This window comes from Paenibacillus sp. 7516, assembly GCF_002272715.1.
Classification (GTDB): domain Bacteria; phylum Bacillota; class Bacilli; order Paenibacillales; family Paenibacillaceae; genus Paenibacillus; species Paenibacillus illinoisensis_A.
In genome coordinates this window covers 1-115,343 of the sequence record NZ_NPBI01000004.1, presented here as the reverse complement: position 1 = coordinate 115,343, position 115,343 = coordinate 1, and the positions used below count along the sequence as shown (strand labels likewise).

Genomic DNA, 115,343 nt, shown 5'->3' with positions numbered 1-115,343 from the left:
AATTTTGTAATTTTGATGTGATAAGATGATTAAAAAAAGAAGGAGTCAAACACAAAATGGATCTAAAACGTCAATGTAAACTCATTGCAGAACTTTTTGATATGTCCATATTCTTCGTAAGTTCCTCCGGAGAGGTTCAATTCGAACTGTTGGGTAATCGAATACTTAATCCGCTGTATAAAAATGATAAACAATTCTTTTTTTCAGTGTTGGGGTTTGATCCATCGGTGTGTAAAGAAGATCCATCTGTTGTAAGAACGATGTTTTTTGAGAACTACATTCTAATTCCTATTGGTAACAATCAGAACGATGAAGGAACCATCATTTTAGGACCTTCCCTTCCATTTAGCTTGATTGAACATAAACTAAATGGGCTTATCAATGACACACATCTCTTTGCCAACCGGGAACAAGTATTTCATTATTATCAGTCTGTTCCTGTGATAACTCATGAGAGGCTAATCAACATCACGATCTTGGTTAATCAAATGTTTAATCATGAATTGATCGAAGCTGAGGATGTAGTACAGGACTCTTTGCGCAGTATGTATATCAAGGAAAAAGAAATACAAGGTTCCATAAATTCTTCAAAAGGCTATGATGAGACGCTCCATCACAACCCACTCAATGAAAAGAAATTGTTAACGATCGTCAAGGAAGGTCAATTGGATATGCTTAAACACTTTACTCAACTTGGTCATGAAAATACAGGAGTCCTGTCCAAATCAAGTCATATCCGTTCTAAAAAGAATCTTGGCATCATCGGTATAGCTCTTGCAGCCAGAGCAGCAATTGACGGTGGTCTCTATTCGGAGATTGCTTTTTCGGTAAGTGATATTTACATACAGCGCCTCGAGGATCTACGGACCGATAAAGAAATCGATCAATGCTGCTTGGAAGCATTTTTTTCGTTAACCGAGAAAGTCTCTCAGGTTAAAGAATCGCAGCATTCTAAAATCGTAACACTTTGCAAAAATTATATATATAACCACCGTTATTCCAAAATTACTCACGAAGAAATTGCTGAACATGCCGGTATTAGCCCAAACTATCTGTCTGTACTATTTAAAAAAGAAGTGGGAGTTCCCGTGAATGAATATATTCAACAGATCAAAATTGAGGAAGCTAAACATATGATTCAATTTACGAACACTCCTCTCTCTGAAATCGGGTCTCTTTTGAATTTTACGGATCAGAGTTATTTCACCAAAATTTTCAAAAAACATTCAGGCAGAACCCCTAAGCAGTATCAACAAACGCATCATATGATAGAGGAATAAGCCCGGGCTGCGCCGGGCTTATTCTAACGATGCATTCATTTAACGGTTAACAGCGGATAAGATGCTGACCGTTGCTCATAAGTGCTGCATTGTGCAATGTGGTACCCATAATTAGTTCCTGCATTCCCTCACCCAGTCCTGCTTCATTCCCGTCATATTGCCCCATCGCACCCATAATTTCAGCACCAACGGGATGCTGCAGTAATTCACCGAATGTGGAATGCCTGGTAATGGGTTTGGTAACAATAACGCTCGATTCTACCTCGATCGTTTCAACGAGTTCAATCTCTCTTGAAGATTTTCCGACCATAATCTCGAATTTACCCGTCTCTACATGCCAGTCTTTCAGCTTAACATCGTAGTAAGCAAAGGCTCTTTTGTCCAGTTCAAAATGTACGGTGGTCTCTTCACCAGGATGAAGTGAAACTTTGGTGTACCCCTTTAATTCCTGAATTGGACGTGGGACCGTCGATTCCACATCACGTACATATAGCTGAATGGCCTCTTTGCCCGCTGTTTCACCCGTGTTTTTAACTTTTGCTGTAACCGTTATACTGCCAGTATCTTTGATCTGTTTATGACTGACCTGCAGATCACTATATTCAAATTGGGTGTAGCTCAAACCAAAGCCAAATGGAAATAAAGGCTCCACATCTCTTGTATCGTAATGACGGTAACCCGTAAAAATACCTTCCCGATATTCGGCAGTCTCACCGTCTCCGGGGAAATTCAAATACGACGGATTATGGATCAGCTTTTTAGGAAATGTTTCAGCCAGTTTTCCGCTTGGATTTACGTTTCCAAAGAGAATATCAACGATTGCACCGCCCAAAGCCTGTCCTCCAAGGTATGCCTCCAATACAGCCTTAACTTTATCCAGCCAAGGCATTTCAATGGGGCCTCCGTTGCTCAATACAACAATAATATTCTCTTGAACCTCTGCTACTGCTTCAATTAAAGTTCTGTGACTTTCCGGTAATTGAAGGTGTTTCCGGTCGAATCCTTCGGACTCGTAACGTTCAGGCAGCCCGGCAAATATCACGGCAACCTGTGCATTCTTTGCGGTAGCTACTGCTTCTTGAATCAGTTCTTCGTTTACAACATCTTCGTCTAATGTATAACCGGCTGCATACGAGATGCTTGCACTGTCAGTGGCTGTTTTAAGGATTTCTGCATAGATGTTATCCAGCTTCGTCGGCATAATATGTGAACTACCGCCGCCCTGGTAGCGCGGTTGCTGCACAAAGGCTCCGATAACCGCAATGGTATCTTCCGTGTTTAGAGGGAGAATGCTCTCCTCATTCTTAAGCAGGACCATGCATTCACTTGCAATCTTTCTGGCCAACTGGTGCTGAGCCTCTACATCAACCGATACTGACTTCCGCTGGCGATCTACAGCTTGGAATACAAGTGACAACAATCTCTCAACAGATTGATCCAGCATCTCTTCACTCAGCTTTCCCGATTGAACAGCTTCAATAATTTTCTTGCATCCCGCACCGTTGCTGGAAGGCATCTCCAGATCCAGACCGGCAGCTAGTCCCTGATCCCGTTCATTGACCGCTCCCCAATCCGACACCACTACGCCTGCAAATCCCCATTCTTCCCGGAGAATCTCAGTTAGTAACCGGCTGTTTTCAGAACAAAAATCACCATTTACTCTGTTATAAGCGGCCATGACGGTCCATGGCTCTCCCTCTTTCACTGCATATTCAAAGCTAGCCAGATAAATTTCCCGTAAAGTCCGTTCATCCACCACCGCATCGACAGACATTCGCTTATATTCCTGGTTGTTTACAGCAAAATGTTTGATGGAAGTACCCACGCCTTGGCTTTGTACGCCTTGAATATAGCTGGCTGCCAAAGTTCCCGATAAGTAAGGGTCTTCAGAATAATATTCAAAATTTCGGCCGCATAGCGGGGAACGCTTAATATTCACACCAGGTCCCAACACAATCGAAATATCCGCTGCCGCTGCTTCTTGTCCGATTGCTATCCCCATCGTATGGGCAAGTTCACGATTCCATGATGAGGCAACTCCACTCCCGGATGGGAAGCAGGTAGCTGGTACACTTTTGTTTATTCCTAAGTGGTCCGAACTCCCCTCTTGTTTTCGAAGTCCGTGAGGACCATCAGTCATCATAATAGAGGGAACCCCAAGGCGGTCGATGGATATGGTGTTCCAGAAATCTTTACCTGAGCAGAGTTCTGCTTTTTCTTCCAATGTCAATTGACTGATCATTTCTTTCAAATTAGGATTCATTCGCTCTCCTCCGTTGGTAAACATAAATAATGAAATCGGTTACTTCATAAGAGTAGATTAAATGATAATAAATATATGGTAAAATGGTTTCCTTTTTGGAAAAATGATATGTTATTTATGATGTGTGAACTCCGTAAGTGCTAACCTTATATCTGCTTCATAGACCAATTCATGATTACTCCAAAGATTAACGGAATAGAGTGAGTCCATATTACATTTTCACAAAAAAACTGCACCTCCGATCTGTTAGATGTTGTCTAACAATTGGGGTGCAGTCACACATTGGCCAGCAGCTTTCTTATTTGTATTCAGTTAACGTTCTCGTCGTCTAACTTATGCAATAGGAGTACCGTTAGGGATTTCAGTATCCGGCTTTAATAGAATAACATCTCCTTTTTCCGGGACTCCGCCCAAAACTAATACCTCCGATTTGAATCCAGCAATGCGCCGAGGAGGAAAATTGACGATTCCTACAATTTGTCTTCCTATAATGTCCTCAGCCTTGTAACGCTTAGTTATTTGTGCACTTGAGGATTTCATCCCGATCTCCGGTCCAAAATCAATCTTAAGCTTAATCGCAGGGATCTTTGCTTCTTCAAAAAACTCCGCTTCCTTAATCGTTCCGACACGAATATCTAGTGCTGCAAAATCATCGATCGTTGCCAATATTTGACCTCCCCAGTGTCGTAGTTTAATGCGCTGGACGAAACGGCTTCAGGAGTCGTATCCCTTCCTCAATGGATCCCTCCATCAGTTCTAAGAGCTGAGGCACCAGTTCCTGCATCCGCGGGGCGCTCAGGTGCCGATCGAGGGCTTCCCGGTTTTCCCAGCGCTCATAGATGATGAATGTACCAGGCTGGTCTTCTACTTCGTGAGCCTCATAGTCAATGTTACCCTGGTCGTTGCGTGACGGGGTGACAGCTGCAGTCATAAACGCCTTCATCTCGGCTTCTCTCCCTGCCTTGGCTCTAGCCTCCCAGAGTACTGTAACGTAACGGTTATTTGTATCGTTCATGCTAATTCCTCCTAATTTATAAGTAATGCTTAGCATCATGCTCTTATAAGCGCCCAAATGAACGATTAAAGCTCTGGCCCGTAAGAACATCTTGACGAACCAAATCTAAACGACGTGTTTGGTATTCACTCAAAGCATTTATTATCGAATTCGGATACTTTTTAATGGCGTCCATGATGGCAACCGTATCATCGAGTGCATCATTAAAGCCAGCGCCCGACATTGGCGACATGGTATGAGCGGCGTCGCCGATCATGGCTATTCTTCCTTTTGACAATAGATTAGGGATGTATTCATTAACAGGTGTCCCGATTAAACTGCGATCCTTAATCGCGATTTGTAAAATGGCATCATCTTCTGTGCTCCAATGGGCTTGGCTGGTTTGTGATAGTTCTTCCAGCAGCGAATCCGGAATAGCTTCACCGTATAAGGAATGCTGGGTAATCCCATCCTTTAACACGCCTAATTCAGACAGCAATTGATTATGCGAATGATCAAACCAGCAAAAACCTATCCATCGCTGGCCAGGATTGATTCCCCCCTCTATCCCTGGCATCACCGCAGTTGTCAATGTACCTGCAGCGCTATCGTTGAAATAAGCGTTCGAAAGCTGACGTTTTTTCCAGTCTTTCTTCGGCAGCAATTTTTCCTCCATTTTCCCTACCCAAACCAAATAGCCAGCATAATCTGCAAATGGTTTGTCAGGGCTTAAATAACGGCGGACAATACTGCGATATCCATCTGCTCCAATCAAGAAGTCACCTTTAAACGTCTGCTCCTTCTCACTGGTAGCCCAAGCAGAAGATTCATTTTGCCCAATACGAACAATTCGCGTATTGTGCTGAAAGGTAATACCAGGTTCTTTAGCGACCGCATTGAACAAACGTTCTTGAATAGCAGACCAGGCTTCAACGTTGTTGTTACCATTGGATGCCAAATGTCTTAGTTCACGTTCGATTTCACTATTAGAATAAGTCTTCGTGTGTAGGCGAATAAAAGCACCATTCCTTAATGATGAATCTGCACGTTCAAGAATAGTCACTGCATAACCAGAACGGGACAACGCTAGCCCCATCATTAGACCACCTAAAGATCCACCTACAACAATGGCATGTTCAAACTGTTGTTGTGACATCAGTCATATTCCCGTTACTGCAGCTTCATCTGGCTGCGGAGCATCCGGTCGAGGAGTTTATCCGGGAGAATACGAACCAGTCGGGTCAGCAGTGCAGAATCTCGGCCAGCCGTATAGCGGGTGCGCGGATTACTTGCGTGGATGGCTCGTGAAACCACTTCTGCCACTTTCTTAGGAGGAATACCGCTCGTTGCCCACGATTCAGCCTGCGCCTTTACGGCGTCAAAAAGACGATCATGGCGTCTGTGCTGATCGGGCGTCATTAACTTGGAAAGCCGATCGGCTGTCGAAACCCCTTTCTCCGACAGGCTGGTGCTGACACCGCCTGGGGTAATCATGATAACTTTGAGTCCGAACGAGGACATCTCTCTGCGAAGACTGTCATTGATCGCTTCCATCGCGTACTTTGCAGCTGAATAAATTCCGAAACCGGGCATTGAGATTTTGCCGCCAACGGATCCGATATTAACTACGCGTCCGCCGCTCTTCAGCAAGGCCGGAGTAAGCGCCTGAATAACCGCAACTTGCCCGATCACGCTGACTTCGATCTGACGGCGAAATTCATCCAGCGGAACCATCTCAAGAGGTGCATTAACGGCAATACCGGCATTGTTGACCACGGCGCGGAGCGGGCGACCAAGCGGATCTTGCTCCACTCGTTCGGCCAGCGCCCTTAGTGTGTCGATAGCAGTAATATCAAGAATCACCGGTTCGATATTTTTTTGCTTGATTTCTTCGGCATCTTCCTGACGGCGAACCCCGGCTAAAACGTAAAATCCTTCAGCGGCGAGCTGCACCGCGGTAGCTCTGCCGATTCCACTTGAAGTACCTGTGACGACAACCATTTCTTGAGTTTTATATGGCATTGTAAACCTCCCGAGTTTGATAAGTTATGAATCACTATATAGCACTGTTATACGGTTATTATAGCAGTGCTATATAGAACTGTCTATAGCGGTGCTATATATTTTTTCATATTGTAATCTTTCTTCGACCTCAACATCATTAATGACGGGCGGAGCGTGAGACACTTCGACGCTCACACCTACCGTAGCGTGAGGAATGAGCTCATCGAAACCCTCTAAAAATGAAAAAGATCACCATCCTGCACGGATAGGCGATCTCTCTTATGTGCTACCATTTGTGGTTCTTCATCTTTACCATGCAACAAAACAAAGCCCACATAGGGGCTTTGTCTGGAGTCTCCAGGCTCTGTCATCGATCCTTCATTTTAAAACCGGAGTCCGGCATTGGGATCAAGATGATCTGCATCACGCTTTCTCGAATGAGATCAATGACGCCTGGCTGGGGTGGGGGCACCTTGCGAATTTGGGACGTCACGTACAGCCAAGAGGCCGTATTGGCCGAAGCCCAGACCAGATCTGCCGCAGCTTCGGCTGAAACAGCGAGTTTTCCTGCGGCGGCGACTCTTTGAACATTTTTCACCAGTGCTTGGTACGACTGATCTGCCGCCTCGATATGGGCGCCCTCAAGCAGCCGCCCCATCATTGCCGCATAAATCCGAGGACGGGCTGCCGCGAAGCGGACATAGTCATCCCAACCCTGACGAAGCGCCATCTCTGGAATAGGGGACTCCACTGCGGCAATTTTGCTTTCGAATAATTGTTTGAACGCTTCCACTATAGCTGCACTCAGGAGTCCATCGGCATTACCGAAATGGTGGTAGAGTGTAGGTGCCGTAACCTGCGCGATCGAAGTTACAGCTCGCGTCGAAAATTGGGCTCCGCCCTCTTCTTCGAGAACCTTAAGAGCAGCTGCTAATATTTTGTCATATGTGTTCATAACCCTATTATAGCAGTGCTATATACGTATGTCCATGACAAGGCTGTACCGTATGACCATGATTATCCCGTTCGAGATCACAACATGGTGAAACAAGCCTATTTTCGTTTTAATCGGTTCTCATTTATCAAAAGGTAGGTGCAGGTAATTCATCAATTTTCAAACGTAGTAAATTATATGGTTTTTTTCGCAGGTCTTTTCCATAATGAAATCATGTATCATCTTTGGACTCAGAATCATTCAATTAGCCCTATCCGCTGTAACTGACTTCACTCTCTTGTAAATAATTCAATCAGAGATGTGTAATTTAAAGCAACTTAATTAACTCTTCTAACTCATCAACCAATACTTTAGCAAGTTCAAAATTAGTATCTTTTAAAGCCATTTCTATTTTCATTTCAACTGATTTTTTCTTTTGTTCAGTTTCTAAATAATCTTTATTAAAATGACTAGCATAAATCATTTGTCTAAATTCTTGCATACTCATTTTACTAATCGTTTTATCGTCAATGATTAAAACATAATCCATACCATTCACAACAGAATAAAAATCATGTGAAATCATGAGAATTGCACCTTTATAGTCCTCGATGGCTTTCTCCAGTGCAATTTGTGAATACGTATCTAAATGGCTTGTCGGTTCATCAAGAAGCAAAACGTTTGCTTTACTGGCAGAAACTTTAGCCAATTGAAGCATGTTTTTTTCTCCACCAGATAAAGACGCTATCTTTTGATTAAGGATTTCCCCTTCAAAGCCATATTTTGAAAGATACGATCTAATCTCATCATACGTTTTAAACCCGGCATCTATAAATTCATTTAGTATGGTATTCGAATCATTTAGCATTTCACCTTGAAGCTGAGATAAATAAGCCACATTAACATCATCATTTATTTCAATGGAATCCTGATTGTTTTTATAGATTTCACGGAGTAAAGTCGTTTTCCCGGTACCATTTGGACCAATCAGGGCTACTTTATCTGTTGATTTGATCTCAAAATTCACATTTTCCAAAAGCAACTCATCAAAGGAAACGCTATAATTATTGACTTTAACGACAACGGTGTCTTCGATTTCCTTATCGATACCAAAACGGATATTCGGCTGCTTAATATCGACAAATGGCTCTTTTATTCGACGCGCTTCCAATCTCTCTTGAAACTTGACTCTGGCTTTTAACGCTCTGCCTCTGGAGGCTTCGGAATTATATGTGGCGATCTCTCTAAGATTGTCGATGATGTGATCGTATCTCTCTATTTCTTCCGCCTCGGCAACCGCGATTTCTTGCAGCTCGATCTTAGTCTGAAGCAGTGAGAAATTGTAGTCAATATACCGTCCATCAAACTCTTGGATCTCCGTGTTTTCAAGGTGTATAATTTTGTTGAAACAATGATTCAATAGATAACGGTTGTGCGTAACAACTAGCAGCATTCCCTTGTGGGAATTAATCAATTTTTTAAGCGAATTTAGGTTTTCAAAGTCCAAAAATACATCGGGTTCATCCATAATCAATAAGTCTGGACGATTAAGCATTTCCTTCATCACTTGAATAAGTTTGAATTCCCCACCACTCACGTCGGATATATTAAGATCTTTGAGCTTCATGAGATTGGCCAGGTTTAGCTGCTTATTAATGGTGTTTTCGAAATTATCCCCATTCATCGATTCGAATGCATCCAAAGCCGATTGAACCTTCTCCATCAGCGACTCCATGTCAGACGAGGTGGCCATCTCTGCATACAGCGCTGTGATTTCATCTTGTATCTTGATGAATTCTTCTCCGATATATTCAAATACGGTTATTTCTTTCGTTTTGTCAACTTGCGAGAACTGACTGACATACCCGATTCTGCAATCCGGGTCTATCTCTAACTTGCCCTCAAACAAATACCTTTCTGGATCTAACAGTATATCGACCAGTGTACTTTTCCCACTGCCACTTGTTCCTATAAAAGCGCAATGCTCTGCCTCTTCTAACGTAAATGAAATGTTGTTATATAGTTCTTTTTGCGGAAATGAGAAGGATAAGTTATCAACTTTTATCATAGTGTTACCTTTCTTTATAACCAAAATGGTGACTATTATTAAATATATTGTCGAACATAGACTCTCAGAGTAACACTGTTTACCCACTAGTTCAATCCATTTGACGATGTTCAGGAGTTATTGCTCCTGGACCATATGTTTTTATCATTTTTAGCTTCAGCAATAACAGGACCAAAATAGATAATGTATGGTCTCCGTCCATTCTAATTTTTGCATAATGTAACGCAATACACTTAGACGTATAAGCTCTGATTTGATTTTACATTAGACCTAAGCCTAGGATAAACCAAAAGACTCCGCTCTCTAAAAGGAAGTCTTCAAAAATTTTACCCATTAACTTATAAAATGGGAGGCAGAACACGAGAGACATTATTTCCTTAATTCATTATTTCTATATGGTGTTCATAAAAAAGCTTTGGCCTTGCCTCTCGACAGCTGCCTATTTTAATTTGATCTGTTTTTCCCAGTCTCCATTTTAAAATGTAATGACAATTTTGCCTACAGCGTGGTGTGTTTCACTCAATGCATGTGCATCATAAATCCCCTGTCTACTAAACGGGAATGTTGCCCCCACAATCGACTTAATCTTTTTTTCTTCCATCAGATCTGCGATTTTCTGTAATTGATCACCATCTGGCTGCAGCCAAATCCCCTTTGCTGATACATTGTGCATCTTAGCTGTATCATGATCGGGTTCACCAACAATGGTAATCAGTCTTCCGGTATTTGGCTTAAGCACCTTATAGCTATTCTCAGCTACTTCTCCACCCATCGTGTCAAATACTAAATCGATATCTTTTAGAATTTCCTCAAATTTTTCCTTCTTGTAATCAATGACTTGGTCAGCACCCAATGAATAGAGAAGTTCATGGTTTTTTTCACTCGCTGTTGTAACAACCTGAGCGCCGGCATACTTTGCTAATTGAATGGCATACATCCCTACACCACCAGCACCAGCGTGAATAAGTACAGTTTCACCTTCTTTTAAATGGCCATGAGTAAACAATGCCTGCCACGCCGTTAAACCTGCTAAAGGTACAGCCGCAGCCTCCTCATATGAGACGGAATCAGGTAGCTTAGCCAGTAGGTGCTCATCAATTGCTGTATATTCAGCATATGTACCGAAACGAGTGGTTTCAGGACGACTGAATACTCGATCCCCCACTTTCCACTTCGAAACGTTTGAACCAATTTCAGAAATGACTCCAGCTGCATCCCAACCTAAGATAATAGGGAATTCCCAATCAAACATTTGTTTTAAGTAACCCTCTCTTAATTTCCAATCAATTGGATTAATCGATGTAGCCTCTAGTTTTACAACCACTTGATTAGCTTCTGCCCTTGGTTTATTCACTACCTGCTCAACTAACACATCTTTACTTCCATATTGATTAATCACAACTGCTTTCAATTTTGATAACACTCCTTTAAGCTAATAGTATTTCAAGTACAATCCCCGATTATTTATTTATATCCAGTCACTGCATGTTCATAAATTTTGTCGTGACTTATTTTTTACAACCAGTATAAAATTATGCAAATTTGAAGTTTATCAAAGGATCGGGCCTCGATACCCTAATGAACGCCCTCCTCTCAAGCGGCAAAGCGTAAATTCTAATTCCCCGGCCTTTGATACGGTCAGTGAGCAACTCTTTAAGCTGGAAAGGCTACATTTTTTGCATATCTATAAGGAATAAAAAAAGAAGCACATCTAAAAGACGTGCTTCCTCTTTGACTTTCTTGACTATTTGCCTCGGTGCTTCTTCTTAGCCTTTTGAACTCTAAGTTGGTATTTTCTCTCATTTTCTTCAAGAATTTGTTGACGATTATGCACTTTTCGTTGGAGTTTCCTAGACTCATGGACCAGCTTTATTGCCTCCTGAGCGTGACTAGTTAAACCTCTCCGGGCAATCTCCTTAGATGCCTGGCGAGCTAGTCTTTTCGGATTTACTCGAGTGTTTTTGCTTCGTTTAGCATTCGTCTCAACCGTAATAAGGCTCATCAATTTCATCATTTTCTCACTTACAAACTCTAAAACCTCTGAATCCTTCGGTTCGTTACCAAAAATATGACGATAGGCTCTTAGACGTCCCTGCTCTTCCTGCTCTATCACACCGATCCAGTACTTACAACTTTCATCAAACAATACGGTAAGCTTCACAACTTACTCCCCCTCTGTTTTACTGGAGTGATGGACATCCCGAGGGGGGAAGGTCACTGACACAAGGAATAGCCCTGCGCGACCGGACTACCAACCGATCTGTGTTTTTACACTCCTATTAGGTTATATCACACTTTTTACAATTGTTAAACTGCTCTACTAACCTGCCTAACTCCCCGACTGGTATTAAAGGTGAATCGTATGAATGGCTACCAATGTCGATCACTAAATATTAGTCCAGAAGGCTGTAGATCTGAATGCTCTCCACCTTGGCATTCTTGATATGAAACGACATCACATCCACATAGTTGGAAGGCTCGTAACGGAAGTCATCCTCCTCATCAGGGGCTCCATTACCAAGCAGTTTCCCCTCAGGATAGGCGTTTTTGAGTGTATCCAGGCTATCTCCTGCTTTTATGTTTCGTACTGTTGCGTACTTAGGATCTGTAATTTCGATATGAAAGATGGAGTCTTGTTTCCCCTCCGGTATACTGATTGTTTTAATTTCCAGACCAGGATACGTATAAACCTTTTCTGTAAAACCGATTAACGTATCCATGTTGGTTCCATCGTCGGCACTGTACGTATGGGATTTCAGGTTATCCGGTGTGCCGAGCATCTGTTCCATCTGATCTTCATTCGCTGTATCCGAAATCGCAATGGTGTGCTCATTATAGACAAAAGCAAGCTCCTTCAGCACCACATTGCCTTCCTTCTCCATTGAACCTTCCTTAATCGCTTCACCACTCTGTTCTTCCGAATTGTCTGAAGCAGGCGCAGTGGAATTGGTTTCTCCTTCGCCTTTGCTTTGTTCATTCGCTGTGTTCTGTCCGGTCGCTGGAGATGTAGCATCACTGGACTGACAGCCCGTTAATGCCACCGTTAGTAAAGCACCTAGTACGATAAAACCTGCAGCTTTCTTTGTTAACTTCATCATGATCCCTCCATAATGTTGATTTGTTCTTATGAAGTGATTATAAATAAATCATTTGTTAGTCTCATAACAGAAATGTACCAATCTTGTAACGTTACCTATTTGGGCTTGGGTTTAGAAGCAGGTCTACGCACGAGGCAAGACAATCGTAACGGTCGTTCCTTCCCCAATCTGACTCTCCATGTCGATATATCCATTAAACCGCTCTACAATCTCCTTACAAATCGAGAGTCCAAGACCCGAACCGTTCGCCGTGCTTGCATTTTTCGCCCGGTAAAAGCGTTCCTGCACTCTCTCCAGCTCATCGCTCGCGATCCCGATACCGTGATCACGTATCCGAATAACTATCTCGCTTGGCGTATGTTCCATCTCTACATTAATCTGTGAGTGATTGCCTGAGTATTTGATAGCGTTGTCCACAAGATTGGCGATTGCATGGGACATTAACATTGGATTTATGTTGGCGTAAACTTTTGTGGTACCCTCATCATCCGGTTCTCCCTCTGCTTTACTAACCATGATCTTGATCTCTTTATCCTTAGCCTTCGCTTCCATACTCGTTGCGACTTGCTGCAACAATTTGTTCATTTCCGTCTTCTCGACTTCCAGTTCGTTGGAACCAGCCTTGTCGAATCGGGAAAGTAATAACAGTTCATTAATCAAGCGCGTCAGTCGATCCGATTCCTGCAGCAGATGACCATAGATTTTTTGCAGCTCCTTGTTCTCGTTCTCCCCTTCAACCAAGTATTGAGAGAAACCACGAATGGCTGCCAAGGGTGTTTTTAACTCATGAGATACGTTGGAGACAAATTGTTTCTGGTACTGAATGTAATCATGAAGCTGACGCCCCATGGAATCCAGCCCATCCGCCAGCATGCCCAGCTCATCCTTCCGGTTAAGATGAACTCTTCGAAACTCCTGTCTAGAGAAACTTTGCACTGCTCCAAGCAGCAGCTTAATCGGCTTGGTTGTGTTGCGGGCAATCCACAGACTGGCTAACGTAATCAGTACAATGAAACCGCCCGCACCCACAAACAGGATATAACGGATTTGATCCATAATCGCATAAAAGTACGAAATGTCGTCAACGAACTCATACACATAAGCGTTTTCGTAAAATTGATTCTGAATGGGAGTCGCAAAATAAAGCAGATGATCTTCCGTTACGGTGTAGGCATAACTGCCGCTCAGGGCTTTCTCAATATTCTTGTCAAAAATAAGAGGTTTGCCATCATTAATGATGATGCCATCCACAGCCAAGCCCAGCAGCTGCTTGGAGCTATCATAGATACGCACCTCCTTGCCTGAAGCTTTCAGCTTCTCCAGAGCAAGTCTGACAATTTCCTGGGTCTGTGGTTCTCCTGACGATGACCTATGCTGTGCCAACACCTCACGGAAGGACAACTCGGAGAGATCGGCCTTCTCCATCATCTGCTTTTCAATGGTAATGAAGCTGTAGTAATCGATGGCTTTATTCACTGCAACAATGATGATGCCAAAGGACAGCACGGAGAAAAATAAATAATTCAGCAGTAACCGGGTTGCATACTTCAGGCCTCGCCACCTCCAAGTTGATAGCCAAATCCATAGATCGTCCTGACATACTTCGGTTCGTCCGCGTTATCCTCCAGCTTCTTCCGTAATCGCATGATGGTCATATCCACACTGCGACTGTCTCCCATAAAGTCATATCCCCATCCGATCTGCAGCAGCTCATCCCGGGTAAAGATTTTGTCCGGCCTTTTGAGTAACGTTTCCAGAATTTTAAACTCTTTGGCCGTTAAAGACACGGGGACACCGTTCTTCAGCACCCTTCGGCTTTCCAGATCAAATGTCAGCTCTTCATGAATGATGCGTGTTGATTTCACCTCTGTTCCTTCACTGGATTCCTCCTTGCTCTCGTTTCTTCTCAGAATCACCTTGATCCGAGCGAGCAATTCACGATTGTCAAAGGGCTTGGTCATGTAATCTTCTGCCCCCAGCTCAAGTCCGAGCACCTTGTCGATAACCTCATTTTTGGCAGAGAGCATGATCACAGGAACGGCACGTTTGCCGGTGATTTCCTTGCACAGGTCATATCCGGAGCAGTCAGGCAGCATCAAGTCAAGCACTACCAGGTCCGGCCCAAAAGCATCCAGCATCTGCAGGGCTATTTTACCGTTTTCTGCCGTTTGAACAACGTAATTTTCTCTTCTCAGTACGAGCTCAATTAAATCTCTGATGGCAGCTTCATCGTCAATAACAAGTATTTTCTTCAATGTGCACCCCTTCTAGCCTTGTTCCCAGCTTGAATCATCATTTACCCTCATCTTAGCACAGACACTTTAGAATCCTCCACCAACTGGAAGATGAGGTATATTCCACTGAGCCCAACATAACTTGTAATAAACCCGAAGAAAGGAGAACAACTCAATGGATCTGCTCTGGGTACTCATTGTTGGTGGACTTATAGGCTGGTTAAGCGGCAACTTGATTGGGCGTGACGTACCGGGCGGTGTACTTGGGAATATCATTGCGGGTTTTATCGGTTCCTGGTTAGGAACGGAATTGCTGGGACCAAGGGGTCCGGTGATTGGCGGATTTCATATTATTCCAGCTATCGTTGGCTCGATTATTGCCCTGCTCATCTTCTTCGCTCTGGCACGCGGCGGAGCCTTCCGAAGACGTTAACGAAGAGAGGCGGAAACCGATACCGTCGTTTATTAGAATTTTATTATGATGCTGCCACGGCATAAAGGTACAGAATAAACACAAAAGGACCGAAAGCATTCATCGATGAAAGATGAACACTTACGGTCCTTTTTTATACTGAATTATCCCTTCTTCAGTCCGGCGATCTGGCGTGCTAGCCTTTCGGCTAATGTTGCATCAGCCTCAAAAAAGTAGCCTAACACAATCGTCTGTATCTCATGAGAAGCTGCGGATAAGTCATCGGCGAGGTTCTGAATAAGATGATCCTGTTGAACTCCTGTTAGCGACCGGTAAAATTGTCCCGCTTGGGTGAAATTATCAGCCTTCGGAATATCGGATCGAACGAGCCGGCCAGCTACATAGCGCCCTTCCCCGCTCGTTACCTGATCTGCCGGTGACCAGTTTGATTGATGGTTAATCGGAATTTTGCGAAACTCCGATCCTAGGCGATGGCGCTGTGAATCCCAATAAATATTGGTGCGGCCTTGCAGCATTTTATCATCGGACAGTTCAGCACCATCCAGAAGGTTGGACGGGGAGAATGCCAGCTTCTCGATCTGCTCCTGATAATTCGTAGGGTTCTTATCCAAGACGAGTCGACCAACGGGCAGAAGCGGGAATTGACGTACATCCCACACTTTCGTGTCATCCAACGGATCGAACGGCAGCATTGCCTCATCCTGTGGGTTCATCAACTGCACATACAGCCCATACTGGACAGGTGTACCTTGTGCAATCGTGTCAAATAAATCTTTACCCGAATAATCGGGGTTCTCGCTGGCCAAGCGAGCCGCTTCTTCCGCATCGATATATTGCTCTCCAGCTAACGGAATCCAGCGATATTTGACGTAGAAGCGTTCGTTTTGTGCATTTTTCCAAACATAGGTGTTAACACTGTGTCCTGGCGTATGGCGGAGACTCTTGATCGTCCCTTCGTCCGAGTACAATCGTACAACGAAATGAGTTGCCTCTGGTGCTCTAGCAATGAAACTCCAAAATCGATTCGGATCTATGAGATTGTTAACGGGTGATGGCAGGAAAGCATGAATTGACTCAGGGAACCGAATCGGGTCTCGTACGAGAAACACGGGGATATGATTACAAAGCAGGTCGAAAACGCCTTGCTCGGTATAAAATTTCGTCGAGAATCCACGCACGTTGCGGGAGGTATCGGGTGTCCCTTTGTTACTGACCGCAAGTGAGAAACGAACGGTAACGGGAACCTGTTGTCCTGGTTTTTGCAAGAAGCACAGATTCGTATAAGCGGTCATCGAGTGTAGGGTTTCAAAATAACCCAATGCTCCAAATCCCTTTACGTGGACCGGGCGCTCTAAGATCTTTTCGTGGACAAAGGTTTCAAGTGTTTCATGCAGCATGCTGTCCTGCTCCAGAATCGGCCCCCGTTCCCCTACTGTCTGTGAATGGTGTTCCGGCGACTGCTTGGCATGCCACTCGGATTGTACATTACCTCCCTGCCAGCTTCGACCGTTTCCCTGATTGTTAGCTTTGTTACCGTCCATTGTTCCGCCCCCTATACTACATTCTCGGGGAAATATATGCACGGCTATGTACTCAATATGACAGCATGTCATATTCGATGCCCGTGTCTAGAACTTACAACGAATAAATACTGGGACATCCCTTGGTTTGAAACGACGATGCGTCTTTTTCAGAACAGCCCCGAGTTAGGAGGATTCTCACTGAACGTCCAGACTACTGAAAAATCGTTCAACAAAAACATCACCATATATTTTCTTCATATGTACTGTGTTAAAAATATATTGATCCATATGCTCAAGCTTGCGCAGACTGCGTACTAATATTTTCCGTTCATCGTCAGATAGATTAGGGTCATTGTCAATCTTCGTCATCGCATTTTTCACACGAGAGGATACCTGTTCAACATACAGATGATTTTGGGATTTTGGCGGAATACATTGCGTCAGGTCACAGTTCACAAAACGTACACCTTCAAGGATGCAGTTTTCAAAATTGGCGATTAGCTTTTGTTTGCCATTTCCCTCAAATGTAATATCCACTAGCTTCCCGGTAAAGGAACAATTGACGATATTCGCCGCTTGTAAAATCCGGTCATTGAATCTGCATTTAACAAAAGTACAGTCAATAAACGTTGCATTCTCTAATGTCATGCCTCTCATATCGCAAGAGGAAAACTCGCAATTGGTGAAAACAGCTTCGCCCTTGGCAATGCCAACTGAGCGCAAGTCGGAACGAATAAATGTACATTGATCAATCGTACTATCGGCAAAAAATCTCGCATTCGTAAGATCGCACGTATCAAATATAAGATGCTGTAAGTTACAGTTCCAAAATATAGGTGAACCAACATTGGAGTCTTTTATGGTCGTTCCACTTATCTTTACGTACTCATACCTGACAATATCAGAAAATAATTCGTTGTCTATTGATTTACCAGACTCGAGTCTATTCATCCTTCTCACCCTATCATTTGTTTCTTCAGAATCTCTTACCATTAAGAATACCTTATACTTACAAATGTTGCTCTTAAAAGTGATGATTCCCTCTTAGATTTTACACGTTATATCTATATAACTAAAACCCGAAATTCTCAATCCACCATCACCGTTTAACAGGCGATTATAGATAATATATTATTCTGGCAGGATCAAAACAAACCGAAGGGTGTTTCAATACAAGGCGATTTGTTTTATTTTATCAACAGCTGGCATTCCGAAATATTACATGCTGGACTAGTACATACTAAGGAAAAGTTAGATGAAGCTTACATAACGGAGGTCTCTTCATGGTATTTACAATCACAATTATCATCGTTGCACTATTTGCAATATGGGGAGCCGTCGCTCCTGATCAGCTTGCGGATGTGGCTAACGTTGCCTACAACTTCTCTATTCAGAATTTTGGCTGGTTTTATTTGCTGGCCACACTGTTCTTCCTGATCTTCGCTTTTTATCTGGCATTCAGCCGATTTGGTAGTATCAGGCTGGGGGATGACGATGATGAACCGGAATATTCTACGATTTCCTGGCTCTCCATGCTATTTAGTGCTGGTATGGGCATTGGACTGGTTTTCTGGGGAGTGGCTGAACCGCTGTCCCACTATTTATCTGCTCCGGAAGGGGCGGTACCCGCAACGACGCAAGCCGCAAGACTTTCCATGCGTTATTCCTTTTTCCACTGGGGGCTGCATCCTTGGGCTATCTATACCGTCATCGGTTTATCGCTTGCTTACTTCCAGTTCCGGAAAGGCTACAAAGGGCTAATCAGTTCCACCTTTATTCCTCTGATAGGTGAGCGTCTTGCGGCTGGCTGGCTTGGCAAGATCATTGATATTCTGGCGGTCATTGCCACTATCTTCGGTGTAGCAACCTCGCTTGGATTGGGTGCGCTTCAGATCGGTGGGGGTCTGAATTACTTATTTGGTATTCCTAACTCGACGCTGTCCCAGATTGTTATTATTTCAATTGTAACCGTACTGTTTTTGATCTCGGCAACCACAGGTCTGGATAAAGGTATTAAGATCCTGAGCAACACCAACCTCGTTATAGCTGTGCTATTGATGGTGTTTGTATTGGTGACTGGACCGACTTCTTTTATATTTGACACATTTACGACCACCTTGGGCAGTTACATGCAGAATATTATTAACATGAGTTTGAGACTGACGCCGTTCTCCAGAGAAACCTGGATTGGAGCATGGACGTTATTTTACTGGGCGTGGTGGATCGCGTGGGCTCCATTTGTCGGCACATTTATTGCAAGGGTATCCAAAGGAAGAACCATAAAAGAATTTGTAATTTACGTCATGATTATACCAAGTCTCTTCGGATTTATCTGGTTCTCCGTCTTCGGCGGAACAGGACTTCACCTTGAATTGTTCAATGCCGCCCATCTGGCAGAGGCCGTCAAGGAAGATACGACAACCGCTCTATTCCTTATGCTGGAACAGCTGCCTTTGGGCACGATCATAGCATTCATCGCTACGCTCCTGATCATGACTTTCTTTATTACATCGGCTGATTCGGCTACCTTTGTGCTGGGCATGCTGTCTTCCGATGGCAAGCTGGATCCGACTACAAGAGTGAAATTAACGTGGGGAATCATGCAGTCCGCCATCGCGATAGTATTGTTGATTAGCGGGGGGTTAAACGGCCTCCAGACAGCCTCCATTGTGGCCGCACTGCCGTTTGCTGTTGTCCTTATTGGTATGTGTGTCTCCCTACTTAAAGCTCTGCAGGCTGAGGACAGAGAGCGCCGCCAGAAAGAAAAACGGCAGCGCCAAAAGTTGAAACGATTACTGGAGGAACAGGAACTCGCAAAATGAAGTTCCCCCATGTAATGTATACTTGATCTCTATAGAGAAGGCACCTGCCCATAGGCGGGTGCCTTTTGATTTGCCTGCCTACATTCACATCATCAACCTACCATTGGTTACCAACGAATGTATAGAATACATAACAATTCATGAGCTCGATTTGGGTAAAGTTTGTATCAAAGTAAGCCGATTGCTACATTCTTCACGAATATTTCAATACGACTTGACTTGTGAATTGATTATCGATATGGTGTGAATGAGTTCACACTTCATATTAAGGAGTAGTCTATGCCCAAAAAAACGTTCTTTCGTTTAGATGAAGCAAGGCGCGAGGAAATATCTAATAGCGCTATGCATCTTTTTGTTGATAATCTGTACGAGGATATAACGATGAAGATGGTTTTGGATCGTTTGTCCATGCACCCCGGAACATTTTATCGGTATTTTGAAGACAAAGATGATCTTTATTGTCTCTTAATACGTAATGTGACCCAGAAAAGAGCTTCGTATTTTAATAACACGAATGAAGATTCCCTTTACCGGTTTTTCCTTACTGGCTTACTTGATAATGTTAATGGCATGATGACCGAGCCATTGAATGAGTTGGAAATCAAACTCACTAAAACAGTACTGTACATTCCTGAGGACATTTTGCTTAAAGTCTATCTGGATGTGCTAAAGGGGGAGTCATTCCCCATCATCAAGAACATTTTACGCCGAATGAGGGTTGATGGATCTCTCCGACCTGATATTGATGACGACCTGATTTCTTTTATGTTTGAGTCCATGCAGTTTAATCTTGTCATGTTTTTTAGGGAATTCGATATTAAGGACTCTAAGCTGCAACTTCAGATTAGCAAATACTTTGCTGACTTTATGGGTCACGGGCTGCTTGAAGATCATAAATATTCTGAAATGGTTAGCGATCTCAAGAAAGCCAAGGAGTAGAACTGATTCAATCGAAGATAGAATGTAATCATTTCACCGTTTTGAAAAGCACTTATAGCGCAATATATGTATTTCACATTCGCCACTTTATTCATTAAGGGGGAACAAGAAAATGAAAACGTATGACGCTTTTCCAGAACCAATTGGCGGCTACACGGTCGGTCGAACCCAGATGGATTTTGAGTACACGGCATCAGATCACTCAAAAAGAGAACTGACGGCGTTTGTCTACTATCCGTCCGACAGTAACGAAGGTAAGACGACATCAACGTACATGTTTCCTGAAGTATACGAGATGTTGAATGAGCAGCCACTTCTCACAGCGTTGAAGGATGCATACTCTATCGATATCAAGACCCAGTGTTACGACGACCTTGCTCTCTCCGGGAAGGAAAAGCGCTATCCGGTATTATTCTATGTTTGCGGCGGGGGAGGTTCTCCAGAATGGGGTACCGTGATCTGTACAGACTTGGCAAGCATAGGATATGTAGTGGTAAGCATCGGCCATCAGGATAGCACGATGTATAAGCGTAAAGATGGGCGCCTGTTTAATGTATCAAAGGATTTTTCCGATGTCATTATGGCGTTCTCTGAAGATCCGGAGATGGTGGAGTTGGCTGGTAAGATGGAGATGCGGCCTGACGATGAAACGGCCATTGAGATGTGCGAAAACGTGCTTCAACTGCCGATACTTGCCAAGTTAACAGAGTATAGCGAGTTACAGGCAGAAGATATAAGGTATGCAGCCGATTATCTTTACAAACTGGACGCTGGAGAACTGAATTCCATCTTTAAGGGCAGATTATGGCTTAACATCGGCATGGGCATAGTCGGGCATTCTTATGGAGGGCCTACGACGGCGATTGTTTGCCGGGACGACGAACGGTTCGCCTGCGGGATTGGCTTGGATAGCGGTGCGTTCGGTCTTCTCGGCAGCGACCTTAAGAAACCCTTCTTGCTACTATTTTGTGAACCTAACTATAATATGAATGCGATAATTGGCGCTAACAATAGCATGGAAACCTATTATTTCTCTGTTGATCGTGCTGCTCATTTAGATTACTGTGACATCGTGTTTACAAGTGTAAAAGAGGAACTCAGAGGCGAACGGGACGCTATGGAAATGCGAAATCTTGTAACAGACTATACGAAGAACTTTTTTGATCACTACATACTGCAGAAGGCAGCAAGTGTGGAAAGTCTGGCATACGATGGTGTGTACTTGATCAAGAAGACCTGCGACAAGTGACATAACCGAGAGATTGCTAACAAACGCATGTCAAAGAACTAGCCATACACACAGAGCCAATAACCCAATTACACGGTTATCGGCTCTCTCATATTTCGGGCATTGTTTTCTATTAGAAGTCTATCTCTATCAGGAAACCTCAGGCTTTTTCAACTGAATGGGTCCAATAAGTCCACTTGGTTCCTGTTGGGCAAAAGAAGACAAGAAATCTCGCTGATCTTTTACCAACGTATTTATAACCTCAATAATTAGTTTTTCTCTCCCTTTCTTTAGCTCCCCATGGCTTTCGAATCGATAAGACGGGCAGATCTGCACGCCTATATGCTCACCGTACCTTTTGATAGCGAAATGGGAAGCCCTCAAGTGGATGTAAAACATTTACCAGTAAAATACAATTAGACGAGATAAAGCATGGTCATGTATGGTGATTACACAACAAAAAATACTGAGGAGTAATTTTACACTATGATTAATCGATTCGTTAGCCTATTTTCCATTCCTTCGTATGCTTTACTCTTTATGTGTATGGCATTACAGGGAATGGGCATTTCGCTCAGCACCCCTTTTTTATCAATTTATTTTACGGAAAAGCTTGGCGTATCGATTGGCATGTTTGGTCTTTATCTAGCCGTTACACTAATTGCAGGAATATGGATCAGTACGCTAATCGGGAGACGTTCTGACCTCGGCTTGAATCGAAAGGGCGTTTATCTTTTCTCTACTCTCGCTAATGCCCTGGCCTTTAGTGGATATTTGTTCATTCATGATTTTCCGATTTTGTTCATTTACATGACTGTGTTTACTGCCCTTGGTGCACCAGGGATGCCCCAGTTGTTCGCTATTTCCAGAGAAGCAGTGTTAAAGAGTCATTTTACGGAGCGTGCGTTTGCTAATTCTACCTTGCGTTCTGCTTTCTCTCTCGGCTTTATTACAGGTCCTTTAATCGGCACTTTATTGCTCGATGCTATTGGATTTAAGGGGATCTTTTTGGGTACGATCGGAGCTTTCCTTCTTGTCGCTCTGCTTGTTTTACTGTTTCTCAAATCAAACACAGAAATGAAAAGCAATAATGCTGAAGTGAAAATAAAAAGTTTCCGGCTGGCTCAAAACCGGGATATTTTACTTCCTTTTCTAATTCTGATACTCATGTATACCGCTCATTGGATGAGCAGCATAAACACGGCTCTCTTTATTACGAACAATCTTGGGGGAACGACGAGCGATGTCGGTTTAGTCAGCAGTATATGTGCTGCGCTGGAAATTCCTTTTATGATTGTACTCGGTCTACTTAGTGCAAAATATAGTAACCGAATCTTGGTGTTTTGCGGGGCTATTTTCGGAGGAGCTTATTATTTCGTTATTCTTATTGCAAACGCGATGTGGCAAATGCTTGCAGCACAAGTTTTGCTCGCTGTTTTTGTCGCCGTCATTTCTGCGATTGGAATTAGCTACATACAGGACCTGCTGCCCAGAATGCCAGGATATGCTTCCACGCTATATTCCAATTCTTCCACAATCGGCAGACTGCTTGGCAGTCTTGTTGGTGGTGGAGTAGCCAGCATTGTCGGTTACCGATACTCATTTATCTTCTGCTTTATACTTATCATTGTTGCTGTAATTATGCTTGTGGTAAGTGGACGACAGCCTGTAGATGAACCGCAAATTTCAACCTAACTACGCCGATTCAATCGGATAATTTAGATTATTGAGCTTTTCCACCTATGGGGTATGGCAACTTATTCTAAACTAACCTGCACAATAGTCGAACAAAAGCAGCCGATCATGGATTAGCTGCTCTTGTTCGACTTTTTAATTATAATTCCCTGTCTGTTTAGTATATGATTTCCGATTTGATATCATTTTGATTTAAAAATTTCATTAAGTCGTTACTCAGCAGAACAATCTCATTGTTAGCATGATTTGCATAATCCGGCAACATCATATCCCTAACCATATTCGTTCGTAGCCATGTCATAAAGAAAAGATCCAAAATTAAGTTTGGAAAATTAAGTACCATTTTAAGCATTGGTGGATCAATTGAAACGCCGGCTTTTTGTATTGCCCTCAGATACGCTTTTAAAGTGACTGTTATTTTGCGTGCCGTCCTTCTGGTTCTGGCTGTTTTTTTGTCCATTATGTTATTCTCGGATTGTAAAACGCTCAACATGGCAATATCTGATACGGAATGTGTGATTAGATACGACTGCATATCCTTTTTAATAACATAAGGAAGCTTAGCTGTTTTAAATATTTTTGCGAGATTTTCAATGCGTTCTGTCACTACACCATTAATTTCTCCAAATGCTGTTGCCGCTATAAATTTTGGTAGAAATCGAGCATGCAATACTCCATCCTTAATCTGTCCGCCGAAGCCAGGAAAAGCAGGTAAAAGTCTATCCCCCACGATATCCAGCCACGAAGAAAATCCCATTGAATTACTAGTCATCGTAACTACGTTTTTGCTTTGATTATCTTTTAGCGCTAACAATGCTGATTCGGACCGATCATAACGAACGGTAACGAAAATGAAATCGTATATATCATCATTTTCGAGCGTATCGATGACATTCACTTGTATCGATCTAACTGTACCTTTTTCCTTATATCGCAGGCCATTTTCTCTTAATGATTTATATTTATTAGAACGTGCAAACAGGGTAACATCAAAACCTGCTTCAATAAGCTTAATTGCGTACATGCTCCCAATGACTCCTGCACCAAAAATTAAAATTCGATCTTGTTTTGTTGACATTAAAAACACTCCTACTTATTAACATTTCTTATAATCATCCGACAACATGTTGTATGATGTGATTATAAATTTTCATTATTTGTTGATCAACCATCAGTTTTTTATGATTTGTCGGATGATATTCTTATTCGCTAGTAGGAGGAAAACATGAAAAAGCAACCCAAAATAACGGAGAAAACAAGACAAACTTTTGTTGAAGTTTTTTGTGAGTTATACAGCCAAAAACCAATTGAGAAAATTTCAGTTCAGGAAATTGCGAATAAGTCAGGATATAACCGAAGCACCTTTTATCAATACTTTACTGACATTTATGAATTGCTAGATTTTGTTGAAAATGAGTTGTTAAATGACATTAAAAAAGAATTGGCGAATAAAGAGCTATCGATGCATACGGTTCAAGATACGCTCCATTGTCTGGACAATAGAGACCATCTCCTGGTTCTCAATGCCCTTTTGGGTGATTATGGAAGTGCACGTTTTTTAAAACGTTTAAAAAAAGAAATCACTTTAGACCAATTGGAATTGAACGTTCCACAAAACCATGCCTTAACGCCATACTTAATTGAGTTTTACCTGACAACTTCCCTATCTTTATTTCGTCTATGGCTCCAGCGTCAAAAGGATTTATCGTCAGAAGAATTTTTTAAGTTAGTGGAGAACCTATATTCAAGAGGAATTACGCCCTATTTTAAAGAATAAGTCTGTCATTCAAACCAAATCCATAGGGTTGTTTAACATTGAAAAGCGCGCATAAGCTTGTTTACACAACCCACTCCCTAAAGACTAACCCACTCTTACGGATCCGCATTTTGGTAAATACTCACTTCTCCAAGTTTTTTCAGGAAAATTGCCTCTGTTTGTGGTAGGGTTCTCCGCGTTGTCTGTAACGACACATTTCATGGCCATTCTTCGCCCATGGCTTCTAACTTCACAAGCCGGTATTTCCCAATCTGTATTGGGAAGCCCTCTACTCTAATTACTTTTCCGTCCACCGTTTTTGGCCGCCCCATGCATTACAGCAAGATTTGAAAAGTGTATTTTTAGCCCTCATGTTATCTTGAGTTCATTCATAATAATTGCAACAGAACGGAGGGCTTGGCTAATATGCTGAATCAATCGGCAGTTTTTTGATAGGTGCATATATGTGGAAGGCAGATTGAAAATTGTGAATATCATCAAAAGTTTGAATGAGCTCGATATGTGAATCCTCCGTTTCCTGCCTAGAAATTTTTAGAAATCTGGCGTAATCAGTTTTAAGGACATCTCCTATTTCAAGGAGATCACCGAAATACTTGAATTTGGCACAGAAGAGCTGTGGCACGTCAATAGTAAAATAAAAAGGTTCATTGATCTGAATGTCATATGGAATTCCAAACAGGACTTTAAAGCGGGTTGAATTAGGTTGACAATTGGAATAGATGACATAACATGGACCACTTATTGTTTTATCAATCGTCTGCAACAGTTTGTCAGAGTGAGAGCGAATCTTTGCCTTGTAATCATCATCAGCCAGATCAACTTCAAAAGCTATGCCGGTTACCCGTATGGATTCAAAGTCTGTTAGGGTGAAGTCAGTGACAATATCACCATTGATGTTTTTAACGGGTCTTCTGACCACTGATGGCATGGGTATTTGAGGAATGTTCATGTTTTGTACTCTTAGAGCGCTCGGGGCTATTCCATATTGGCGTTTAAATGCACGAGTAAATGATGATTGGGCTCCAAAGTTCAGCAGGTAAGAAATTTCTGTAAGTGATAGTTGATTGGATTCAATGAATTGTAGTGAAGCGTTCAATCTTCTGGATAGGATGTAATTGTTTAAGGAAGAACCTGTTATCGCAGAGAACAGTCTGTGAAAGTAATATTTCGACATGTTGACAGTATCAGCTACAGACTCTAATGATAAGGGCTGCTCTAAATTGTTCTCAATATGGAGTAGAGCATTCTCTATGACTGCGTAATGGTCCATAATAACCTCCAATCCATTTTTCGGAGTAACTCTGCAATTTTATACTTAAACATTAATTAACTTAAGGAGGTAGGGTAATGACGCAAGACAGAAGGAATGGAATTATAATCGGCATTTTTTATATTGTAGCTGCAGTCACTTCAGTCATCGCTGTGATCTCATATGAGCCGGTTTTATCTGAACAATGGTATTTGTCCGTGGCAAATGGTTTTAAAACACAGGTCTTGCTTGGGGTATTTAACGATCTCATGCTCGTTCTAACTGCAGTTGGTACATCGGTCATGCTGTTCCCTTATCTTCGTCGTTGGAATGAACCGCTCGCGCTAGGATATCTATGCTTTCGTTTCATGGAAGCTGTGCTTATTGCCGTAGGTGTGGTAAGTATTTTAGGCTTATTACAGCTTAGTATACATTATGAAGCAAACAGCTTAACAAGTGTAGAAAATCTTAACGAGATCGGATACATGCTGCAAGCTTTTCATCGCTGGACATCGATGTTAGGTCCCAATTTTATGCTGGGTATTAATACGGCACTATATAGCTATTTGCTTTTTAGAACAGGTTTAGTTCCAAGAACGTTAGCGCTGTTTGGTATAATTACTGCTGTACTTGTATTTATAGCAGGGCTATTAGAAATGTTCGGTATGATAGAACCTCTTTCTGCAGTAAAAGGAATGATTGCTCTTCCAGTTGGCGTATATGAATTGAGTTTGTCTGTATGGTTGATTGTAAAGGGATTTGACAAGCGAAACCTCGAGAAAATAGGAATGAATAAGGAGTATTCTTAATCTTACAACTCAGATAGATCAATAAATACGAAGAATATCCAAAGAAGCTGCTTTATTGTCAGTGGCCTTGTCAGAAAGCTAAAAGTAGTGCTATAGCGAAAGATTTCCAGCATTCCTTGGTGGATGCCTCCATATTTACTTTCTACATTCATTCAAATAACATTTTTCATAAACTCAACTCTATATTACTATAACTTGGAATCGAGGTTATGATAAATATGTTTCAACGTTAACCTGCCTACTTATCTAACCTGTAATTCAAACATGTTCTTTCTCTCGACATGATTAACAGACAAATGGGAGATATTTTACCTACCACTGCAAACTTAACTGGCTTAATGTAAATAGTAAAAAGGCTTGGGCAGTTTTCACCCAAGCCTTTCTCATTTCTTCTTTTATAAGGATTCTAGCAGCTCTTTAATCTCTGAATGCAAATTTAGCGTGTTGAGGATGATCTGAAGAGCTTCAGTCCGAGTAGCCTTACCTTTAGGATCAAACACCCCCATTTCCTTACCTTCAATGATACCAATCTCAGCAGCCTTTTTAATTTCCTTAGCTGCATAGGATACCTCAATATCATTAAATTCTACAGAAGATGAGTTGCTCTTAACCAAACTCATGTTGACGACACGAGACAAAATGACTACCATCTCTTGACGTGAGATTGTATGGTTTGGTCTAAACGTATCATCCCCATATCCCTTCAATACACCTGCAGAAGTTAATTTACGAATATTGTCTGATCCCCAATATCCATTTAGATCGTTCAAGTGTTCAGCATTTGTTCCTGCTGTTACTACAAAGATTCGATCGATTAGTGCAGCAAACTCGCCGCGTGTAATACTATTGTTTGGTTTTGATGTACCATCTTCGTAACCTTTCAATACACCTAATTTAGAGAAGATCGTAAGTGTTTTTTCACCCCAATGGCCTTGAATATCCATCAAACTGGATATCTCTTCTGGATGTGTAGTATACATTTGGACCATTGAACTGATGTTGGACACCACATTACTGTCTGCCTCTACTACTTCAGGTCTAAATATATCATTATTATTTGACGCTGGACTCGTGGAGCCTGGATCTTCTGTTACTGGTATTGTAGGAACAGGAGTACTTGGGTTCGTATTCCCGCTATTCGTACTACCACCACTGCTGTTTCCACCTGTGTTCCCAGGATTGGTTGGAGTTGTTGCTACCTGCCGAGTTATCGTTAATGTATAAGTCTTCGTTAAACCACCTTGGGTCGTGACTACAACAGTTACGGTGTTTTTACCTATACTAAGTTCCACTGGTTTTGTAATACCAGAGTTCACTATCTGCCCATCAATCGTCAAGGTTGCATGTGTATCTTCAAGCGTAGCAGTGATAGGTAAAGTCGACACATCATTGTTGACAGTTATACTGTAGTTTTCTTCTGCTGATGAGAAAGATGGAGTGAGATTTTTTGTACCTGCCTTAAGCTCAGTTAGATAATTGGATACAACATATATGGTACGTGTTTTTTCTTGAGCAGCGCGGTTCTCAGAATCAGAAACGTTATACTTGATTTGGTATGTTCCATATTCTGACTCTGCCTCGGTACGCGTTACGGTCACATTCTCAGTGAGATCTTGACCTTCCACATTTGCTGCACTATATCCAGGTTCAATGAACTGCTGACCTTTGAGCAGATATATTGTTGTGTCTCCAGATAGACTAATGGACGGAGCAAGATCCTTAATCTCAAAAGCCACTTGAGCTGTTGCACTATAAAACCCATCTGTAACGGTATACTTGAACCTAGCTAAACCTGTAAACTCAGGTTCAGGAATGAATTCAATATAACCTTCTTTAATGGAAGCTGTTCCACCCACTAGTTCACTTACATTAGTAATGGTAAGGGTTTGTGTATCCAGTTCGTTTGGACTTCCAACGGAATCATTACCTGTTAGATCTGTAAATAGTATGGTGACCTTATCTTTCCCTTTCGGTATAGAAGGCAGGACATCATCTGTAGCGATAGGCAAATGATTGTCTTCTGGAGCAGGTGGAGCAGAGATCGTGACCTTGATAGGACGACTGGTTGCTGTTGAAGTCTTATTACCTGTTTGACTATCGTCTGTATTCGTTACAGTGACGTAATAATATGATGTACTAGGTTGTTCGGTCGAAACAGTGTAGTTATCTTGAGTTGCCCCGAAAATCGGAGTTCCCTCAACGGTACTATTTGAATCATTTTCATACCACTGATAGCTGAGCACTCCAGTCCCGTCAACATGCACCATTAGGTTGACTGGATCATTAACATTGACGTTTTGATCATTAGACTCCAGAAGAATAAGTGGAGCTGGTGCGTTGCTAAGTTCATTAACGACTACTTTTGCAACACGGGTAGTCACGCTAGATGCATTCATTCCCGTTTTTGAAGAGTCAATGTTGGTGACTACTACGTAGTAGTATGTCGTTCCAAGTTCAAATGTGGGGACTGCGAGCGAGCTACCCGTTTCACCGGTTAGAGCCATCCCACCTGTAACGGAAGAATCTTCGCTTTGGTACCACTGATAACTTACTGAACCGCTTCCTATCGCATCTACTTTCAATACTACAGGCTCATTGATGCTTACCGTTTGATCCGTCGGCTCTGTAATAAGCGTTGGTGCCTCTGCATCTGTCAAATCATCAACCGTTACCTTGGCGATTGAGCTCGTCTGTGTTGCCACATTCAGCCCTGTTTTGGTGCTATCCGTATTGGTTACCACGGCGAAGTAATACGTAGTTCCAGCCATCATTGTCGGTACTGTAAGCGTGTTACTTGTCTCACCTACCAGCATTGTTGCACCATCTGTAGTGTTTGTATCATTGCTGTACCACTGGTAACTCACCGTACCACTTGCATTCGCTGAGATGTTTAATTCTGCCGAATCACCTACATTTACTGTCCGGTCTATTGGTTGTGCGGTTATTGACGGTGCCTCAGCATTGGTGATTGCTTCGTTGATGGTCACTTTACCATCAATAACCGTTTTCTTCATTTCTTCCACTTGCACATTGGTAAAAGTAAGATGTCCAGGATCCTCTTGATTGCTTACTGTAATAGGCACATCGCCTGCGGCAGCATTCTCTTTAATCTTAAAAGAGATTTTGAACAAAGTGTCCCCTTCTTTTAAAGCATGATCACCACCCTCTGCATCAACCCAGCAAACCTTTAACCAGCCTTCCAGGTCGTTCTGTAAAGTGGAGAACGTATCTCCAGACATTCCTGTGACTTTCTCGATCGCAAGAGCATTGGAATCATAATCAAGCTGCATCCCATAAGCTGCGGCTGATCCATTAGCTTTGAGAATGGAAACTGGCACTTCAACGGTCTCACCCGGTGCTCCAGTTACCGTGCCAACTTTAACATGAATAACTTCTTGAACGATTACACTCCCCGAAGATAGCGATGCAAAATCGGTCCGAGTTTCACCCTCATTGGAGTATTTAGCAGATTCAATCTGTATATTAGCTTCTCCCGATCCCGCATTTTCTTTTATCTTAAATTGAATATCAAATACTTCTTGCTTACTTGAGATGAAGTAATTATCACCGAAGTAGGCTGAAGAAACAATAATCCGTCCCAATGAACTATCATCTGTAGTAAATTGTAGAGCTCCCGCTTTATCTGTTACGTTAACAAGTTCAAGACGGTTTGCATCGTAATTCAAATTAGTATCATATGCGATCAAATCTTCATCACCAGGATCTACCGTTACACTGACTGTAACCATATCGCCAGGAGCATAAGAAGTTTCGTCCACCTCAACTGCTAACGAAGGGGTAGTTAAAGCAGCAGCTTCAACAACAGATTGGAAAGGAACGAGAAGTAGGCATAAGATCGTAAATAACGAAACTACTTTATTTAACGCGCTACCGTGAAGGCGTTGTATCATTTTCCTGTTCCTCCTAGGTAAATCGCCATGATCATTTGTACATCCACATTATTCAAAATCCCGTTATTGTCCATGTCTAACGCTTTGAATTGATCAGCTGTCAAGTTAATCTTTCCTTTCATATGTTGCGTAACCATCAAGGCATCGGCGGGAGTGATTATGCCATCACCGTTTGCGTCTCCTTTTAGTATCTGTTTAGCATTCACCGTTTGCTTAACCGTGAAGGTAGTATCGGCCATGTGATCTGCACTAACGGTAACTGTTCCACTGTACGTTCCAGATGGCAAATTATCTTTCGCCCTTACTGTAAACGAAGTCGCTGGCGTTCCGTCATCCAGCGCTGTTACGGATGGCCCAGTGATTACGAAATGACTAGCTTGATCTCCACTTATTAACACAGTTACATTCGTTAAATCTCCTGTACCTGTACGGGTAATGGGAATCGTCTTCGTTTCTTGAGTACCAGGTAAGTATCCTTCTAATAAGTTCGAAAGTGTTTCATCTTCGATTGAGCTGATCTTATAGGTCAATGCAGCCCACTGTGCATAAAGTTTCACTTCAGCCGTGCCCATGATGAAGGTATCTGCACCTTTGTATACACCGCCATTACCTAGTGCATCGGTACTCCAACCCATAAATCGATAACCTTCACGCTCCATATTCCCTGTATTATCTAATACAGTGACAACATGACCTTCCGGGTAACGATTACTGTCGACAGGAACAGTGCCCATCGTTCCTCCATTACTAACATATAAGACGGAGTAGGACTTCACATATGGACGAAGTCGCGGATAATCGTCACCTTCATTAATCGTCCATATCGAATTAAAGTCCCAATCAACAAAGGTAGCTTTGCTTTTCATCTCTGCTGTAGACTTCGGTTCGCCCTTTCCAGTGTCGGATTGATTAGCTACTTCTGTGTCGTAGTAACTGTTCGTGATGATCCCGTAGCCTTCGGTACCCAACAGTCCGCCATTATTACTTCCGGTTGTTGGCACTTGAACAGCTGCATAACTATTCACTATATCGCCTTGATAAAAACTACCTACCAAACCACCAAATAGCGTGCTATTCGCGTTTCCTGATATTTGTCCAGTGGCGTAACTATTTAAAATTTTCCCAAAGTCAGATCGACCGACTAATCCACCAATTTGAGGAAAACTTCCTCCTTCAGAAGTGATATTTCCCGTGGCATAACTCTGCTGGATATTTCCGCCTCCAGAGCCAATAAGACCACCGAGGTTTGTCCCTTCTATTGAAAACACATTGCCTGTTGCATAACTGTACTCTATAAGGTTCGAATTACTTCCACCAATCAAACCGCCAAGAGAAGAGCTATTCAGATTGGTTCCTCGTATATCACCGCTAGCATGGCTGTTCGTGACACCGCCGCCCCAGTCGATATAACCAATTAAACCTCCAAGATTGCCGCCAGTACCTGTAACGTTACCGCTGGCAGAGTTATCTGACATGGCTGTCCAGCTGCTGTATTTACCGATTAAACCGCCCAAGCTCTGGTATCCGTCAACCGTTACGTTAGCCGAACTCCCATTAACCACAGCTGAGGAGTAAGCCACTTCCCCTACCAGCCCTCCGGCTTGACGATATCCTTTTACTGTGCCGCTTGCACTGCTATTTTCTATTTTCCCAAAATTGATTCTACCTACTAAACTACCAACATAATCATATCCAACTATATTTACTCCAGTTAGATGGACATTGCGAATTTGAGCAGATTCAACATATCCAAATAAGCCGACATCGGATAGATAAGAACGATTAATGGTTAATCCACTGATCGTATGACCATCTCCATCTAATCCACCGCTAAAAACAGCACTTTTTGTTCCAATTGGTGTCCAATCGGAATAGCTTGATAGATCAATATCTTTACCCAGTTTATAGTAAGATCTCATCGATTTACGTATATCATTGAGTTGTGTAGCCGTTGTGATGATATAAGGGTCTGATGCTGTACCGGAACCTGAAGATGCAGCCTCCACTTCACTAGACAACCACACGAAGGAAGAAAGCATTACACCCACTACAAGTACAACAGTAAGAAAAATGGATATTTTTCTCGTGATTTTTCTAATCATTTATATTGCTCTCCTCTTTGCTCTTCATTTACCACACAAAATTGGTATCCTTTTGTAAGATACCCGAGCCACCTCCGCTCAAATTGCTGACTACATGCTAGAACGAAAACCTGATTTTTACCATCTGTTAACATTCCATCCCATGTTTATCGGTAGTAAAGTCAGTTAATATGAGCACATATTATATATTTCAATAATAAAGTTTATACAGTTTTTTATGGTCTTAATATGTAGTTAGCTTCTATCACGCAGATGCTTTTTGAAAGTCAGGGATAGAAGAGATTCTTGAATGTGAATTACCACCTTTCGCATTTGATAGTGAACAGTGGTGGGAAAATAATACGATGCACCAATCCACAAGCTAATTCTTGGTTAATCACTGGAAAGTTGAAAGAGTAAGTTTGTAAAACAGGTTACCTTCGTCCGCTAAGGCATCATGCTTGAAGCATTCCCTAAAAAAGAAACCGACCTTGGTCCTGCATAAAACAGGATCAAGGTCGGTTTCTTTAATTATAATTGCAAGAAAATCTTATACAGAACCTGAGCAGCTTCTGCTCTGGTTGTCGTTCCTCCAGGACTCAAGGTGACATTGCTTCGCCCGTTTATGAAACCCATTTTAACCATTGCAGCCATGTCATCAACTGCATACTTTGCTACATTTGCCGCATCTGTAAATCTCTTGAGATCCTCAGCTGTACCGCTCTGCTCGGATTTGCCCACTGCCCGCAAAGCCCGCATGGTCAGCACAGCCAAATCTTGTCTGGCAATTTCCGTTTCCGGATAGAAGCTGCCGTTCGTGCCCAGGGCGATCCCGAGTGCTTTGGCGATTCCGATTTCCTCATAATAGCGGTCTGTTCGCTTCATATCACTGAAGGTGGTGTTGAACTCTGCTTTGAGATCCAGTGTCCTTACCAACCAAGCTAGATACTCACCTCTTGTGACCTTTTGCCCGGGACTAAAGCTTGTTGCCGATGTCCCGTCGATGAATCCTTTGGATGCCATTGTTTCAACCGCTGATGCGTACCACGAATCCTTGATGACATCATTGAAGAACTTCTTCGTATAAACAACTGCATATTGACCTGTATTTGCCGCTGGAAAAACCATGGCTTGTAGAGCACTGTCGTATTTGCCGTTCAGTAGCTGAACAAATGTACTGTTCGCAGCCACGTACGAAACTGTAAGGTATTTGGAATTGGCCAATTCTTCAACATCAGGAGTATAAGGCAGTCTGATTTCAGCCGGTGCATTCAAGGTTGCCATTTCTTCTCCATCTAATTGAACAGCGAATGCAATAACAGGTCTGCTGGCTATCACTGATTTTACATCTGAATGAAGCTTTACAGTATCTAGCCGGCTCAGTGACAGTTCCACATTTTTGGCACCTGATACATACTTCAGCAAATTAGAAGGTACTGCAACGGCTCCAAATTCCGTATTAATCCCGATCTTGATGTTGGCATGCGCTGCGGTTAGTGCAGCTGCAGGAAGCTCAACCGCATAGGAATGGGCTCCCTCTGCTTTCGGAATGTCCACCATGATTGTTTTAATATTACTGCTATTCGCCTTTACATGCTCCAGAGCCTTATTAAGGTCTTCCTGCCGGATGGGTGCTCCTTTAGCTTTACCGGTTTTGGTATCCGTCTTTGGTGCCACAATCTTAATCCAATTCCCTTCGACTTTGATGTTTTCAGGAGACGGTGAAGGTGTGGTCACTGACACAGGTGCATCCGTTGACGGGGGTGTTTCCGTCGGCTTCGGATCGATGACTGGATTGCTGATAACGACAGTAAGGGATTGGCTCGCAAAATGAGTTGCCGTTTCTTTATATCTTACTTCGTAGATTCCGTTACCAAGACCTATAACCTCTGTGCCTGTGATCGCATTCCAGCTGCCAGCGTCCACTCCCACATGCCGGTATTCCATTGCTGGACTTACACCAATGATCTTACCATCCTTGGCCCCGGCTGCACTGACATTTACAGATTTGACCTCTGCACTGGACGGCGGACTTTGCTCCTGCTTGGTTCCGTCAGGCACAACGATCAGGATCGCAGGACTTGGATTGTTCAAATCCGTTCCGGCGTACCGGAGCTCGTAGCTGCCCGCCTCGAGGCCTTCAATGCTGGTTCCACTAACCGGCATGTAACCACCTTGATCCGCCTTTCGGTACTCCATATCGGCAGTCACATTTTCAATTCTGCCATCATTCCCGCCTGCCGCTGTAGGCGGTGTAATGACGAGTCCTTCCGCTGTGGGTGCCTCTCTGTCTGCCTTGGCTTCATTGCGAATGTCCACGGTTACCGGCGGACTTGCCTTTAGGCTGTCTGTGGCCGCATACCGGATCTGATAGCTGCCAGGCTCCAGATCGTTGATACTTGAACCTGTAACAGGTGTGTAGTCCTCTTCGCCCAGCTTCCGGTATTCCATCGTATCATTCAAACCCTCAATTGTGCCTTTTATGTTGGTGTCCGAATTGGCGTGTGAGATCACCCACCCACTCGCATCGGGTGCAGCCTGCTCCTGTGTCTGCCCTTCCGGAATAACGACTTCCTTATCCAGGCTGGCGCTCAGCGAACCGGTCTTCATATATCGGACATAATATTTACCGGCGGTGAGACCTGTGACCTCAATTCCTGCAATTGCAGTATATTCTTCTTCGCCTTCCTTCTTATACTCCATTTCTGTTGTCACACCAATCAGTTTGCCGTCATCTCCATGGAGTACGGACGGTGCCACCCCGGCTGGTGTTACTGGAGCCTCTCGATCTTGAGTGGATCCGGCCTGGAGAACTTCCCATTCCCAAAGGCCAACACCGTTATCTCCTGCCTGTGATTGCTTGGTCAGGGTTACTCGCACTGCCTTTACATTCAGCACCGAGTCAAACGTGTAAGGATTGGAGGATTCCGCCGGAGTATGTTCAACCACTTTGATTCCCTCCGAAACCGTTCCCGCTGTTACCCATTCATCAGTTGCACTATCTGCCGGGATGTAGGAATACACAATTTGGGTAGGCGGCTTGATTCCGCCGGCATCTGACCACAACACCAGATTCGAACTCCGGATGGTGGCACCCTGCGGCCATTCATATTGCACCCACTCCTCTGCGCCTTCATGACCCCAGGTTCCCCAATGTGAAATGTTGTTGCCATCTTTCTTTCCGTCGTTTACTGCAGCCAGACTCTCCCAAGGAGAGGTATAGCTGGAAGAAGCATTTGCGACGAAGGCCATATTGCCGTCTCTCGGACTGAGCAGACGCAAATCCATCAGCAGCTTCTCGAGCGCCAGGGCAATTTCCTCGTCTGTGGCATTCATATTCTTGATCACAGCAGATGCTTCTGTCTTCGCCGCTTCGATTGGCGCAAGACCTGGATCTGCAAGGTTCGAAGCATTTAATGTATTTACATAGTTATAGACCTTGATCAGTTCTGTCTTATCTACCGCTCCGGTATAGCCGTATACCTTCCATTCCAGAATACCGCTGCCATTAACGGAAGGCTTCATGTCCATACGAACACCTGTAATATAGGCGGGCTCAAAGGTAGTTGTATTGTATTTATTAAGTTCATTGCCCAATCCCTTTATGTCCCGCGGGGTATACCATTTCCCATCTTCGCCGCGAAGCATAAGCTGCATATCCTTCGGACGGAAGTTCCCGCCGTTGTCTTGAAATACATATACATCCATGGATGAGGCCAGGAATGGATGATCCCATTCATACGTCACCCATGCAGGATCTCCTTCTCTACCCCAGTTATGCCATGCACTGTTGGGGGCACCTCGGTTCGGAGAGAAATCTGCCGAGCTTTTAGGTTCAATGCCGTTATTCATCGCTTCCGGATAACCGTCGCCACCAGAGAAGCTAGCGGAAGCCTTGGCTGTCAGCGCCGCATTTTGCAGCTCAGAATTCACGACATGTACGGTAGCCCATACCTCCAAAGCACTACCATCGACCGTTCCTCTGGCTTCAAATTGGCCTACACTAGCATAGCTGCTTGGATCAATAGCATCCCAAGTGATTTCCTGCTCTAGATACCCTTCCTCTGACAGAATATAGATTTGTCTAGGAAGTTCTGGTTCAATATCCTTCTTGGTCACTACGCTTAGTGCCCGGTAAACGTCAACGGTATCTTCCTTGATCTCTATCGTTATATCCTTGCTGGCCTTCTTATCTCCGTCTGCCGCACTGAAGGTAAACGTGTAGGTGCCTGCCATGCTTACGCGCGCATAGGCTGCTGCTTTGTCACCATCCACAAAGGAAATGTCCGCTGAACCTTCAGGCTTTTGCTTAACTCCCCAAGTGTACTTCAACTGGGGTTCTTCTGCCTCGCTATGCACAGGGTCAGGAATGGCCTCCCCGGACAATACTACGATACTGTTATTGGTAACATCCTGAACCGCTGTTACTTGGCCAATTGCTGGGGGTTGTTTATCCGGCGGTGAAACCAGTTCGAAGATGACCTGGCTTGAGCCAGTCAGTTGTCCATCACTTGCGCTAAGCTTAACTGTATATGAGCCTGCTTTGGTACCCGTAGCCTGTGTAATGCTTGCTTTCGGATGAGTAAAGGTTAGCTTGCCGCCTTCCGGGGCACTGACCACTTCCCATTGATAAGACAGCGTCCCTTTCGGCGCGCCATCATCGGTTACAATCCCATTCAGCATAAATGGAATCAACGCCTGTGAATGTTGTGTCGCCAGCTCAACAGTAATTTGCGGAGCTTCATTTTCACCGCTGGCTGACTTTTCAATGATCAATTCAGCACGCTGCACGCTACCCATCTGAAACATGGCAACGCCTTCATTGTTCTGAACATAGAACTGTCCGGCAGCTGCACCATTCAGCTTCATGGTATAGTAGCCATTCTCCAGTCCCACTCCATCGAACAAAATCCGTGAAGTATGCTCTTTCCCTGATGGATTCAGGAGCTGAAGTGTAAAACCCTTACCATCTTTTTGAATTTGCGCGCTTTCTATTTTATCGCTTTCCAGCTCCATATAGATTTTCTCATCAATCAGATTGATCCGCTTGCCGAAACCGTCTTTCGGCGTAATGTTGTAACTGTTTCCTTCGTCAGTCACCAGCGCTCCATAACCGAACAGCCCGAATATCGGATCTGTAACAATATCGGAGCTGATACTGAGAAGGGAACCATAGAGGCCTTCTTCCGATTCGCCCGAAAAATCATTCCAGCCGTTACTCATGACGCGTGATCCGCCATCGTATACGTCCTTCGTGCCTGTGCCTCCTTTATACATCGAATATCTCCAAGAGGTGCTGCCAACTGAATTAGCCGAAATCTGTCCCATATTGACGGCGTTAAAGTTCGAAATCTTCGCGGCATAATTGCGCTGCTGTGCAATTGCCTTCTGCTCCACCGATCTGCCATCATTCTCATACCTAAGCCAGTCATCCATAATGTATCCTGCTAAAGACGCAGTATATTGGAAATTCCACCAGCCTTCACCGCCGCGGAATACGGGCACGGAATAATGGAACCAGGTAGGCTGAATCCCACGCATGGCACGTGTTTTCCAATCGGCCATTTCCATACTTTTCTCAGCTGCACCTGTAAGCGCGTCTGCTGGATAGTACGTGCGCAGAGCCTTCGCTGCGGCATAGGCCCCTTCTTCGCCAGTATTGTCATATTCAAATTCCGACCCGTAAGGATAAGTGGCTCTAGTCATATTGCGTCCCTTGTCGAGGGCGAACTTTTTCTGCAGATTGGCTGACTCGGTCTGCATCCCCTCTTCCTTCAGTGCTTCAATCATATCCGGGATTTGCTGCTCGCCATAGAATCCGATGGCCCCGGTGGAAACGCGCTTATAGTAGATGTTATAAGCTTTCTCCAGATAAAACTGAGGCGATTCCCGGTACTCAATCAGATTAGGATAAGCCTTCTGAATCCGGTACATGTTGAAAAATCCGGTAGCTTCCATGATTTCGGAGAACGTACGTGTATAAGGCTTATCCTTGTCGGTGTACGCTCCAGAATCTTTCAGCCAGTTCGCAACGATGTAGCTATCCTGAGTATTCTTCATGTATCGTTCCCACATGAAGTCGATCAGGTATGTCTCGATAGAGCGAATTTCATCGGGACTTGGAGCCAGATAGTTCTTCATCGTCATGAAGTTGATGTTGTCATGGCTCCAGTCATCTCCCCAATGGCTCGTATTGAGATCGATGCCACTTGTAAGATACCAGTCGAAATAGTTACCATAAGTTGGACTCTCCGGATTCTTATCCTGTGTTTGCTGGACCATGAATTCGGAATGGGCATCCGAGATTGCATCCAGCTCGGCCAGAACATTGAATTCAAATTGAGTGAATTTATCCACCCATTCGTTGCCGTCCTTCAGCTTATATTCGATACGCACGCTGTTATTGCCGATCGAATCAAACTGAAGCGAATAGATATGATGCTGTTCACCATTTACGATCTTGGTCTCCACAAACTCAACCGACTCGTTGTAGCCAGGATTCCCGTCAGGCAGTCCACGTCCGGCCCGTGAGTTGTCAACCATTTCCTTTCTGCTCTTCCCAGGCTTGATATCCGGAATATGCGCTTCGTCAAACGGATCATTCTCTGCCACATTTTGAATATCGATGGATTGTACATCAACGATACGGTCGTCATAGTGCAGGTCTAGCTTGACAGGCATATTGATTGCTGTCTGGAAGCCTGGCACCGCTACGGCATCTATCATACCTGATTTATATAGGATGGACCGGAGATTGGCTTCACGGTCTTCCATCGAGGTCGAACTGTTATTTGGGCTTTGGGCACTTTCCTGCGGCGTGTTGTCTCCTCCACGGACTGCTGAGAATTTAAACTTATACGTCTTGGACTCATCCGGTCCTAGGACGAGGCTAGAAGCATCAGTGAAGTATCCGCGTCCCGTTTTCTGGATTTCTTTGGAGTGGATATAGAGCACGTTCAGCCCCGGATACCAGCCGCCACTGTCTCCTGTCCAGTTTTTAAAGGTGTCTGCAGCACGTCGCTCTCCTGCTTCATGCATCCAATAATCCACATACTCGATTCGAGCGCCGCTTTCCGGCACCGGAGTGAAGAGCATGAAGTTTCCCTCACCACTGGTGCGGATAGCATAAGAATATCCACTGTCAGCACCTGCGAAATTATGCACCGTCACACGGTCATCATAGGTATCGGATAAGGTCTGATATTTGTTGTTCCAAGGCATCGGCAAGCCGATATCCCCGAATTCGATATACTGATTACTTTTGTTCTTCACCGTAATTTCCCAAAGCATTGAACCGTCCTCGGTCTCCATATCAAAAACGGATTTCACATCGAAGCCCTTCATCACCCGCTGGTCTGTAGAGTCCAGATTCTGTCCAATAAAGTTGACTTCTACCTTCTTGCCGTCTGCTGATGCTGTCTTGTTGATGTAGGGGTTATCCGGATTAATGGTTGAATATTGTGTAGATCCCCCGGCAGCCAATGTTTTATTGGTATCAACTTCTACAAAGCCGTCCCTGTTGTCAGGGAATTGTCCATTGGCACCCGTACGGTAAGAGAAGATCATTTCCCCCATCCATTGGTGCTGGGTACCATTCTGCGGCGATGTGGTGTTAGGCAGGACGAAATTAATTGGCTCCCCCTGCTTATTGGTAGGATTGTTGTTGATATAGAGCTCCTCAATCTGACCTAAGTCGCCGACTTTGGCCGACAGGCTGGCATTGGAGATACCGGTCTTTACTGCAGCCGTCGCGGCCCCAGGCAAAGTGCTAACCTGCAGCGGCAGACTTGAAAATGCCAGGAGCAGCGCGATCATAAGCGGCTTCCACTTCTTCGAAATCATTGTCATTATAACCTCCTGTATATATGTGATCATATCCATTAGGGGTTTAATTCTCTTAAACCGGTAAGTACAGTTTCTTCTACGAAATACCTTTGACCGATCCATCGAAAATGACGTTTATTCTTTCGTCTAAAGTAGAATCTCTAAATCGTTTGTTAAGTCGCGCTGAAAGAAAAGAAACAGAATCAAGATGGGCACAATGGCAAGCACGGCTCCTGAGATCAGTTCCTCATAATGATTGCCCAATGGGGAAACGAAGGAAGCCAGCCCAATCGGCAGAGTAAACTCTTCCGTTGTCCGCAGCACGAGAGTGAAGATTAAGTTCTAATCCTGAATCCGGTTAAGGTTAAAACTGAATTACGTAAGCGCTTTATTTTCTATGTTACTTGCTATATCATAAAGAATAAATGCTCGATGCCAACATGAATTTTAAATATTTCAACCTGTTCGGAGGTGCCCGATTGGACTCGCCCATCCTTCATTTCATCACCCCGCCCATTCCCTATTTTATTGATTGCGGACGTGCTTATTACGAAGCCGGCGAATATCATATTAGCCGTAGTGACATCGGTGTTTTTGACCTAATTGTCGTTACACGCGGTTCGCTCGCCCTTAGCGAGAACGGGACTGAGTGGCTTCTGAACCAAGGAGATGCATTGATCCTTAAGCCGGATGGACACCATTACGGCAGTGCAGCCTGTAAGACGGAAACGGAAATGATCTGGATTCATTTTCAAACCTATGGCAGTTGGAGAGAATCTGCCAACATGGACGAATGCCTCGCCAATCAAGCCGAATTAATCGAGACACATAAGGTGAGCGCATATCTGAACCACTGTGATGTCTGTTCCATCTTCATTCCCAAACGGTTGCACATTGCATCCAAAGACATGGAGCTGCTGGAGCATTTCTCTCAGCTCGATCAGGAGCCTCAGTCCATGCGCAATTGGAAACGACAGGCGACATTCCAGCAATTTATGCAGCATCTGGATCTTGGGCTGTCTTCACTGTCTGACGTTGCCGCAATCCGGATTGCCGAGAAAGTTGAACTTTACATCCGCCACAATTACCCGCTACCGATCTCCAATCCGATGCTGCAAAAGGAACTCAACTACCATCCAAACTATCTCGCACGCAGCATGCTGAAAGTGTATGGCATGACACCCATGGAATATCTGCTGCATTACAGAATCGAACAGGCCAAAAAGCTGCTGCTGCAAACCACCTGGTCCGTTGCTCGCATCGCCGAAGAGATTGGTTTCAATCATGTATCCTACTTCTCTACCTGTTTCTCGAAAAAAGAGGGCATCTCTCCTTCCAACTTCCGGAGCAAGTTTACCAACTCAGATAAATAAACTGACTCAATCCGAACTGATGCCGTGAAAAAAAGCGTCCGCTCGCTAAAAATCGCGTTATCCTGCAGCGCGCATTCTGGGTCTATCGGGCGCTTTTCTTTTTGCCTACCTTTTTAAAGCAGCACTAGTAAATCTCTTCTTATTCGCTCTCCCAAATCCAAACGCTCATTTCTCCTTCATCCCGATTGGCCCAAGTGAAGTAAGGAATAAATCGAAGCTCGGCTGGCTGTGTATCCCAGTGGACGTCACTGCGATACAGATGTATTCCCCAGTCTTCTTGGGATACGATTCGCTGCCCAGTGGTTGTAAGTGCTGGAACCTCCAGAGGCATCCCTTCCCCGCTACCGATATGAAACTCGGCATCCCGGGGCAGTTGAATGCGATGCAGTCCGGGGCCATTGTCGACTTCTTCGAGACAGTACATGAACGGTCCCCGCTGAATGGCTACTTTTCCGAAAGTGGCTTTGATGTGATCATGCCCTTTCATCCGCAGCAACTCCATAGGGAAGCGAAGCTTGATCTCATCACCAGCTCTCCACGTACGGGTCACCTTTATGTAACCGCATTCAAAAGTAAACTCATCCTGTTCGGTCTTCTCCTCATTAATCCACAGCTCGGGAATCTTGCACCAGTCCGGCTTTCTCAGAGCTATCGTAAACTGCATTCCCGCTGGGGAATCGGGCCGCACGATCAGCTTCACTTCTCCGGTGGAGGTATAGTCAGAGACCATGGTCAGGGCTGCTTTCCTACCCTGAAGTGTGAATTCCCCTTCCCCGCCAATGTACAATTGCACATACAACGTAGCCTGTTCCACAGCAGGGGTATATACATATTGATCCAGTGAGGCAATTAATCGCGCAATGTTCGGCGGACAGCAGGCACAACCGAACCACCCTTGCCGGCGAGTTCGCACGTGCGCATAATTAGGATTTACACGTTGAATCTCCGGATCGACTTCAAGGGGATTCACATAGAAGAAACGTTGCCCATCGAGGGACATTCCACTAATCACCGTATTGTACAGGGCTCGCTCCATAACATCTGCGTACCAGCTATCCTGCTCCATCTGCAGCATGCGCTTCGCCCAAAAGATCAGGCCAATCGAGGCACAGGTCTCTGCATAGGCGGTATCTCCTGGCAGATCATAATCTCCTGTAAATGCTTCTTCCTTGGCTGATGAACCAATGCTTCCCGTAATGTACATTCGCTTGCTTACGGTGTTGCACCACAACCGTTCACAGGCTTCTTTCAGCGGTGTATCCCCCGTCTTCGCAGCTACATCTGCCATACCCGCGCACATGTAAACTAGTCGAACGGCATGGCCTACTGCTGTCGACTGCTCCCTAATGGGCAGATGGGACTGGGAATAAGTGTGGCGGTGAACCATGTCCAACTCGCCAAAATGTATGGTACGGCCCCTTTGCTCCCATTCTTCTACAAAAAAATGCGGACTCGCTCCCCTCTGATCCAGAAAATAACGGCTCAGTTCCAGATATTTCTCTTCCTTTGTCGTCTCATACAATTTGAAGAGTGCAAGTTCAATCTCCTGATGTCCATCATAACCTGGCAATTGTCCCGGCTCTGTACCAAACACGGTGCCTATATGATCCGCCAGACGAATAACCACATCCAGCAGCGTGCGCTTGCCCGTGGCGTGGTAGTACGCCACACCTGCCTCAATCATATGTCCTGCACAATAGAGCTCATGACACTCGGCGAGGTTCGTCCAGCGCGCCCCAGGTTCACGCAGGGTAAAGTACGTGTTCAAATAGCCATCGGCTTGCTGTGCCCGAGCTATGGTCTCAATAACGGAATCCACGAGGACTTCCAGTTCCGGGTCGGGCTTCGCGGAGAGCAGATAAGAAGCTGCTTCAATCCATTTCGCAACATCGCTATCCTGAAATACCATGCCATAATGAACGCCCTCTTCCTCCCCTGCAGCAATGCGGAAATTCTGAATGGCCCGGCTTGGTTCAGCTCCTTCGATACGGTCATTAAGCGCTTCCCATTGATAAGGAACAACCACGTTGCGGACAAGTTCAATATAATGTAACCAGAATGGATCATTGATTTTATGGCTATAACCTGATGTCTGTGGATGGTGCGGGACGTCTGGCTTTGTCATGTGAACCTCTCCTTGTTCTTTAATAAGCCTATTTTACAAATCATTACATCCGGGTGAAATCATCATTTTCAACTGAAATTTACATAATTACAACCTTGTACGACTGCATCAGCAATGCGGACGGCGACAGTGGTTAACAACTTCTACCATTAACATAAACTCTAGTGCTTCAAAAGTTTTTTATCCTGCTCCTGTCTTTTTTGGTGTGGAGTTGGTTCGAACTCAGAAGAAAATAAACAACCGTTCCCCAGTAGGCTAACGGGAAACGGTCGGAGCTTAGTTGTGTCTTATGTAAGAATAAAGGCAAGGGCGGCACGCACCCAGACCTTTCACCCCGGTTCTGGTTCACCATCCAATAGCCGCCCCATCGCAGCGGGGGTCTGTGCCACCGAGCAGGAAGCCATTGTCATCGATCATAATGGCATGCGCATGTCCCATGACTCTAGCAAAATCTTCAACTGTGTGTACCGCGTGTCCGGCGAGTCGTAAACGCTGCTGCACTTCTGCCGCGATTCGGCCCTCCACTCTCAATTCTTGCGTTGCCTCTCCCCATGTTCTTCCCCACACCCAGCGGGGTTCACTGACAGCGGTCTGGGGGACCATTCCATAATCCACCATGCGGGTCAGCAGCGCAGTCTGTGTCTGCGGTTGACCTTCTCCTCCCTGGGTACCGTACAAAATATACGGCTTCCCGTCGCGGCAGGCCATTGCCGGCATCAGCGTATGAAAGGTTCTTTTGTCCGGTTCCAGCCTGTTCACATGCGACGGATCAAGGGAGAAGAACGAGCCTCGGTTCTGCAGCAGTATACCGGTGTCTCCCCCAACCACGGCCGATCCGAACTCGAAATAGAGACTTTGGATAAATGAAACGGCATTGCCCTCACTGTCTACTACTGCCGCATATGCCGTATCATGACCTACCGGTTGGGTATCCATCGGCAGGGCCCGCTCCATATCGATGCAGGCCGCCAGCTTCGCGGCATAGGATTTGGATAGCAGCCGGTCCAGGGGGATGGAGGAAAATTGTGGGTCGGTCAAATATCGATCGCGGTCACGGAAACTCAGCTTCAGCGCCTCTACAAGCAGGTGATAGTACTCATAGGAACCGTGCTCTATACTTTCCAAATCAAACTGTTCGAGAATTTGAAGCGCCATTATGCCGGTAAAGCCCTGTGAGTTCGGAGGGACCTGATAAAGTTCAAGCCCTCGGTAACTCCCTTTGACCGGTTCCACCCATTCACCTCTGTGTCTCGCAAAGTCCTCAAGTGTAAGCAGACCGCCCTGCTCTTGAAGTGAGCGAACAATCTCCTGACCAACACTCCCTGAGTAAAATACGTCTCGACCCTGGTCCGCAACCTGCAGCAGGCTGTTTCCCAAATCAGACTGCACAAAGCGGCTGCCTTGCTCCGGAACCTTGCCTCCGGGTAAATAGATGGCGGCTGTCTGTGGATAAGCTGCCAGCACAGCGAAACGCTCGGCCGTATTGACATGCTGGTCCGGCGACAGCGGGAAACCCTCCAGCGCATAACGGATCGCGGGCTCAAGCACCTCTGCCAGCGTCTTCGAGCCATATTCCTGTAATATGGCATCCCAGCCGTCCACCATACCCGGCACGGTAATGACGCTTCGGGGTCCCCGCTGCGGGATAAATGATTCGCCTGCAAAACTGGCGGCGGTAATCCGGCTGCCCGAACGTCCACTCGCGTTATACGCCCTGACTTTTTTCTCTTTGGAGCTATAGGTCAGCCAGAAGGAATCGCCTCCCAGTCCCGTCATATGTGGGTATACGACGGCAAGACAAGCGCTCACCGCCACGGCGGCATCAAAGGCGTTACCTCCTTGCTGCAAAATACGCGCTCCTGCCGCGCTGGCCAAAGAGTGAGGACTGACTACCATTGTCTGTGTGCCTGTGACTTGTGCAACCATCTTGCCACCCTCTTTCTCTTCTATGTTCGACTGACAGTAATTCCTGTTTATTGCCAATCATGTTGCCCATTCAGACGCAAATGTCTGAGCTGTATGCAAAGCAGACTGCCATCTGCCGGAGGCATACACCCAGCGACTCATTTTTGTACCTGATAGCAGCTGCGTGACATCCGAAGCATCCGTGACAACAAAGTTGCAGTCGTGCCCTTCTTCTATTCCATACTCGTCACAGCCCGTGATCTCAGCAGGAATATCCGTGATCATTCGCAGCAGCTGCACTAAGTCCCGTTCGCTGCCCATATGGGCGGCATATGATGTGATTTGGGCGATCTGTATCAGATCCCCGCGGCCGAACGGATGGAACGGGTCTTGAATATTGTCGGAGGCCGCAGCAAGCGGAATGCCTTCTGCAAGCAGCTCGCGAATGCGTGTTGTGCCCCGTCTTACCAGGCCGCGATCTTCCCGTCCCTGAAGATACAGGTTCACCGCAGGCAGCGTTACCGCGTTCAGACCGGCTTCCTTCATCCTCGCCATCACATGCTGTGCATCTTTTTCCGTCATTGCGGACAACGAGCACAGATGATCTGCCGTCACTCTGCCCTGATAACCGTAGCGAATCGTATGCTCTGCGATGCTCAGCACGGTTTTTTTTCCGGGATGATCACTTTCATCTGCATGCAGATCGATGGGTACCCCGTAACGTTCCGCTAACCGAAAAACCCTGCCAATCTCCCGTTCTGGGTCGTCTGCCAGATGAGGGGCTCCACCCAGTACATCAATCCCCATCCGCAGTGCTTCCAGGACTGCCTCATCCGCAGCTTCATGATTGCCGCGGAACGGAACCATGAGCGCATATTGGATAGCCATACGGCCTTTCAACTTCTCCCGTACTTCCAAGGCTGCCTCAATCGTCCGAAAGGCCACCTCTCTCCCCAAATGAACAGGGAAGTCAAGGTGGCTCCTTATGGTCGTGGTCCCGTAACTCAGTGCCATTCTGGCAGCCGTCAGCATGCGTTCCGCTAGCTGATCCTTGCTGAATGTCTGTACAGCCTGGCTGTAATTAAGAATGGCTTCATGAAGCGTGCCGGATCGGTTCGACACCTGGGAGAGCGAAAAGGCCTTATCCAGATGCATATGACAGTCAACCAGGCCAGGAAGCATCATGCCGCCCTGCAGATCGATGCAGTCCGCGTCTGAGAGCCGTTTCAGATCCGAACCGGCCTGATGCGGGACCATCAGACGGGAAGCACCGCTTTCCCGTGCATCAAGGAAACGGTCCTGCTGACGGACACTAACCCATTTTCCACCCTCCGCCTTTAGTTCATAAAGACAGAGGTCTTCCCGGTGCGGAAGGCGTACATTAATGAAACGCAGCCCTGCACTCATTGTGCGGTAGCCAGCGCCTGAAGCACGGCCAGATCCTCCTCGTCAAGCTCGGTGGCCGGACCCGCTTTGATCATATCCGAGAACATTTCGTCCGGTACCATGGTCGTCAGACAATACAGACGTGTGCTGCCCGTGTTAATAATATCGTGATGGTTGCCCGGTGGAATAATAATGAATGAGCCTTGGCGGATCGGAGTCTCATACTCGTTGCCAACTTTGGCAAGTCCCTCCCCTTTTAACACATAAAAATATTCATAAGCCTCCCGGTGTTCATTGGATGGAGTTCTGCCTCCAACCTCGAAGATCTCCACAAATGATGTGAACGGAACCTGCTCCCTGTCGCACAGCAGGATGAACTTATTCGTATCCTGTGCGGAAATTTTGTGGACGGGACAATTCTCAAAGTTACCAGCAACCAGACCTGGAATGTTCACCATATACATTCAACCTCACTTTGATTTATTTTAATTATTGCTTCGCTTTTCATCTTTTTACCGGCAGCCTCAAACAGGATATGTCCTGTTCGGTACTGCGAACCGCCGTGGTGGCAATCTTCAACCCACCTGTTCCCGTGCTGTTCGTCTCACCCCAGACACCGTTCGGATGCCGGGAGAATAACGGGAAGGCGCTGCCTGTCAACTCAAGCCGGACATACGAGCCAGCCGGCAGGGTGGCCGCCAAGGGACGCAGCCGGATCTGAGCTGTTCTCCATTCATTGGAAGCATCTGCTCCTTCACTGCAGATTTCCGTGCGACCTACACTGAGTAGCAGGGCCGTCCCTTGCTCGGATACGGTGGTGAGGATGGCTACCAGATCCGTCGGACCTCCCAATGTTTGGTACTGAACGGATAACTCCGGGGACCCAAAAATCGGGATATCTTCTGCAAGCGGTCCTCCCGTATATACCAGAATCTCTTGCCGTTCCTGAATGGCAGCTCGGTCGGACGGCAGGTAAGAGTCCAGACGCATCGGCAGACGTGAGTCGTACACGAATACATCCGGCACAGCCTCCTCCACATCTTCCTTATGCTTTTCCAGTCTCCCCCCTCCTGCCGCACCGTTCGCCGGGGTCTGCGACCCGGACAGATAAAACCATTCGGACGGAGAGGGCCCATCCTCAAACACAGAAGGCAGCTGTTCCGCCGTATGCCATTCATTACTCAATTGGTCAAAATATCGGATCGGCAGTTCACCAGGCAGTTCCATGTCTTCCTTGCCCTTCAGCCAATAATCAAACCAGTGCAGCTGCTCCAGATGATGACCACCATCCGCCTGCTCGCCATGATCGATTCCGCCAGCTCTGCGCCCCCATGGAATGTGGGCCCACGGACCGACAATGAGCCGATGAAAGCAATCCGGCGTGGCCGTAGCTTGCAGAGCCTCGAACGACTGTAACGTGCCCATGAGAAAACCGTCATACCAGCCCCCAATATGCAAAGCCGGCACGGGTTCCTTTACGATATCGTTGATCCAGTTCATCTGCTCCCAGTACTCATCGTACGCTTGATGATCGATCCAATCATAAAATGCGGGAAAGTATTGCTCCAGAATCGGATGTCTTTCATTCAGCGGCATTTTCCAGAGCATTTCCTCGGGGCTGCGCATAAGTCGTGAGCATTGCTCTGCCGTTACGAAGTCACCCGCTCTTTGTGCCGTGTCACGAGCCAACTGGAAAGCCCACGGCAGATGGTTGCCAAGTGCGAACGAGCCATGCGGATAAAATAAGCCATGATACATGTCTGCCGGACACATGCTCGGTGCAATCGCCTGGAGCGCAGGGGGGTGAAGGGAAGCTGCTGCCCATTGTGTTAGCCCTTGATAAGAGAAACCGTACATGCCTACTTTCCCAGTCGAGCCGGACAGACCGGCTGCCCACTTGATGGTATCAAATCCGTCCTCTGCTTCTTGAACAAACGGATTAAATTCGCCTTCCGACTCTCCCCGCCCCCTGACGTCCTGAATTACTACGATATATCCCTTACTTGCATACCAGACGGGGTGGGCATGCGTAACGGTAGAAGCAATCGACCGTCCGTAGGGCTGGCGCATCAGCAGCACAGGATATTCTCCTGTCTCGTCCGGCAGGTATATATCTGAATACAACGTTATGCCGTCGCGCATCGTGCAAGGGACCTTTCGCCGGATGACTACATTTCCAAATTTCATGCAACTCGCTCCTTTGCTGTAGATACGGATTGACTATTAAAATCCGCATGGCACGTTAACTGCTGCAGGTTGCGCCATTCTTCCATCATCCGTTGATCAGACACCGCTAACAGCCGAACGCTTTAATTTCTCCTGATTCAAAATTCCTTTCGGGTCGTTGCGGTGTTTGATTTCCCATAAACGATCATGGGCGTATGATCGCCCGCCTTCCTTCAAATCCCATGTATGCGGATTATTGACGATAACTCGGTTTTCCTCGTAACATTCCATCAGACGATTCAGGTTTTCCTCCGTTGAGAAAGGGACCAGCGGCAGGCCGGAGATTAGCAAATTCCCGTTTTGCCGGGCAAACTCGATATGATTCATCACATCCGGATATTCCTTTTTCATTGATGAGATTTGCTCAAGGGCACTGGATGGTTCAAAATTGAGCTGCAGGTAGGTCAAGCCAGGATCTGCCTTGCGCGCCCACAAAGTCGTATGATTCCATGTGAAATCGGAGACACCTACACCTTTGTGATACTGTTCGGCAGAGACCTTCATAGCCAAGTGACCTCCATACTCCGATAGGATCCGTTCAAGCTGGGATTCGTTGGCCGTATCCACTTCCAGTAATGCGACAGCACGGTCAGCGGGGAGATCAAGCGGAAGAAAATAGGATGGTACAGGCCATTCATGGATGGAGATTAGCCTTTTCACCAAGGAAGTGTCCTCAGCAACCGATTGCCCGAATTGAAAAGCCTGTTCAAATCTGTCAAAGGTTACTGCCCACTGCATCCATTCCACCCGGGGAGCCAGATTGATCTCCACTTCGGACAAAATGCCGATTGTACCGTAAGTATGCAGGTAAGGCAGCACTTCATCCCCCTGGAGCTCAATGGTACGGGGATGAACCTCAACGGTCTTGATTTTTAGAGAACGTACCAACCCATCCCAGATCGTCCCCCAGCTGATCGAACCGATGCCGCCAAAACCACCGCATAAAAAACCGCCGATCGTCGCGGATTGAAAGGTGGAAGGCATTGTACGCAGCTCATAACCTGCCTTGCGGGCAGTGGATTCCATTTTGCCGAGTCTGGCCCCGGCCTGGACCCGCATCGTGCATTCTCCCGTTTCGAGCACCTTGTTATACTTGGCCAGATTCAGGACGATTCCGCCTGTGACCGGCACACATTGGCCATAGTTGCCTGTGCCGTTACCCCTGATGGTCAGTGGAACTCCCAGCTCGGCTGCAATGGAGAGCAGATCGTCAAGCTCCTCCTCGGTACGCGGACTGGCGATGCACTCGGCGACCTTACCCTGCAGCTGACTGGCCAGCACAGGAGAGAAGTGATGATAATCCATCGAATATTTGGCAAGTGCCGCCTCCTCCCACTGCAGCAATTCCGGATCCATGCGTTCTTTCAATACAGCTATCCAATGTTCATTCATTCGGTTCCCCTCCCGTATGTTGTAATGCTGTTCTTCTTAAAGGAATCTCTTAGGAATTTGGCATGAACTCATCCGTAAATACCTTGCTGACATCAGGCTCCTCTTTCAATGCCCCAATCTCCTTTAGCTGCTTTCCGAGCTCCGCCCAGCGTTCCTCTGTCATGTAACCAACACCGTGTTCCGCCGCATCACCTTCGTATACGAACGGGATAAGCGCTTCTGCGGCATAGTTCAGCTTTTCTTTCGTAAAATCCGGGTTTTCCTTTAAAATGACGTCATTCACGGTATCATAATTGGTCTTGTAATAATCCCAGCCCTTCATCGAAGCCTCGACATAACCACGCACAATATCAGGATGATCCTGGATATACTGCTCTGTGGTGAACAGCACATTGGAATACGGGTTATAACCGGCATCCGCCAGTAGTAGGAAATCAATGTCTACATTCTGCTGCTTCATCTCGTACGGCTCACTGGTTACATATCCCTGAATGGCAACCGTTTCATCGGCTACAAAAGGAGCCAGAGAACCGGTATATGCCAATTCCTTCACGTTACCCAATTGGTATTTACTCTTCACAAAATCCCAGAACACCGAGCCTGTCCCCACGTATACGGAGCGGTTGTTCAAATCGGCCAGGGAGGACATGTTCTGGTTGGCATGAACCATAAGTCCCTGCGGGCTTTTCTGGAATATCGTCGCAATCGCTACAAGGGGGATTCCTTCTTCACGAGCGACCAGCAATTGATCCGCTGTAGCCAGTGCGAACTGCGCCTTGCCGGAAGCCACGATCTGTGTTGGAGACACCTGCGGCCCACCTGCCTGGATGGTCATATCGAGACCAGCCTCATTGTAATATCCTTGCTCCTTTGCCGCATACAGACCCCCGTGCTCTGCTTGTGCAAACCAGTTCGTCACCTGTGTAATTGCCGTGAGTTCCTCGCTTCCCCCCGTAGCAGAGGCATTCTCAGCAGTTGGCTGATTCCCGCAAGCCGCCAGTAATGTGGATAAGGAAAATATTGCTGCGAGTAAAACTGTAGATCCCTTTTGTCTGTACTTCTTCATCTCATTTACCACTCCCCAAGGAAAATTACGGATGATTTACTCTACTTCTGCTACCGGATTTCGAAGCGTCATAAAGCCACTGATTCTACACTCGGCGACATCTCCATGCTGAATCCGGACGGACCCGGGTGTGCCTGTCATGATCACATCTCCTGGATAGAGAGTCATCATCTGTGAAAAATACGAGACAATGAACCATGGATGATACATCATGCGAGAAACCGTATTGCTATGAATAACCTCATCATTCAACACCGTTTCAACGACGAGGCTCTGCAGATCGCCTATTTCGTCAGGTGTTATGAGCTGTGGTCCAAGACTGAAAAATGTATCGGATACCTTGGATCGTTGCAGGAATCTGGGGTTCCGTGCGTGAATGTCCTGGTTCGTCATATCCTGTGTTGCGGCAAAACCGGCAATGACCTCCTGTGCATGTTCTTCCGGCACATTTTTGCAGGTTCGACCGATGATAATGCCAAGCTCTGCTTCTGAAGTCACATTCACATCCTGAGTCGTCAGCTGGATATACTCTTCCGGCCCAATCAGGCTTGAGTCCGGCTTCATGAAGCAGACCGGCTCACGCTCTGGAGGAGTGGATCCGAGATCGATCGCTTTCTGCACATAATTCATGCCAATTCCCCATATTTTACGAGGGTGGCGGAAGAGTGGAGCAGGTATGGCTCCCTCTGAAGGAATGAAAGGAATTGATGAAACTGTTCTGTCCCTGTGCTTCTGATACCACTGGATAAGCTCCTCTAGCTGGCCTTGCTGCAAAATCTCCATAATGGAAGTTCCCCATGCGCTTCCTTCCGCCCTGTTGATCTCCTCCAGAAAGAAGAATCGTTCTTCATGCTCAATCGCGGCCCGTTCACCATCACCGTGTTTTACACTGACGAGCTTCACGGGGTGCTTCCTGCTGGCTGCTGAACCGATTCAGTCCCGCGGACATCGGTGATTTCAAAATCACACAGTTCCTCCAGCGCCTCCGACAAAATTGTTGAGATTCTATCCTGAATAATCCTGCCTTTCTCAGGCGTGGCCGTCGTAGCATCACCAGCAATGCCGGTAGCGGAGATATCAGCCATCTTCCAGGCGAAGCGAATTTTCCCTTCTAATGTAAGAAAGCGGTATGAGGACATATCAGGAAGCTCCTTGACAAGGAACTCCTCCTTCACCCAGTCCGGTTTGATGGACATTACGAGAGAAGTCTCATAATCGCCACCATGAATACCGAATTCCAGTTCCTCGGAAGTGAGGAGATCCTCCGCGACATTCAGACTGCTGGGACTCAGATAGAAAACCATCATCCCCGTTCTGATCCGTATTTCTCGTGATACCGTATTCAGCAAATCCACATTGCCGCCATGGGTGTTAAACAACAGCAGCTTGCGAAAACCACTGGCCTTCAGACTTTCTGCAATGTCCAGCATGATGGCATGCAGTGTGCTAGCAGATAATGAAATGGTTCCTGGAAGCCCGATATGTTCATTGCTTTTGCCATACGAGACCGGAGGCAGCAGCCAGATTTCCTTATCCGGCCGCACCCGCTCCAGCGTTTGTGTTAATGTCGCTTCTCCAATCAGAGTGTCCGTGTATACGGGCAGATGTGGTCCATGCTGCTCCACAGCTCCAACCGGCAGAATAACCAGCGCCTTATCCTTCGGCAGTTCTTGGACCTGTTTGCTTGTCAGACGGGGTAGAAATCGCTCCTCCCACGCTGTTCCTTCATATCGTTGAAACATAACTGACACCCTTTCTCCTGCGGCTTTAATATTTTTTCGCGTGGCTTAACGTCCATATATCGAATGATGCTCTTATCCTTTTACTTCTGAATTTACTGCTGTAAAAAAGGATGTGGTCCATTCCAGCAGACGTTGATCCTGTCCCGGACCGGCAATGATCGAAATACCGACCGGGCGGCCCCGTACCTCCGCAGCGGGAATCGTAAGCTGCGGCAGACCCGATAGGCCGGAAATGCAGGTTAAACGCATCGTTTTCACTCTTCGTTCTTCAATTAAAGGCCCGCCCAGTCCCAGCTTCGGGGCCGGTCCAGTCGTCGTCGGAATCACAAGCACCGTATCCGTTCTGAGCAGGTCAGCCATGTGCTTGCACACCTCAACCCGGCGTTTGGCTGCCTTCTCCTGATCGGCACGTTCAACGGTGCCTGCCCAGGAGAATCGCCCGGCCGTATCTGGTCCGAAGGTCGGCTGCTCACGTTCAATCCATGCCCCGTGCTCCTGCCATATTTCATAGCCTTGGATCGTCCTGAACATGGTCATCCATTCAGGTAGACCCTGCGGGGCGATGCGAACTGTTTCATGGCTCGCAGCCATGCCGCACAGCAGCCTCAGGTAAGGAGTAAGCGCCTCTTTGCTCTCCGTGTCAGCAAGCTCCCACGCATCCTCACCGATGAGCACCCGGCTGAAACCTGTACCCAGGTCTGTCTGCGGCAAAAGCACTTCACCTACCCGGCACAGTGTCTCGAGATCGCGTGCCATCCAGCCGACGGTGTCGAAGCTGGGAGCGAGTGGGATAACGCCTTTCGCGGAGACAATGCCATGTGATGGACGCATCCCATAAATTCCGCAGTACGAAGATGGCACACGTACCGATCCTCCCGTATCCGTTCCAAGGGAGAAGTCAGCAAGCCCAGCGGCGACAGCAACCGCCGATCCGCTCGATGAACCGCCAGGGATACGATCGGGTGCCCTTGGATTCACTGGTGTTCCATAATGCACATTTTCACCATTCAAGCTGAACATCAGCTCATCGGTATGCGTCATCCCCGTTAATCGAGCTCCTTGCTGCAATAACAGGTTGAGCGTTTCCGCGTGTTCCGTCGCCGGCCCATGCGTCTGGAGCCAACATGGATTACCCGCGCCATTTGTATGGCCACGGACGGCAAACACATCCTTGACCATAAAGCTGAGTCCGTTCAGCCTACCCTGTCCTGTCGGTTCAACGTTCACCTGGTTGACAACGGCGTTCCATTGGTCCTTCATTGCTTCATCCCCTCCTTCCGCTCAGCCTTCTAACGATGCCAGTTCTTCCGAGGTGTTTCTCTCTATAGGAGTCGCTCCCCCGCTCAGCTCTTGTACCAACCAAGTGGAATCCGTAACGAAGCCATAACATTGCTTGATATTGTACAAGGTCGCTTCTATGCAGAAATCTGGGGAGCTTGTTGCCGAGCAATCCTCCAGAAGTATGCCGTCATATCCAAGACAAGCCGCGTCCTGCAGTGTATGCATGACACACTGATCGAGATTTACCCCGGCAAACAACACCGTTTGAATATTGAGATTGCGTAGAATACTGTCCAGTGGTGTATCCCAAAACCCGCTCATGCGGTATTTATCCACATAGATATCATCGGTGGATGAATCCAGGCCATCGACAATTGCCGTTCCCCAACTGCCTTTCTCCAGCACTTTGGAGCCGTTCCCCGGCAGCGGGTCCCCAATGCCGTTGCCCCGTCCATCCGAATTGTACACATGAAGCACGGATGGCGGCACGTTCATTCGGTCTTCCCGGTTGCCCCAGTTCACCCAAATAACAGGCACTCCCGCTTTGCGCAGCTCGGGCATCAGTCGGTTCAACCGGCTGACCGGGTTAAGGAGCGGAGAGGTATCGACCCCAATGGAATCCAGCCATCCACCCGGTGTACAGAAATCATTCTGCATATCGATGACAATAACTGCCGTATGCTCGAGATCAAATATGACTTCCTGCGGCTGTGCAGGGAGGGTTACCGACTTGCCGTACTTTTGCGTTCGCCTCAGATCCACCAGCGTTTCGGACACTTGCCAATAGCTCTTTCGATTTCCAAGTTTGAACATATTAAGTCCCCTCATTTTTTCTGAAATTTCTGATTTGAAGCTTTACATACTTTTGGTTCAGGTTTATGGCTTCATCAGATACTCCGTTGTAAACGCCTTGGTAACATCTAGTGCCTTCGTTAATCCTCCGCCCTTGATCATCTGATCCTGCAGGGTGCTCCAGCGTTCCTTTGTCATGTAACCAATACCATTTGCCTCGGAATCCTTGTTAAGAATAAAGGGTTTTTCCTGCACTGCCTCATAATTCATTGCTTCTACCGTCATATCGGGATTGTAGGTTTGAATAAACGGGTTTACCTTTTCATAGTTGTCTAGATAATAGCTCCAACCTTTCTGACTTGCTTGCACTACTGCTTCAACAACATCAGGGTGCTCTTTGAGGTAATCTTCCGTCGTAAAAAGAACGTCTGCATAGTTCGCATAACCGGAATCGGTGATTTTCAGATAGTCCACCTCAACCCCCTGCTGAGCAAGCGCGTAAGGCTCATTCGTGATGTAACCCTGATTGAGCGAACGGGGGTCATTGATAAAATTGACAAGCTGCCCGTTATACTTCATTTCTTTGACATCTGTCAGATTGTATTGGCTCTTGATATATTCCCAGTAAGGCACCGCTGTACCGATGTATACGGTTTTGCCGTTCAGGTCTGTGAAGTCCTGAATGTTCTCCCCCTTGTGGTACATCAGAACCTGCGGTGTGCTTTGAAAACCGGCAAGGATACCGACAACAGGGATTCCCTGTTCCCGCGCCTTCAAAATTTCATCCGCATAAGAGATACCGAATTCAGCTTTGCCTGCAGCGACAAGCTGCATGGTTGACACCTCGGGGCCTCCAGGCTGAATCGTCATGTCGATCCCCTTGTCCTTATAATAGTTCTGCTGCAATGCAGCAAAATAGCCTCCATCCTCCCCTTTGGCGTACCAGCCCTCGATCAGTTTCACCTGCTTCAAATCTGTTCCGGCTTCCCCTCTCGCCGGGGCGGCGGATTCTAGAGCAGAGGAATTGGAGCATGCGCTCAGAAGCAGTAAGATCAAAGAAGCAGCCGACAGCAGCCATTGCTTGTAACGAAAATTCATATGATGTTTGGACATGTTGGATCTCTCCCCCGGTTCTGGTATCATTTCATTGCTGACTCATGCCAGGACTTCAAAAGTTTGTTCGACACCATGTTGATGATCAGGAAAAATGCGATTCCAAGGGCGGATGCCGCTAAACCGCAGGCGAACAGGTAAGGAGTTTGCAGGCGGGTTGCCGCAACGGTAATCCCGTAACCGAGTCCGCCTTGTCCGCCACCAATGCCTGCAATGTATTCACCCACGATCGCTCCGACAACCGAACTGGAGCATGAAATTTTCAGCCCTGCCATAATGTACGGGAGTGCCGCTGGAAATCTAAGCCTCCAAATGGTTTGCAGCTTGCTTGCATTATACAAATAGAATAAATTCTTCATGTTCTGATCCGTTGAGTTCAATCCGATCAGCGTATTCGATAATATTGGGAAAAAGCTAATTAAGAATGAGATAATTACAATCGCATTTATTCCCGCTCCGAACCAGATTACAATGATTGGCGCTACCGCAACGACCGGAATAGTCTGTAGGATAATAGCGTAAGGATATACGCTTTTCTCCACTGTTTTGGACAGGGCCAGCAGAATGGCCAATGAAATACCAAGCACGACACTGATCGTAAAACCGATCAACGCCTCAACAATGGTTGTGCTTACCGACGTAATCAGATTCGCGCTGTTCTCAGCAGCGGCTGCGGCAATATCGGATGGCTTGGGCAAGATATAGGGGGGCATTCCGAGTATCCGCACGATTAATTCCCATCCCCCGATAAACAGGACAAACACGACGATTGGCGGCAGAATTTTTTTCAGCAGTCCAATGACCGGGCTCTCTTCTGCCGGATGATGGCTGCGGGTATTGTCCTTCCCGGAAGCTCGGATACCTGGTGTCGTTTCAACGGCTGGATTAGCTACCATCTCTTCCATGTTGCTTCCCTCTCCTCTCATTTCTGGCTATCAATGTTTCAGTACATTGGACACACTGCGTACATATTCACCGAATTCAGGCTGGGTCCGGAATTCATCATCCCTCGGATAGGCAAACGGAATATCAATAAAATCTGAAATTTTACCGGGACGAGGCGTCATCACCACGACTTTTGTTGATAGGAACACACTTTCGAACACGTTATGCGTAATGAACAGAACTGACATCTTCTTGTCCTGTTCCCAAATATTTAGCAGTTCATTTTGCAGCGTCTGCCTGGTAATTTCATCAAGGGCGCCAAACGGTTCGTCCATTAAGAGCAACTTTGGACGGGATATCAACGCTCGTGCAATAGATACTCTCATCTTCATTCCGCCTGACAGCTCACGGGGCAGCACCTTCATATAATCCTTCAGGCCTACCAGCTCTAGAACCCGCTCCCCTTCGGTAATTCGCTCCTTTTTGGATACGCCACGCAAAGTAAGAGGCATGGTGACATTATCAATCAGCCTGGCCCACGGTAGCAGGGTATGCTCCTGAAATACAAAGGCAATTTCATTCTGTTTACGCGCTTCCTTTGGGGAAGTACCCAGCACGTTCAGATGACCGGAGGTCGGTTCCGTCAAACCGGCAATCATATTGAAAATGGTAGATTTCCCGCAACCGGAAGGACCAACAAAACATAGAAATTCTCCTTCCCCCACATGCAGATTCGCATGCTGCACAGCTACAGTGCCATTGGGGTAGATTTTGCCGACATCATCGATTACAAGCATGGAACGGCTGTCCTTTTGGGCCGCTGCTTGTTGATTTTGGGTGAGCTGCATCTGAATCCCCTCTTCTCTTTGAAGTTGTGTCCTATCATATAGCCAAAAAATAGACGTGTAAATATTCCTAACACAATTTTGGTTTTTTATCTAACGGTATACGCTTTACGTTGGTTCAAAAACAGAAGAATCTATATTTTGAGTAAACTTAAATAACATTTATATAACAAAAAGGATTGCGAGAATTCGACAAGACCCTATATAATTGCTTAAAAAGTTACGTCGTGTCCGGTACCTGATTCAGATATGTATCGTTTAGGAGGATTGATTGACATGCATTTAACTATAGAAGATGCGTTGGCGGTGTACCCATTATCGGAAGGGAAGTTGGCAGCAGGTAAAAAAGGAATTTCCCGAACGATTAGCTCCATCAATTTGATGGATGCGCCGGATGTGATCAACTGGATGAAAGAAGGGGAACTCTTGTTGACTACAGCTTATGCGATTAGGGATTCACCCGAGGAATTTGTTAATTTGCTGCAAAAGCTGAATGAACGCGGGGCCTCCGGGCTTGGCATCAAGCTTGGTCGATACTGGGCGGAAATACCAGAGATAGCCCTGCTGGAAGCCGATCGGCTGGGTTTGCCCCTAATTGAGCTGCCTTTTCAATTCACCTTCTCCGAGCAGATCACCGCTCTCTACCAATCCGAGTTCCAACGCGATACCCGCCGGCTGAATGAATTGCTTGAAACGCAGAAGAAGCTGGTTGATTTTGCGATGCAGGCGGATGAGTACACCCATTATTTTCAAAGTATCACAAGCATTTTAGGGGTTCCTCTAGCCATCGTTACCTCTGAAGGACAGACCTTGTATAATATGACACGCTGTTCCGATATGGAGCTGTTGAGCGATTGGCCCTGGAATCAGGACAATCGGTTTTACAAGTCGGCGAGCAACCTGTTGTATCGTGTCCCCCTGCTGAAAAACGGAAAGTCATACGGTTACTTGCTGATACAAACTGAAAATCTGCTGGAAGCACATGAAATGGAGGGCATTTTTCACCAAGCTGCCGTTATTCTTTCCTATCATCTGGAGGTCATCCAGAATCAGGAGGCTACTGCGGCAGGCAGCCGTCTTGGCACGGCCATGGAACGGTACTTAAAGGGGAATGCCTCCCTGAAAACGGTGCTCGAATTTGCCGAAGCATTGGGAAGCACATTTTGGAGCATGCCCTACGTATGCATGGTATCTTCCACAAGAGCGGATGCTTGGGACCATGAAGGTCAGAGGCGCAAACTGAGGGAAATTCAAAATAAGCTTCAGGATCATCCCAAAACGTCCTCCTTGGAATCCCATCATTTTTATGTGATGAACCGCATATATTCACTCTTTCCCCTTCTAGAAGAAGAGGCCAAGGATCGAAGGAAATATGAGAATTCGGTACGTTTGTATGCCGATTTGATGCATTCATGGGACGACGGAACAAGGACATGTTTTATCAGTAAAGTAAGAACGGGCATGGAGGAGTTCATCGATGGCTTCCGGGAGTGCGGGGAGGCTGAGAGAATCAGTACAGAGCTTGGTTTAAGCGAAACGGTTATCATGTTTGCTGACCTGGAGTTTATTTATCTCTTCAAGCATATTCCGCAGGAGGTTATGATCAGGTATTGCTCTTATTTATTCCGTCCACTGCTGGACAAAGAAGAGGAATACACCAGCGAGATGATGCACACACTTGAAGCTTATTTCGCCAACAACGGCCAAGTGAATGAAACTGCACGTGAGCTATATATCCATCGCAACACAGTACTGTACAGGCTGGAGAAAATTTCGGGGCTGCTGAATCTGGATTTGAAGAATACCGATCATCTGCTGCTCTTAAAGCTGGGACTTATGTTTAGGCACTTGATGTCGCCTGAGAGACAAATTTAAACAAGGGCAATTGCCGGCGCACTCTGTTCCACCCCATAATGAGAAAACCTCAGCAGGTTTACCGAGCTGAGGTTAATAAATTCACTATACTAAACTATAACTCCGTTATTTGGCCTCTTCCAACACAACTACATGGCTAGAATGAGAGAAGCAACACTCATATTTCACGCCCCTCCGCCTTGGCCACCGTCAAATATGCCCAATCTTCTCCGAGCCTAATCGGACTACATCCATCCGCTTGGAACTTGATGATGGCATCATCATACTGCTTTTTCTGCGCTTCGCTTAGATTGGCAACGTATCGCTGTCTCGCCTGTTCAAATTGTCCTTCTGTACCGTAACGATAGTAAAAATACGGGCTGAGGATTCTTTTTGGCATCTTAGCATTTTCTTCTATGACACATTGAGGATCAGATAAGAGCTGCTCAATCAATGGTATTTTGTGCTGTGTAATATGCTCATAGACATCAGGCTGTCCTTAAATGCCTCTTTCCCGAATAATTCATACCATCTCAGTTCAGAATGCTGATAGTAGCTTTCCGGTAGACCCGTATGTGCCTTTCGCTTGTTATGCGTGACCTTGTAGTGCACCATTACTTCTATACTCGTTCCAGCTACATTATGTCTATTGGCCTGAAGATAGATGGATATCAACCATTCCTGTATTTTCATCTCGAGTGCTTTGCGGGATTTTACATATTTGAAGCCAGCGAGTGGTAACAAATCCTGCAGTGATTTTAACGTAAACTCTATCAATTCATGGGTCGATGACTGCTCGCTAAAAGTATACTGACCTAGAATAGAATTCATGTTTGAGACTATACTTGATTTCGCACCTGCACTTTGACCTGCGCTTTTGTTCATTATAGATCACCAGCAGAGGAAGCGTAAAATACGTCTCCATGCATATGTTTAATTCGATCCCAGTTAGCGGGATTGGTTGTGTCTAGGGAACGGTTCTCCATTATGGCTTGATATAAAGCGGTCTTTTCTTCCAAATGTGCTAAGTGCTGTTTGGCTTCTTCAAACTTAGCAAGAGCTGCCTCTCTATGCTCCATCATGAGTGTGTACCGTTGTGGGATAGTTGAATCTCCTTCGAGACAGTAATCAACATACATTTTAATATTTTCAATCGGCATCCCGGATTGTTTGAGACATTTGATGCCATGTAACCAGTTGATTGATTCTTCATCAAACATTCGAATATTATTCTGATTGCGCTGTACACTTGGCACCAAGCCTTTATCTGTATAAAAGCGAATAGCGTGCTCGGTAAGTCCTGTGATCTGCGCGGCCTCTTTGACGGTATGCATGAGAAGACCTCCTTGAAAAATATAAATTCCGAAGTATGCTTGCCTTCGTGTAACACGAAGGTGATAGGCTCATTGTAATGCAACTCGACCATAAAGGTAAACCCTGTTGAGGTGCCCAAATTCGAATCTAGGGCCATTGCATATTACATCTAAATATTAGGAGGAATTACGATGCAAACCGTAACATTAAACAATGGGGTAAAAATGCCGATTATCGGCTTTGGTGTTTACCAAGTTCCGGATGCTGAAGAATGCGAGAATGCAGTATATGAAGCGCTGATGGCTGGTTATCGGTTGATCGACACTGCATCCGGTTATTTAAATGAGGAAGCGGTCGGACGTGCGATCAAGCGCAGTGGCGTGCCTCGTGAAGAACTGTTCATCACGACCAAGCTCTGGGTCCAGGATGCCAGTTATGAGAGCGCTAAGCTTGCTTTTAACAAATCCTTAAATAAGCTGCAGTTGGATTATCTCGATTTATATCTTATACACCAGCCGTTTGGCGATTACTACGGTGCTTGGCGTGCCATGGAAGAACTGTACCATGAAGGTAAAATCAAGGCGATCGGTGTTAGTAACTTCCTGCCAGACCGTCTGATGGACCTTATCATGCACAATGAAATCGTGCCAGCTGTTAACCAGGTCGAAACTCACCCATTCTATCACCAAACCGAGAGTGCCACCTTTATGAAAGAACAAGGAGTTCAACATCAGTCGTGGGCTCCATTCGCTGAAGGGCTTAATAACATGTTTGGCAACGAAGTGCTGATATCCATTGCTTCAAAACACAGTAAGTCTGTCGCGCAGGTCGTGCTGCGTTGGCTTGTGCAGCGTAGGATCGTTGTCATTCCGAAATCAGTAAAAAAAGAGCGGATTGTCGAAAACTTCAACATCTTCGATTTTGAGCTCAGTACCGAGGATATTGAACAGATTACGGCCCTTGATACTCGGAAGAGTCTTTTCTTATCGTATCACGATCCGGAAGTCGCCAAGATGATGGGAAACTGGAAGATTGATCTGTAAACCCTATTGTAATGTGCAAAAAGAATGTTGATCTGTCAGATCAACATTCTTCGTTTTTCTTATCCATCCGATTCAAAAGCAGACTATCTCAGGACTCGTAATTGAAGCATTCTACATCCATATAACCTTGTTGTGTTTTGAGATTCAAGTTGTATAACCCAATTCGATCTCCCCGATCGTGTCCCCATCCCAATGGATAGACTTCACCCAGGTTATTGAATTTTTCGCCATCCAGGCTGTATTAATGGACGGTCCCCATATTCGTTACTAACTTTTCTAGTTTATCAGCGTCATCCATCGTTAACGAATGGAACTGAGTATCAGCCAATCTATACAGATTGGGAAGTATACAATCGATTACGTGTCTGCCTTTTTCGGTTAGTTGTACGAATATCACCCGACGATCCGAATGACAAGGAATTCGAGTTAGCAGCTTTTTATTCTCCAATTTATCCAAGATATACGTCAAAGCCCCACTAGTCAAAGAAACATGTTGAGATATCTGTTGAATTGCTTGTTTCTCTTCATGTTCAAGCGATACTAACACAGAAAGTTCCGTGAAATTGAGATCTGCTTTCTTTAACTCGCTCCGAAATTGGTCCTGAATCATTTTTGACATTTGAATGAAATGAAGACATGCTTGATATCGAAAATTATTCATGGTTTCTCACTCCATTTTTATATATCTCAGTTTTAAGATTCTTTATTTAGATATTACTTGTTATATGTACTTTTGTCAATTTCAGACCAAGCTTCGGATCAAAATTTCTTGTTACTGATAACCATTCAATTACCCAGAATCCCAGATAAACGCAAAAAAACCTCCCAGGCTTTAATGAGCTCGGTTCGGTTTTTATTCACAGCATGATGACAGGGCTATCTCAGTCCAACATCTTCAAAACGATTGCCGATGGTTTCAGGAAAGGCCTGCTTAATGGCATCAATGGCACGTTGTTCCGTTTCTCCCGCTTGATGGAGAAGCGCTATTACAGACTGAACACACCCCGTTTCTTTGACATCCCATAAGTTGGAGTGATCAACCCAACCAATGATCTCCAAATAAAGATCTGACAAGGACGTATATTCTTGTATAACCTGAACCATCTGGTCAGAGAGGTATCCAAGACCTGCAACATAGGAGGCAATATTCTCTCTTGATTTGCAATAATATCGGAGGACTGCAGCAGCTTGCCTTGGTTCATAAACTCTTGATTCCAATGCTGAAGCAATGGCTGAATATGCAGCAGATCCGCAGGCGTAATCCTGAGGTGGCAGCATGTAATCATGGATTTCCCATTTGTATACGGCCTGAATCAACGATTCTTTGCAGACTTCCCATACATCTACCGTTCTACAGGATTCAAGCACCTGATAATACCAATAAGGTGTACTATTTCGCCCTAAAGAATCGTAAGGCAAACGAGTAACGTCTTGGCCTTCGCTGTTACAGAGGAGCAAAACCTGCTCCACATCATCATACCCGGCAGCAATAACAAATTGGTCATGCCATACTATGGCCCCCACACCCCGATCAATGGATGACTTAATGTCCACCAATGCCTGTTTTTGATACAGTGGAAAAGTTGGTGCAAATGAAAATCCTGCTGCCTGACTGGCCGTTACTCCAATAAAATCAGCAGCTACAAAGTTCTCTGCCATCCAGTTGTAGGCTGATATGGATTCTTCGGTCAGATGCCGATCTACGACCAACCGAAATACAGTTGCTGTCATGCCCGCAATCATGTGACGCGGGGATTCCGTCCACTTCTTATGTATTAAAATGCGGTGCATCACATCTGCATAGGAACCTATGTCGCTACTTATAATGTTTGGATCCTTAGAATACTGGGCTTGTTTGCCTTGAATCAGGTCCAGATAAACTTGTTTTGCCATGATCCTTCCTCCCTCTGTCTATCTAGCCGAGTGCGCTCCCCATCGTGGCACAGTAGAACGCTTACGATCAGGGAAATTCAAGGATATGATGCGAAAAAAATGGACCGCTTGCTCTTCTAGTGCTTTCGCTTCCATTAGAACTTGTGCCAGTTTGTCCGGTGCATCCAGCTCCAGGGTCCATTTGTCCTCCTGCTGGATCATGAATCCCCTCATCTGGTGAATTAACGTTCCAAGCTGGTCATAACATGAATAAGCTTGGTCCAGCTCATCCCATATTCCTTGCATATCCTGCAGGTACATTCGAATTTCATTTCGAGACTGACAATAAGATTCTAAAAGATAAGTTGCCCCTGATGGATCATAATCTCCACTTCGTAGAGCTTGCACCCATACGTCATATGCCAATCGGCCAGAAGCGATGTTTTGATCTGGTAGTAGTCGATAAGGGATATCCCAATCCTCGATAGCAAATCGTAAGGATTCCAACAACATATCCTGTTTGGGTATTGGAATCTGCTCACCAAAGATCTGACAATACCAGAAACCAGTGAAGTTTAGCCCGAAATTGTCATATAGCAAAATCTGAGGCTGCTTACTCGACCCATCTTGTAAATAAAAGATACAATCATCGTCATCATATCCATGGATAACCCCGAACTCCGGAATCCAGTAGATTACTCCTTTTCCCTCGTCCAGACTTCGCTTTACCCATTGCACTGCATCCAGCTGATAATAATCGAATGTAGAATGGCGCGTACGTCCTCCATCCCAGATCGTGAATATTCCCAGATTGTCGATTCCAGGACGGTGCGCTTCTCCCCATTGTCCATACGCCGTTACCGACATGGGAAGAAGCCTGCGATGCACCGAAAGTTTAAAAGCCATCCCCGTATACCCGGAGAGCAAATATTTTGCACCTTGAAACTGACCTGTATGGGTCAATATAGCATGCAGACTATCCACATATGATTTAGACTCTCGCTTTACCACCAGGTTATCTAACTGTACTTCTGCCAATATAAATTCTCCCTCCATGGTCTTTACTTCACTTGAGCATGATTTGAATTATGAAGTCTGTTAAGTACTGTGTCTGCATGGCTCTGCATCCTGCGTCTTAACCACCCAGGAGATATTAATTCCTCCCAATCACTTATAAATAATTGCTGCATAAAAGCCTCTGTGTCATAAAATTCTATAGCGTGGATCTGATCCTGTTTGTCCCGAATGCGGTATCCTTGCCACTGCTCTGTTTGCTGCACTTCTTTCAGACGAATCTCAGCTACAAATGGTTTTCGAACAGGCAGAGGTTCTTCCCATCCACTGAGCTGCTTGTCTGAATTACACTCGAATGTTTCATCCGTCAAACGGACATGAACGATACCCTCCAGCCGTATGGAACTTTGCTGTACAGGATCCGTTTCATAACCAATGACGTAATCAGCATTGTACTGGGATACGATCTTTAATGGACACCAAGGGAACTGCCTTTCTCCGGAAAAGTCCTTGTAATACATATGTACTTTAAGTGATTCTGTTATGGCATGGGATAATAATTCAAAGTGCTGAAGAAGCTTCGGCGATGCAGCGAATGTGGGAAGTGGACGGCTTAATATCTTCTGCTCTTCTGCCGTAAATCGTTCTAACAGATGCGCCACACGCTTTACCACATCAGATTGTTCGTGATTAAAATGCCGATAACGATGAGCCAAATACTTAAGAACACTCTGTTCTTCTTCTGTCATATATAAATGGGGTAACCGATAGGTCTGGTCCTCATAACAATACCCTCTATATTTCGCAAGATATAGTAAAGGGGCACGTAATGAAATCGCCATATATTCAATATCGCGCTGTGCCTGACGCCGGGATATTTCAAATTCCCGGGCAAGCCAGCTGCTGTTCGGAAAACGTCCGCTTCGAATCTGCTCGTCAAACCAGTGAATACGATGCATATTACTCATCTTTACAGGCCCCCATTGATTCCACATTGTGCTAAACGTAAACCCATTATACCAAACGAATGGCCCGCTCCGAAGAACAGGCCTGCTGCGTTATACGGTTGCTCTATCCACTCTGGATTGCACAGCTTTGGAACATTTCTTGCATACTTTCAGACTTGTCCCATCTGTTTTCGTTTGCGAATACAACAGTTTTATACGTGTGCTGCTGCATACCGGACATGTTCCCCGCCCCCGGGAAGGAATATTCCACAAGACGCGTCCTCTTTTGGTTTTTGCCAATGGTGTGAACCTCTTTTCAATGTAGTTTGTGTGTTCACCGTTTATTATAGAGGTCATGGTACGACATAGAATGTCGCAGCAGTTCGTATTGAAATCAGATTGATCTATAAAAAAGAAAAACTCGCACAGGCAGGGTAACATGACTTCCCTGCCCAATACGAGCTTCTACGTCAAATTGTACTCAAATGGTTTGATCCGGGTGAGTACGTTAAGCAATCGTTTATTTCATCGAGCGATACTCCAGTAAATCCGTCAAATTGGAGATCTTCTGCAGCAGCTTTTCCCCGATATTGGTTTCTCTCACCAGTTTCCGCGCCAGTTCTTTGTCCACCAGTCTTTTTATAGATAATACATCCGTTCCGTTACACAGCACATCTTCTTTTGAATTAAATTTCTGGTGAGCTACGAGCTGCATGCCAAATGAATTATACAACAAGGTATATCCTGCGATGCCCGTTGTGGATTGATAAGCTTTGGAAAAACCACCGTCAATGACGACCATTTTTCCGTTTGCTTTGACAGGGCTCTCTCCACGAATTTCTTTCACTGGCGTGTGTCCGTTAATGATATGTCCATGATCCGGATTCAAATCAAACTCCTGCAGGATCTTTCGACAGATCTCTTCCTTTTCACGTAAATGGTAGTAAGGGTTCTTTCTCTCCTTATGCGCTTCCTTATCTTGGATAAAGTACCGTTCAAAAGTGGTCATTTCTCTTTTGCCAAAGAGCGAGGAACATTCCCCTGTCCAGATGTACCATACCATATCCGTCGCCAGATCATCTGTCTCTTCCAGATGTGCAAAGGAGTAGCGTAGGTTCTCTTCAAAAACATCGAGCAGTTGGCGGCCCGCATACGTCTTGCCTTCAATCTGCATTTCTTCCATATTTCCTTCTTCATCCAAAGGAATACAGCCGTGGATTAACAAATTCCCGTTGTATTTTAAATAAAGGCTGCCCTTTTTCATAAGAAAATTCATATGCCGGGCCAGCTTCTCGGAATGCTGAACGGAGAACAACAGCTTCTCCATCACCTGGCGTTCTTCCTCCAGCAATTGTTCAGGGTTCTGCGGATTTACGGTTGCAAAACAGGTGTTTTCCAGCTGGTACGTTTTTCCGGAGATGTTGATTTCGTTTTTGTCATAATCGATCTTCTCCAGTAGAAGTCTTTCAGACATGTTAAAGTCTGGGCGTCTTTTGATAATCGGCATTTCAAGCTTAAACTGGATCATGGCAATGGCCTGGTGAATCTTAGTGATCTGTAGAATTTCCTGCTCCGATAGGTTATGGCCGCCCTGCAGCTTAGGTCTGAAAGATGGATTATCTTCATAGTATTTCTCCGCCAGGTTTAACAGTGGGCGAAGATTGATTCCGTATACATCTTCGATGATGTCCAGATTGTCGTATCTCGCGCAGATCCGGATAATATTCGCAAGGCAAACCAGAGAACCTGCATAGGCACCGATCCAGAGCACATCATGGTTGCCCCACTGAATGTCTACAGAATGATAGTTGATTAACGTATCCATAATTTTATCGGGGTCCGGCCCCCTGTCATAAATATCGCCAACCACATGAAGGTGGTCAACCACCAGACGCTGAGTCGTGTAAGCAAGGCCGATAATGAGATTGTCCGCCTGCCCCAGGGATATAATCTGCCGATATATTTCCTCGTAATACGGATCCTTATTGTTGGTCGTATCCGTCTTGTATAGAAGCTCTTCTACAATATATACATACTGTTTCGGCAGAGCTTTCCGCAATTTGGAGCGCGTATATTTGGAAGAGGCATAAGAAACAAGCTTAAGCATGTTTTCAATCGTTTGTCTGTACCACTGGTTCAAGGCCTGTTTATTGCTCAGGTCCCCTATAACCAGCTTTATTTTTTCTTCCGGATAATATACTAACGCCGCAAAATCATTAATTTCCTGCTCTGTCCAAACCTCACGAAATAATTCTTTAATTTTCTCTTTGACGGTACCTGAACCGTTTCGTAGTACATGCTGAAAAGCCTGGAACTCCCCGTGCAAATCACTGACAAAATGCTCAGTTCCTTTTGGAAGATTGGAGATCGCTTCAAGGTTGATAATCTCTGTTATGATTTTTTCTTCTGTATCATATTTCTCAGCAAGTAGATCTAAAAATTGCTCATCCAAAACAGATGTCCCCTTTCAAGGAATTATCGTGATGTATAGTTGGGTCCAATCTTTGCAAATGAATTATAACCACTCTAATTATGTTTTTTTACCAAACTCGGAATTCCTTCTAGGCTATCCGCAAAGGTCATTATACTCCAGTTTCTCATGGTTCAACAAATTTCATTGAATGAATGTACTTCGAATTTGCTTCATTTAAGCCTACTGGACAACATCAGTCCATATGGAAGCAACGTCAAGCTATGGCTGAATTCACATGTATCGTTTAAGTTCATTGTAGTTATTTTGAAATAACAATTGTGTTTACGGTATTCATAACTTATGAAACTAGGATGTAGGAAGGAAGCGAGATTATGAGCAATCATTCGTTAATGGGATTTGCCCCTGCACTAGGATGGAATTCATGGAATACCTTCACGTGGGACATCAATGAGCAGTTGATTCGGGATGTTGCCGATGTGTTTGTAACAGAGGGTTATCTGGACGCCGGATACGAGTACATCGTCATTGACGATTGCTGGAGTCTGAAGGAACGGAATGCAGATGGCAATCTGGTCGCAGACCCTGCGAAATTTCCGAGTGGAATGAAGGCGCTTGCAGATTATATCCACGACAAAGGTCTAAAATTTGGCATGTACTCCTGTGTTGGTACACATACCTGTGCAGGTTATCCAGGCAGCTTCGAGCATGAATTCCAAGATGCTGCGTTATTCGCCGAGTGGGGCGTGGATTATTTAAAATATGACTACTGTTTCAAGCCGCGTCATATCTCAGGTGAGCTGTTATACAAGCGCATGAGTCTTGCCCTCAAAAACTGCGGGCGGGATATCCTGTTCTCTGCCTGCAACTGGGGAGAGGACAACGTATATGAGTGGATTCGTGAATCAGGGGCTCATATGTATCGCTCCACCGGTGACATTCGCGACAACTGGCAATCGGTCAAGGACCTGGCTCTGTCTCAGCTCGGTAAACAAAGCTACACTGGCTCCTTCTGCCATAATGACATGGACATGCTCATCGTAGGCATGTACGGCGGAAGCAACAACGACTTTATCGGAACCATCGGCGGCTGTAACGACACTGAATACAAAACCCACTTCTCGCTCTGGTCCATGATGGGATCACCGCTCATGATTGGATGTGATGTACGCAAGGCCAATCAGGCCACCAAGGATGTTCTCTTGAACCCGGACCTGCTTGCCATCAACCAGGATGCAGAGGCACGCGGAGCTTATCGCATTAAACCCGAGCCTCAATGGTTCCATACAGATGATGTATTCATGCTGGTGAAGGTGCTGACAGACGGCGATCTTGCTATCGGATTCTTCAACCTGAGTGACAGTCAACGCGAGCTGTCCCTTCAATTCTGGGATATGGGGCTGCCTTACGCTGCGGGTTATTCCCTGTCACTCTACGATTGCTGGGAACATAAGGAGCTGGGTGTATTCCGCGAGCGTTATGCACCGGTGGTTGGGGCCCATGATTGTCTCGTCGTGCGAGCCAAATTGGTGAAATAAATGGCCCAGAGCAGGCTGTGCACCACTTGCCAGGTTCCGCTCTCGTCGGATGATGTGGGTATTTATATCAAACTGGTCTCTCGCACAGCCCAGCAATTCCTCTGTATCGACTGTCTCGGTGTGAAGCTGAATTGCGGGCGGGATCCGATTGAGAAGCTGATTCGTTACTTCCGTGAATCAGGGAACTGTGCGCTTTTTCGATAAAAGCAATATGTAATCTGTCTATCCGTTAGTGTACCGGCCGTATTTCCTTACAGTTCTGCTTGTTTCTGATGTAACAGCATGTAGGCTGATGGTGTATACGATGTTGCCTTTTTGAATACTCTTGAAAAATAAAGCGGATCATTATACCCAACCGAATAGGCTATGGATTGAATGGACAATCTGGAAGATTTCAGCAGCTCACAGGCGCGCCGAATACGGCATGCCGTTATGTACGCCGAGATGGATTCGCCTGTAGCTTCTTTGAACTTGCGGAACAGGTAGCTACGCTCCAGATTCACGGCCTGTACAATCTCCGCAACCGTCAGGGTCGATTTCCAGTAGTTCTGCTCAATATAGGTTCTCGACAGCCACACATAATCTCTGGCTTCCTCCTGCGTCTCGCGTGGGAAGTACTCCATGTAATAGGACAATAACAGGTGCAAACGTGCATCTGCCCTAAACACTTCACTTGGTGATGCCCCCGTATTCCAGGCCAGGTGAAACCAGGGTTCCAAGGTTTCCGGCGCAGCTGGCAGGACGGGTTGCTGGACCGAAAACTGTGTCAACTCTATAAGTCGTCCTGCGTCTCGTCCGTTGAATTCCATCCATACGTATTCCCAAGGGTCGGCCGGGTCGGGGTAGTAATAGATTTCTTTTTGCGGAAAAATAATAAAGCTCTCTCCGGCACCCAGCCGAAATTGCTGGCCCCCGGTTTCCAGTGTACCCTGCCCTTGCATGATATAATGCAGCGCATAAACGTCACGCACGCCCGGTCCCCACTGGTGAAGATTGACGGGTTTATGGGCGCCGCTTATAAAATAAACCTGACTCGCCCTGCTCCCGTCTGTCCATAATGAGTCCACATCCGGCTCCTCCCTTCTTGATACCAGTCATTATATATGATTTTGTGGAGTTTTGATTTATTTTGATGCTAGAAACTTCCTTTCAAGTTGCTTATGATCGAGATAGTGGTCTCATAACCCAGCAAACATGTAAGCGCAACCACACACATCTTGGATCGACATGAATAAGGATGCTCAATTCAGAGAGGAGAATGTTGTGTTGCTTAGAATTGTTCAGGTAGAAAATGGCCAAGTTCAGGGGCTGCCTGCCTCAGACCCACGTGTTACAAGCTTTAAAGGTATCCCATTCGCCGCCCCACCGGTAGGCCAGAACCGCTGGCGTGCACCACAACCTGCATCCGATTGGGATGGGGTGCTGCAAGCTTTCGATTTTGCTCCCACCTCGATGCAGGCCCCGACCGTCATTGACGATAATAACATCTATACGCGAGAGTGGTCTGTTGATCCCGACCTGCCGATGAATGAGGATTGTCTGTATTTAAATGTGTGGACACCTGCCAAACGAACGGATGAGAAGCTGCCTGTGTTTGTCTGGTATTTTGGCGGTGGGCTTCAGGTGGGTCATACTGCTGAAATGGAATTTGATGGTGAGCGCATTGCCCGCAGAGGCATTGTCGTGGTTACCGTCAATTACCGTCTGAATGCGTTTGGTTTCCTGTGCCACCCCGAGATTAGCGCTGAATCCCCACAAGCACCTGCGAACTTTGGACATCTGGATCAGCAGGCAGGTACGGCCTGGGTGAAACGTAACATCGCTGCCTTCGGCGGTGATCCGGATCAGATAACCATTGGTGGACAATCTGCAGGCGGCGGCAGTGTGCTAAGTCAGATGACTTCCCCGCAGAACAAAGGCCTGTTCCAGCGAGCTGTCATCATGAGTGGAATTGCGACTGAACTGTATCCCAATGTGCGCGTACCTTCTGTCCGCGGCACACTGCGGGATGCCGAGCAGAAGGGCGTTGATTTTTTCCGTTTTCTAGGCGTATCCACTTTAGACGAAGCCAGACAGCTGGACGCGGTCGCTTTGCGGGATAAAATCCTGGAATATCAAAGCTTCTGGGGGACAGTCATCGATGATCAGTTCTGTACGGGTGATCCGTTCATTCGTTTCATGCAGCATAAGCGCGAACTCGTTCCCGTCATGCTTGGGCATACCTCTTCCGAGTTTTGGACCCAGCCTGCGGTAAGCAGTATGGACGAACTGAAGCAAACGGCGACTGAACTGTTTGGAGAGGATGCGCCCGCCTTTTTGCAGCGTTGTGGAGCCGATACTGGTGATCTCGATCATGTATTGCAGCAGGCATCGATCCGCATGATTGAACATGCGATTCAACTTGTGATCCGCTCCAATAGTGGTCATGCGTCCGAGACACCGCTCTATTATTATAATTTCGACGCGGAGATTCCGGGCTGGGATCAACCAGGCACGTTCCATTCCGTTGATCTGTGGTTTTTCTTCGAAACTCTCGCCAAATGCTGGCGGCCTTTCGTCGGTAAGCATTATGACCTGGCACGCCAGATGTGTAATTATCTGTCCAATTTTATCACGACAGGTGATCCGAATGGTCTGGATTCCACTGGCAAACCCTTGCCCTATTGGATTCCAAGCAGTACCGAGCAGCCTTACCGCATGGAATTCGGTGATACGTCCCAGTTACAGCGTGCGGAGCCGGGGCCTGTACTTGAATTGGTCATTGAACAGTATTTCAAAAAGCAGAATGAGCCTGTTGTGTAAACATTCATTCGTGTACATGAATCAGACCATGAAGAGCCATGCAAGTATGCACGGCTCTTTACGTTGTCTCGCATGATTTAGATCAGATAAAATGACCATCCAGTTTCAGCAGTCTTTCCGCGAAAACTTCGTTTGCTCTGGTAGGAATATGACCTATCCGGCGAACTAAGGAAAAGTTTCGTTCGATGTGAATATCTGGAATCGTGATTTCCTTCAACATGCCAGCGGATAACTCCCTTTTTACAACCCAGCGCGACAACATCGCGATGCCTAATCCAGAGAACACCGCTTCTTTGACGCCCTGACTGCTGTTGAACACGTATGAACGGTTTACCCGGAGTCCCGTCTGAGCCAGAAATCGATCACTAGACGATCTGGTTCCTGAACCCATCTCGCGAAGTATCCACACTTGATCTTGCAATTGTTCCAGATCCGCATTCACCGAAGTGTGAAGAGGATATCCTTCCGCTGCAACAATAATCAATTCGTCCTTCATGAATGGTGTCACGGTCAGATCTTGGGCCTCAATGTCCTCTTCAATCAAACCCAGATCCATATGATTATCTCGAATAGCTTCCACAACTTGAGCTGAATTTCCGATGAATACTTCCATGGCCACTTCAGGGTATTGCCTTGCAAATGACGAAAACAGGCGAGGTAAAACATATTCTCCAATCGTAAAGCTAGCTCCAATCTGCAATGAGCCACTAACATGATCGTGTAATCTGGCAATATCCAATTTTGCCGACTCGTACAGATTTACCATTTCCTTGGCACGTACATATAGCAGCTCCCCAGCCTCCGTCAGTTTCACCCATTTGGGCGAACGATGCATTAACTTTACATCAAATTCCTTTTCTAATTTACGAATGTGTAAGCTAACACCGGGTTGTGATAAATGCAATAGTTCTGCCGCTCTAGAAAAATTGCGCTGCTCCACTACAGTTATATATACTTTCAAGCTTTCCACGATCATAACATGCATCTCCCTGATAGTATTTAGCCCCAAATATCACTTCAATCATTATGATTCATTATGATAAGCATTTCATTCCGGTATTTCTCTTTTCAATCATAACTAATTATAGTTACAGGTGAACAAGAAATAAAGAAATCGGACGTGATAGCCATGCATTCAACTTCTGTCATGCAACAAGAGAAAAAGAATATACAAGGGTTTGTGCTGGGAATTGGGCTTACTCTAATGCTTGCCCTTGCTGCCAAATATGCAGCCGGCTTTCCTTTTCTACACATCATGGGTCAGCTTGTACTTGCTATTTTGTTCGGCATGCTCTGGAGAGCGGTCAGGAATGTACCTGATCATATGGTAAGCGGAATTTCCTTTTCAGCTAAAAAGCTTCTGCGATATGGAATCATTTTGCTTGGCATGCGGCTGAATTTGAAGGATATTCTTCATGCGGGACCCAAGGTTGCCTTGATCTCCTTCCTGAACATTACCATCACTATTTTTGTTGTGTATGGCATTGCAAAATTCTTCAACGTCGAGAAACGTTTGGGGCTATTAACTGCATGCGGAACAGCTATTTGCGGAGCTGCGGCAGTTGTGGCCATTGCACCTCAGATCAAAGCCAAAGACGAAGAAACCGCCATCGGTGCAGCTACTGTAGCGATTCTGGGAACAATTTTTACAATGGTTTACACCCTTCTATATCCTTTCCTACACTTGTCTGCATCTGGATACGGCGTTTTTTCAGGTGCTACATTACACGAAATCGCACATGTGATTGCAGCTGCAGAACCTGTGGGCCAAGATGCTGTTGATCTGGCTGTCATTGTTAAATTAACGCGTGTAGCCATGTTGGTGCCGATCGCCATCCTGATCGGATTCTGGACGAATCGTTTGGATCGCTCCAAAACGATAAGAAACGGCAAGTTAAATATGAAAAGCTTGAAATCCCTCCCTATCCCTTGGTTTATATTCGGATTCCTCATGATGAGTGCTCTAAATACGATACAGGTTATTCCTTCAGGTTTGACGAATCTAATCATTCTAGCCGCTTATATGCTGATTGCTATGGCCATGGCTGGTCTGGGTCTTAGTGTAGATACAGTCACGTTTCGGCAATTGGGCCTAAAAGCTTTTGCTGCCGGCTTTATTGGCTCCATCGTTCTTTCCCTTATCGGATATGTATTTTTAAAAATATTTAATCTTGGCTGATGAAAATAGTATGTGGCATCCATCCTACTTTTGAAACCATAAGCTGGACTAACTTAACTACGACAAAAAAGCCGCTAATAATAGCGGCTTTGATGGAACCATCCTCTTGTTCTAAGACAATAAGTCTATGAAATAATGACTGACATACCCTGATCTCTTTTTATACTTCTTTACCAAATTCTTCTGCAGTTCATTCACATATATCATAGAGAATTTTATCAAGGCTGACGTTTCCGTTCGTCGAATACTTCACTGTTGTGGGTTATATCACAAATTTTCCAATGGCATTAGCCACGCCATCATTATCATTTGAATCGGTTATGTAAACGGCGCATTTTTTCAGTTCAATGATCGCGTTCCCCATGGCTACAGGAAATCCGGACAGATGGAATAGGCCTAAATCGTTAAAATCATCCCCAAACACCATCACATTTTCTGAATTTACCCCAATTTCACTTAACACCCATTCCACGGCTTTTTCCTTTGAAGCTGATTTATGCATGATTTGGATCAATACTCCTTCATCCGTTGCGATCACGTTTACATGGTCACCAAATTGCTCGCTTAGATCCTTCCATGTGTTGCAACCTAGAACTAATATTTTGGTCGGAGATAGAGAGTCTATATAATGTTGCTCAACAACCTGAGGTTTCAGATCATTCGAACGGATACCGAATTGAGCGCAGTGGGAGTCAAGAATTGGTTTACTTGTGTACCATGAATCATTAACCTCGTATGAGATTATGGATTGAGGCATGTTTAACTCGAGAAATGTATTAATCTGTTGGTTGATCTCCGAAGGGATTGGAATATGACGCTCATTTTGTTTGGATTTGCATATAACTAAAGCGCCATTGTAATAAATCATGTACTCTACAAAAGGAAACTGCTTCACAAATTGATTTGCCGCTCTAGGCGGCCTTGCCGTGGCAACGATAATATGTATCCCCAAATCAAAACATCGTTGAACAGCCTGAACATTCCTGGAAGATATCGATTTATCACTTCCGAGCAAAGTTCCGTCCAGGTCCAGCACAATGGCCTTAATAGTAGGCATCCGATTCCTCCCTACAGAGTTAAATTGGTAAAATAATACTACGCTTCAAGAGGTATCGTCAACGAAAACAGTTATGTTATCATCTGCTGTTGAACAACTATTGATCATGACCTTATTTTCATCGTTTGTTTCTACAGAGGACTATGTGCTGTAAAAGTTAAAAAACAGATAGTAGAAATTATGCATGGTAAAAATCTATAGAAAAAAACGACATTCTCTTTACAGAGTATTGTCGTTTCTTGGTTTCTGATCAAAAAAACTTAATCACTGCATCGCTTTACTTCCCTAAATCATCCCAGAAGGTTTGGAAAGTACCTTTCTCCATCTCAAAATACTACGGGTACATTACCGTACCGTTCCTGTCCTTCTTTGAACAGAACCAGTGGGACTTGCGTCTTGTCTTCCAGCGCTAGGTAGATGATCTTCCGGTCTTCCTGACCATAAACGACAAAAATACCGACCTTTCAATTTCAAAGGTCGGTTTACCCATTCGGGAGAAGAAAACAATGGTTATAACTGCATTATGGTCCACTCTTTGCAGTTATATACCATGTTTCTGCTCTAACTCTAGTTGTTATTTGGACAATTCTGTAATATCAACGTTCATATGCTCCGTAAGCATTAAGGTAACATCCACTTTCACTTTACTCCATAATAATGTCATTTTATGAATGTAACCTCTCACCGAATAATTTACCGTTAGACTCAGCTCGGATCTCTGTTCATCAATGATTTTGATATGGTGTTCCTTTAAACTTTGTTTGGATTGGTACATCTCTAAGGCGATTTTCTTTTGGGTACCGTCCAAATAGTCAACATAGACCGATTTCATCTTAAAGTTTGAAGCGTATATTTTATGCTTATCTACTTCCAGAGCGCTTAACAGATAGGGAAGCTCCACCAGCCTCTTCACGAGTGCAAGTTCCTCAGAAGTCTGTCTCACCGTACACGCCTCCTTCTTCAAGTTTGACCGTGACCAATTGATCAAAATCGACCCATTCAAATCCATTGTGCATTTCAATTTTGATTTTCTTTCCAACGGTACTGACTGAAGTAACGATTCCGTGTATATATCGATTGCCCGACTCATTAAACACTTCAATGGTGGCTTGTAATGTATAGTTGAGCGACATATCTACATTTTGAGCCATGATCTCCCACTCATCTTCATGAATTAGCGGTTTGTCTTGAACATGAATTTGAGTACGATGCTGTATGATTCGTTCTTTATGTTGTGGAAGCATCATACGACTCGATTCCCATAATCCATTGGCCTCAAGTTTTTTGCTCATTTGTAGTGCCCCCCAATTTTAGATGCTCTATCGATTGCTTGACCAGCAGCTGTAATGGAGCTTGCCCGAAGTATGGCAATGTCGCCAAATCGATCCTTAATGTCGTCCATCACCTGATCAATAGCCCGTTTGTGCTCCTGATCATCAAAGAAAGATAGTTGATATGTATCCGCGTCGGATAATTGAGAAAGGGATACGCCTACACGGCGCACCGGTTGCCCATCCCAGTGTTGATGAAATATGCGTTTGGCGATCTTGCACACATCAACGGTTATGTTTGTTGGATCAGACAGTTTAACCTGCCTGTGAAAGCCCGTTGGATGGTCGAAATCCGCTCCAGACACACTCACGGAAACGACACTACCCATCAGTCCTTTTTTACGAGCTCTTCGGCATACTTCAGTACAGATATCGAGGATTACCACTTCGATCTCCCAAGCCTCTCTGTAATCTCTAGGCAAGGTCATTCCATTTCCAATATCCTTTTGTGTACTATGTGTGTTGACGGTTACCGGCGAGTTATCAAGTCCATTGGCGATGCGCCAGATCACTTCTCCATTAACGCCCCATTTATTTTTGAGTTGGGTAAGAGGTGTATTCGCCAAGTCTCTAATCGTTCGGATACCCATCTTCCACAAATGTTTTTCCATTCTTGAGCCAATCCCCCACATATCGCGGATGGGCTTATCTCCAATGTGGAGGTGCAATTCTTCTTTCTTTAAGTGGAAAATGCCCCCCTTGGCCTTTTTAGCGATCATATCGCAGCACAATTTACTAATGATTTTGTTTTCACCAATGCCCGCTCTTGCGTAAACCCCTGTTTCATTATAGATTTTGTCTTGAATTTGCTTCGCCAAATCGACGGGATCATTACCGAACAGATGCATAGACCCTGTAAAATCAGCGAATAATTCGTCTATACTGTATGGCTCAACCAGATCGGTGAACTCCTCAATAATGGACATGATTTGAGTGGATACTTCGATATATTCTTGCATGTGAGGCCTAACAATGATTAGTTCAGGGCACTTCTGCAGCGACTGCCAGAGTGGTTCTGCGGTGGATACACCTTTCGCCTTGGCTAATGGACAAGCAGCAAGAATAATTCCAGAACGTCTTGCTGGATCGCCTGCAACGGCGAGTGGTCTATTTTTGTATTGAGGCATTTTGGCCTTTTCGACTGAAGCATAAAAGCTCTGCATATCAATGAGCATAATGGTTCGCTGCTTAGTCAACACTGAAATCACTCCTGTACTTTAAGAACGTATGTTTGTATATATTATAAACCGAACACATGTTCTTTATGCAAGAGGTAAATATTTATATTCATCCGAGGGAAGATCATACTCAACATTCAGAAGAGGTGTCTTTTAACAAAAGAAAGACCCTGAGGGAATAAACCCTCAAGGCCGCAGAGATTTGTTCATGATTGATTTAGTTAATATATAATGGGAATCCCCTTCTATATAAACAGATTATGGTTTGCTTTGTCAGCCTGGCCTAGATAGTAACCTACCCCACTAATAGTCACTTGATCCATGATCTCTTCCCGCTGGATACCCATCAGATCCATAGACATTTGACAAGCAACCATTTCAACACCTTGAGCTAACGCAGTTTGAATCAATTCCTCCAGAGAGGCGACGTTGTTTTTCTTCATAATGCCGCGAATAACTTTAGGACCGACACCAATCATATTCATTTTGGACAAGCCTAGCTTGTGACTACCACGTGGCAGCATAAGATCAAACATACGACCTATCATGTTTTTGGAAACAGGTTGCGTCTGATGCTTTCGAATAATATTTAGTCCCCAAAATGTATAAAACATGGTTACTTTGCGCCCACTTGCAGCTGCGCCATTAGCAATAATAAGAGAGGCTATTGCTTTATCCAGGTCGCCACTGAAGACAACCATCGTACTGGCAGGTTCAACATTCTGAACTTCAGAAGCGGATGATCTGACTGCCTCTGTCTGCTTGGTTAGTACTGCTTCAATGATACCGCTCTTACCACGTTCCAACTGTATGAGTGCTGAACCAGACATTGCTGCCCATGCTTTCACATCTTCGTAAAACCCTGGATCAGAAGCTTTTACCCGTAGCGTTTCTCCATCGGATAGTTGATCCATCTTCTGCTTTACTTGTATTAACGGACCCGGGCAGCTCAATCCACATACATCCAATTCTTCATCGATACGCAATGGCTGAGAAGAGAGTTGATCCGTCTGATGTAAAGTATTTTGCTTTGGATGAGAAACAGGATTGCTATGATGCTGATCATCTGTAATCTCATGTTTTTGACCAGTATACGGAGCTGGTTTAAATTGCGCTTGGCGGTACGTTTTGAATCCACCACTCAAATTTTTAACGGTGAAACCGTGCTGACGCAAAATTTGTGTTGCAGTATACCCCCGTAAACCTACTTGGCAGTAGACCCAGATTTCTTTAGAGACATTTAACTCTTGCATTCTCTCACGAAGCTCATCCACTGGGATGTTTAGAGACCCAGGAATATGGCCATTCCGATGCTCAAGCTCGCTACGTACATCTAGTAGTATGGTTTGCTCCGACTGGCGCATAGACAGCTGATCATAGGTGAATGTGTTGACACGTCCTGCCAGAATATTATCTGCTGCATACCCAGCCATATTAACCGGATCTTTTGCTGATGAATAGGGCGGTGCATAACTCAGTTCAAGTTCAGTCAAGTCGCTTATATGACCCCCAAAATGAATAGCAACGGCAATATCATCAATCCGTTTATCCACTCCTTCGAATCCGACTGCCTGGGCACCCAGGATTTTTCCTTCAGGTGAGAACAGCAATTTTAGAGTAATTGCACTCGATCCTGGATAATACGATGCATGAGAAGCAGGATGAACAATCACCGTTTGATAATCCACGTTAAGGCGTTTTAATATCTTTTCATTGCTGCCCGTGGTTGCTCCAGTCAGTCCAAACACTTTAATAATAGAAGTCCCTTGTGTTCCTTTGTAGGTAGAATGTATGCCAGCAATCCGATCCGCAGCAATACGTCCTTGTTTGTTCGCAGGACCTGCAAGCGGAATCGCTGTCTTGGTTCCATGGATGTAATCACTGACCTCAATTGCATCACCAACCGCATATATATGCGGTATATTGGTTTCCATGGCCTCATTAACAATGATGTGTCCACGTATCCCCAAGGAAATACCACTGCTTTGCAGAAATGAGGTATCTGGCGACACGCCAATCGCGAGAATCACAAGATCTCCTTTTAAAATGTGACCATCTGCAAGCTCGACCCCGATGCCATTCTCCAGAGAACGAAAACCCTTAACACGCTTGGAAAACTGCAAATTAACACCATGCTGCTCCATTTCTTGTGCCAGTGCAGCTGCGAGTTCAGGATCAAATGGAGTTAGCACTTGTTCATTACCCTCGACAAGCGTTACATGTAGTCCGGCTCCCCTCAAATTTTCTGCCATTTCAACACCGATAAATCCACCACCAATAACGATTGCTGATTCGTTGTTAGATGCACTTATTGCATCTTTGATACGATCAATGTCTGGAATGTTACGCACTGTATAAATTAATGGATTATCTATACCCGGCACATAGGGGATCTTCGGACGTGCACCTGGGGACAGAATCAACTCATCATAGGTTTCTTCATATTGTCCGCGCTCCTCGCTGTTCACCTGGATCGTTTGATGTTGTGGATTGATTGATATGACCTCACTCTGTGTACGTACATCAATTCGAAAACGATCTGCCATCCCTTTAGGTGTTTGTACCAGCAAACGGTCACGCTCAGCAATCGTTCCGCCGATATAATAAGGTAAGCCACAGTTGGCGAATGAAATGTAGGGACCCTTTTCAAATATGACTATTTCGGCATGTTCGTCCAGTCGGCGTAGGCGGGCAGCTGCTGACGCACCCCCCGCTACTCCACCAACAATGACTACTTTCTTGCTCATGATTAACATTCATCCTCTCCAAATAAAACAGTTATAATCTGTTCAATACGTTGGTTTGCAAGTATATAATTCACTTCGAGGCCATTTCGCTCCGTATCAACAATTCCTGCACTGCGCAGCTTCTGTAAATGCTGGGAAACGGTTGACTGCGGCAGATCCAGACACTCCTGCATATAGGAAACATTACATTTCTTTTTACGCATCAACCCACGCACAATGCACAGGCGTATAGGATGAGAAAGGGCCTTCAGTAAGTTAGCAGGTTCCTCAAGCTGTTTTAAATCACGGCTATCGTGAAATTCGAGTTTATCCAAACGTAATCCCCCTCTGTATCGTTATATTAGAATAATACGATATAGTAAAATGAAAGTCAAACGCCTGTATTTGTTATTTTCTATCCTTATGTCACCAACAGCGTGAATATCATAACGTAAAATGCCTCCAATGCCCTTCGGAAACAACTTCTACTGTTCCATCGATCACTTTGATGGCGGTTTGATCATCAATCGCATATGTAGGCCCTTGAATGCCAGCGGCCCATCTTTCAGCAGCAGCCATGGTGTTTTCCGGAAGCTTTTCATGGTCAAGATGCGGAAAAATTGCAAAGTCAACCAGACCCAGTGTCGCATCACCACCGCCGGGTGGAATCCAGCCAACAAAGTATTCCCCAATGTTGGGTGCCATCACCATACTACCCGCGCTCATTCCCACATAAACTGCCTGCAGCGATGGTAAGAGGTCTGCCAGTCCGGACTGCCGCATCCAGTGGTTCAGGAAGAGGGCGTCGCCGCCCGCCACCAGCAGAACATCTATTTCCTGAACCAGCGGCACCCAGCGGTCTTTACTGATGCTTGGCAGCGCGGTGAGCTCTAACACACCAACAGACTTCCAGCCCAGGTCAACCATGGGGTTCTCGGATTTCCCGCTGATGAACTCCCAGGTATTGACGCCAGGTCCGACCCAGGGGTGTCCATACATTGCGGTGGGAATACACAGTGCGTTGGAGTCGGCGATCGGCTTGTCCAACATGTCCACTAACGCGTCGCGTATGCTTTTGTTATTAACGCCCGCAGAAGTTAATAATAATTTCATAGCTTCACTCCTAGTCGCTTGGAACTTCTTAATTCAGCTTATTAGCTATATCATCTATCCTATATCCATTAAGACCATCTCGTCGAAACGACATTTGAACTGTTTCTGGCCGCTCTCCTTTCATCACCGTCATTTCTAAAATAAATTCTATCTGCAGAGTGTCTGAACCTTGGATCGTTAACACATGGACATTCGAGTACAAAAAGTTGTCTTGGTACTTTTGACGAAGAGCACTCATTATTTGAGGATTCAATTCGACTATCAGTGCCTGTTGAATTAACGAGCATGGCGTTGTGTCTGTTGCTGGCAGAGTGTCTTCGCCCGAAGCTGGGGTTTCTATTAGCGAAGCTAACCCAAGGGCTAAAACGAACGTCAAAATTATTTTTATCAAATGCAATCACCTCATCGTTGGGATATTTTATTTTTCCCAAAATGAGGATTTGAATGCTGTTTTCAACTAATTTCTTACAGCTTTTTTGAAGAAAGTAGACATTCGGTTGAAACCGTACAGACTGTTGCTAGTAAAAGTAATGGTTTCTCCCTTGGTGTTTGTTAAAAAATGTTCATTCCAAGAATCAATCATGGAGGTAGTCAATTCAGCCAATTCTTTATTAGCGAAATACCCTAGAGAGATGTGAGGTGTATAGGAATATCCGCACGTTTCTAATCCGAAATGTCCCCTATACTCTTCGATAAGATATTTTCTTTCTTTTTCAATCTTATGTAAGATGGCTTGAGAATGAGAATTCGCAGGTTTTAGACTTGCTACTAGCACAGAATTCCCCCACTTTAGGAGTCTATCAAATTGAAATGTGACGGGTTCTTTCATGTTGATATTTAGCGGCTGGTTTTCGATACAGAGAAACTCATTTTCTCTCAGAAAGGAATGCGGTAAACCTTCAAGCAGATCTTCGGCTTTGAACCTACTTTGGCGCGAGACAGCTTGAACGTTGGCTTCATTAATTCTTAGCTGTCCCTCTAATCTATTATTTCTCTTCTATTAATAGGTAGAAGCACGATCGTTGCGATTAGTAGAATCATATATTAATACATAGACATGAATAACTATGAAGGAAGTGATAAGATGTTGGATTGTGCAATCTCTCCTTCCATTACGATACTAGGCAGCAGCGGAGGTGCGGCTAAAGCGGTATTAGCCATTCTTAATCAATCCGTTCAAGATAAAAATGACCCTATACACTCTATCATTAACCAATCACAATTCCACCTCATCGATATGAACCAAAAGGATAAAGCATATTATGCTCAACTCTTCCCCCATCTTTCGAAACAAATCAAAATCCACCAGCTAGATCTTAAAAATGTCAGCGACTTTCGGAAACACCTTACTAAAACAAACACAAAAGTAGTCATTGATGTATCATGGGCCGATACGATCGAGATGCTCAACTGCTGTAACGAACTAGGCATATTATATGTAAATTCTGCCCTTGAGAATGAGGAGGTGGATAATAACGAGAGCATGCGCGGGTTTCCCCTTGCAGAGCGAAATATTAAATATCAAACTAGAAAAACTGATTTCACCCATACAACCGCCATTACATGCTCAGGTATGAATCCTGGTGTCGTACAATGGATGGCTATAAAACTCATACAAGAAAATCCAGATAAAAAACCTTTAGCCTGCTACATTGTTGAGCATGATACCTCCTTTTTTGCAGACCAAACATTAATTGAACCTAACACCATATATACTTCTTGGTCAATCGAATGTTTCCTGGATGAAGCCATATTAAGCTATCCGATGTTTGTTCATAATCATTTGCCTCATTATTTTTATGAACAGGTCTATTCAATGGAATACAAGGTAAGGTTAGGAGACAAGGAATTTTACGGATGTCTGATGCCGCATGAAGAAGTGCTAACACTAGGTGAGTTATTTGATATGCAGATTGGATTTATTTATCGTGTTAGTGAGTATACAACGGATTTAATTCGAAACCATTTAGATCGTGTAGACGATTTATGGAATTGGAACCAGCGCATAATTGATCCAGATAACGGGGAGGTTGAAGGTGCGGACCTCGTTGGAGTTCTTTTGGTTTACGAGGATCATGAAAAGTTTATGTATAATTCGATGGAAAGCAGTAGCATTTATGCTCAGTACAAAACAAATGCCACGTATTTTCAAGTCGCATGCGGCATTTATGCTGCCTTGGCCAGTCTAATTCTGGATGATATTCCTGTAGGTATTTACAACGTTCATGAGCTCCTGCTCAAAACCGAAAGCAAGTACGAACAATATCTAACGTACCATATGACCGATTTTGTCGTGGGAGAAAATAAAGATTCCGATGGATTACTTCATCAAAGATTAAAATGGACTAAATAATAGATGGCAGTTTTCACTATACAAATTTTTGTGCCGCTTGTGGTAGAGTTCAGTGCAATTGATATTCAACTAAACTGCCCGTTAGCTTAACAAAAAGACAGCCGATCATGTTGGTCGGCTGCCATTTTTCTTCCAATAATTTTTCAAATAAAAGCCGCATGACCGGAACTGCCCTACAGTGAATATCACATGACATATTCAGTCTGCTGGATGCTCAGCTGTTTAAAGTGGATGACAAGAGTTGATAGAAACGTTCCTTATCCACATTCCGTGAAATTTCCTCACGTTTCCATCCTGAGCCGCTCTAAACGAAATACCTCCCATGAACGATTCCTCATGAGTTTCAACATGGACAAAACCTTTTTCAAATCGACAAACATCAGGATAGAATATACTGATTGCAGCCAATGGATCATGTAAATGGGCTGCTTCAATGGTCAAATAAAATTAAATTTGTGATCCGAGCTGTATCAAAATTTCCGCATGCTCTTGAGCTAATCCCTTGCCAATCTTGGCTTGCACTTGATGGATAAATCCGTTGATTGCGCCTTTTTTTTCTCCCTCATTACCTAATTCATCGGCTCTTTCTACTTTGGTCCATTGTTCCTTCAATCGATCAGCCAGCTCTTGATCATTAGCGAGGAACTTGTCGATAAGTCCTGCCATACCTTTATAGGTAAGGATCACCTCATAAGAAAAAGAAGAATTTGTAGCGTTCCCAGCGATATCATGGGCGGAAGCATGGACCAAATGCTCCCCAACACCCTTCAAATAGGCAGGGCGATCTGCAAGCACAGCATCACAATCACTTTTAGCTATACCTGATAATGCATCCTGAGCGGAGCATTCGATCCGAATTTCATCATTCAGCTCGTAGACGGATTTTCCTGAAAATTCGATGATAGGAGCCGTTTTGTCTATTTTAACTTCGGTAGTAGAGGGTACCCCGGGCACACCATAAGCCGATGCCGACCAATAAGTTACGGCTGTCACTCCTTCTTCGCTTACGGTAAACTCAGTGGTACCGCCTTCGGCCTCACGCTGATTGATTTCCTCAGCCCCCGTAGCTTCGAAAAAGATGGAGCTTGCTCCTTCCGAGTTTAGCGTAATCGAAACATCTTCATGGTGCCAACCCTGCTCATTTGCCTGTGGATTAAACGCAGCTTCAGTTAAGGGAGCCGTAATATCTTTAACTGTTACGGAAAAATCGTCATAGTAAGCTGTGGAGATATTATAGCGGCTGGTTACCGCAATTAGTCTGGCATAAGCCGTTCCTTCCGGTGCCGTACCGCGGAGAGTTACTTTTTGCCATTGGTGAAGTCGCGATTCATCCAGATGCGTTTCCAAAGTAGACAAGCTCTGCCCTTCTGCGTTATAGAATCGGAACATGAAACCAGGCTGGCCTGACTCAATATATATTTGAGTACTTGCGGTATACTCCTCTCCAGGCACTAATGGAATTGGATCGCTTTGCACTGCAACGGATGCAGTACGAATTCCATCCGTTGTTTTCAGGCTATAATCACCGGCATAACGCTTGCTGCTGCTCCGCTCAAAATAAACATCTCCACTTGTTGCAAACAGTGAAGTCCAGCCCGGCAGCTTTCCGCTCTCTTCTGGCTGCTCCAACCCGGCATTGTTTACCGGCAAAGGAAGCCCCGGCGGTTCGACCACTATCTCTCCATCAATTTGGATTCGATACAGAATCGTATTGGTTGCGATATCTGTGAAATACAGGTCCCCATCCATGCCAAGATCAAATCTCGAAGCATCCGTTAATGTTCTGAAATCCAGTGTTTCCGGATCAATCACCGTCAGCTTGTTGTTAAACAGGACATACAAAAGTCCGTCTTCCGACCAACGCATCGGATGATGATGCCACTGGGTGTAATAGAGCTTCGGATAAATCTTTTTATATTTTACAAGTTGGTACGTGTCCGGATCGATTGCAAATATATATTCGTAGGATGCTCCCCAGATCAATCCATCCGGCCCGAGAGACAGATCCCCAATGAAAATCGGATCGACAAGTTCGGGAATATCCAGCGTAAACTCCGTTATTTTTTGCTCATTTTGAACATCCCACACAAAAATTTTGGCCTCCTGCTCGCTCGGCGTGGAGCCCAGTCCTCCTCTGATGGTCGTAGATCCAAAAATCTTCCCGTCTACATAAGCGGTACTAAGCACACTCTGATTCTGCACCACGTTTCGATGGACTTTGGTTTCACCTGTAGCGGTATCATGGACTGTAAGCGATCCTCCCAGCGTCCCGTATCCTGAGATGGTCGAAATAAACAGTTTACCGTCCCCTTCAGACATATGCACAAGACGTTCCTGATCGTTCCCGAGTACAGCGAGACGCTGCGGATTCGTGCTTCCCGGTTCTTGATTCAGATCATAAACGTACAAGCCACCTTCCGGGTAGACTCCCATATAGACTTTGTTTCCAATCGGGTATACACTGTCCGCTTGACCAATGCTGAAAGGTTTTGTCGTCATGGTCTCTAAATCAACCAACGAAGACCGAGCTTGTGAACCTGTTGTTATCAGCTGTGTATCAGAAACGCTTTGGAGACGATTGACGACTCCCGGCAATCCCGGAATAATCGGCGGCTGTACAATGACTTTTTGGGTATCGATATTGAGCATGGCCACTCCGCCGTCATACCGTACCGTAACAAGCGTTTTTCCCGGCAGCTCGGGATTGTTCTGAAACTCGACCCAATCCGCCCCTCTGAACCCACTCTCATAGGTCATGCCGGTTTCCTCTACCTGATGTGTCGCCAGGTCAAAGGTTTTCAGTTTTTTCTCGGACATATAATACAGCTTTCCATCCACAGAGTCAGCTGCATGAAGACCGGTTACCTGCTGGAGCTCCACATCAAGCCAGGACCCTGTTGTAGTATCGTAGATATAACCCTCACCCGGTACACCACTTCCATCCGTATAACGCGCGAACAAGTAACGGTTATCGATCGTACTCAAATCGTATACTGTATCATTTTTGACGGTAAGCGAAGCGGCAATATTCGTTTTTTCACCTGTAGCCAAATCCACACGCACGATCTGTTCATGGGCTGTACCGGCATAAATATATCCCCCCTGGTAAGCAATGGAGCGGACATACTCCTGATCAAGTGCCCCAATAACACGCCCATAATCCCTCACTTGCTTGGTCACAGGATCATACTGCCAAACCTTGCCGCCCGGATAAGTCCCTACGTACACTCTCCCCTGTTCATCCGTCGTGATACTATTGGAGACAGACTGTCCTTCAAATTGAGCCACTTGAACAGCCTGATGGGTCACTGGCGAATACTCCCATAATCGTGCACCCGATCCTTCGGCAGCCACATAAAGCGTACCGTTCGGCGCAACAGTATGCGCCCAGGAGCTTTCCGATGGCCCAAGTGAAACCGTCCGAAGCAGTTTGTACTCTTCGAGGTCAATCACATTCAGGAAGCCAGGCTTGCCTTTACTCGTGGCATACATGACTGGTTTTCCATCCTCATAGCCTACAGTTCCGTTAAAGACAGCTACCGTGTAATTGTTGGGAATAAGCAGTTCTTCGGGGTCACCGAAGTTTTTTTGAGTAAGCCTGGATTCCTCTGCTTGGGCAGGAGCAGACTGCACGGGAAACATCACAATAACAAGTAAACAACTCATGAACATGGTGATCAGGTTGAAAAAAGGCTTTTTCATCACACATCTCCCCTTCTTCATGCATTAAAAATACTTGATCAACGTGGCAAGTGCTCCTTGAGCCGAATCGGATTGATAATTTTCATAAGCTTCAGATGCTTCATCCAAGGCAAACATATGCGTGATGGCAGGACTTACCGTAATTCGCTTATCAGCAAGCAGCCTGACGTATTCGTCCATATTTCTTCCTTCCGTCCACCGCACGAAACCGATGGGATAATCCTGATTGTGCTGCTCGTACTGCAGATCGTACCTTCCAGGCCCGCCTGCTCTTGAGATAAGGACCTGGGCTTCTTTGCGAAACATCAAATCTCTTGAAAACTCCATGGACAAATCACCAACGATCACGACTTTTCCCCGGTCACGAAGCCACTCAAGTGACTTGTTGATCAGCACTTCTCCAGGCCCGCCAGCACATAAGAGGATGGAATCAAATCCTAAACCTCCCGTTTCGTTCATCACAAAACGCTCCACTTCCTCTTCAGTTGAAAAGCCTGCTTGAATGCCCATCTGCTCCTGAAGCAGCTGAACCCGTGCTTTGCTCAGATCGTATGCAGCCGTGTGACATGCACCAGCAGCAGCAATTTGGGCCACAAGATTACCGAGAATGCCCAGTCCAACGACAAGTACTTTGTCGCCGAATCTCACGTCAGCCGTACGAAGCGCATGTATGGCGATGGCTCCGAGCCCGGTAAATGCGGCCTCCTCTGGTTTGACATGTGGAGGTACTTTGGTTATCAGATTGGTCGGTACCGAAATGATTTCGGCATGTCTTACATAAGGCACACCATAACAAGCCACTCGGTCTCCCGGTACAATATCTCTGACTTCACTTCCCGTTTGTTCCACAATCCCAACAGCGCTATAGCCAAGGTATACCGGAGATACGCCTGATCTTTTAATCGCACTCATCTCCGTACCCGGACTAATGCCGGAATATTCGGTTCTCACTTGCACATGTCGTTTGTTCAGTTCGGGTATATCCGCTTGCAGTACCGTGACCTTTCCTTCCTTCGCAGCAACGATTTTCATTAGATACGGCTCCTCCTTCAGTCGATTTAGCCTTTTTCCGAACCGAGCATCACCCCTTTGGCGAAATACTTCTGAGCAAACGGATAGATGAGCAAAACAGGGATCATCGAAAGTACGATGGTTGCATTTTTAATAGACTGTGGGGCAAGGGCTGAACGGTCCACAAGTCCCGCGTCGTTTTCTGCGCTGTAGATTAGCATATCCCGCAGCACGACCTGCAAAGGATATTTATCCGGATCGTTCAAGTAAATCAGCGGTAGGAAAAAGCTGTTCCAGTGGCCCATGAAATAAAAAAGTCCGATGGAAGCAAGCGCAGGCTTGGATAAGGGAATGACAATGTTGAACAGAATCCGGTATTCGGAAGCTCCGTCGATCAGGGCCGCTTCGCGTATCTGGGAAGACATGTTTTCGTAAAAGCTTTTAAGAATGATCAGTTCCATTGTCCAGATGGCATTGGGAAGTACGAGTGCCCATACCGAATCCGTTAACCCCAGCTGCTGCACGACCACATACGTGGGAATAATGCCGGGATTCAAAAACATGGTGAGGACGATGGCCATCATAAAAAACTTGCGTCCGAAAAATCCTTTTTGGGACAAAGGATATGCAGCTACAGCCGTAAAAAGTAAATTCACAAACGTACCGAATGCCGTATAAAAAATGGAATTCAGGTAGGCTCTTGGAATCGTGTCATTTTTAAGCACCTCGACATAAGCCTCAAGGTTCAGCCCTTTCGGAAAAAGAAACACCCTACCTTGAACGACCGCTGCAGTATCACTTAAAGAAACGGCCGTAATGTACACGATGGGATAGAGTGTCGCTACAGCAACAAGACAGAGGATCAGCGAATTCATGACACCAAAAACAGATATTTTGCGCTCACCTACCATAAGCCATTACCTCCCAGCCGTTTGCTGATCGCATTGGCAGACAGCAGCATCACCATTGCAACGAGCGCTTCGAATAATCCTACTGCGGCTGCATAACTGTAATTGGATTCAAGCAGTCCTTTGCGGTATACATACGTTGAAAATACGTCTGCAACGTCATAGGTCATCGGATTATAGAGCAGCAGCACTTTCTCGTAACCGACGCGAATCATGGAGCCCGTTTTCAAGATGAACATGATAAGCATCGTGGGAAACAATCCAGGAAGCGTAATATGGCGGATCGTATGGAAACGACTGGCACCGTCCACCTTGGCCGCTTCATAAAGCGTAGGACTGATCCCCGCAATGGCTGCCAGATAAATGATGGATTCATACCCTGCGTTCGCCCATATTTCCGAAATGACATAGATCGGACGGAACCAGCCCGGATCTACGAGAAAGTATTTTTTCTCAAAACCAAGTGCAGCCAGCATTTGATTCAAAATACCATGGTTTGGCGAGAGAAAATCGATAATCATGCTGCTGATAATGACCACAGACAAAAAGGCCGGCAAATAACTGAAGGTTTGAACAGATTTTTTAAACCATTGGGTTCTGACTTCGTTCAACAGAAGGGCAAGCATGATGGGAAAGGGAAAGCCGAAAATAAGCGTATATAATCCCAAGAGCAGCGTGTTCCGGAAAAGCAGCCAAAAATCTTGGTTCGTAAAAAACGTGATGAAATGCTCCAGTCCCACCCATTCACTGCCAAGCACTCCTGTAAACACACTGTAGTCTTTGAAGGCAATAATCAATCCATATAGGGGCCCGTAACGAAAGATGACATAAAATAGGATGCAAGGAAGAAACAGCAGAAGCAGCTGCCTGTCGCGCTTAATATGATTCCACGTCTGTTTAAGCCGACCTCTGAAGCTCTTCTTTGGCACTTCTTTATGGTAAGCTGCCGAATGTTCCGTGCCGATGTCTGCCATAAGATTATCGCCTCCAATACCTTTTTCCCTAAGGAGGAAACGTTCCAAGCATCGCCCCCTCCAGTTCAATCATGTCTTAAGATCGTTTATTTGGATTCGTCATATCTTTTTTGAGCTTCATTATAGATTGCCATCAGTTCCTCCACACCGCCTTTGCTGATCTGGCCTCTGAAATTCTCCCACTCGGCATCTCCGTAGCCGGCGTCAAGAATATATTTGGAGTTGAATTCTTCAGCTGATTTTTGCAGTGATGTCTGCAGCTCGGCAATCTTGGAAGTTTCGTCGTCCGTAAAATTAAGTATCGGATCAAGGGGCTCGAAACGATCCTCATTCACGATTTTATCCTGCGCCTCCTGCTCTTTCTCCGAGAAGCGATAATAGATGCTTCGATGGTCCGGTTTTAGGTAAGCTCCTTCGAGCCACATGGCATAACGATCCTCGAGCACGGTTATATCCACAAGGGGAAGATCCTTTAGTTCCGGGTACACCGGATATCCGTCCTCGCCCCATTCGAAGTTCACCGTTTCCACTCCGATCGTCATTAACTCGCTCCCGGATGGGCTGGTGAGATAATCGAGCAGTTTAAGCGAGGTTTCTGTATTTTTGTTCTTGGCAACGGCAACGCTGAAATCTGAAACCTCGGGCAGGGTTCTGATATTTCCGGTCGGTCCCACGGGATTGGCATACCTGAGGTCATAGTCTGGATTTTGCTCTTTGATCTGGTTGTAAAAGAGATCAAGGCGTCCAATCCAGTCAAACGTGACAAACGATTGGTCTGTCGTCATCTTGGTCGTCCAGGAATCCTGCGTATCCGTCAAAAATTCGGGATCAAGCAGTTTTTCGTTGTACAGCTTCTTCATGAAATCAAGCATGTCCTTATGCTCCTGCTGTACTGCGGCGTACTTCCATGTACCGTCTTTTTCATCGTAATAGGCAGGGTACTGATCCGTATTGCCGAGTCCCCAGCCGAAGGCCCAATCTCTGAAGATATTAGCCAAGCTCTTGGATACATAGGGGTAAGAATCGGGATAAGCTTCTTTTACTTTTTTCAGAGCTTCATAAAACTCGTTTGTATTCGTCCATTCCTTGATACCAAGCTCATCGAAAATATCCTTCCTGAACATGAATCCGTGATTGACTTTGCGATTGAGATTATAGATAGGCCAAGTATATATATTGCCGGCTTCATCGCCGAAAGATTTGATGACCCAGTCGTTTTCTTCCATATATAGCTTTTTGAAGTTAGGGAGCTGATCTGCGTATTCATTGATGGCAACGACACCGTTTTGTTTGCCGATTTTCTTGAGTTCGGCCGGTTTTAGCCCTGTAAAAATGTCCGGCAGCTTACCGGATGCCACAATGACTTTTAATTTATCCTGGTAGGTTTGTGGGGAGTACGTTTGGAAGTTCACTTTAATACCGGTCCGTTTTTCAAGCTCTTGGACAACCAGTTTGCTCGGACCAAGGTCTTTTGCATTGCTTGGCAGCATGTACGTGATGGTCGTCGGCTCATCCACAAGAGGCAAAGTGAGGCCCCCTGTATCACCGTACTGTCCGGGTTCCTGGGGTGGTAGGGCAGTCGAACCGCCTTTGTCTGTACCGCTGCTGCATGCGGCAAGGATTGAGGTCAACAGTGTGATCGCAAGTAGTATGGAAATCCTCTTTTTCAGCTTCATCAAACATTCCTCCTTCAGATAGGTGGATCTGATTCACTAGAGCAAGGAGTTAAGCACGTATAAGGTTTGATCACATTTCCATGAGGATGGTGCATTTTTGTAGACGACTTTGCTCTGCGCACTCCAAAAACCGGATAACTTCCAGCGTTTCAGAAGGATGCACGGTGCGCACGCCGTTTTTGAGCCAATTCATGACCGACTTCAGGAGCTCTTTGTAGCTCGGTTCAAGCGAGATATGCTGGTTAGCGTTTCTGGTGTGCAGCGTTATTCCAAAGTTCTCTGGGCCATTTCGGATTCCGCGGATCATCCCCATCCTCCCCTCCTTCCAGGTTCCAGTAATGAGATCGCCATGATCGGTAGAGAATGCGGTCACTTCCCTGCATCCAGGGCCCATGACTTGAAAGAGTAGTTCTGCCGAATGGATGCCGTACCAAAAATAATGTCCCTGCGTAGATTCGATGTGCATCGGGCCGTACACGTCCGCCCCCAAGATGTCTCCTCTTGGGCATTCAGGCAGGGCTTCGGCATAACGCAAGCTTGAAGCACTCATTAACGGGATTTGAAACTCTTCTGCAAGTCTGATGATTTCACCTGCGTCTGCTGAAGACAAAGCAAAAGGTTTATCGATAAATACGGGTTTACGGTAAGAACAGATCGTCTTGAACTGATTCAGATGTATCCTTCCGTCGGCACTCAAGATAAGGATGGCATCGGTGTTTTCTGCAACCTGCTGCATTGTGGGCATCAGTCTCACTCCGTATTCTTCCGTCATCCGGCCGGCAAAAGTGTTAACACGGGTGATGCTGAGTGGAAAATCCGGAGATCCGCCCGCATATGCAGCCGTCACAGTCACATCTGCAAAAAGAGTCTCCTGACTTTCGTGAAGAATACGGGTGAATGCCAGGGCATGAGAACTGTCAAGGCCAATGATTCCGATATTCATGACTGGGAAAGTGCAGCAACCCTAAGCCAATCATCCAGATGCTGCTTCACAAAATCATCATCATTCAGGTGAGGATACTGGCGGTATACCCGATCAATTTCCTCTTTTTGCCCGTCGGATAAGGTCTCCTGCGGATTCAAGCACCAAATTCCTCTCATGAGACCCTGCCTTCGAAGAACCTCGTGTATCCCCGGTATACAGCCAGCAAACTGATGTGCAGGATCAAAAAAAGCGGCATTGGCATCTGTAATCTCCACGTTTCGCGTGAGCAAGTCCCGTGACAACGGTGATCCCTTGGGCTTGCGGAGACGTTTCACTTCTTCCAGCAGCTGGACCGCTTGATGTGTCCAGACAGCGAAGTGACCCAGCAGCCCGCCAACGATTTCTTTTTCCATGGTGCCTTCTTCCGTTTCGAACCGAAAAGTTGTAAGTAGATCCATCAGAATGTTGTCATCGTTCCCTGTGTATAATGCAATTTCATTGCGGCGGCTTGAGCAGCAAACCGCTCGGACAACATCAATCGTTTGATATCGGTTAAAAGGAGCTATTTTGATGGCGATGACATTATCAATTTCAGCAAAGGCCTGCCAAAAATCAAAGCTCAGCCAGCGGCCACCAACAGAAGGCTGAAGATAAAATCCGATGACCGGCATCATTTCGGCTATCTTTTCCGTATGCCGAAGTAGGTCCTGCTCACTCCAATCATGAAGTCCACCCATACTCAGCAGCACCGCATCATATCCGAGGGCTTTACTAATCCGGGCTTCTTCCGTCGCCTGTTCACTATCCCCGCAAACGCCTGCCACCTTGATGAAGGGCCGCTGCAGATGAGCTTGCTCCGTTTCCTCTGCGGCCAAGCGGAGCACACGTTCATAGAGGTTAACTTTGGGATCTCGAATCTCAAATTGGGTGGAATGCACACCAACTGCAATTCCGCCAGCTCCTGAAGCGATGTAGTACTTGGTCAGCACCCGCTGATAGACTTCATCCAGCTCTCTGCGTTCATTCAAAGCAAGCGGATGAGCGGGGATGACCAACCCTTCATGGAATGCAGCTGCCAGTTCCGGTGTAAGTGAAGCTTGTTTTTTGTGCATTCAGAACCTCCCCTTCCTCTCCGTAAAGTGGGTTGGTTTGTTCCACGTAGGTCCGCCGGATTCAACCCATTCGGCAATGAAATCAATCATCTCCAGCAAGCCTACTCTCGGATAACCGAATTCGCGAAACGCCTTAGCTGCATTGCTGAGCAGAGCCGTTTCGGATTCGCTTCCCTCAAATGATGCGGGAAGACCAAATCTTCGGGCAAACTGCTGCGCTGCCCAGCGAACGGACATGGTTTCAGGTCCGGTCACATTCAAAATTTCGGGAGGACTTTGGCACTTAAGCAGGCTCCTTAAGGCAATCTCATTGGCATCTCCCTGCCATATCACATTGGCATGCCCCATCGTAAGTGATACTGACTTGCCTTCATGGACCTTTTGGGCAATTTCGAGCAGCACCCCATAGCGTAAATCAATGGCATAGTTCAAGCGGTACAGGAGCATCGGCGTGCCATACTTATGAGAGAAGTATTCAAACATTCGCTCTCTCCCCAGAGTAGATTGTGCATATTCACCGAGAGGTTCAGGGGGTACTGATTCATCTACTCCGCCGAGAGCCACCGGAGAAAAGGGATACACGTTCCCGGATGAAAAAACGACGATACGCGAATCTTTATACTTTTCTGCCACTCTTCCCGGCAAATACGTATTCATTGCCCATGTATAATACTCTCTGCCCGTTGTACCAAACTTGTTGCCAGCCATATATATGATGTTGTCCGCTGCAGGCAGCTGCATGAACTCTTGGTCGTCCAAAAGATTGCAGGAAATCGTCTTCACCCCAGCGCTTTCAAGATCGTTCTTTACCTCCTGATCCTGAAACCGGGATACAGCAGTCACCTTCTTGTTCATTCCTCCCGCTCTGATGGCTTGTGCGGCCAATCTCGCAAGACTTGGGCCCATCTTCCCGCCTGCGCCCAGGATAAGAAGATCCCCGTCCACTTTATGTAAGTCATTGATTAGCCGATCTGATGCCTCCGAAAGCTTTGCTTCCAATTCAGCCACGGTCTTCATCCGAATACGGTCACCTCTCCCTGTTAACTTTCATAGTTGGATCATATGTGGTTCTTATTTTCAATAAGAAATTAGCATACGGCACGTTTTCTGTCAACTGGTTCTTTTGTAGTTCATATAAAACAAAAAAGCACTACCTGATGGCAGTGCCTTTTTAAAGCTTTTATTCGTATTTTATAACTTGAGACTTTTAGACGGAAGCAACACTTCAGAAAGTCCCTCTTCATCCATTAAATAAGACATGTACTGCTTCAGGCTTTCTCCGAAACGAATCTGAGTTTGCATGGAAATGGATAGATCCCGATACGTCATGTATTTCGAACTATAGTCACGGTGAAGCTCCAACCTGGACGGTTTGTTTTTAAGCTCCACTGAACATGTTTCCGTTATATATCTGCTTGCAGGTAGACTATAGGTCTGCTGCCTAATATAGGTCTGTGCCTCATCTGAATGGAGATAATTCACTAAGCAGGCAGCGGTGTCCTTTTGGCTCGATTCTGCACTGAGAGCAATGGCCGTTGAGAGAAGAAGTGTCCTATCATTCTTAAAATGTGGTAACTGTGCGATATCAAAGGAAAAGTCCGCATTTTTGAGCTCATTCAGCATGTAATATGTGGTTAGCATGACGGATATCTTCTGCTCCTTAAACAACTTCTCGGCTTCAAACTCACCTTGTGCCAAGGCAAGCGGAAATATGCCTTCCTCTGTCACAAGATCCCTCAGCCATCTTAATCCTTCTGTAGGAAAGCTAGTTCCGCTCTGAGCTGGACTGGGATCCGTCGAAGATAGATCGTCCTCATTTTGCATCCAAAAAATCGGCCACCGATTCATGGAAAATAACTGAAAAGCGATACTGTAGCGATGTGGCGCCTTAAGTTCTCTGAGCAGCGCCGCCAGTTCATCCCAGCTCCAGCTGCTATTGGGTTCACCCAGTCTCTTCTCTCTCAGATGCTCCTTGTTGTAACACAAAATAACAGGTGAATAGATGAAAGGCTGTGCTGCCAAAACACCTGATTCCTTCTCAAAATAAGTTGTAAGAAAAGGGTAAATTGTATCGTCTCGATCCTGGTCGACCAGCAAATCAAGGTATTTTTTTTCTTGGAATTGGTACATATCCTGCAAGTTGATGGTTAACGCATCGACAATTCCTAGTTTGACAAGATTGGCGATACTGTCTGAATTCATATAAGGAAGCTCAATGGTCTCCACATGAATATGTGGGTGTTTCTCGTGGAATCGCTTAATAAGTTCCTCCATCCCTGCTTCTTTATAAAGTGAGGGATATACACCAAAACGAATGGTTTCCCTCGAAGCAGGCTTTGCCACCTGCGTGCCCACCCTGGGGATTTTAACGATCAATCCCTCCTGTACAAGCTCATCCAGTACATATCTTACGGAGTTTTTACTTAAATTGTACTGTTCTGTTAGTGCCAACTCAGAAGGCAGAAATTCTCCCGGGCTGTAAGAGCCGGAGTTAATTTTTTGCTTCAGGTCGGCAGACATATGTCTGGTTCTGGTCTGAAAAGTATGACGATCTATTTTCGCCATGGGCCGTTCCACCTATCCTCTTCATCTTTTTTTATATTTTACCTATATTTTCATTGTATTTCCTGATTATTGTTTTTATTATACCAGATATGAACCAGATTTACACACAGTAAGTAAATGAATTCACAACCCAATCACTCCAAGTTTCTTGGAAACAAGTAAAATCCGGAACGGATTGTCCCGGATTTCCTTGAGATTAACTCTGCTGCCCATGAGTTTTATCCCTATATGCTTAACATAATTCCAAGTGAATTCGTGCTCCCTGGTGGTTAGGCTCCAGCTGTAACGCTTCATTAAATCGTTTTTTGGCCTCTTCTTTGTCCCCAAGACCCAGTAATCCAAGGCCCAGCATAAACAAGCAGTGGGTTTGATTCCGCTTATTCAAATCATCCTCAAATACCAGAAAATCGGGTAAGGATACAGCAAAGTAATCGATTTGCACATCATCAAACAGATGCCTTTCTGCGTAATCGATGAGCTTGTTAAATCGGCGCTTTGCTTCTTTCGAATTGTTCAATCGACCCCACGCAAGACCTTGATAGAATATCATCTCTGGTGGCTGATCATTGTAATACATCGCACTCGCTGGTTCCTCCAACCCCTCCGAAGCGAGTTTCCAATGATAAACAGCCTCTTCTAGCTGTCCGAGTCCCTGATAGGCCATGCCCAGCTCATAATGAATATTGTTCTCTTGCGCGCCTTCAAGTTTGCCTTCACCCAGATTCTCCGGATATTGAAGCGCCCGTTGAAGCAATAAAATGGCATCTTGATAGGATTGACGCGCATTCTCCCGCTTGGCAAGCTCAACGAGAGCAAGTGTATATTGTCCAGTTGCTTTTCCCTCTCCGCCTTCCCAAGGATGGAAACGGTGACTTAATAATAAAGACAGTGCTTCATGATGTTTGCCTAGCGTATTCAGCAGCGTAATATATTCGAGATAGAGGTCGTCACGATGTTCGACCAGATGCATATGTTCCTGGAGCTTCGTTAATCGTTCCTGTGCTGAAACGCCCGTTTTCTTAAGCAGCTGATCGAGCTCGTAAAAAACTCGGGCATCATCCTTGTCACATGCAAACGCCTGATGAAGCGATTGCAATGAAGCCTCTGCATCATGACGTTTGTTATAATAGGCCAGCGCAAGATTACGGTGAGCCGTGGCGAATTGTTGTTCAAGGCCAATGGAGATCTCCCAGTGATGTATGGCCTCTTCTGCTCGTTTTTTATCATAATAAAAGTTACCTAAATAATAATGGGCCTTACTGTCAGTTGGATTTTTATGGACTGTATGAAGCAATACACTTAGATCAAACAGGCTGTTCGGGAAACAGTAATCCGGCGCAGCAGTCCCTCCAAGCTGACGTTCATGTTCTGCTTTATCAGTGAGTCCCATCTTGTCATAGACATAGGCAAGTGTGTAATGAGCCATAGGATACGTCATTCCGCTCTGTATGGAGCAAATTTCTTCTAACAGATAGGATGCTTCCTCATAGAAGCCGGTTCCTGCATAATCCCAAGCCAGGTTCAAGTAATTATGTGCGTCATCTCTCAACAACCGGCGGAGTTCCGATTTCACCACATGAGCATCTTCGCTTTTCCCCATGGCTTCGAGATTCATGAATTTCTCATATCGGGCACCAAAATCTGCAATGTCCATCATCAGCGTTTCGTCTGCAAACGCAATAGCCTCCTCATAACGACCCAACTTGCGAAGCAGCGCCGTTTTTACGAGCCTTGATTTGTAGTTTCTTGTATTGCGAATCAATGCACGTTCTACCAGATCCAGTGCTTCTATATATGCCCCCTGCTCGGAAGCAATCTGGCTCAATGCGTAGTAGCCACTATCCTGATATGCTGCAGACCACACTGCCTTATAAAAGGCTTTGAAAGCCTCTTCATTTCGTTCCTGAAGCCGGAGCGTCAAGCCAAGTTGATAATAAGCTTCACTGTCATATGGATTCGGATTTCGCCAGGTCAATGACTCAATTGCCTTACGGAAATGCGTTTCCGCTTTCTCCAAATACCCTCTTCGAAGCAGCAGTGTACCATAAGCAATGTTGAGACGAATGTCAGAAGCATCTCTTCTTAATCCTTCTTCGTAATAGCTTTCCGGTTCAAACGTAGCGTGCCTGTACTGCTCCAAATGAAGACCGGCAAGATACAACTGTTCTGTACTCTTGAGTTCTTCTGGAAGAGGAAGCGGTTTGGCGGCATCCGGAATCTGTTCGATGGATGGTTTCGCTGGCTTGTAGCTGATGAGCAGATTTTGCTTGGCATCTCGTACTGTCACAAGCAAGTCATGCGGTTGATCTTCATCGTCCAACGTAATGATGGTTTTATAGGTTGATTCTGGAGAAAGGGTGGCAACATCATTGACATAGGTCCGCTTACATCCCTTCAATGTTATGGTTGCTCCTTCAAAGACCGATGTAGCATAGGCCATAACCGTCGCCACTCGGAGCTGCTCATCCACTTCTAAATTTACTGCTGCGTTCACGGAAGCATTTTTGACAACTCCAATGTTTTTGTATGGCATGAAATATTGGGTGAACGCCTTTTCTTCATACGGCTGGAGCCAGGTAAAATCGGGTTGGTTATCGGTGAACACACCTGTCATCAATTCGATATAAGGTCCATCTTCATCCGTCAGGCTTCGGTCCCAGGCTTGGCCGAACTCCCCGTTGCCCCACGTCCACTGCTTCTTGCCTGGGGAGACATGATGATTGGCTACATGCAGCAATCCCGCTTGCACGCTATGGTCGTAACCGCCTACAAAATTATAGTCGGATTTATATGCCATATAAGAAGTCGGGACCGGGATATTTTTATACCTGGAGATATCGACGCCTTCGGAATAATCCATTTTGTAATAAGTGCCTGTAGCGATCGGGAATTTGGATACATCCCTTTTTCCGTGATCAAAGACTGCTGTAACATCAGGTGGAAATACGGTCTGTGTATGATCATTGACAGCCACGGCCGGGTTGGCCCACCACAAAAAGGTTTGCGGCTCGGAGGTCCGGTTATACATTTGCGCCGTGATTTCGATATAGGCCTTACCTGGATGCAAGGTGAAACCTGTAGTTACTTTTGTGCCGTACATGCGATCAATCTCGCTAACCCAAACGGTTGCGCTGCCGTCTTCTTTCTCGGTTACCGTGTGCTGCACTGGTCCAAACGTATTTGGTCGATGATGCTGCGGCCAGTTAAATTCGATACCTCCTGAGATCCATGGGCCAGCAAGCCCAACGAGAGCCGGTTTAATAACACGATTGTAATACACGAAATCATAGTTGTTCGTTTTATCTAATGCACGGTAGATTCGTCCACCGATTTCAGGCATAATTTCGACGCGAACGTATTCGTTTTCAAGAATGGCCATGCAGTAGGATTTGGATTCTTTCTCATCCAGAATTTTATCGATGACCGGATGCGGGTAGACTCGTCCGGAACTCCCCTGGTACACGCGCTTCTCCAGAAACATGGGATTCTTGTCAGGTTTGCCCGTTCCGTAAGTGGGAATTTCAACCTGTTCCTCCCAGACTCGAACCTGATTGGAAACAGCTGATGACTCTTTTGTACTCATATCGAGATCCTCCTTTGTGTTATACATTTAATGTAATGCCACTCCCCCTTTTATACAATTAACGAAAGTCGGTAGTTGATGGATTATATTCTTAAACTTGATTTCAATAATGACCCTCTCATCAAGGGGTATTATGATAATATTAAATCATATTCTTAAATAAGGGGGTTTTTATGACAGAGGCGAACTTGAACATGAAGCCAGATGGATTTGAAGAAGAGAAGATTTTTATCCAACCTGAATTTATGCTCAAAGAATTACAAAATCATGCATTAACAAGACATTTCCATGTGAGCGATATCGGTTTTTTTCCTGATGCAAAATTTCATTACAGAGAAAGGCCCAAAGGTTGTCCAACTCATATTCTCATATACTGCGTCAAAGGCGAAGGTTGGGTGGAGACCCACAGATCTGTTCAAATTCAACCGAGGCAGCTTATCGTTATCCCAGCGGAAACCCCACATCGATATGGTGCATCGAATGAAAATCCATGGACCATTTATTGGATGCACCTTACAGGGACAGACGCAGAATCGCTAATTCAAACATACTCCTTAGATAACGGACCACTCCCTTTAACATTAAACTTGCACGCAAGGTGGCTCGAGGATGTTGAACAATGTTATGGCATGTTGTCAGATAAACCTTACGCCATGAACAATCAGATCTATGTATCACAATGTATTAGGCACCTCATTAATCAAGTGGGTTTTAGTTTGATGCACTCGCTTCAAGATCGTAAAAGTGAACGTTATTTGGAACAGGCCGTGCAATATATGACGGATCGGATGACGGAGTCCCTTTCGCTCCCGAATTTGGCAAGTCATTTAGGACTGTCCAAGCAACATTTGATTTACTTGTTCAACAAGGAAACGGGCGTGCCCCCGATTGAGTTTTATCTCAGACTGAAGATGCAGCGAGCTGGACAAATGTTAGCCTTATCGGATAAAAGCGTAAAAGAAATAGCCGGATCTGTTGGCATCAAAGATCCCTATTACTTCTCAAGGTTGTTCAAAAAAATAATGGGATGCTCCCCGACCGAATATCGGAGCATCCCAAAAGGTTGACCTAATATATAAGAAATGAGATCGCCAATTATGGAACCAGATGATCTGTTAAATGACCGGCATAACTGCGTAATGAACCCCTTATGACCGAAAAGCCGGTCGGTCTTTGAACCTCGAATAGGATATCATCCCACCTATTTTGAGGTATGTCTGCGAAGTGCAAAACACATTGCTCTCCAGGCTCTAAATCCGGAATCTCTTTTGCATACCAAATATCGAGTGAATCTATAAGTTTTAACGTATAGCCAGCTACCTTATAAGACGGGATATCATTTGAAGTATATATCGTTACGGCTACTCTACCCACTTTACTATCGAGATTTACAGATGCATGAATCGGAGAGGCCAATTGACGTAAGGCTTCATAGGATGGCTTGGGCGTGCCATCCAGATACATGGAGCCGTGCACACGTTGGCGCAGCATGCCTTCACCTGCTTCGCCCATCTGTGTCCGATAATCGTTCAGACTGAAATATATGAGAGCAGCAATCCCAGGATGTTTCCGGTATTCCATTGTGTTGTCTGTGAGGATTTGCTTCCGTCGTTCGTCACCACCCTCATAAGCAGGCTCACATAGTCCATATTCAGCAACGATCACAGGTTTATTCGGATACGTCTCTGTAATGTCTTTAATGACTGCTGGCCGATCTAAATCGCCATGCCAAGTTCCAATATAATCATTCCACATAATGACATCACCTACGCCGGTAGCATCCATAGAGGGATTTTCATGAACCGTATTGGAAACGTAGTTAATTAATCTGGTGTCATCCAGATCGTGGACAAGTGTTTTGAGTTGTTCAAAATAACGGACCGTTACGGGAGATTGCCCATTGACCTCGTTGCCTAATCCCCAGGCATAAATACAGGGATGATTGTAATGTCGATTAATCATTTCGCGGGCATGCTGCAAGGACGTTCGAAGCCAGTCGTCGTCTGGATCATGCGGCGTCTGCCAGTGCGGAATCTCTTCCTGTACCAATAGACCGTTACGGTCACACCATTCCAGCAACTTGCTATCTTGCTGCCAATGGAAACGCGTAATAACGCAGTTGGCCTCTTTCATATGTCGGAGCATCTCCGCCAGTTCGCACGTCGTTTCAGCCATGCCTCGATCCGGGTGTGATCCAGGCATCCATTCCACCCCCATAAGACGAACCGGCTCTCGGTTAAGAAGCAATGTATTGCCTTCTGAGCGAATTTCCCTGAATCCAACCTCAACGGATACTTCATCCGAGATCATATCTCCCACATACAGAGCAAGATTCACCTTGTATACGTGAGGATGGTCAAAATGCCACAACTTGAGGCTATTCACCTTGATATCCTTGAAGCGCAAACCGCCTGCATGACTCAACATCTCCCATGTATTCGCAATGGTTGTACCATCGTCACACGTAACGCTCACACAAAGCTTCAAAGCTTGATTTTTTATCCCGCTATTTTGCTCCCACAAGTGAATTTCGCCGGATAATAAACCATACGGGGAATCAGGTGCTTCACCATCTTCGTCAAAGACAGGAACGGCCTGGATTTTAGTGTAATCTATCGCTGTGGAACCGCTCACAATAAGGGATACGCCGCGTATAATTCCGCCGTCGTCGGCCCAATCAAAGCTATTGCCTACCGGCAGAGCTGTTTGACTATTCTCATTATTGGCCGAAACTACAATCCTGTTGTGTTTTCCGTAAACAACATGGCTCATGATTGCTAAAACAAACGAGGTGTAGCCTGAGTCGGCATGTTCCCCCACTTTTTGTCCATTAACCCAAACGACTGCATCACGATATACCGCATCGAACTGCAGGCGCAGCAGCTTGCCTTCCCATTCAGCCGGTGCAAAAAAGGTGCAGCTATACCAGCCGGTGCCGCGAAATTCCTGCAATCCATTTTGCACATTCCATGTGTGCGGTATACGGATCTGTTCTCCTTGAGGAGGGCCATCCTCATACCATTTTTGCTCCAATCCTTCACTCTTCGTATCTGCCTGAAAAATCCATGATTCTTCCATTGGAATGCTTAATCGGGCGCTCATGTAAGTTCCTCTCTTTCACACAATTTGTGCTTTATTATAGAGAAGCGGCTCGCCCAAAGCCATTCAGCATCTTCTGATTTCATGGACAATATGCTGGAGTTTTTCAGATTCACCCCAAAAATCATTTTTACGCCTACGAAAAGCTGATTATGCAACACGTTTCCAAGCGAGCTTGAGTATATAGTGACAGGTTACCGTCATCTAGAATCGTTAATAACAAATGCCTACCCGTGTCTTGATATAAGAGTCGTCTTTAACTTGATTGTAGGTGAATTCTGCTGTATCACTTACGGATATCTCCGTGCCGCCTTCAGGCAGAACGTCACGCTCTACTCGGTATACGCCTTTATGTTCTCCATCCGGTAAATACGTCGGACACACTATCGTCCATTCCAATGTAGATTCTTGAAGCAGCGAGTACACTCGATGATGTTCCTCAGCAGCACGGGTGGATTTACGCCTCGATTCACTGGATTGATATCGTAGAATACTCGGAGAAAGTCTGCTTTGCAGAATACCCGCTGTGCCTACAGTAATGATTCGTTTTATCCCTTCTTCATACATTGCATCAATGATCAACGGTATACTTTCGGATAGTGTATTGGTCCCATCCGTGTTTAGAGCACTAATAACGACATCGGCTCCATGGATAGCACGCTTAATATCTTCCTGATTCAATACATTGCCTTGAATGATTGTTAAATTTTCATCATTTACCTGGCACTTTTCGGATTGACGAACCAATACAGTTACATGATGCTGTTCCTTAAGTGCCTTGGCAACGATCTGACTGCCTACTCGTCCAGTTGCACCCAATACTAGAATTTGCATAAAAAATTCATCCACCCCTTAATCTACTCTTTTAATAAACAACCGAATCACGGTGAACAGTATGGCAACATGATATAAGAATCCAATGCTAAAATAAACAAACGAAGCGAAAGTATGACCCGATGTCCCTGTTGAAAAAACCAATGCAGGCCAATAGGTTGGAATCCACACACCTACCCACAACCACACATCTGGTACGAAAAAAACGACAATTGGACCAGCGAGGAATAATAGCGCTCCTATCTTATATAAAGCTAACCCCTCTACTTTATTGGCTGCAAAAGCGGCTACCAAAAGTGCAAACCATGGTGCTTCCAAAGCCAACAACATTAACACAAACCCGATCTCCCAATAAAACTCCGTTAACCCTACAGATAAGATAAACATCGTTGTTAGCAGAGCGCTTAAAATTGTAGGTAAAGTTAACCTGTAGGAAATATAGCCTCTTTTCATGAGCGGAGTTACTGCATAATAGGAGATGACATTCTCATCTCGTTCATCCAGCATTAATAAACCTGTCATCATACCTAACAGCATGGGGATCGTTACAATAAGGAGAACTGCAGCAAAGTGTCCGTATACGGTCAGGTCAAAAGAGTAACTTGCCTCCAGCCACTGAGCTGCCATTGGAAATCCAAATCGAGTAAGCAAGATCAACAGTATCGGTCCCAAAAAACCAGCCATCAAGACCGGATCATTCCCTGCATGACGAATATCATTCATCAAAAGGACTCGGAATCGGTTCAATTTCCAGTCCTCCTCTCCCCTTTTCTTCCAAGAACATATTTCTTGAAAGAATGATCGGCCCAATTATACATTACGTAATTCCAGATGAGCAGAATAAACAGAGCGTATATAACCTCTCTCGCCGATAAGACAGAGAAAGCGGAACCTAAAAGAACTAATGTGCCTTCTGTTGGAAGAAGATAAAACAATCCAGAATTCCATAGCTCGAAAAAACCAAGCAAGGGAAGTAGTAAAGGAAGCGCAAAAACCTGTGACATCAGGATAAACCCGTTAATCGTTTGGTAACGAACGACTACCCCGATGGATAATAGTGTCATAAGACTCGAAGTTAACACCACACCAACTGAGAATAAAAGAGGAGACTGTGGAATTCCGCTGGATGTTAAATGAATTACCCAAGCTGCAGTTAGAGACAGAACCGATAATGAAGCCACTTTTGCTAACAGATAATCACGAGTACGGAGCGGCGTAACAAAAAGGGGATGATGAATTCCCTGGTCTCGCTCCAGAAGCAATATACCTCCAGCCAAGATCAACCCGAGTGCACTAGGATCACTAAACGTTAACAGAATGATGGCCTTTTCTAAATAATCGTTTGAAATAAAGTTCAGCAGTGTCCAGTAACATGCACAAACCATGGCATACACGATATAAAATCCATGACGCCACTGAAATTTGATGTCAAAGGCAAAAGCGGATAGGAATTTCATGTAAGCTCTCTCCCTGTAACTTCGATAAATATTTGCTCCAATGAAGCCTCCTGAGAATGGATGGTTTCAATCGTATGGGTTTTCAAGAGACTCAGAAATGAATCATTTTCGCCAAGTCCATGTTGGGGAAAAACGGCATGAACCAATTGCCCTTCTTTACGATACTCAATTTTAATTCGCTGTTGTCCCTGACGAAGCTTTAGCTCCCGAGGGGAATCGATCAGTTTGATTTGTCCATCGACGATAAAAGCTACCCGGTCACAAATATCCTCTGCGGCTTGCATGTTATGTGTTGTAATAAGAACCGTTTTGCCTTCATTCTTTTTTTCCAGGATCAGATCTTTCATCAGTTTGGCATTTACCGGGTCCAAACCTGAGGTTGGTTCGTCCAGAAAGAGAATATCCGGGTCATTCAGCAGGGCCCGACAAAAATTCAAACGCATCTTCATGCCTTTGGATAACTGGGATACCCGCAGATTTGTCGCTTTCTCCAAACCGACTTGTTCCAGCAGCCTTTTTGGATCTACCGTTTTCCCTGTATACAGCGATCGGAAGAGATTTAAATTTTCCAACACGGTAAACTTCGAGTAGAAGTTCGGAAATTCAAATGCGACTCCAATCCGCTCATAATAGTCAGGCCCGGTATCCTTGAGTTCTAAGTGCGCCACTTGTACAGTACCTTGATATCCCTTAAGTACACCAATCAATATTTTTTGCGTTGTACTTTTGCCAGCTCCTGAAGGACCCAGAAAGCCAAAGATTTCACCTTTTGGAATATGGAAATCCATGCTTCGAATCGTAGGCTCCCTTAGTCCCGGATAAGTAAAAGTAAGATTCCGTACATCGATCATAAAAAGTCCTCCCGTATCGATTCCTATAATAAACGTATAATCTTTCGAAACGCCATTCCATCAGGACTCTCTCAAGACAGAAGATGCTCTTCTGTCCGACCTTCAAATACAAACCTCCTCTATAATGAGTATTAACATCTCTGTAAAGGGAAAAAAAGACAAAAAGAGCCCGCAGTGTGCAGGCTCCTCCAAGTAAAACCATTTTTAATTTTCCATTTAATTTCTGCTCTTAAGTTACCACGACCCAGATCATTTTGACAACATAAAAATATAATTTACTTCGTTCATTATTTCTATGACTTCACACTTCAGAAAATACCAAGTTTTCACTTAATCATTGGATACACCAAGCGCTTTGTTCCGTTCCTTAAATCTCTCGTTATGTGACGATACATAAGCCATTCTCGGCGCCTCGGGATCGAAATACCGTTTGGCGCTGTTAAGTGCTAAGGCGGCATCCGTCAATGCCTCTGCAATCAGGTTGAGCTTGCTTTCATAATTGGCGAAGTCACCAGCCCCGAAGATCCCCGGCAAGTTCGTCTCTAGTTTCGGGCTGACAAATATGCTATGGTCGGATCGAACGTCTTCGCCTGCTCCGCCAATTGGGCGATTAATTTCTCGTATAGGATCGGTGTAACCCCTCCAACATCCCAGATCATCTTCTCGGGATAAATAAGCATTCGCCCGCCCAGCTCGTCTTTCGCTTCGATGAGCTTTGTCTTTAAATCACTCACTCCACTATAAAAAGCAGTATACATCCCCGCATGATGAATATCTCCACCGCGATCAATATACGCAGACCACTTCGGAAAGACCTCCTTGAAAAATTCATTTCCCACATCGGTTAAATCAGAGCTTAGCAATACCAGGTCTTCTCTGAGCGAGCCATCCTCATGGAAAGGATCTATAACGATTAACTGGTGTTCTACTAAAAAATTCACTAACACATAAATTACTAGTCAAATTAGGAGAAATTCAGAGGCCAAAGAACCAACTCTCACTCAGCCCTGCTGATCCTAACACTCGAGATATACGACTAGTTTTGCTACATCATTCGAGTTTTTATTCCATTTTTCAACATCCATGTTAAAATCGATATAACTAAATAAACGCTAATAAGGAGTATATTTTTACATGAAAGCTATTCTTATTGACGATGAAGTTTTAGCGTTGTCTTATTTGGAGCTTCAACTACTGAAGATGGAAAATTTCAGTCTTGATATTATCGGTAAATTTACAAACCCATACGATGCCCTGGATATCGTTAAACATGCCAAAGTGGATATCGCGTTTATCGATATAGAGTTACCTGAGATCAATGGTATTGAACTGGCGGAACGATTGTTGGAGTATGACCCTAACCTGATGGTGGTATTTGTTACGGCCTATCAGGAATACGCTGTGGACGCTTTCGAATTAAACGCCATAGATTACATTGTGAAGCCGGTTCGCTTCGATCGGTTGTCCAAAACAATGAATCGGATATTGGGCAAGAGTACCGCCAGATTGGATAACCCTGATCCCCATCAACCCCTCAGGATGACCATGTTTAAACAAGTCATGATTGAGGAGCCACAATCGCCTGGACAATTTACGTTGATGCAATGGAGAACCTTCAGAGCGCAGGAGCTTTTCCTGTATCTTCTTCAGCATAGGGGACAGCTTGTTCGAAAATCATTTATCGTTGACTTATTATGGAGCAATACAGATGTGAACAAGGCCTACTCACAGTTGTATACAACCATTTATCATATTCGCAAAACTCTTACTGCATATGGCAAGAGATTTCAGATTAAGAGTGCAAATGAAGGATACTTATTGGAGCTAGACGATATCATTTTGGACGTATCACTATGGGAAGACTCGATGCAAACCATCGATATCTCAGAGGAGAACCTGGAGCTTCATCTGAAGAAGATAAACAGCTATACGGGTGAGTATTTGCAGGAATACGATTATTGGTGGGCAGAGGCAGAAAGACATAGACTTAAACAATTATGGCTAAACACAGCTCTAAGTGTCGGCAGTTGGTATGAGGATCAGCAGAGATTTGGCGATGCGTTGACTACATACTTGCAGATTCACCGCCTCTATTCAATAGAGGAAAAGTCTTCGTTTGCCTTAATGAAGCTGTATGACAAATTGAACGAGCCACAGAAAACGATGGAATGTTATCAAGAACTCACGACACGACTAAAAGAAGAATACGATATTCTCCCAGGAAACGATATTCAACTATGGTTTAAGGAATGGCAAGAGAAACAACTGCCCTCTTAATCCGCATTTTAAATGTATAGCAAAAAGAGAGGCCTATTTACAAGCCCACTATAACGTATGACAAAGGATTGTTCATATTGCCATCATTCACACCTATTAAGAAAATCATATCCAAACACAGGATGGCTTGGCTCATCCTCATTTACTTAGCAGCTTTAATTGGAGTAAGGTTTTTCTGGTATACGGAGTTCTCCCCTCCTAATCAGCCACATGCAGCCCAGGGAGAACTAGATTTGTCCTACTGGAAATTTACTGATCAACAGACAATCACACTGAACGGGCAATGGAACTTTACCCCGGGTACCTTCATTCATCCAAGCACATCCTTTCGTGATACATCACATTCTGCTCATTTGACAGAGGTTCCCGGTACTTTTAACGATACGAGTCCAGAATCCAATTTCGGAACTTATCGGCTTCAAGTACTTTTGCCTACATCTAATGCGTCTTATGGCATTCATATTCCTGAAATTAAGACTGCTTATCGCTTATATGTTAATGGAAGCCTTTTATACGAATCAGGCCATCCTGATGACAACCCGATTGGAACGACCTCTAAGGTTGTACCTTATACAGGTAACCTTACAGTGGAGCAGTCTACGATGGATATTGTCATTCATGTCAGTAATTTTCACTATCATAATAAAGGTGGCATTATTCAATCCATTAAATTTGGTACTCCATCTGCTATCTTGAATGAAATACATTTTAGCGAAAATATGCAGCTGCTCGTCGGAATTATTTTGCTGCTTCATATGTTATATATCGTTATTCTTCTTTTCGTAGGGCACCGAAAGAAAGAGCTTCTTTATTTTGCCGGAATTATTTTGTTTGCCTTGCTTGTTACGTTAATAGACGATGATAAAATGCTGCTTCAATGGTTACCAATCAACTTCGAATGGGCAGTACGTATGAGGATTATTGGATACTCCGCCCTTTGTTATTGTCTAGTGTTATGTACAAAGCACCTGCTTGGCGTACATAGTTTTAAGAAACTGATTTTTATTTTTTCAATTTTCTTTTACTCCTATGTATTCACAACACTTCTCTTTCCGATCAGTTGGCTGGATTATACCTCTAAGATTCTAGGTATTTTCATGGTCACAGCCATCTTACTCGTACCGATTATATCAAGGCAGGCTGTGAGGGGTGGTCAAGAAGCTGCCACTTCAATATTACTTGCGGGCATTGCCGTATCATTTAATATAGCATTCAGTGGATTGTTCAAGTCATGGTTTAATAAAGACCTGCCGTATTACCCAATTGACTTGATTGTAGCCTTTGTTGTGTTTGCTTCCTTTTGGTTTGTACGTTTCACTAAAACAGCAATACGTGCTGAGAGACAAGCGGAAGCGCTCAAGAAAGTGGACAAACAAAAAGATGAATTTCTCGCGAATACGTCACACGAGCTTCGTAATCCGCTCCATGCAATCATTAATATGGCTCAATCCATCATCATTCGGAGGGGCAGTAAGCTCGATACATCTGATCAAGAAGATTTGCTGCTAATTACCAAAGTTGGCCAACGCATGTCACATCTGCTCGATGACTTGATTGATATTACCCTACTGAAGGATAGCCGGGTTACGTTAGATAAAACAAGTGTCTCTTTACCAGCAGTGGCCAAGGGAGTTGTCCATATGCTGAACTATATGACGGTAGATAAGAACGTGAAGCTGCAGAACGAGATTCCTGATACACTACCTAACGTAGCAGCTGACGAAAACCGACTTACCCAAATTATGTTCAACTTAGTGCACAATGCATTGAAATATACCAAGGAAGGCCGTGTTTCCCTTCGTGCGGAGACGCTGAATGAAGCTGTTTATGTCCATATTATAGATACGGGTATTGGAATTGACGAAGAACTGCAGCAGCGCATATTTTCCCCGTATGAACAAGCGGACTCCAGCATAACTTCTCCAGGCAGCGGCTTAGGTTTGGGACTCAGCATAAGCAAAAATTTAGTAGAGCTTCATGGCGGAACACTAGAGCTGACGTCTAAGATTGGACAAGGATCCATCTTCACATTTTCCTTACCTTTGGCAGACGCCGTGCCGGCTGTTAAAGGAGTACAGAACGGTGAAGAAATAGAGTCTCATTTCAATCACCTGGTATCCGACGTGACGGATACAGCGATGGAAGCAGCTGTTTCTTCAGAGAATAAATACAGGATGGATCATATCAAGGGGTCTATTCTTATAGTGGATGACGATGCCATCAATCTGAAGGTTATAAAATCATTGCTGGAGCTGGACAACTATGAGGTTACCGCTGTAACTAGTGCTGAAGAGGCCCTTCGACAGATTAACCATAAACAACAGTGGGATTTGGTCGTAACCGATGTAATGATGCCGGAAATGTCCGGATATACCCTGACTGAAATGATACGAAAGAAGTTTACGATTTTCGAGCTGCCTATACTGCTGTTGACGGCTAGAATTAGACCAGAAGATATTCATACCGGCTTTCTTGCGGGTGCTAATGATTATTTAACAAAACCGGTTGATATGTTAGAGCTTCAGTCAAGAATTCGCGCTTTAATCCATTTTAAACAGTCTGTTGACGAACAATTACGTATGGAAGCTGCATGGCTCCAAGCTCAGATTCAGCCTCACTTTTTATTTAATACAATCAATTCCATTGCTTCGCTTAGTCTGTTAGATCCAGACCGCATGATCACGCTGCTTGAGGCATTCGGTGATTACTTAAAGGGGAGCTTTAATTCAAGGAACTTAGAGCGCCAGGTTCCTCTGTCCCATGAGCTTGATTTACTGCGAGCTTACTTATATATCGAAAAGGAACGATTTGGAGAGCGATTGGAAATAGAGTGGAATCTGCCTGATCCGCTGGAGGCTAAACTTCCTCCACTTACGATTCAACCTATCGTAGAAAATGCCATCCGACACGGAATATTGAACCGTACCAGTGGAGGAAAGCTAACTCTATCTGCTACAAAAGAAGTGGATTATATCCAATTCATCATACATGATAACGGAGTGGGTATGGATGAGACCAAGCTGTCTTCCCTATTAGATCGTAATAAAAAAGCGGGAACCTCCGGTGTGGGATTAACGAATACCGATCGACGGCTCAAAAAAATGTATGGACAGGGCTTAACGATTCAAAGTAAACCTGGTGAAGGAACGACAGTTTCCTTCATTATACCGAACCCATAGAATACAAAAAGAAGGAGCAATCATGATTTCATGCGGCTCCTTCTTTTTTATAATTTCAAGCAAAAAGCTTGCCTTTTACGATATCGCTCGCCGAATGGCGCCATTGAACTTTCGTTTCCTATTCTGCCCGCGAAAGATCTCCTTCAATTATTTTTTGGATTGCACTCAGTTCAGCATCTTTCTTGATTTTTTTACAATATTTCATTAGGCCAATGAAATTGATTTGTAGTTGACTTATCTGGAAATCTAGATTTCTCCTTTTTTGAAGACCTATCAATGCTACACTTATTGATTTTGCAAAGAATTACGACGCGTAATCCCGATATATTTAGCATCGAGTTCTGTGGTGTCATTCTCCAGCCTGCAAGGCACTTTATGTCACTCCCTCCAAATTTTAAAGAGATATCTTGGTTGCCAACTTTATGTCATTCCTAGACCACAATCCACAGATCCGAGGCAAGTTTTTTGTCTCAAACTAAAAAAACAGCTGTATTAGCTGCTTCAAATGGAACCAGTACTGTAATAAGATCACAACCCGTTATGGTAATTGCATAGCTTAATCCCATAAATATTTTAGTTACTCTCACTCTCCGTCAGAGCATCCAGAGCAGAGGTATATTCATCCAGCATTAGGATTCGGGATTCATTCATGAATGCACTGGCTAATTGAAATTCGTTGATTTGAATTTTCTCCACCAGAGAGATTATCTCCGCGTTAGATACAAAAAGTTCCTTATATTGAAGAATGGAAGAATAGTTACCTTTGTGGGTAAGCGTAGAATGTATGCATTTACTTTAGTACGCAATGGTTAGATGTTCAATTCAAATACAAATCGAAACAATGGAGTAGCCAAAACCCTTTAAAATAGCTATAAAAGCTCAGTTGAGTCATTCCCCTCCTCCACCTCAACAATTAATATAGATATGTTAGGTCTACATTAGTGAAAAATTTCAAAGGAGGAGACTATCCCAAACGCTAATAGGACTATCCTTATATTTAAAGCATCGATCCCAACACACTGGCTGTAAACGAAACTTAGACCAGATGATCTCCTATTAGCTTCGTAGGAGTAACTCAATCCAAACGAAACGGAATATCTGAAAGGGATTTATTCCACAAATGTCGAACAAGTTATATCAA

The 115,343-nt window shown here is 45.1% G+C and carries 90 protein-coding genes and 1 pseudogene; 19 read left to right on the top strand and 72 right to left on the bottom strand.

Going from position 1 to position 115,343, the window contains the following annotated elements; genetic code table 11:
* The first annotated feature begins 56 nt into the window (after positions 1-56).
* Positions 57-1,280 (top strand): helix-turn-helix domain-containing protein, encoded by a 1,224-nt coding sequence (locus CHI14_RS02715; RefSeq protein ID WP_095286892.1) that lies wholly within the window; start codon positions 57-59, stop codon positions 1,278-1,280.
* A gap of 46 nt (positions 1,281-1,326) precedes the next feature.
* Here the strand turns inward: CHI14_RS02715 and CHI14_RS02710 are convergent, their stop codons facing one another.
* From CHI14_RS02710 to CHI14_RS02655, 12 genes are all read right to left on the bottom strand, one after another.
* A complete protein-coding gene (locus CHI14_RS02710) occupies positions 1,327-3,543 on the bottom strand; it encodes a glycoside hydrolase family 3 C-terminal domain-containing protein (RefSeq protein ID WP_095286891.1) in 2,217 nt (738 codons plus the stop codon).
* Between the two features lie 333 nt (positions 3,544-3,876).
* On the bottom strand, positions 3,877-4,209 hold the full coding sequence (gene csaA / locus CHI14_RS02705; RefSeq protein WP_095286890.1) for a chaperone CsaA: 333 nt from the start codon (positions 4,207-4,209) through the stop codon (positions 3,877-3,879).
* 25 nt (positions 4,210-4,234) lie between these two features.
* Positions 4,235-4,558, bottom strand: a complete 324-nt coding sequence (locus tag CHI14_RS02700; RefSeq protein ID WP_095286889.1) for a putative quinol monooxygenase — start codon at positions 4,556-4,558, stop codon at positions 4,235-4,237.
* A 43-nt stretch (positions 4,559-4,601) separates the two neighbouring features.
* Positions 4,602-5,693 (bottom strand): FAD-dependent monooxygenase, encoded by a 1,092-nt coding sequence (locus tag CHI14_RS02695; RefSeq protein WP_095286888.1) that lies wholly within the window; start codon positions 5,691-5,693, stop codon positions 4,602-4,604.
* 14 nt (positions 5,694-5,707) lie between these two features.
* A complete protein-coding gene (locus tag CHI14_RS02690; protein ID WP_095286887.1) occupies positions 5,708-6,559 on the bottom strand; it encodes an SDR family NAD(P)-dependent oxidoreductase in 852 nt (283 codons plus the stop codon).
* A 349-nt stretch (positions 6,560-6,908) separates the two neighbouring features.
* Positions 6,909-7,496: a TetR/AcrR family transcriptional regulator gene (locus CHI14_RS02685; protein ID WP_095286886.1), complete on the bottom strand. Its 588-nt coding sequence runs from the start codon at positions 7,494-7,496 to the stop codon at positions 6,909-6,911.
* Between the two features lie 307 nt (positions 7,497-7,803).
* Positions 7,804-9,543, bottom strand: a complete 1,740-nt coding sequence (locus tag CHI14_RS02680) for an ABC-F family ATP-binding cassette domain-containing protein (RefSeq protein WP_095286885.1) — start codon at positions 9,541-9,543, stop codon at positions 7,804-7,806.
* Positions 9,544-10,018: 475 nt separating this feature from the next.
* On the bottom strand, positions 10,019-10,954 hold the full coding sequence (locus CHI14_RS02675) for an NADP-dependent oxidoreductase (RefSeq protein ID WP_095286884.1): 936 nt from the start codon (positions 10,952-10,954) through the stop codon (positions 10,019-10,021).
* Between the two features lie 333 nt (positions 10,955-11,287).
* Positions 11,288-11,704, bottom strand: coding sequence for a YjdF family protein (locus CHI14_RS02670; protein ID WP_095286883.1), 417 nt, complete (start codon positions 11,702-11,704; stop codon positions 11,288-11,290).
* Between the two features lie 232 nt (positions 11,705-11,936).
* Positions 11,937-12,638, bottom strand: a complete 702-nt coding sequence (locus CHI14_RS02665) for a hypothetical protein (RefSeq protein ID WP_095286882.1) — start codon at positions 12,636-12,638, stop codon at positions 11,937-11,939.
* Between the two features lie 126 nt (positions 12,639-12,764).
* On the bottom strand, positions 12,765-14,117 hold the full coding sequence (locus tag CHI14_RS02660) for a sensor histidine kinase (protein WP_249280977.1): 1,353 nt from the start codon (positions 14,115-14,117) through the stop codon (positions 12,765-12,767).
* Positions 14,118-14,188: 71 nt separating this feature from the next.
* Complete coding sequence (locus tag CHI14_RS02655; protein WP_095286880.1) at positions 14,189-14,896, bottom strand: response regulator transcription factor; 708 nt, start codon at positions 14,894-14,896, stop codon at positions 14,189-14,191.
* Positions 14,897-15,050: 154 nt separating this feature from the next.
* Here CHI14_RS02655 and CHI14_RS02650 point away from each other — a divergent pair, with 154 nt between their 5' ends.
* Positions 15,051-15,308 (top strand): GlsB/YeaQ/YmgE family stress response membrane protein, encoded by a 258-nt coding sequence (locus tag CHI14_RS02650; RefSeq protein WP_024630063.1) that lies wholly within the window; start codon positions 15,051-15,053, stop codon positions 15,306-15,308.
* 143 nt (positions 15,309-15,451) lie between these two features.
* On the opposite strand, the gene CHI14_RS02645 is transcribed toward CHI14_RS02650, so the two are convergent.
* Entirely contained in the window at positions 15,452-16,849 is a 1,398-nt protein-coding gene (locus CHI14_RS02645) for a catalase (protein ID WP_095286879.1), read from the bottom strand.
* A 177-nt stretch (positions 16,850-17,026) separates the two neighbouring features.
* Positions 17,027-17,782, bottom strand: coding sequence for a pentapeptide repeat-containing protein (locus tag CHI14_RS02640; protein WP_095286878.1), 756 nt, complete (start codon positions 17,780-17,782; stop codon positions 17,027-17,029).
* A gap of 332 nt (positions 17,783-18,114) precedes the next feature.
* Here CHI14_RS02640 and CHI14_RS02635 point away from each other — a divergent pair, with 332 nt between their 5' ends.
* From CHI14_RS02635 to CHI14_RS02615, 4 genes are all read left to right on the top strand, one after another.
* Positions 18,115-19,653, top strand: a complete 1,539-nt coding sequence (locus CHI14_RS02635) for a glycine betaine uptake BCCT transporter (protein WP_095286877.1) — start codon at positions 18,115-18,117, stop codon at positions 19,651-19,653.
* A gap of 279 nt (positions 19,654-19,932) precedes the next feature.
* Positions 19,933-20,592 (top strand): TetR/AcrR family transcriptional regulator, encoded by a 660-nt coding sequence (locus tag CHI14_RS02630; RefSeq protein WP_095286876.1) that lies wholly within the window; start codon positions 19,933-19,935, stop codon positions 20,590-20,592.
* A gap of 112 nt (positions 20,593-20,704) precedes the next feature.
* Entirely contained in the window at positions 20,705-21,841 is a 1,137-nt protein-coding gene (locus CHI14_RS02625; RefSeq protein WP_095286875.1) for an alpha/beta hydrolase, read from the top strand.
* A gap of 465 nt (positions 21,842-22,306) precedes the next feature.
* A complete protein-coding gene (locus CHI14_RS02615) occupies positions 22,307-23,515 on the top strand; it encodes a sugar efflux transporter (protein WP_095286874.1) in 1,209 nt (402 codons plus the stop codon).
* Between the two features lie 157 nt (positions 23,516-23,672).
* On the opposite strand, the gene CHI14_RS02610 is transcribed toward CHI14_RS02615, so the two are convergent.
* Complete coding sequence (locus tag CHI14_RS02610; RefSeq protein ID WP_095286873.1) at positions 23,673-24,593, bottom strand: ketopantoate reductase family protein; 921 nt, start codon at positions 24,591-24,593, stop codon at positions 23,673-23,675.
* A gap of 147 nt (positions 24,594-24,740) precedes the next feature.
* On the opposite strand from CHI14_RS02610, the gene CHI14_RS02605 reads away from it, so the two are divergent.
* The gene (locus CHI14_RS02605) at positions 24,741-25,292 is read left to right on the top strand and encodes a TetR/AcrR family transcriptional regulator (protein ID WP_095286872.1); all 552 of its coding nucleotides are present in this window, start codon (positions 24,741-24,743) and stop codon (positions 25,290-25,292) included.
* Between the two features lie 400 nt (positions 25,293-25,692).
* Here CHI14_RS02605 and CHI14_RS02600 read toward each other — a convergent pair whose 3' ends face one another.
* On the bottom strand, positions 25,693-26,562 hold the full coding sequence (locus CHI14_RS02600; RefSeq protein WP_095286871.1) for a helix-turn-helix transcriptional regulator: 870 nt from the start codon (positions 26,560-26,562) through the stop codon (positions 25,693-25,695).
* A 77-nt stretch (positions 26,563-26,639) separates the two neighbouring features.
* Here CHI14_RS02600 and CHI14_RS02595 point away from each other — a divergent pair, with 77 nt between their 5' ends.
* Positions 26,640-27,350 (top strand): DUF4386 domain-containing protein, encoded by a 711-nt coding sequence (locus CHI14_RS02595; RefSeq protein ID WP_095286870.1) that lies wholly within the window; start codon positions 26,640-26,642, stop codon positions 27,348-27,350.
* A 395-nt stretch (positions 27,351-27,745) separates the two neighbouring features.
* On the opposite strand, the gene CHI14_RS02590 is transcribed toward CHI14_RS02595, so the two are convergent.
* The 4 genes from CHI14_RS02590 to CHI14_RS02575 form a co-directional block, all read right to left on the bottom strand.
* Positions 27,746-31,261 carry an S-layer homology domain-containing protein gene (locus CHI14_RS02590; RefSeq protein ID WP_095286869.1) on the bottom strand — a complete coding sequence of 1,172 codons (3,516 nt, stop codon included), beginning with the start codon at positions 31,259-31,261 and terminating at the stop codon, positions 27,746-27,748.
* Complete coding sequence (locus tag CHI14_RS02585) at positions 31,258-33,363, bottom strand: GLUG motif-containing protein (protein ID WP_095286868.1); 2,106 nt, start codon at positions 33,361-33,363, stop codon at positions 31,258-31,260. Before CHI14_RS02585 ends, CHI14_RS02590 begins: the two co-directional genes overlap by 4 nt.
* Positions 33,364-33,873: 510 nt before the next feature.
* Positions 33,874-41,190 carry a DUF5695 domain-containing protein gene (locus CHI14_RS02580; RefSeq protein WP_170947995.1) on the bottom strand — a complete coding sequence of 2,439 codons (7,317 nt, stop codon included), beginning with the start codon at positions 41,188-41,190 and terminating at the stop codon, positions 33,874-33,876.
* Between the two features lie 123 nt (positions 41,191-41,313).
* The gene (locus tag CHI14_RS02575; protein WP_481856382.1) at positions 41,314-41,490 is read right to left on the bottom strand and encodes a hypothetical protein; all 177 of its coding nucleotides are present in this window, start codon (positions 41,488-41,490) and stop codon (positions 41,314-41,316) included.
* 155 nt (positions 41,491-41,645) lie between these two features.
* On the opposite strand from CHI14_RS02575, the gene CHI14_RS02570 reads away from it, so the two are divergent.
* Positions 41,646-42,539 carry a helix-turn-helix transcriptional regulator gene (locus CHI14_RS02570; RefSeq protein WP_095286866.1) on the top strand — a complete coding sequence of 298 codons (894 nt, stop codon included), beginning with the start codon at positions 41,646-41,648 and terminating at the stop codon, positions 42,537-42,539.
* A 139-nt stretch (positions 42,540-42,678) separates the two neighbouring features.
* On the opposite strand, the gene CHI14_RS02565 is transcribed toward CHI14_RS02570, so the two are convergent.
* From CHI14_RS02565 to CHI14_RS02500, 14 genes are all read right to left on the bottom strand, one after another.
* Positions 42,679-44,664 (bottom strand): glycoside hydrolase family 127 protein, encoded by a 1,986-nt coding sequence (locus tag CHI14_RS02565; protein WP_095286865.1) that lies wholly within the window; start codon positions 44,662-44,664, stop codon positions 42,679-42,681.
* 345 nt (positions 44,665-45,009) lie between these two features.
* Entirely contained in the window at positions 45,010-46,590 is a 1,581-nt protein-coding gene (gene ggt / locus CHI14_RS02560) for a gamma-glutamyltransferase (RefSeq protein WP_095286864.1), read from the bottom strand.
* A gap of 57 nt (positions 46,591-46,647) precedes the next feature.
* Positions 46,648-47,976 (bottom strand): amidohydrolase family protein, encoded by a 1,329-nt coding sequence (locus CHI14_RS02555; protein WP_095286863.1) that lies wholly within the window; start codon positions 47,974-47,976, stop codon positions 46,648-46,650.
* The gene (locus tag CHI14_RS02550; protein ID WP_090898515.1) at positions 47,973-48,413 is read right to left on the bottom strand and encodes a cupin domain-containing protein; all 441 of its coding nucleotides are present in this window, start codon (positions 48,411-48,413) and stop codon (positions 47,973-47,975) included. The genes CHI14_RS02555 and CHI14_RS02550 overlap by 4 nt, the downstream gene beginning before the upstream one ends.
* A 46-nt stretch (positions 48,414-48,459) precedes the next feature.
* Entirely contained in the window at positions 48,460-50,142 is a 1,683-nt protein-coding gene (locus CHI14_RS02545; RefSeq protein ID WP_095286862.1) for a CocE/NonD family hydrolase, read from the bottom strand.
* Between the two features lie 96 nt (positions 50,143-50,238).
* Complete coding sequence (locus tag CHI14_RS02540) at positions 50,239-51,573, bottom strand: FAD-binding oxidoreductase (protein WP_095286861.1); 1,335 nt, start codon at positions 51,571-51,573, stop codon at positions 50,239-50,241.
* 49 nt (positions 51,574-51,622) lie between these two features.
* A complete protein-coding gene (locus tag CHI14_RS02535; RefSeq protein ID WP_095286860.1) occupies positions 51,623-52,639 on the bottom strand; it encodes an ABC transporter substrate-binding protein in 1,017 nt (338 codons plus the stop codon).
* 36 nt (positions 52,640-52,675) lie between these two features.
* Positions 52,676-53,542 carry a fumarylacetoacetate hydrolase family protein gene (locus CHI14_RS02530; protein WP_095286859.1) on the bottom strand — a complete coding sequence of 289 codons (867 nt, stop codon included), beginning with the start codon at positions 53,540-53,542 and terminating at the stop codon, positions 52,676-52,678.
* On the bottom strand, positions 53,539-54,381 hold the full coding sequence (locus tag CHI14_RS02525) for a creatininase family protein (protein WP_170947994.1): 843 nt from the start codon (positions 54,379-54,381) through the stop codon (positions 53,539-53,541). Before CHI14_RS02525 ends, CHI14_RS02530 begins: the two co-directional genes overlap by 4 nt.
* A gap of 72 nt (positions 54,382-54,453) precedes the next feature.
* Positions 54,454-55,641 carry an amidase gene (locus tag CHI14_RS02520; protein WP_095286857.1) on the bottom strand — a complete coding sequence of 396 codons (1,188 nt, stop codon included), beginning with the start codon at positions 55,639-55,641 and terminating at the stop codon, positions 54,454-54,456.
* A 21-nt stretch (positions 55,642-55,662) separates the two neighbouring features.
* Positions 55,663-56,475 (bottom strand): cysteine hydrolase family protein, encoded by an 813-nt coding sequence (locus CHI14_RS02515; protein WP_095286856.1) that lies wholly within the window; start codon positions 56,473-56,475, stop codon positions 55,663-55,665.
* Between the two features lie 63 nt (positions 56,476-56,538).
* Positions 56,539-57,567, bottom strand: coding sequence for an ABC transporter substrate-binding protein (locus tag CHI14_RS02510; RefSeq protein WP_095286855.1), 1,029 nt, complete (start codon positions 57,565-57,567; stop codon positions 56,539-56,541).
* A gap of 26 nt (positions 57,568-57,593) precedes the next feature.
* The gene (locus CHI14_RS02505; protein WP_095286854.1) at positions 57,594-58,472 is read right to left on the bottom strand and encodes an ABC transporter permease; all 879 of its coding nucleotides are present in this window, start codon (positions 58,470-58,472) and stop codon (positions 57,594-57,596) included.
* Positions 58,473-58,502: 30 nt separating this feature from the next.
* Positions 58,503-59,300, bottom strand: coding sequence for an ABC transporter ATP-binding protein (locus CHI14_RS02500; RefSeq protein WP_095286853.1), 798 nt, complete (start codon positions 59,298-59,300; stop codon positions 58,503-58,505).
* A gap of 273 nt (positions 59,301-59,573) precedes the next feature.
* On the opposite strand from CHI14_RS02500, the gene CHI14_RS02495 reads away from it, so the two are divergent.
* A complete protein-coding gene (locus CHI14_RS02495; protein ID WP_170947993.1) occupies positions 59,574-61,172 on the top strand; it encodes a PucR family transcriptional regulator in 1,599 nt (532 codons plus the stop codon).
* 157 nt (positions 61,173-61,329) lie between these two features.
* Here the strand turns inward: CHI14_RS02495 and CHI14_RS02490 are convergent, their stop codons facing one another.
* Genes CHI14_RS02490 through CHI14_RS02480 form a run of 3 tightly spaced genes read right to left on the bottom strand, consistent with a single transcriptional unit; the run spans position 61,330 to position 62,485 of the window.
* Positions 61,330-61,551, bottom strand: coding sequence for a hypothetical protein (locus CHI14_RS02490; protein ID WP_095286851.1), 222 nt, complete (start codon positions 61,549-61,551; stop codon positions 61,330-61,332).
* A 50-nt stretch (positions 61,552-61,601) separates the two neighbouring features.
* Complete coding sequence (locus CHI14_RS02485; RefSeq protein WP_141236629.1) at positions 61,602-61,982, bottom strand: hypothetical protein; 381 nt, start codon at positions 61,980-61,982, stop codon at positions 61,602-61,604.
* Between the two features lie 53 nt (positions 61,983-62,035).
* Positions 62,036-62,485, bottom strand: a complete 450-nt coding sequence (locus tag CHI14_RS02480) for a MerR family transcriptional regulator (RefSeq protein ID WP_095286849.1) — start codon at positions 62,483-62,485, stop codon at positions 62,036-62,038.
* 171 nt (positions 62,486-62,656) lie between these two features.
* On the opposite strand from CHI14_RS02480, the gene CHI14_RS02475 reads away from it, so the two are divergent.
* A complete protein-coding gene (locus CHI14_RS02475; RefSeq protein WP_095286848.1) occupies positions 62,657-63,508 on the top strand; it encodes an aldo/keto reductase in 852 nt (283 codons plus the stop codon).
* Between the two features lie 241 nt (positions 63,509-63,749).
* Here CHI14_RS02475 and CHI14_RS30785 read toward each other — a convergent pair whose 3' ends face one another.
* From CHI14_RS30785 to CHI14_RS02445, 6 genes are all read right to left on the bottom strand, one after another.
* On the bottom strand, positions 63,750-64,118 hold the full coding sequence (locus CHI14_RS30785) for a MarR family winged helix-turn-helix transcriptional regulator (RefSeq protein WP_481856383.1): 369 nt from the start codon (positions 64,116-64,118) through the stop codon (positions 63,750-63,752).
* A gap of 266 nt (positions 64,119-64,384) precedes the next feature.
* A complete protein-coding gene (locus CHI14_RS02465; RefSeq protein ID WP_095286846.1) occupies positions 64,385-65,401 on the bottom strand; it encodes a hypothetical protein in 1,017 nt (338 codons plus the stop codon).
* 18 nt (positions 65,402-65,419) lie between these two features.
* Positions 65,420-66,436 carry a BtrH N-terminal domain-containing protein gene (locus CHI14_RS02460; RefSeq protein WP_249280976.1) on the bottom strand — a complete coding sequence of 339 codons (1,017 nt, stop codon included), beginning with the start codon at positions 66,434-66,436 and terminating at the stop codon, positions 65,420-65,422.
* 5 nt (positions 66,437-66,441) lie between these two features.
* Positions 66,442-67,362, bottom strand: a complete 921-nt coding sequence (locus tag CHI14_RS02455; protein ID WP_095286844.1) for a helix-turn-helix transcriptional regulator — start codon at positions 67,360-67,362, stop codon at positions 66,442-66,444.
* Positions 67,363-67,452: 90 nt separating this feature from the next.
* Entirely contained in the window at positions 67,453-67,641 is a 189-nt protein-coding gene (locus CHI14_RS30405; protein ID WP_095286843.1) for a hypothetical protein, read from the bottom strand.
* 220 nt (positions 67,642-67,861) lie between these two features.
* The gene (locus tag CHI14_RS02445) at positions 67,862-69,793 is read right to left on the bottom strand and encodes a fructose-1,6-bisphosphatase (protein WP_095286842.1); all 1,932 of its coding nucleotides are present in this window, start codon (positions 69,791-69,793) and stop codon (positions 67,862-67,864) included.
* A 353-nt stretch (positions 69,794-70,146) separates the two neighbouring features.
* Here CHI14_RS02445 and CHI14_RS02440 point away from each other — a divergent pair, with 353 nt between their 5' ends.
* Both CHI14_RS02440 and CHI14_RS02435 read left to right on the top strand, forming a co-directional pair.
* A complete protein-coding gene (locus CHI14_RS02440; RefSeq protein ID WP_095286841.1) occupies positions 70,147-71,310 on the top strand; it encodes a glycoside hydrolase family 27 protein in 1,164 nt (387 codons plus the stop codon).
* Positions 71,311-71,514 carry a hypothetical protein gene (locus tag CHI14_RS02435; RefSeq protein WP_095286840.1) on the top strand — a complete coding sequence of 68 codons (204 nt, stop codon included), beginning with the start codon at positions 71,311-71,313 and terminating at the stop codon, positions 71,512-71,514.
* Positions 71,515-71,561: 47 nt separating this feature from the next.
* On the opposite strand, the gene CHI14_RS02430 is transcribed toward CHI14_RS02435, so the two are convergent.
* Entirely contained in the window at positions 71,562-72,377 is an 816-nt protein-coding gene (locus tag CHI14_RS02430) for an AraC family transcriptional regulator (RefSeq protein ID WP_095286839.1), read from the bottom strand.
* Positions 72,378-72,576: 199 nt separating this feature from the next.
* On the opposite strand from CHI14_RS02430, the gene CHI14_RS02425 reads away from it, so the two are divergent.
* Complete coding sequence (locus CHI14_RS02425) at positions 72,577-74,112, top strand: carboxylesterase/lipase family protein (protein ID WP_095286838.1); 1,536 nt, start codon at positions 72,577-72,579, stop codon at positions 74,110-74,112.
* Between the two features lie 82 nt (positions 74,113-74,194).
* Here the strand turns inward: CHI14_RS02425 and CHI14_RS02420 are convergent, their stop codons facing one another.
* Positions 74,195-75,088, bottom strand: coding sequence for a LysR family transcriptional regulator (locus CHI14_RS02420; RefSeq protein ID WP_095286837.1), 894 nt, complete (start codon positions 75,086-75,088; stop codon positions 74,195-74,197).
* A gap of 153 nt (positions 75,089-75,241) precedes the next feature.
* On the opposite strand from CHI14_RS02420, the gene CHI14_RS02415 reads away from it, so the two are divergent.
* Positions 75,242-76,291: a YeiH family protein gene (locus CHI14_RS02415; RefSeq protein ID WP_095286836.1), complete on the top strand. Its 1,050-nt coding sequence runs from the start codon at positions 75,242-75,244 to the stop codon at positions 76,289-76,291.
* Positions 76,292-76,553: 262 nt separating this feature from the next.
* On the opposite strand, the gene CHI14_RS02410 is transcribed toward CHI14_RS02415, so the two are convergent.
* From CHI14_RS02410 to CHI14_RS02370, 9 genes are all read right to left on the bottom strand, one after another.
* Positions 76,554-77,348, bottom strand: coding sequence for a Cof-type HAD-IIB family hydrolase (locus CHI14_RS02410; protein ID WP_095286835.1), 795 nt, complete (start codon positions 77,346-77,348; stop codon positions 76,554-76,556).
* Between the two features lie 574 nt (positions 77,349-77,922).
* On the bottom strand, positions 77,923-78,291 hold the full coding sequence (locus CHI14_RS02405) for a YhjD family protein (RefSeq protein ID WP_095286834.1): 369 nt from the start codon (positions 78,289-78,291) through the stop codon (positions 77,923-77,925).
* The gene (locus tag CHI14_RS30270) at positions 78,275-78,640 is read right to left on the bottom strand and encodes a YolD-like family protein (protein WP_212676970.1); all 366 of its coding nucleotides are present in this window, start codon (positions 78,638-78,640) and stop codon (positions 78,275-78,277) included. The genes CHI14_RS02405 and CHI14_RS30270 overlap by 17 nt, the downstream gene beginning before the upstream one ends.
* Complete coding sequence (locus CHI14_RS02395) at positions 78,637-79,854, bottom strand: DNA polymerase IV (RefSeq protein ID WP_170948003.1); 1,218 nt, start codon at positions 79,852-79,854, stop codon at positions 78,637-78,639. Before CHI14_RS02395 ends, CHI14_RS30270 begins: the two co-directional genes overlap by 4 nt.
* Positions 79,855-80,102: 248 nt before the next feature.
* Positions 80,103-82,604: an FAD-dependent oxidoreductase gene (locus CHI14_RS02390; RefSeq protein WP_095286978.1), complete on the bottom strand. Its 2,502-nt coding sequence runs from the start codon at positions 82,602-82,604 to the stop codon at positions 80,103-80,105.
* 2 nt (positions 82,605-82,606) lie between these two features.
* A complete protein-coding gene (locus CHI14_RS02385) occupies positions 82,607-82,918 on the bottom strand; it encodes an ArsR/SmtB family transcription factor (RefSeq protein ID WP_095286832.1) in 312 nt (103 codons plus the stop codon).
* Between the two features lie 109 nt (positions 82,919-83,027).
* On the bottom strand, positions 83,028-83,696 hold the full coding sequence (locus tag CHI14_RS02380; RefSeq protein WP_095286831.1) for a Type 1 glutamine amidotransferase-like domain-containing protein: 669 nt from the start codon (positions 83,694-83,696) through the stop codon (positions 83,028-83,030).
* Positions 83,697-83,724: 28 nt separating this feature from the next.
* Positions 83,725-84,087 carry a hypothetical protein gene (locus CHI14_RS02375; RefSeq protein WP_095286830.1) on the bottom strand — a complete coding sequence of 121 codons (363 nt, stop codon included), beginning with the start codon at positions 84,085-84,087 and terminating at the stop codon, positions 83,725-83,727.
* A gap of 66 nt (positions 84,088-84,153) precedes the next feature.
* A complete protein-coding gene (locus CHI14_RS02370) occupies positions 84,154-84,525 on the bottom strand; it encodes a hypothetical protein (protein ID WP_141236628.1) in 372 nt (123 codons plus the stop codon).
* 255 nt (positions 84,526-84,780) lie between these two features.
* Here CHI14_RS02370 and CHI14_RS02365 point away from each other — a divergent pair, with 255 nt between their 5' ends.
* Positions 84,781-86,049, top strand: coding sequence for a saccharopine dehydrogenase NADP-binding domain-containing protein (locus CHI14_RS02365; protein WP_095286828.1), 1,269 nt, complete (start codon positions 84,781-84,783; stop codon positions 86,047-86,049).
* Positions 86,050-86,496: 447 nt separating this feature from the next.
* Here the strand turns inward: CHI14_RS02365 and CHI14_RS02360 are convergent, their stop codons facing one another.
* The 10 genes from CHI14_RS02360 to CHI14_RS02315 all read right to left on the bottom strand — a co-directional run bounded on the left by CHI14_RS02360 (position 86,497) and on the right by CHI14_RS02315 (position 102,505).
* Positions 86,497-89,751 (bottom strand): PQQ-binding-like beta-propeller repeat protein, encoded by a 3,255-nt coding sequence (locus tag CHI14_RS02360; protein ID WP_249280975.1) that lies wholly within the window; start codon positions 89,749-89,751, stop codon positions 86,497-86,499.
* A 24-nt stretch (positions 89,752-89,775) separates the two neighbouring features.
* Positions 89,776-90,783, bottom strand: coding sequence for a zinc-dependent alcohol dehydrogenase (locus tag CHI14_RS02355; protein WP_095286826.1), 1,008 nt, complete (start codon positions 90,781-90,783; stop codon positions 89,776-89,778).
* Positions 90,784-90,809: 26 nt separating this feature from the next.
* A complete protein-coding gene (locus tag CHI14_RS02350; RefSeq protein ID WP_095286825.1) occupies positions 90,810-91,673 on the bottom strand; it encodes a carbohydrate ABC transporter permease in 864 nt (287 codons plus the stop codon).
* Positions 91,667-92,644: an ABC transporter permease gene (locus tag CHI14_RS02345; RefSeq protein ID WP_095286977.1), complete on the bottom strand. Its 978-nt coding sequence runs from the start codon at positions 92,642-92,644 to the stop codon at positions 91,667-91,669. Before CHI14_RS02345 ends, CHI14_RS02350 begins: the two co-directional genes overlap by 7 nt.
* 86 nt (positions 92,645-92,730) lie before the next feature.
* A complete protein-coding gene (locus tag CHI14_RS02340; protein ID WP_095286824.1) occupies positions 92,731-94,320 on the bottom strand; it encodes an extracellular solute-binding protein in 1,590 nt (529 codons plus the stop codon).
* A gap of 70 nt (positions 94,321-94,390) precedes the next feature.
* Positions 94,391-95,263 carry a Gfo/Idh/MocA family oxidoreductase gene (locus CHI14_RS02335; RefSeq protein WP_095286823.1) on the bottom strand — a complete coding sequence of 291 codons (873 nt, stop codon included), beginning with the start codon at positions 95,261-95,263 and terminating at the stop codon, positions 94,391-94,393.
* Positions 95,260-96,357, bottom strand: coding sequence for a dihydrodipicolinate synthase family protein (locus CHI14_RS02330; protein WP_095286822.1), 1,098 nt, complete (start codon positions 96,355-96,357; stop codon positions 95,260-95,262). Before CHI14_RS02330 ends, CHI14_RS02335 begins: the two co-directional genes overlap by 4 nt.
* The gene (locus CHI14_RS02325) at positions 96,358-97,374 is read right to left on the bottom strand and encodes an NAD-dependent epimerase/dehydratase family protein (RefSeq protein WP_095286821.1); all 1,017 of its coding nucleotides are present in this window, start codon (positions 97,372-97,374) and stop codon (positions 96,358-96,360) included. It lies immediately after the preceding gene.
* Between the two features lie 174 nt (positions 97,375-97,548).
* Entirely contained in the window at positions 97,549-98,922 is a 1,374-nt protein-coding gene (locus CHI14_RS02320; protein WP_095286820.1) for an extracellular solute-binding protein, read from the bottom strand.
* Between the two features lie 232 nt (positions 98,923-99,154).
* Positions 99,155-102,505 carry a DUF5107 domain-containing protein gene (locus CHI14_RS02315; RefSeq protein ID WP_095286819.1) on the bottom strand — a complete coding sequence of 1,117 codons (3,351 nt, stop codon included), beginning with the start codon at positions 102,503-102,505 and terminating at the stop codon, positions 99,155-99,157.
* 173 nt (positions 102,506-102,678) lie between these two features.
* Between CHI14_RS02315 and CHI14_RS02310 the strand changes: the two genes are divergently transcribed.
* On the top strand, positions 102,679-103,572 hold the full coding sequence (locus tag CHI14_RS02310; protein WP_095286818.1) for an AraC family transcriptional regulator: 894 nt from the start codon (positions 102,679-102,681) through the stop codon (positions 103,570-103,572).
* Positions 103,573-103,600: 28 nt separating this feature from the next.
* Here CHI14_RS02310 and CHI14_RS02305 read toward each other — a convergent pair whose 3' ends face one another.
* The 7 genes and pseudogenes from CHI14_RS02305 to CHI14_RS30775 form a co-directional block, all read right to left on the bottom strand.
* Complete coding sequence (locus tag CHI14_RS02305; protein WP_095286817.1) at positions 103,601-105,607, bottom strand: glycoside hydrolase family 2 protein; 2,007 nt, start codon at positions 105,605-105,607, stop codon at positions 103,601-103,603.
* Between the two features lie 210 nt (positions 105,608-105,817).
* Positions 105,818-106,438, bottom strand: coding sequence for an NAD(P)-dependent oxidoreductase (locus CHI14_RS02300; protein WP_095286816.1), 621 nt, complete (start codon positions 106,436-106,438; stop codon positions 105,818-105,820).
* An 18-nt stretch (positions 106,439-106,456) separates the two neighbouring features.
* Positions 106,457-107,161 (bottom strand): hypothetical protein, encoded by a 705-nt coding sequence (locus tag CHI14_RS02295; RefSeq protein ID WP_249280974.1) that lies wholly within the window; start codon positions 107,159-107,161, stop codon positions 106,457-106,459.
* A 20-nt stretch (positions 107,162-107,181) separates the two neighbouring features.
* Entirely contained in the window at positions 107,182-107,895 is a 714-nt protein-coding gene (locus CHI14_RS02290) for a fluoroquinolone export ABC transporter permease subunit (RefSeq protein WP_095286814.1), read from the bottom strand.
* Positions 107,892-108,746: an ABC transporter ATP-binding protein gene (locus CHI14_RS02285; protein WP_095286813.1), complete on the bottom strand. Its 855-nt coding sequence runs from the start codon at positions 108,744-108,746 to the stop codon at positions 107,892-107,894. The genes CHI14_RS02290 and CHI14_RS02285 overlap by 4 nt, the downstream gene beginning before the upstream one ends.
* Positions 108,747-109,076: 330 nt before the next feature.
* Positions 109,077-109,280 (bottom strand): hypothetical protein, encoded by a 204-nt coding sequence (locus tag CHI14_RS30780; protein ID WP_481856381.1) that lies wholly within the window; start codon positions 109,278-109,280, stop codon positions 109,077-109,079.
* A gap of 32 nt (positions 109,281-109,312) precedes the next feature.
* Positions 109,313-109,504: pseudogene (locus CHI14_RS30775) on the bottom strand (thioredoxin reductase); the annotation flags it as partial.
* Positions 109,505-109,880: 376 nt separating this feature from the next.
* Here CHI14_RS30775 and CHI14_RS02275 point away from each other — a divergent pair.
* The gene (locus tag CHI14_RS02275) at positions 109,881-111,023 is read left to right on the top strand and encodes a response regulator (protein WP_095286812.1); all 1,143 of its coding nucleotides are present in this window, start codon (positions 109,881-109,883) and stop codon (positions 111,021-111,023) included.
* 77 nt (positions 111,024-111,100) lie between these two features.
* Positions 111,101-114,202: an ATP-binding protein gene (locus tag CHI14_RS02270; protein WP_249280973.1), complete on the top strand. Its 3,102-nt coding sequence runs from the start codon at positions 111,101-111,103 to the stop codon at positions 114,200-114,202.
* A gap of 573 nt (positions 114,203-114,775) precedes the next feature.
* Here CHI14_RS02270 and CHI14_RS30620 read toward each other — a convergent pair.
* Positions 114,776-114,898 (bottom strand): hypothetical protein, encoded by a 123-nt coding sequence (locus CHI14_RS30620; protein WP_283163785.1) that lies wholly within the window; start codon positions 114,896-114,898, stop codon positions 114,776-114,778.
* Between the last annotated feature and the right edge of the window lie 445 nt (positions 114,899-115,343).

Coding starts and splice junctions, on each gene's coding strand:
- CHI14_RS02580 (WP_170947995.1), bottom strand. CDS start 41,190: ATGACAATGATTTCGAAGAAGTGGAAGCCGCTTATGATCGCGCTGCTC.
- CHI14_RS02345 (WP_095286977.1), bottom strand. CDS start 92,644: ATGGCAGACATCGGCACGGAACATTCGGCAGCTTACCATAAAGAAGTG.
- CHI14_RS02350 (WP_095286825.1), bottom strand. CDS start 91,673: ATGGTAGGTGAGCGCAAAATATCTGTTTTTGGTGTCATGAATTCGCTG.
- CHI14_RS02490 (WP_095286851.1), bottom strand. CDS start 61,551: ATGCCAAAAAGAATCCTCAGCCCGTATTTTTACTATCGTTACGGTACA.
- CHI14_RS02455 (WP_095286844.1), bottom strand. CDS start 67,362: ATGAGTAATATGCATCGTATTCACTGGTTTGACGAGCAGATTCGAAGC.
- CHI14_RS30785 (WP_481856383.1), bottom strand. CDS start 64,118: ATGATTCAGGACCAATTTCGGAGCGAGTTAAAGAAAGCAGATCTCAAT.
- CHI14_RS02365 (WP_095286828.1), top strand. CDS start 84,781: ATGTTGGATTGTGCAATCTCTCCTTCCATTACGATACTAGGCAGCAGC.
- CHI14_RS02295 (WP_249280974.1), bottom strand. CDS start 107,161: ATGAATGATATTCGTCATGCAGGGAATGATCCGGTCTTGATGGCTGGT.
- CHI14_RS02545 (WP_095286862.1), bottom strand. CDS start 50,142: ATGAAATTTGGAAATGTAGTCATCCGGCGAAAGGTCCCTTGCACGATG.
- CHI14_RS02390 (WP_095286978.1), bottom strand. CDS start 82,604: ATGAGCAAGAAAGTAGTCATTGTTGGTGGAGTAGCGGGGGGTGCGTCA.
- CHI14_RS02415 (WP_095286836.1), top strand. CDS start 75,242: ATGCATTCAACTTCTGTCATGCAACAAGAGAAAAAGAATATACAAGGG.
- CHI14_RS02495 (WP_170947993.1), top strand. CDS start 59,574: ATGCATTTAACTATAGAAGATGCGTTGGCGGTGTACCCATTATCGGAA.
- CHI14_RS02330 (WP_095286822.1), bottom strand. CDS start 96,357: ATGCACAAAAAACAAGCTTCACTTACACCGGAACTGGCAGCTGCATTC.
- CHI14_RS02665 (WP_095286882.1), bottom strand. CDS start 12,638: ATGAAGTTAACAAAGAAAGCTGCAGGTTTTATCGTACTAGGTGCTTTA.
- CHI14_RS02680 (WP_095286885.1), bottom strand. CDS start 9,543: ATGATAAAAGTTGATAACTTATCCTTCTCATTTCCGCAAAAAGAACTA.
- CHI14_RS02300 (WP_095286816.1), bottom strand. CDS start 106,438: ATGCAAATTCTAGTATTGGGTGCAACTGGACGAGTAGGCAGTCAGATC.
- CHI14_RS02715 (WP_095286892.1), top strand. CDS start 57: ATGGATCTAAAACGTCAATGTAAACTCATTGCAGAACTTTTTGATATG.
- CHI14_RS02685 (WP_095286886.1), bottom strand. CDS start 7,496: ATGAACACATATGACAAAATATTAGCAGCTGCTCTTAAGGTTCTCGAA.
- CHI14_RS02290 (WP_095286814.1), bottom strand. CDS start 107,895: ATGAAATTCCTATCCGCTTTTGCCTTTGACATCAAATTTCAGTGGCGT.
- CHI14_RS02380 (WP_095286831.1), bottom strand. CDS start 83,696: ATGAAATTATTATTAACTTCTGCGGGCGTTAATAACAAAAGCATACGC.
- CHI14_RS02355 (WP_095286826.1), bottom strand. CDS start 90,783: ATGAAAATCGTTGCTGCGAAGGAAGGAAAGGTCACGGTACTGCAAGCG.
- CHI14_RS02505 (WP_095286854.1), bottom strand. CDS start 58,472: ATGGAAGAGATGGTAGCTAATCCAGCCGTTGAAACGACACCAGGTATC.
- CHI14_RS02500 (WP_095286853.1), bottom strand. CDS start 59,300: ATGCAGCTCACCCAAAATCAACAAGCAGCGGCCCAAAAGGACAGCCGT.
- CHI14_RS02285 (WP_095286813.1), bottom strand. CDS start 108,746: ATGATCGATGTACGGAATCTTACTTTTACTTATCCGGGACTAAGGGAG.
- CHI14_RS02625 (WP_095286875.1), top strand. CDS start 20,705: ATGAAAACGTATGACGCTTTTCCAGAACCAATTGGCGGCTACACGGTC.
- CHI14_RS02395 (WP_170948003.1), bottom strand. CDS start 79,854: ATGCTCATTGATATGCAGAGCTTTTATGCTTCAGTCGAAAAGGCCAAA.
- CHI14_RS02550 (WP_090898515.1), bottom strand. CDS start 48,413: ATGGTGAACATTCCAGGTCTGGTTGCTGGTAACTTTGAGAATTGTCCC.
- CHI14_RS02440 (WP_095286841.1), top strand. CDS start 70,147: ATGAGCAATCATTCGTTAATGGGATTTGCCCCTGCACTAGGATGGAAT.
- CHI14_RS02630 (WP_095286876.1), top strand. CDS start 19,933: ATGCCCAAAAAAACGTTCTTTCGTTTAGATGAAGCAAGGCGCGAGGAA.
- CHI14_RS02360 (WP_249280975.1), bottom strand. CDS start 89,751: ATGAAAAAGCCTTTTTTCAACCTGATCACCATGTTCATGAGTTGTTTA.
- ggt (WP_095286864.1), bottom strand. CDS start 46,590: ATGGTTGCACAAGTCACAGGCACACAGACAATGGTAGTCAGTCCTCAC.
- CHI14_RS02435 (WP_095286840.1), top strand. CDS start 71,311: ATGGCCCAGAGCAGGCTGTGCACCACTTGCCAGGTTCCGCTCTCGTCG.
- CHI14_RS02275 (WP_095286812.1), top strand. CDS start 109,881: ATGAAAGCTATTCTTATTGACGATGAAGTTTTAGCGTTGTCTTATTTG.
- CHI14_RS30270 (WP_212676970.1), bottom strand. CDS start 78,640: ATGAGCAAAAAACTTGAGGCCAATGGATTATGGGAATCGAGTCGTATG.
- CHI14_RS02305 (WP_095286817.1), bottom strand. CDS start 105,607: ATGAGCGCCCGATTAAGCATTCCAATGGAAGAATCATGGATTTTTCAG.
- CHI14_RS02480 (WP_095286849.1), bottom strand. CDS start 62,485: ATGCATACCGTCAAAGAGGCCGCGCAGATCACAGGACTTACCGAGCAC.
- CHI14_RS02475 (WP_095286848.1), top strand. CDS start 62,657: ATGCAAACCGTAACATTAAACAATGGGGTAAAAATGCCGATTATCGGC.
- CHI14_RS02510 (WP_095286855.1), bottom strand. CDS start 57,567: ATGTCCAAACATCATATGAATTTTCGTTACAAGCAATGGCTGCTGTCG.
- CHI14_RS02600 (WP_095286871.1), bottom strand. CDS start 26,562: ATGGACCATTACGCAGTCATAGAGAATGCTCTACTCCATATTGAGAAC.
- CHI14_RS02320 (WP_095286820.1), bottom strand. CDS start 98,922: ATGGCGAAAATAGATCGTCATACTTTTCAGACCAGAACCAGACATATG.
- CHI14_RS02540 (WP_095286861.1), bottom strand. CDS start 51,573: ATGAATGAACATTGGATAGCTGTATTGAAAGAACGCATGGATCCGGAA.
- CHI14_RS02465 (WP_095286846.1), bottom strand. CDS start 65,401: ATGGCAAAACAAGTTTATCTGGACCTGATTCAAGGCAAACAAGCCCAG.
- CHI14_RS02515 (WP_095286856.1), bottom strand. CDS start 56,475: ATGTTCAAACTTGGAAATCGAAAGAGCTATTGGCAAGTGTCCGAAACG.
- CHI14_RS02525 (WP_170947994.1), bottom strand. CDS start 54,381: ATGTTTCAACGATATGAAGGAACAGCGTGGGAGGAGCGATTTCTACCC.
- CHI14_RS02645 (WP_095286879.1), bottom strand. CDS start 16,849: ATGGACGGTAACAAAGCTAACAATCAGGGAAACGGTCGAAGCTGGCAG.
- CHI14_RS02595 (WP_095286870.1), top strand. CDS start 26,640: ATGACGCAAGACAGAAGGAATGGAATTATAATCGGCATTTTTTATATT.
- CHI14_RS02700 (WP_095286889.1), bottom strand. CDS start 4,558: ATGAACGATACAAATAACCGTTACGTTACAGTACTCTGGGAGGCTAGA.
- CHI14_RS02635 (WP_095286877.1), top strand. CDS start 18,115: ATGGTATTTACAATCACAATTATCATCGTTGCACTATTTGCAATATGG.
- CHI14_RS02585 (WP_095286868.1), bottom strand. CDS start 33,363: ATGATTAGAAAAATCACGAGAAAAATATCCATTTTTCTTACTGTTGTA.
- CHI14_RS02605 (WP_095286872.1), top strand. CDS start 24,741: ATGAAAAAGCAACCCAAAATAACGGAGAAAACAAGACAAACTTTTGTT.
- CHI14_RS02535 (WP_095286860.1), bottom strand. CDS start 52,639: ATGAAGAAGTACAGACAAAAGGGATCTACAGTTTTACTCGCAGCAATA.
- CHI14_RS02695 (WP_095286888.1), bottom strand. CDS start 5,693: ATGTCACAACAACAGTTTGAACATGCCATTGTTGTAGGTGGATCTTTA.
- CHI14_RS02410 (WP_095286835.1), bottom strand. CDS start 77,348: ATGCCTACTATTAAGGCCATTGTGCTGGACCTGGACGGAACTTTGCTC.
- CHI14_RS02485 (WP_141236629.1), bottom strand. CDS start 61,982: ATGAATTCTATTCTAGGTCAGTATACTTTTAGCGAGCAGTCATCGACC.
- CHI14_RS02310 (WP_095286818.1), top strand. CDS start 102,679: ATGACAGAGGCGAACTTGAACATGAAGCCAGATGGATTTGAAGAAGAG.
- CHI14_RS02520 (WP_095286857.1), bottom strand. CDS start 55,641: ATGAAGGACCAATGGAACGCCGTTGTCAACCAGGTGAACGTTGAACCG.
- CHI14_RS02325 (WP_095286821.1), bottom strand. CDS start 97,374: ATGAAGACCGTGGCTGAATTGGAAGCAAAGCTTTCGGAGGCATCAGAT.
- CHI14_RS02690 (WP_095286887.1), bottom strand. CDS start 6,559: ATGCCATATAAAACTCAAGAAATGGTTGTCGTCACAGGTACTTCAAGT.
- CHI14_RS02590 (WP_095286869.1), bottom strand. CDS start 31,261: ATGATACAACGCCTTCACGGTAGCGCGTTAAATAAAGTAGTTTCGTTA.
- CHI14_RS02315 (WP_095286819.1), bottom strand. CDS start 102,505: ATGAGTACAAAAGAGTCATCAGCTGTTTCCAATCAGGTTCGAGTCTGG.
- CHI14_RS02370 (WP_141236628.1), bottom strand. CDS start 84,525: ATGAAAGAACCCGTCACATTTCAATTTGATAGACTCCTAAAGTGGGGG.
- CHI14_RS02640 (WP_095286878.1), bottom strand. CDS start 17,782: ATGAATAGACTCGAGTCTGGTAAATCAATAGACAACGAATTATTTTCT.
- CHI14_RS02610 (WP_095286873.1), bottom strand. CDS start 24,593: ATGTCAACAAAACAAGATCGAATTTTAATTTTTGGTGCAGGAGTCATT.
- CHI14_RS02340 (WP_095286824.1), bottom strand. CDS start 94,320: ATGAAGCTGAAAAAGAGGATTTCCATACTACTTGCGATCACACTGTTG.
- CHI14_RS02460 (WP_249280976.1), bottom strand. CDS start 66,436: ATGGAGGGAGAATTTATATTGGCAGAAGTACAGTTAGATAACCTGGTG.
- CHI14_RS02615 (WP_095286874.1), top strand. CDS start 22,307: ATGATTAATCGATTCGTTAGCCTATTTTCCATTCCTTCGTATGCTTTA.
- CHI14_RS02555 (WP_095286863.1), bottom strand. CDS start 47,976: ATGAGTGCAGGGCTGCGTTTCATTAATGTACGCCTTCCGCACCGGGAA.
- CHI14_RS02335 (WP_095286823.1), bottom strand. CDS start 95,263: ATGAATATCGGAATCATTGGCCTTGACAGTTCTCATGCCCTGGCATTC.
- CHI14_RS02650 (WP_024630063.1), top strand. CDS start 15,051: ATGGATCTGCTCTGGGTACTCATTGTTGGTGGACTTATAGGCTGGTTA.
- CHI14_RS02565 (WP_095286865.1), bottom strand. CDS start 44,664: ATGACAAAGCCAGACGTCCCGCACCATCCACAGACATCAGGTTATAGC.
- CHI14_RS02710 (WP_095286891.1), bottom strand. CDS start 3,543: ATGAATCCTAATTTGAAAGAAATGATCAGTCAATTGACATTGGAAGAA.
- CHI14_RS02420 (WP_095286837.1), bottom strand. CDS start 75,088: ATGATCGTGGAAAGCTTGAAAGTATATATAACTGTAGTGGAGCAGCGC.